The 115343-nt window shown below is 53.4% G+C and carries 102 protein-coding genes and 3 pseudogenes (1 of these 105 running past the window's edge); 53 read left to right on the forward strand and 52 right to left on the reverse strand.

Translation table 11 applies throughout. From position 1 onward, the window contains the following. The first annotated feature begins 311 nt into the window (after positions 1–311). Together DVK06_RS13830 and DVK06_RS13835 are read left to right on the forward strand one after the other, a co-directional pair. Positions 312–1154, forward strand: a complete 843-nt coding sequence (locus DVK06_RS13830; protein ID WP_121600696.1) for a ParA family protein — start codon at positions 312–314, stop codon at positions 1152–1154. Then, complete coding sequence (locus DVK06_RS13835; RefSeq protein ID WP_121600697.1) at positions 1147–1677, forward strand: HNH endonuclease; 531 nt, start codon at positions 1147–1149, stop codon at positions 1675–1677. Before DVK06_RS13830 ends, DVK06_RS13835 begins: the two co-directional genes overlap by 8 nt. 10 nt (positions 1678–1687) lie before the next feature. Here DVK06_RS13835 and DVK06_RS13840 read toward each other — a convergent pair whose 3' ends face one another. From DVK06_RS13840 to DVK06_RS18360, 7 genes are all read right to left on the reverse strand, one after another. After that, the gene (locus DVK06_RS13840) at positions 1688–1966 is read right to left on the reverse strand and encodes a hypothetical protein (RefSeq protein WP_121600698.1); all 279 of its coding nucleotides are present in this window, start codon (positions 1964–1966) and stop codon (positions 1688–1690) included. A 234-nt stretch (positions 1967–2200) separates the two neighbouring features. Further along, positions 2201–3427, reverse strand: coding sequence for a Cdc6/Cdc18 family protein (locus tag DVK06_RS13845; protein WP_121600699.1), 1227 nt, complete (start codon positions 3425–3427; stop codon positions 2201–2203). A gap of 696 nt (positions 3428–4123) precedes the next feature. Then, complete coding sequence (locus tag DVK06_RS13850; RefSeq protein WP_121600700.1) at positions 4124–6319, reverse strand: type B DNA-directed DNA polymerase; 2196 nt, start codon at positions 6317–6319, stop codon at positions 4124–4126. Positions 6320–6321: 2 nt separating this feature from the next. Continuing rightward, positions 6322–6579 carry a hypothetical protein gene (locus tag DVK06_RS13855; RefSeq protein WP_121600701.1) on the reverse strand — a complete coding sequence of 86 codons (258 nt, stop codon included), beginning with the start codon at positions 6577–6579 and terminating at the stop codon, positions 6322–6324. Then, positions 6579–7274 carry a hypothetical protein gene (locus DVK06_RS13860; protein ID WP_233561734.1) on the reverse strand — a complete coding sequence of 232 codons (696 nt, stop codon included), beginning with the start codon at positions 7272–7274 and terminating at the stop codon, positions 6579–6581. The genes DVK06_RS13855 and DVK06_RS13860 overlap by 1 nt, the downstream gene beginning before the upstream one ends. Before the next feature lie 151 nt (positions 7275–7425). Continuing rightward, positions 7426–8247: a winged helix-turn-helix domain-containing protein gene (locus DVK06_RS18350; RefSeq protein ID WP_147438088.1), complete on the reverse strand. Its 822-nt coding sequence runs from the start codon at positions 8245–8247 to the stop codon at positions 7426–7428. Between the two features lie 401 nt (positions 8248–8648). Continuing rightward, positions 8649–9500 carry a hypothetical protein gene (locus DVK06_RS18360; protein ID WP_147438090.1) on the reverse strand — a complete coding sequence of 284 codons (852 nt, stop codon included), beginning with the start codon at positions 9498–9500 and terminating at the stop codon, positions 8649–8651. A gap of 426 nt (positions 9501–9926) precedes the next feature. On the opposite strand from DVK06_RS18360, the gene DVK06_RS13865 reads away from it, so the two are divergent. After that, positions 9927–10811 (forward strand): hypothetical protein, encoded by an 885-nt coding sequence (locus DVK06_RS13865; RefSeq protein WP_121600702.1) that lies wholly within the window; start codon positions 9927–9929, stop codon positions 10809–10811. Positions 10812–11423: 612 nt separating this feature from the next. On the opposite strand, the gene DVK06_RS13870 is transcribed toward DVK06_RS13865, so the two are convergent. Then, the gene (locus DVK06_RS13870) at positions 11424–11900 is read right to left on the reverse strand and encodes a hypothetical protein (RefSeq protein WP_121600703.1); all 477 of its coding nucleotides are present in this window, start codon (positions 11898–11900) and stop codon (positions 11424–11426) included. A gap of 362 nt (positions 11901–12262) precedes the next feature. Here DVK06_RS13870 and DVK06_RS18365 point away from each other — a divergent pair, with 362 nt between their 5' ends. Then, entirely contained in the window at positions 12263–13060 is a 798-nt protein-coding gene (locus DVK06_RS18365; RefSeq protein WP_147438091.1) for a hypothetical protein, read from the forward strand. Between the two features lie 231 nt (positions 13061–13291). On the opposite strand, the gene DVK06_RS18370 is transcribed toward DVK06_RS18365, so the two are convergent. Then, positions 13292–13549, reverse strand: coding sequence for a hypothetical protein (locus tag DVK06_RS18370; RefSeq protein WP_147438092.1), 258 nt, complete (start codon positions 13547–13549; stop codon positions 13292–13294). Positions 13550–13886: 337 nt separating this feature from the next. Between DVK06_RS18370 and DVK06_RS13875 the strand changes: the two genes are divergently transcribed. Next, complete coding sequence (locus tag DVK06_RS13875) at positions 13887–15509, forward strand: transposase (RefSeq protein WP_121600704.1); 1623 nt, start codon at positions 13887–13889, stop codon at positions 15507–15509. A 344-nt stretch (positions 15510–15853) separates the two neighbouring features. Here the strand turns inward: DVK06_RS13875 and DVK06_RS18375 are convergent, their stop codons facing one another. Further along, a complete protein-coding gene (locus DVK06_RS18375) occupies positions 15854–16615 on the reverse strand; it encodes a hypothetical protein (protein WP_147438093.1) in 762 nt (253 codons plus the stop codon). A gap of 673 nt (positions 16616–17288) precedes the next feature. Here DVK06_RS18375 and DVK06_RS18380 point away from each other — a divergent pair. The 3 genes from DVK06_RS18380 to DVK06_RS13880 all read left to right on the forward strand — a co-directional run bounded on the left by DVK06_RS18380 (position 17289) and on the right by DVK06_RS13880 (position 18977). Next, positions 17289–18176, forward strand: coding sequence for a DUF4200 domain-containing protein (locus tag DVK06_RS18380; RefSeq protein WP_147438094.1), 888 nt, complete (start codon positions 17289–17291; stop codon positions 18174–18176). 49 nt (positions 18177–18225) lie between these two features. Further along, complete coding sequence (locus tag DVK06_RS18385; protein ID WP_147438095.1) at positions 18226–18534, forward strand: hypothetical protein; 309 nt, start codon at positions 18226–18228, stop codon at positions 18532–18534. A 182-nt stretch (positions 18535–18716) separates the two neighbouring features. Continuing rightward, positions 18717–18977: a hypothetical protein gene (locus DVK06_RS13880; protein WP_121600705.1), complete on the forward strand. Its 261-nt coding sequence runs from the start codon at positions 18717–18719 to the stop codon at positions 18975–18977. A 438-nt stretch (positions 18978–19415) separates the two neighbouring features. On the opposite strand, the gene DVK06_RS13885 is transcribed toward DVK06_RS13880, so the two are convergent. Beyond that, positions 19416–20210: a winged helix-turn-helix domain-containing protein gene (locus DVK06_RS13885; protein ID WP_121600706.1), complete on the reverse strand. Its 795-nt coding sequence runs from the start codon at positions 20208–20210 to the stop codon at positions 19416–19418. Positions 20211–20397: 187 nt separating this feature from the next. On the opposite strand from DVK06_RS13885, the gene DVK06_RS13890 reads away from it, so the two are divergent. Further along, positions 20398–21228 (forward strand): IS5 family transposase, encoded by an 831-nt coding sequence (locus DVK06_RS13890; RefSeq protein WP_121600707.1) that lies wholly within the window; start codon positions 20398–20400, stop codon positions 21226–21228. A gap of 949 nt (positions 21229–22177) precedes the next feature. On the opposite strand, the gene DVK06_RS13905 is transcribed toward DVK06_RS13890, so the two are convergent. Further along, positions 22178–22669 carry a hypothetical protein gene (locus tag DVK06_RS13905; protein ID WP_121600710.1) on the reverse strand — a complete coding sequence of 164 codons (492 nt, stop codon included), beginning with the start codon at positions 22667–22669 and terminating at the stop codon, positions 22178–22180. After that, the gene (locus DVK06_RS13910; protein ID WP_233561736.1) at positions 22666–23124 is read right to left on the reverse strand and encodes a hypothetical protein; all 459 of its coding nucleotides are present in this window, start codon (positions 23122–23124) and stop codon (positions 22666–22668) included. Before DVK06_RS13910 ends, DVK06_RS13905 begins: the two co-directional genes overlap by 4 nt. Positions 23125–23411: 287 nt before the next feature. Here DVK06_RS13910 and DVK06_RS18390 point away from each other — a divergent pair, with 287 nt between their 5' ends. Continuing rightward, positions 23412–23648 carry a hypothetical protein gene (locus DVK06_RS18390; RefSeq protein ID WP_147438096.1) on the forward strand — a complete coding sequence of 79 codons (237 nt, stop codon included), beginning with the start codon at positions 23412–23414 and terminating at the stop codon, positions 23646–23648. Positions 23649–24097: 449 nt separating this feature from the next. Here DVK06_RS18390 and DVK06_RS13915 read toward each other — a convergent pair whose 3' ends face one another. From DVK06_RS13915 to DVK06_RS13925, 3 genes and pseudogenes are all read right to left on the reverse strand, one after another. Beyond that, the gene (locus DVK06_RS13915; protein WP_121600711.1) at positions 24098–24466 is read right to left on the reverse strand and encodes a hypothetical protein; all 369 of its coding nucleotides are present in this window, start codon (positions 24464–24466) and stop codon (positions 24098–24100) included. Positions 24467–24498: 32 nt separating this feature from the next. Further along, a pseudogene (locus DVK06_RS19805) lies at positions 24499–24570 on the reverse strand (hypothetical protein); the annotation flags it as partial. Between the two features lie 168 nt (positions 24571–24738). Further along, on the reverse strand, positions 24739–25275 hold the full coding sequence (locus DVK06_RS13925) for a hypothetical protein (RefSeq protein ID WP_121600712.1): 537 nt from the start codon (positions 25273–25275) through the stop codon (positions 24739–24741). A gap of 297 nt (positions 25276–25572) precedes the next feature. On the opposite strand from DVK06_RS13925, the gene DVK06_RS13930 reads away from it, so the two are divergent. Further along, entirely contained in the window at positions 25573–27300 is a 1728-nt protein-coding gene (locus tag DVK06_RS13930; RefSeq protein WP_121600713.1) for a transposase, read from the forward strand. Between the two features lie 444 nt (positions 27301–27744). On the opposite strand, the gene DVK06_RS18395 is transcribed toward DVK06_RS13930, so the two are convergent. Then, complete coding sequence (locus DVK06_RS18395; protein ID WP_147438097.1) at positions 27745–28347, reverse strand: hypothetical protein; 603 nt, start codon at positions 28345–28347, stop codon at positions 27745–27747. A 232-nt stretch (positions 28348–28579) separates the two neighbouring features. Here DVK06_RS18395 and DVK06_RS13935 point away from each other — a divergent pair, with 232 nt between their 5' ends. After that, positions 28580–30343, forward strand: coding sequence for a transposase (locus DVK06_RS13935; RefSeq protein ID WP_121600714.1), 1764 nt, complete (start codon positions 28580–28582; stop codon positions 30341–30343). Between the two features lie 289 nt (positions 30344–30632). Here the strand turns inward: DVK06_RS13935 and DVK06_RS13940 are convergent, their stop codons facing one another. After that, positions 30633–31403 (reverse strand): winged helix-turn-helix domain-containing protein, encoded by a 771-nt coding sequence (locus DVK06_RS13940; protein ID WP_121600715.1) that lies wholly within the window; start codon positions 31401–31403, stop codon positions 30633–30635. Positions 31404–31635: 232 nt separating this feature from the next. Between DVK06_RS13940 and DVK06_RS18400 the strand changes: the two genes are divergently transcribed. The 3 genes from DVK06_RS18400 to DVK06_RS13950 all read left to right on the forward strand — a co-directional run bounded on the left by DVK06_RS18400 (position 31636) and on the right by DVK06_RS13950 (position 34870). Beyond that, positions 31636–32448: a hypothetical protein gene (locus tag DVK06_RS18400; RefSeq protein ID WP_147438098.1), complete on the forward strand. Its 813-nt coding sequence runs from the start codon at positions 31636–31638 to the stop codon at positions 32446–32448. 37 nt (positions 32449–32485) lie between these two features. Next, a complete protein-coding gene (locus tag DVK06_RS18405) occupies positions 32486–32980 on the forward strand; it encodes a hypothetical protein (RefSeq protein ID WP_147438099.1) in 495 nt (164 codons plus the stop codon). Positions 32981–33286: 306 nt separating this feature from the next. Further along, positions 33287–34870, forward strand: coding sequence for a transposase (locus DVK06_RS13950; RefSeq protein WP_121600717.1), 1584 nt, complete (start codon positions 33287–33289; stop codon positions 34868–34870). A gap of 300 nt (positions 34871–35170) precedes the next feature. Here the strand turns inward: DVK06_RS13950 and DVK06_RS13955 are convergent, their stop codons facing one another. After that, a complete protein-coding gene (locus tag DVK06_RS13955; RefSeq protein ID WP_121600718.1) occupies positions 35171–35806 on the reverse strand; it encodes an IS6 family transposase in 636 nt (211 codons plus the stop codon). Positions 35807–36005: 199 nt separating this feature from the next. Beyond that, a complete protein-coding gene (locus DVK06_RS13960) occupies positions 36006–36890 on the reverse strand; it encodes a hypothetical protein (RefSeq protein WP_121600719.1) in 885 nt (294 codons plus the stop codon). Between the two features lie 982 nt (positions 36891–37872). On the opposite strand from DVK06_RS13960, the gene DVK06_RS18410 reads away from it, so the two are divergent. Further along, entirely contained in the window at positions 37873–38865 is a 993-nt protein-coding gene (locus DVK06_RS18410; protein ID WP_147438100.1) for a hypothetical protein, read from the forward strand. A gap of 21 nt (positions 38866–38886) precedes the next feature. Here DVK06_RS18410 and DVK06_RS18415 read toward each other — a convergent pair whose 3' ends face one another. Continuing rightward, a complete protein-coding gene (locus tag DVK06_RS18415; protein ID WP_147438101.1) occupies positions 38887–39243 on the reverse strand; it encodes a hypothetical protein in 357 nt (118 codons plus the stop codon). Positions 39244–39474: 231 nt separating this feature from the next. On the opposite strand from DVK06_RS18415, the gene DVK06_RS13965 reads away from it, so the two are divergent. The 4 genes from DVK06_RS13965 (at position 39475) to DVK06_RS13980 (ending at position 43920) form a co-directional block, all read left to right on the forward strand. Beyond that, positions 39475–41058, forward strand: coding sequence for a transposase (locus DVK06_RS13965; RefSeq protein WP_121600720.1), 1584 nt, complete (start codon positions 39475–39477; stop codon positions 41056–41058). 488 nt (positions 41059–41546) lie between these two features. Continuing rightward, entirely contained in the window at positions 41547–42848 is a 1302-nt protein-coding gene (locus DVK06_RS13970) for a site-specific recombinase (RefSeq protein ID WP_121600721.1), read from the forward strand. Between the two features lie 155 nt (positions 42849–43003). Further along, complete coding sequence (locus tag DVK06_RS13975) at positions 43004–43312, forward strand: hypothetical protein (protein WP_121600722.1); 309 nt, start codon at positions 43004–43006, stop codon at positions 43310–43312. Positions 43313–43314: 2 nt separating this feature from the next. Then, positions 43315–43920 (forward strand): hypothetical protein, encoded by a 606-nt coding sequence (locus tag DVK06_RS13980; RefSeq protein WP_233561741.1) that lies wholly within the window; start codon positions 43315–43317, stop codon positions 43918–43920. Positions 43921–44061: 141 nt separating this feature from the next. On the opposite strand, the gene DVK06_RS13985 is transcribed toward DVK06_RS13980, so the two are convergent. The 4 genes from DVK06_RS13985 to DVK06_RS14000 all read right to left on the reverse strand — a co-directional run bounded on the left by DVK06_RS13985 (position 44062) and on the right by DVK06_RS14000 (position 46408). Further along, positions 44062–44310, reverse strand: coding sequence for a type II toxin-antitoxin system HicA family toxin (locus DVK06_RS13985; protein ID WP_007344151.1), 249 nt, complete (start codon positions 44308–44310; stop codon positions 44062–44064). Between the two features lie 5 nt (positions 44311–44315). Next, on the reverse strand, positions 44316–44618 hold the full coding sequence (locus DVK06_RS13990) for a type II toxin-antitoxin system HicB family antitoxin (RefSeq protein WP_121600724.1): 303 nt from the start codon (positions 44616–44618) through the stop codon (positions 44316–44318). Positions 44619–44660: 42 nt separating this feature from the next. Then, entirely contained in the window at positions 44661–45965 is a 1305-nt protein-coding gene (locus DVK06_RS13995) for an RNA-guided endonuclease TnpB family protein (RefSeq protein ID WP_121600725.1), read from the reverse strand. Positions 45966–46243: 278 nt separating this feature from the next. Next, entirely contained in the window at positions 46244–46408 is a 165-nt protein-coding gene (locus tag DVK06_RS14000) for a hypothetical protein (protein ID WP_233561742.1), read from the reverse strand. A gap of 132 nt (positions 46409–46540) precedes the next feature. Between DVK06_RS14000 and DVK06_RS14005 the strand changes: the two genes are divergently transcribed. The 5 genes from DVK06_RS14005 to DVK06_RS14025 all read left to right on the forward strand — a co-directional run bounded on the left by DVK06_RS14005 (position 46541) and on the right by DVK06_RS14025 (position 51213). Beyond that, positions 46541–46936, forward strand: a complete 396-nt coding sequence (locus DVK06_RS14005; RefSeq protein WP_121600726.1) for a hypothetical protein — start codon at positions 46541–46543, stop codon at positions 46934–46936. A 1303-nt stretch (positions 46937–48239) separates the two neighbouring features. Further along, positions 48240–49475, forward strand: a complete 1236-nt coding sequence (locus DVK06_RS14015; protein ID WP_121600727.1) for an RNA-guided endonuclease TnpB family protein — start codon at positions 48240–48242, stop codon at positions 49473–49475. A gap of 127 nt (positions 49476–49602) precedes the next feature. Next, complete coding sequence (locus DVK06_RS19620; protein ID WP_255410376.1) at positions 49603–49734, forward strand: hypothetical protein; 132 nt, start codon at positions 49603–49605, stop codon at positions 49732–49734. Between the two features lie 85 nt (positions 49735–49819). After that, a complete protein-coding gene (locus DVK06_RS14020; RefSeq protein ID WP_121600728.1) occupies positions 49820–50236 on the forward strand; it encodes a transcriptional regulator in 417 nt (138 codons plus the stop codon). 629 nt (positions 50237–50865) lie between these two features. Continuing rightward, complete coding sequence (locus DVK06_RS14025) at positions 50866–51213, forward strand: DUF6788 family protein (RefSeq protein WP_121600729.1); 348 nt, start codon at positions 50866–50868, stop codon at positions 51211–51213. 48 nt (positions 51214–51261) lie between these two features. On the opposite strand, the gene DVK06_RS14030 is transcribed toward DVK06_RS14025, so the two are convergent. The 3 genes from DVK06_RS14030 to DVK06_RS14035 form a co-directional block, all read right to left on the reverse strand. Continuing rightward, complete coding sequence (locus DVK06_RS14030; RefSeq protein ID WP_121600730.1) at positions 51262–51699, reverse strand: TRAM domain-containing protein; 438 nt, start codon at positions 51697–51699, stop codon at positions 51262–51264. Between the two features lie 103 nt (positions 51700–51802). Then, complete coding sequence (locus DVK06_RS18420; RefSeq protein WP_147438102.1) at positions 51803–52096, reverse strand: hypothetical protein; 294 nt, start codon at positions 52094–52096, stop codon at positions 51803–51805. Between the two features lie 485 nt (positions 52097–52581). Next, positions 52582–53907 carry a Cdc6/Cdc18 family protein gene (locus tag DVK06_RS14035; RefSeq protein WP_121600731.1) on the reverse strand — a complete coding sequence of 442 codons (1326 nt, stop codon included), beginning with the start codon at positions 53905–53907 and terminating at the stop codon, positions 52582–52584. 1406 nt (positions 53908–55313) lie between these two features. Here DVK06_RS14035 and DVK06_RS14040 point away from each other — a divergent pair. From DVK06_RS14040 to DVK06_RS18425, 9 genes and pseudogenes are all read left to right on the forward strand, one after another. Continuing rightward, the gene (locus DVK06_RS14040; RefSeq protein WP_121600732.1) at positions 55314–55667 is read left to right on the forward strand and encodes a MarR family transcriptional regulator; all 354 of its coding nucleotides are present in this window, start codon (positions 55314–55316) and stop codon (positions 55665–55667) included. A gap of 149 nt (positions 55668–55816) precedes the next feature. Continuing rightward, a pseudogene (locus DVK06_RS19355) lies at positions 55817–56281 on the forward strand (transposase); the annotation flags it as partial. Between the two features lie 120 nt (positions 56282–56401). Further along, on the forward strand, positions 56402–58444 hold the full coding sequence (locus tag DVK06_RS19720; RefSeq protein ID WP_121600770.1) for a DEAD/DEAH box helicase family protein: 2043 nt from the start codon (positions 56402–56404) through the stop codon (positions 58442–58444). A gap of 75 nt (positions 58445–58519) precedes the next feature. Further along, entirely contained in the window at positions 58520–58723 is a 204-nt protein-coding gene (locus DVK06_RS14060; RefSeq protein ID WP_121600733.1) for a hypothetical protein, read from the forward strand. Then, positions 58720–60693 carry an AAA family ATPase gene (locus DVK06_RS14065; protein WP_121600734.1) on the forward strand — a complete coding sequence of 658 codons (1974 nt, stop codon included), beginning with the start codon at positions 58720–58722 and terminating at the stop codon, positions 60691–60693. The genes DVK06_RS14060 and DVK06_RS14065 overlap by 4 nt, the downstream gene beginning before the upstream one ends. Then, positions 60690–61133 carry a hypothetical protein gene (locus DVK06_RS14070; RefSeq protein WP_121600735.1) on the forward strand — a complete coding sequence of 148 codons (444 nt, stop codon included), beginning with the start codon at positions 60690–60692 and terminating at the stop codon, positions 61131–61133. The genes DVK06_RS14065 and DVK06_RS14070 overlap by 4 nt, the downstream gene beginning before the upstream one ends. Before the next feature lie 78 nt (positions 61134–61211). Then, positions 61212–62618: a site-specific DNA-methyltransferase gene (locus DVK06_RS14075; RefSeq protein WP_199718694.1), complete on the forward strand. Its 1407-nt coding sequence runs from the start codon at positions 61212–61214 to the stop codon at positions 62616–62618. Beyond that, the gene (locus DVK06_RS14080) at positions 62618–63220 is read left to right on the forward strand and encodes a hypothetical protein (protein ID WP_121600736.1); all 603 of its coding nucleotides are present in this window, start codon (positions 62618–62620) and stop codon (positions 63218–63220) included. The genes DVK06_RS14075 and DVK06_RS14080 overlap by 1 nt, the downstream gene beginning before the upstream one ends. Next, positions 63213–63719 carry a hypothetical protein gene (locus tag DVK06_RS18425; protein ID WP_147438103.1) on the forward strand — a complete coding sequence of 169 codons (507 nt, stop codon included), beginning with the start codon at positions 63213–63215 and terminating at the stop codon, positions 63717–63719. The genes DVK06_RS14080 and DVK06_RS18425 overlap by 8 nt, the downstream gene beginning before the upstream one ends. A 21-nt stretch (positions 63720–63740) precedes the next feature. Here the strand turns inward: DVK06_RS18425 and DVK06_RS14085 are convergent, their stop codons facing one another. From DVK06_RS14085 to DVK06_RS14090, 3 genes are read right to left on the reverse strand one after another with little or no spacing between them, the layout of a single operon-like run. After that, positions 63741–64052 (reverse strand): GIY-YIG nuclease family protein, encoded by a 312-nt coding sequence (locus tag DVK06_RS14085; RefSeq protein ID WP_121600737.1) that lies wholly within the window; start codon positions 64050–64052, stop codon positions 63741–63743. Positions 64053–64106: 54 nt separating this feature from the next. Continuing rightward, on the reverse strand, positions 64107–64454 hold the full coding sequence (locus tag DVK06_RS18430) for a hypothetical protein (protein ID WP_147438104.1): 348 nt from the start codon (positions 64452–64454) through the stop codon (positions 64107–64109). Between the two features lie 31 nt (positions 64455–64485). Then, a complete protein-coding gene (locus tag DVK06_RS14090; protein ID WP_233561743.1) occupies positions 64486–64857 on the reverse strand; it encodes a DUF6176 family protein in 372 nt (123 codons plus the stop codon). 173 nt (positions 64858–65030) lie between these two features. Here DVK06_RS14090 and DVK06_RS14095 point away from each other — a divergent pair, with 173 nt between their 5' ends. Beyond that, a complete protein-coding gene (locus tag DVK06_RS14095) occupies positions 65031–65852 on the forward strand; it encodes a recombinase family protein (protein WP_199718696.1) in 822 nt (273 codons plus the stop codon). 452 nt (positions 65853–66304) lie between these two features. On the opposite strand, the gene DVK06_RS14100 is transcribed toward DVK06_RS14095, so the two are convergent. The 9 genes and pseudogenes from DVK06_RS14100 to DVK06_RS14130 all read right to left on the reverse strand — a co-directional run bounded on the left by DVK06_RS14100 (position 66305) and on the right by DVK06_RS14130 (position 80088). After that, complete coding sequence (locus tag DVK06_RS14100) at positions 66305–67873, reverse strand: CARDB domain-containing protein (RefSeq protein ID WP_121600739.1); 1569 nt, start codon at positions 67871–67873, stop codon at positions 66305–66307. Between the two features lie 424 nt (positions 67874–68297). Next, positions 68298–68780, reverse strand: a complete 483-nt coding sequence (locus tag DVK06_RS18435) for a hypothetical protein (protein ID WP_147438105.1) — start codon at positions 68778–68780, stop codon at positions 68298–68300. Positions 68781–68942: 162 nt separating this feature from the next. Beyond that, entirely contained in the window at positions 68943–69539 is a 597-nt protein-coding gene (locus tag DVK06_RS18440) for a hypothetical protein (RefSeq protein WP_147438106.1), read from the reverse strand. 83 nt (positions 69540–69622) lie between these two features. After that, entirely contained in the window at positions 69623–70204 is a 582-nt protein-coding gene (locus tag DVK06_RS14105; protein ID WP_158600091.1) for a DUF1102 domain-containing protein, read from the reverse strand. Positions 70205–70333: 129 nt separating this feature from the next. Further along, the gene (locus tag DVK06_RS14110) at positions 70334–70855 is read right to left on the reverse strand and encodes a hypothetical protein (protein WP_121600741.1); all 522 of its coding nucleotides are present in this window, start codon (positions 70853–70855) and stop codon (positions 70334–70336) included. A 567-nt stretch (positions 70856–71422) separates the two neighbouring features. Further along, entirely contained in the window at positions 71423–72031 is a 609-nt protein-coding gene (locus DVK06_RS18445) for a hypothetical protein (RefSeq protein ID WP_147438107.1), read from the reverse strand. Between the two features lie 779 nt (positions 72032–72810). Then, complete coding sequence (locus tag DVK06_RS14115; protein ID WP_121600742.1) at positions 72811–76716, reverse strand: PAS domain-containing protein; 3906 nt, start codon at positions 76714–76716, stop codon at positions 72811–72813. Between the two features lie 84 nt (positions 76717–76800). Then, positions 76801–76977 (reverse strand): annotated as a pseudogene (locus DVK06_RS19810) (transposase); the annotation flags it as partial. Between the two features lie 591 nt (positions 76978–77568). Beyond that, on the reverse strand, positions 77569–80088 hold the full coding sequence (locus DVK06_RS14130; protein ID WP_121600743.1) for a PAS domain S-box protein: 2520 nt from the start codon (positions 80086–80088) through the stop codon (positions 77569–77571). 632 nt (positions 80089–80720) lie between these two features. Here DVK06_RS14130 and DVK06_RS14135 point away from each other — a divergent pair. After that, positions 80721–81506 (forward strand): CPBP family intramembrane glutamic endopeptidase, encoded by a 786-nt coding sequence (locus tag DVK06_RS14135; RefSeq protein WP_158600092.1) that lies wholly within the window; start codon positions 80721–80723, stop codon positions 81504–81506. A gap of 203 nt (positions 81507–81709) precedes the next feature. Here the strand turns inward: DVK06_RS14135 and DVK06_RS14140 are convergent, their stop codons facing one another. From DVK06_RS14140 to DVK06_RS14150, 3 genes are all read right to left on the reverse strand, one after another. Next, positions 81710–81922, reverse strand: coding sequence for a hypothetical protein (locus tag DVK06_RS14140; protein ID WP_121600745.1), 213 nt, complete (start codon positions 81920–81922; stop codon positions 81710–81712). 150 nt (positions 81923–82072) lie between these two features. Next, a complete protein-coding gene (locus tag DVK06_RS14145; protein ID WP_121600746.1) occupies positions 82073–83002 on the reverse strand; it encodes a hypothetical protein in 930 nt (309 codons plus the stop codon). 102 nt (positions 83003–83104) lie between these two features. Then, positions 83105–83746, reverse strand: a complete 642-nt coding sequence (locus tag DVK06_RS14150) for a helix-turn-helix domain-containing protein (protein WP_121600747.1) — start codon at positions 83744–83746, stop codon at positions 83105–83107. A gap of 408 nt (positions 83747–84154) precedes the next feature. Here DVK06_RS14150 and DVK06_RS14155 point away from each other — a divergent pair, with 408 nt between their 5' ends. The 7 genes from DVK06_RS14155 (at position 84155) to DVK06_RS18450 (ending at position 89617) form a co-directional block, all read left to right on the forward strand. Then, on the forward strand, positions 84155–84595 hold the full coding sequence (locus DVK06_RS14155; protein WP_233561745.1) for a hypothetical protein: 441 nt from the start codon (positions 84155–84157) through the stop codon (positions 84593–84595). Continuing rightward, the gene (locus DVK06_RS14160; RefSeq protein WP_121600748.1) at positions 84592–85071 is read left to right on the forward strand and encodes a hypothetical protein; all 480 of its coding nucleotides are present in this window, start codon (positions 84592–84594) and stop codon (positions 85069–85071) included. Before DVK06_RS14155 ends, DVK06_RS14160 begins: the two co-directional genes overlap by 4 nt. A gap of 105 nt (positions 85072–85176) precedes the next feature. Then, positions 85177–85860, forward strand: a complete 684-nt coding sequence (locus DVK06_RS14165) for a cyclase family protein (RefSeq protein WP_121600749.1) — start codon at positions 85177–85179, stop codon at positions 85858–85860. Positions 85861–86199: 339 nt separating this feature from the next. Continuing rightward, the gene (locus DVK06_RS14170; protein ID WP_121600750.1) at positions 86200–86718 is read left to right on the forward strand and encodes a type IV pilin; all 519 of its coding nucleotides are present in this window, start codon (positions 86200–86202) and stop codon (positions 86716–86718) included. Between the two features lie 119 nt (positions 86719–86837). Further along, the gene (locus DVK06_RS14175; protein ID WP_121600751.1) at positions 86838–87857 is read left to right on the forward strand and encodes a HAMP domain-containing sensor histidine kinase; all 1020 of its coding nucleotides are present in this window, start codon (positions 86838–86840) and stop codon (positions 87855–87857) included. 469 nt (positions 87858–88326) lie between these two features. After that, positions 88327–89106: a DUF5821 family protein gene (locus DVK06_RS14180; RefSeq protein WP_121600752.1), complete on the forward strand. Its 780-nt coding sequence runs from the start codon at positions 88327–88329 to the stop codon at positions 89104–89106. A gap of 274 nt (positions 89107–89380) precedes the next feature. Further along, entirely contained in the window at positions 89381–89617 is a 237-nt protein-coding gene (locus DVK06_RS18450) for a hypothetical protein (protein WP_147438108.1), read from the forward strand. Between the two features lie 430 nt (positions 89618–90047). Here DVK06_RS18450 and DVK06_RS14185 read toward each other — a convergent pair whose 3' ends face one another. The 3 genes from DVK06_RS14185 to DVK06_RS14195 form a co-directional block, all read right to left on the reverse strand. Continuing rightward, entirely contained in the window at positions 90048–92312 is a 2265-nt protein-coding gene (locus DVK06_RS14185) for an alpha-amylase family glycosyl hydrolase (protein ID WP_199718698.1), read from the reverse strand. Positions 92313–92762: 450 nt separating this feature from the next. Further along, positions 92763–94538 carry a glycoside hydrolase family 13 protein gene (locus tag DVK06_RS14190; RefSeq protein ID WP_321166961.1) on the reverse strand — a complete coding sequence of 592 codons (1776 nt, stop codon included), beginning with the start codon at positions 94536–94538 and terminating at the stop codon, positions 92763–92765. A 227-nt stretch (positions 94539–94765) separates the two neighbouring features. Further along, positions 94766–95824, reverse strand: a complete 1059-nt coding sequence (locus DVK06_RS14195) for a TrmB family transcriptional regulator sugar-binding domain-containing protein (RefSeq protein WP_121600754.1) — start codon at positions 95822–95824, stop codon at positions 94766–94768. Between the two features lie 437 nt (positions 95825–96261). Between DVK06_RS14195 and DVK06_RS14200 the strand changes: the two genes are divergently transcribed. The 5 genes from DVK06_RS14200 to DVK06_RS14220 all read left to right on the forward strand — a co-directional run bounded on the left by DVK06_RS14200 (position 96262) and on the right by DVK06_RS14220 (position 101147). Beyond that, positions 96262–97521, forward strand: coding sequence for an extracellular solute-binding protein (locus tag DVK06_RS14200; RefSeq protein ID WP_199718701.1), 1260 nt, complete (start codon positions 96262–96264; stop codon positions 97519–97521). Positions 97522–97529: 8 nt separating this feature from the next. Further along, on the forward strand, positions 97530–98495 hold the full coding sequence (locus tag DVK06_RS14205) for a carbohydrate ABC transporter permease (RefSeq protein WP_121600755.1): 966 nt from the start codon (positions 97530–97532) through the stop codon (positions 98493–98495). Next, positions 98492–99574, forward strand: a complete 1083-nt coding sequence (locus tag DVK06_RS14210) for a sugar ABC transporter permease (protein WP_121600756.1) — start codon at positions 98492–98494, stop codon at positions 99572–99574. Before DVK06_RS14205 ends, DVK06_RS14210 begins: the two co-directional genes overlap by 4 nt. 630 nt (positions 99575–100204) lie before the next feature. Next, positions 100205–100672: a hypothetical protein gene (locus tag DVK06_RS14215; protein ID WP_121562706.1), complete on the forward strand. Its 468-nt coding sequence runs from the start codon at positions 100205–100207 to the stop codon at positions 100670–100672. Positions 100673–100865: 193 nt separating this feature from the next. After that, positions 100866–101147, forward strand: a complete 282-nt coding sequence (locus DVK06_RS14220; protein ID WP_121600757.1) for a helix-turn-helix transcriptional regulator — start codon at positions 100866–100868, stop codon at positions 101145–101147. 43 nt (positions 101148–101190) lie between these two features. Here the strand turns inward: DVK06_RS14220 and DVK06_RS14225 are convergent, their stop codons facing one another. Then, complete coding sequence (locus DVK06_RS14225; RefSeq protein ID WP_147438109.1) at positions 101191–101418, reverse strand: helix-turn-helix domain-containing protein; 228 nt, start codon at positions 101416–101418, stop codon at positions 101191–101193. Positions 101419–101595: 177 nt separating this feature from the next. On the opposite strand from DVK06_RS14225, the gene rdfA reads away from it, so the two are divergent. The 4 genes from rdfA to DVK06_RS14240 all read left to right on the forward strand — a co-directional run bounded on the left by rdfA (position 101596) and on the right by DVK06_RS14240 (position 107973). Continuing rightward, on the forward strand, positions 101596–102264 hold the full coding sequence (gene rdfA, locus DVK06_RS18455) for a rod-determining factor RdfA (protein WP_147438110.1): 669 nt from the start codon (positions 101596–101598) through the stop codon (positions 102262–102264). Between the two features lie 75 nt (positions 102265–102339). Then, the gene (locus tag DVK06_RS14230) at positions 102340–103200 is read left to right on the forward strand and encodes a hypothetical protein (protein WP_147438111.1); all 861 of its coding nucleotides are present in this window, start codon (positions 102340–102342) and stop codon (positions 103198–103200) included. Next, positions 103197–104465 (forward strand): hypothetical protein, encoded by a 1269-nt coding sequence (locus DVK06_RS14235; RefSeq protein WP_121600760.1) that lies wholly within the window; start codon positions 103197–103199, stop codon positions 104463–104465. The genes DVK06_RS14230 and DVK06_RS14235 overlap by 4 nt, the downstream gene beginning before the upstream one ends. Beyond that, complete coding sequence (locus DVK06_RS14240; RefSeq protein ID WP_121600761.1) at positions 104458–107973, forward strand: UvrD-helicase domain-containing protein; 3516 nt, start codon at positions 104458–104460, stop codon at positions 107971–107973. The genes DVK06_RS14235 and DVK06_RS14240 overlap by 8 nt, the downstream gene beginning before the upstream one ends. Positions 107974–108704: 731 nt before the next feature. Here the strand turns inward: DVK06_RS14240 and DVK06_RS14255 are convergent. From DVK06_RS14255 to DVK06_RS14270, 4 genes are all read right to left on the reverse strand, one after another. Further along, entirely contained in the window at positions 108705–110399 is a 1695-nt protein-coding gene (locus DVK06_RS14255) for a ribonucleoside-diphosphate reductase subunit alpha (protein WP_121600764.1), read from the reverse strand. Positions 110400–110401: 2 nt separating this feature from the next. After that, positions 110402–111412: a ribonucleotide-diphosphate reductase subunit beta gene (locus DVK06_RS14260; RefSeq protein WP_121600765.1), complete on the reverse strand. Its 1011-nt coding sequence runs from the start codon at positions 111410–111412 to the stop codon at positions 110402–110404. Positions 111413–111580: 168 nt separating this feature from the next. Then, a complete protein-coding gene (nrdR, locus tag DVK06_RS14265) occupies positions 111581–112069 on the reverse strand; it encodes a transcriptional regulator NrdR (RefSeq protein ID WP_121600766.1) in 489 nt (162 codons plus the stop codon). Positions 112070–112621: 552 nt separating this feature from the next. Next, entirely contained in the window at positions 112622–112825 is a 204-nt protein-coding gene (locus DVK06_RS14270; protein WP_121600767.1) for a hypothetical protein, read from the reverse strand. Positions 112826–113348: 523 nt separating this feature from the next. On the opposite strand from DVK06_RS14270, the gene DVK06_RS18725 reads away from it, so the two are divergent. After that, the gene (locus tag DVK06_RS18725) at positions 113349–113519 is read left to right on the forward strand and encodes a hypothetical protein (protein WP_158600093.1); all 171 of its coding nucleotides are present in this window, start codon (positions 113349–113351) and stop codon (positions 113517–113519) included. 1491 nt (positions 113520–115010) lie between these two features. Here DVK06_RS18725 and DVK06_RS14275 read toward each other — a convergent pair. Then, positions 115011–115343, reverse strand: partial view of a type IV secretion system DNA-binding domain-containing protein gene (locus tag DVK06_RS14275; RefSeq protein ID WP_233561748.1) — the 3' portion only. Its footprint extends 8442 nt past the window's final position; only the last 333 of its 8775 coding nucleotides appear in the window; its start codon lies beyond the right edge, outside the window — the gene reads right to left on this strand; the stop codon is at positions 115011–115013.

Consider the following 115343-nt stretch of genomic DNA (forward strand, 5'->3'; position numbering starts at 1 on the left):
ACTGATAATCTGTTCCAATGAAATTGGCTTGTAATTGGAAGGCCTTCGTATTCCCAGAGCCTCCCTAAAGAACGGTTCAGTCTCACTATTTACACCTGTGCGGAACGCTTGAGGGCAAATTCGGCATCCTATGCTCATATTTCGATTCTCGATAATTATAATTGCTTGGGAGTCCATAGAAGTTCAAGAAAAAATATATTTATGGAATAGAGTATGAATCGTCTCAAGCTCAGGCCCTGGACACTCGGCCTGCTCAATCTGCCGATGTCTGACATAGATTTATTATGCCAGCGTTTCGATCGTTTCACAGAATGCCGCAAACGACTGAAACGGGTGAAACGATCGAAACGTCGCCGGCGATCGTGGCGATGCTCAACCAGAAAGGCGGGGTGGGGAAGACAACTCTCACCATCCACGTCGCCGGCGCGCTCGCCGATCGTGAACTCGATGTCCTCGTGGTCGACCTCGCACCGGAGGGGGCGCTCACGTCGATCCTTGGCTACGACGAAGCCTACAGCGATCTTGATCGCGAGGTGTCGCTCCACGAACTCCTCCTAGACCCGAGTCGCGCCGCCGGCGTCGAGAACCTCGTGCTCGAAGGCGAGGAGTTTGATCTGCTCCCGTCAAACGAGCGCATGGTCGACCGGACTGGTGGGGAGTTGAACGGCGAGCCGCGAGCCCGAGAGCGATTGAAGATGGCCCTCGACGAGCTTGGCGCAGGCTACGATGTCGTTCTTGTGGATAACATGCCGAGTATCAACGTTCTCACGGACAACGCCTTGGTAGCGAGTGACGGCGTTCTCATCCCGGCGTACGCCGAGGCACTCTCTGTACAGGGGCTCGATCGGCTGCAGAAGCAGATCGATAGCGTTCGGGAGTACTTTGGTACAGTCAGGATCCTCGGAATCGTCGCAAACCGCGTCGAGCACAACAAGCAGGCCGACGCGATGCTTGAGCAGCTCCACGCCGAGTTCGAGGACGGACTCGGCATCCCAGTGTTTGACGTGTACAAGCGAGTCGACCTCCAGCGAGCGATCGCTGCGCAGGAGCGCTCTATCTTTGCTGCCGAGGAGCTCGACACTGACATGGCCGAGGTGATCGCCGAGATTGCGGCGCTCGTCGACGACGAACTCGTGGGGCAGGCTAATGACTGACGACGAGGACGACGCCAGCGAGGAGCTGGGGAAGACCGGGGAGAAGATGGGCGGCATTGCCGACCGTTTCGGCGCATCAACTGACACGACTGACACGAGCAAAACGTCCGAAACGTCTGAAACGGGCGACACGACCAGAACGTCTGAAACGCCTGAAACGCCTGAAACGATCAATACGGGCGACGACGACTCCGCGGCCTCCCCCGATATGACTGAAACGATGGACACGACTGAAGCGCCTGAAACGCCTGAAACGATCAAAACGTCCGAAACAGGCGACACGACTGACACGCTCGTCCCCGGCGATGAGGGGTTCGTGCTGCGGGAGGACTGGAACGGGCGGACAATCTACCTCTCGGACGACGACGTCGACGAACTTGACATCCGCTACTCCGAGGTCAACGTCGAGTGGCAGCGTGAACACGGCGAGCAGCTACCGAAGAACGAGAAGTTCTACCCAGCAGTGATCCGGGCGGGGCTCTCCGGGACATCGATTGAAGAAGAGCTCGGCCTCAAGGACTAGCTGTTATAATCTATAACCCAAGTTGGTCTGCCATCCATTTTTCTCCAGCCTTCCCGAGCATCGATTCCCAAGTAGCGAACATCGTCGTGTCTTCGACGTACGCATCGAACTCATCTTCTGGTATCTCTTCGAAGTCTTTCTCCTCCTCGACTGTCCATGGGCTTTCCTCGAAGAGCTCCTCGATGTCGCCGAAGTCAGAGAATGAAGGTTTGCCATGGCAATGAGGTCGACTTAACGGCAAGCGTGTACTCGACGGACAGCCCGTCTGAAACCCTGTAAGGTCGTACATCTCACAAATTTGCGTATCCGTGTTTTGAAAGACTACTGCTCTGACTCGGTTGGAAAACTCAGAATCTGTTGATTTTCCCTACTATCGGTCTACAGATGAGCAAGGCGAGTGCTTCGGGGCTTGACCCCGGAGGGTGAAGCCGGCAGTGGCGAAGCTTCTGGCGGGTTGTCTCTCCCAAACGGTCTTTCTGAACATGCTCGGAGGAGCAATCTGCTACCATCCACAAAATCTCCTCTACGATAGCGTGCTCTGCCGGCTGAACGTATCCACGTCTTGGACGATCCCATCAAATTCTTCGACGTGTTCGAATCCTTCCAGCAATGAATCGAGGTTCACGCGTAGTTCCGAGAGATAATAATCTCCGCCCTGTACGCCACCTTTCCGCTTGTGGGTCATCGCCAGATTGTACGTATCGAGGTTCGTGAGCTTATCGCGGATACTCCGCGACGTGAGTTGGTTCGTCCCGATCGCGTCAGCGACCCGTTTGTACTCCGAATAGACCTCTTTCGTCCGCACTGGCGTGTCTCCGCGGGATTCGAGTATCGCCAGCGCCATCAAGAGCGCCTGATCGTTGATCGTTAAATCCTTGAGCTTGTTGACGATGTTCACCTCCTCCAACTCGTCTCGGGCATCGTCGAGGTGCGCCTCAGTAACGATATCGCTCCCCTCAACGCAGGCAATATCTCCGGCTTCATGGAGGAGGCGGATCGCCTGTCTCGCAGAGCCGGTGTCCTTTGCTGTCCACGCAGCAGCCAGCTCAACAACCCCGTCATCGACTGCGTCGGGTTTGAACGCGGTGTCGACACGGTCATACAGAATAGAGCGAAGCTCGTCGGCGTTGTATGGGTCAAAGTGGACCTCGTTCTCATAGAGGCTGTCCTTCGTTTTTGCGGATAGGTCCTGCTTGAACTGGAGGTCATTCGAGATGCCAATAATCGAAAGGTGCGCGTTCGTGATTTTCCCGTTCGATCGCGCCCGTGGGAGTTGGTAAAACAGGTCGTCGTCAGATCCGAGATTATCGATTTCGTCGAGGAAGAACACGACGTAGCCGCCGATTTCATCAAGGCGGCGGAACATTCGCTCGTTAAGATCGGTGAGCGAAAGCCCCTTCGGCCGCTCCGTCGTTTCGGGCTCGATCGCGGTGAGGATCTTCCCCACGGACTGATAAGCGGTGTTCACGTCTTTCAACGACACCTCGAACGTCCGGAGGTCGATATCTTCCTCCTGACAGTAGTTGTGAAGCTCCTCCAACACGACACGGGCGGTGACGGTCTTCCCCTGCCCGGTCTTCCCGGAGATGAGGACGTTCTTCGGCTCGATCCCGGATCGGATGGTCGTCCGAAAACTCTTCGCGATTTCTTCTAATTCGGGCTCGCGCTTGGGGAGGCGATCAGGAACCCACTCTTCCATCAACGCCCGCTCGTTCTCGAAGACGTTAGTGTCGGTTTCAAACAGCGACATGGGGGCTCTACCTTGCGAGTATCATACACGGTCTTACTGATAAAACCACCCTTTCCGCATTTTCCCGAACTTCTTCATAATGCCGGATTTATATACCACTCCCACACCCCATTTCCGCATAATCCACGTCAGCAGGGGTAGAGGGACTAGAGCGTCTTCCACGACAGGTTTCGGTGTCCTTCCCGATATTTCCATCTCTGTGCTAACGCGTTATTATATATCTTTTGTTAATTGTATTGTTGTTGTTGTGTTGTGGGCTGGAAATACCGATTGACAGCAGTATCAGACAATTCGACACCTCGGTATAGAAGGCTTTTAAGTAGAATATTCGAAGAAGGACGTGATACGGCCCTCCAAATCACCGGGTGAATAATGCGGAAACGAGGGGTGTGTCTCCGATAGTGCTTCCCCGTGGCATGAGGTGCCTTCGATTATGCGGAAACGGGGGGTCTGTTGCGTATCGATTGGAAGGGTGCTAGTTGTCGCTACCGGGCTTTTTAGCGACTGACTCCGACGATTAGGTATGCGAGCACAACCCCCTTGCCCGACTACGTCCAGCGTCGCCGCCGAGCGCGCCGGACTGCTGGCTGATTGTGGGTCGTGTTAGTCGTGCTGGCCTACTACGGGCGCGTCTGTTGATAGGTACGATTGCTACCTAAAAGCCCGGAGCGCCAACTATACGGGAAGTTCTCAGGACTACCTATCCACGAAGCCGGCTAACGTCTCGTCGCTCGTCCCACTGAGGTACTGCCGGATCTCTCCCTCCCGCCACTCGACAGGAGCCAGCACGCTTTCAACCGCTCGCACGGCGGCGTCCTCGTACCACTCGACATCATACCGGTTGAGGTCCTCGTACTCAAGGCGAACGCGTGCGGCGCCGCGAGCGTCCGCGTCGACGACGACGTACCGAACGGTCTGTCCCGGCGCCAACCCGGCGCCCTCGATCCGGGCGCGTTTCAACGCGGCCACGGTGAGCGTCTCCATCGAGTAATCGTCTACGTCCTTCGAGACGCGATTGTCGACGACCAGCGCCGCGGGATCGACCTCGCGGTCTCGGAGGTCGCGAAGCCGGCGCCGAAGCACGTCACAGACAGCTTCGGGTGACCGCGACTCGTCGAACACGCGGAGTGCCTCGCTCTGGACGTCTTCGACCCACGCCGTCGTCGACCGCTGGCGGCCCTCGATGCCCCGCGTCTTGATCGCGTCGCCGAGCCCGGTCTCGGGATACGCCTCACCGCGTCGCTTCCCGAAGTAGCGGGTTAACGCTCCGGATTCGGAGTTTCGCATCGGACAGAACGCCACCCAGTCGAACGCACACTCGTACTCCAACTCGATGCCGACCTCCGCGCTCACCTCGCTGGCGACCTCCTCCAGCGGGCGCTGCTCGCGACCGTCGGCGGGCGTCACCCAGATCGAGTCGACGATCCCGTGAACGACCCGCCACCCCGCGTCCTCCAGCGCGGCCTTCGCGTCGAGGAGAATCTCACGGGCAAAGGCGTTGATCGCCTCGTGGCACTCGATCCGCCCGAACTTCGCGTTCGAGAACCCCTGATACCCGAAGCAGGACACGAGGATCCACTTGATTGCCGACGAGGCGGCCTCCAGCCGCTCGCGTTCCTCACCGCTGGCCTCGGGAATCTCCGCCTTAATCTCACTCCGGGCGTCGATCAGCGGGCCGAGTACCTCGGGCAGATACCCGTCGCGATCGCAGATCGAGTAGCCGAGGCCCGGCACGTCGTCGGTCTCACAACACCCACACCGGACGGTCTCGGGCGAGATGTTCCGCGTCCGGATGATGTTCGGATACAGCGACGCGAAGTCGAGTTCGTATACGTCCTCGTGGACGCCCACGTCGGGGGCGAACGTGGTCCCGCCGCGGTCGGCGGCATCCAACGTCGACGCCGATTTGAACAGCTCCGGGCGCCACGCTCGCCACGGGATTAGGACGCCACGTGACCGGGCCTCGCGAATCTGCATGGCGGTCAACACCCGACCGATAGACGCCCAGCCGAGTTCTTGCAGCGGCAGCCCGGAGCGTTCCACGAGGTCGAGACAGCCCGCCAGCCCGGACTCGTGATAGAAAAACGAGTTGGACTCGTCGATGATGACGCGTCCGGGGACCGCGTACCGGGCCGGTGAGTGACCTACGTTGCCGTAGGAGGTGTACGTCGACTCGCCAGCCAGTTTCGTGTAGCCCGCCTCTCGACCGAGCGCAAATTCGACGCCGTACGCGTCGGCCGCCTCGAACAGCAACGGTATCAGATCGGCGGTCGACACGACGAGAACGTCGGGATTCTGGCCGTCGATCGCAGCTTGAACGCCGTCGAGGACCGCACGCGGTGACGACCCGACCCGGTTGCCGTCGACGGTGAGCTGCGGGAGCGACTCGATCCCAGATTCATGGCTGGGAAACGAGAGGTGGAGGGTTCGGAGGTCACGCACCGACCGGTCGGGCGCGGCCGGGGTTCCTGTTTCGAGGCAGAACCGCAGTTGCCGCGTGAAATCTACGTTGTAGCAGGTGAACGTATCCGGCTGGTCGAACTGACGCACCCGCTTTGCGATCGTCCGAACGGCCTCGATCGAGGCGGCGTCAACCCGGAGGAGCGGGCGAGCATCCGTCCGGAAGGTCTGCCGGTGCGGCTCGACGTCGAGACCGGCGACCGCCTGTTGCCCGTCGAGAAACGAGTGGAGTTCGTCGAGCGGGTCCGAGAGGCCGTCCCGGCTCGATGGTGACGGGTCAGGGCCACCCGTTCGCCCGTAGAGGTTGTCCGGCGCATCGCCGACGAACAGCGTCGGGCTGTACTCTTCCCGAACCTCGCGTTGGACGCCGCCCGGGGTGAGCGTCCACCGGGCGACGCGACCATCGTCGAGGAAGTCCAGCGTGAGGGTCACGGCTACTCGTCGGTGAGGTCGTCGATCCGCGCTTCCAGTTCCGTAATCCGGCGGTCCTGTTCGAGCGCAATCGCCATCCAGATCGGCGCCAGCGGGTCGGCGTGGTTGAGGTTCCCAGCGGCGTCGGCGTGGTCGCGAGCGTACACGAACAGGTGGTCGAAGATGTCCTGATCCTGTCGCCGGAGCGCTCGGCGGTACGGTCCCCACTCGTCTTCGATAGCGCTCAACTGGTCGCGGTACGTCGGGTTTGTCCGACCCATTACTGGACTCCAATAGGGCCAGCAGCGCGTTCGAGTGTCGACGCTTCGTGCATCCGAGCGCGGTGTTCGAGAACCTCCTGCCAGTACGCCAGCGTCGTCTGCATCCAGCCGTCATCCGTGTGATAGACGAGCGTCTCCATGTCGCCCGCTGCGTCCTCGAAGCGCGGGCCGAAGGGCGTCGCCCGGCATTGGAGATGCGTCCCCGCAGCGCGCCGCAGCGGGCGCGAGAAGTTGTCTTCCCGACACCGCGTGGCGATCACCGGCACGTCGTGAACCCGAGCGACTCGTGCGAGCGATGCGATCGCCCGGATGAACAGCTGTTCGGCCAGCTCGTCGTCGACGTCGGCGGCACGGTACATCCCGTCGAGTCCGGTCGCGACGACTACCGACGGGGACTCCCGAGCGTCGAGCCGGCCAGCGAGCCGATCGAGGAGCGAGGTGTGCTGGTGGGCCGTGAAGCCGCGGGCGACCTCGACCCGGTCAAGGACGCGGTCGTCCGGGGCCAGTTCGCGAAGGCGCGTCGTGTTCGCTCGGTTCGCGCCGTCGACCCAGAACGCCGGGCCGTCGCCGCCGAGGACGTGATCGAGTAGGAGTGCCTGGACCGGGGTGACGCCGAGGTCATCGTCAACGTCGACGAGCGTGATGCCCGGCGAGAGCTCCGGGAGGTCAGCTGTCGGTCGTTGTGAGGTTCGCATGGTCATGTAGATAGAGAGTCGGGTAAAAGGGGTGAGCCATAGGTGGGTAGTGAAAGTGAACGTAAAAACAATACTAACATTCATACTACATATTGTTCGATATAACACAGGATTATACTGACATTATTGGGTGCGTAGCCTCAGGCATCTCTCAGTAAAATCTAGGAAAATCAGCCATATCCGTGCTGTGCTTAGCAGAACCACGATTGAATATCGGCTCTGCATCCTTCCGAATTCTGTTGTACTGGCTGGTCGCCCAGTTGAGTGCGTCATTCGTATTATTGATCAGAATTCCCTGAACACCTTGGTCAGCGTATACAATAATTCCCGCATGGTCGTCATCGGTGATCCAGAGAGAGAATGTAAATGGGATGTCCGCATGGTACAATGTGATATTTTCATCTTCAAGCACTCTGTTAGTTGAGTCCGGGTCTAGTGCCTGAAGACGTTCAAATGTCTCAAGCGGGAGAATAATATCTGATCGGGCGTTACTACCCTGTGTAGCAGCGTGATAGAATGAGTCGGCATGGCCTGCCATCGCGAGTGGTGTTACACCACGAACATAGGAAGCAGATCTAACGGCATCAAGGAAGACCTGCATAACCTCGTCAGGAACTGGAGTGGTTGCGACGTGAACATCTACATCAACAAGGAAGCGACGATCAACTGGTGTGTCTTGGGGGAGTTCATTGATTACTGAGGATGCGTCAGTAAGGACCTCAAGCTGCTCAACATAGCGGGTGTGTTCATTGAGTAATATTTGTCCGAGAAGTGTGAGTTGCCACTTGCCATTGTGGTATTTAGCGAGGTCAGACTGTTCGAGGTCACGGATGATATTATCGAGTGTTGAACGGGGGATATTCAGCGATTCAACAATTTCCGGTTTTGTCTGTGGGTATTCACTAAGTGCTTGAAGGCACTCATACCTTTTCAGGAGGACATCGGCAACCTCAAACGGGACTGATTCGGACATACTATACAATATACTCAGGTGACATTAATACATTTTTCAAGTGAGTAATTATAGCCGCGTAGTCACAATTAATACAGACTTCAAGTATTAAATAGAATTCAGTTAGCCCCTCACAATCCTGTTCGGATACGTCCAGACGTCACGATCGGTGTGTTCCTTGGGGCTTAATCAAAGTGGAACAATAACAGAACTCCCAGTAACATCACCCCCATACCAATACCTGCAAGTATATTTGAATTGATTACCCCATCATAACCTGTTTTTGGGAGTAAGTACGAAGCAAACACATTAATTACCAGTCCTGACACGATCACGAGCCTCGGGATGTACTGATCTTTAACCATGGGGGCACTCTAAATTTATCCTAGAAATAAATACTGCTTCGACGCGCTCAGGTTGTTCTATGGTTCTAGGTAGGCCTGCCAGTCAAAGTTACAATCAACACCGAACCCATCGATACTACACGAGGAGTTCAGGCAGACACCCACAGTAGCTCCCAGATTTATCTCTGTCTCGTCTTCGATAGTATATGCAACTGTACAGCCACCGCTGGCAGTAGTAATCGCGATTGTTGCAATTCCTGCGGCAGAGGTGGTCGGTTCAGGGTAAACCGTTAGCACCACGCCACCTAGATATGCTACAGCCTCACACACCCAATTAGGTGGGGAACCATCCGTTCCAAATTCGTATTCCCAGGTGAAATCACAGTCATTCTGAGTTGTGATCGGACCTGACTCAGAAGTTGTCTCCAACTGACTAGTCCATTCCGCACCCGTAATTATGTCGTATCCGTTGAGTTCGGATGACTGACTTTGGATTCCATCATCGGCAGTGACCTCCGGTTCGCTCTTGAAGACATCCGTACCGATTGTGGCGGAAGTGTACGTACCGTCCTCAAGCTCACGAATAACGAAATCGGCATCAAGTTCGTGTTCTTGATTGAACGGAGTTCGGAATAAGTGGAAGCTATCACTCCCTTCTGAGGACCTCACTACGAATCCTTCGAGATCACTCGGAGTGACGGTGATGTCGTGTTCTTCCTTTAGGAATGATCGCATCTCCTTTACTGGGGCGGCAGACCAGAATTCATCGATATGTCGCTTCTTTTCGTCGTCATCTAGCTTGGCCCTCTGTAGGCCAAGACCGGAATTCCCGCCACTACTTGCCGCAGAGGTGCCGCTAGCGAATGCTGTAGCGGCAAGGCCTGATCCTCCGATACTTTTCAACAACTTCCTTCGCATCACTTCATCCATGGGTTTTCACCACATAATATTAACATCCACTAATGTATTCATTCCATCGATGTGTAATCTCACACAATACTCGTAAACTATGGATGATACAATGCTCGGCCAAAATCTGGCTTCTAATAGTAATTGTTTGTCCTGAATTACTCTCCGGATATGAGCCAACTACGTGAAGGGGAAAATGGCTAACGAGTACGTAAACTGTTTGTCCCACAGGATTCTAATGAATTACTATCGTATAGCATCTCTACTTTATTATAGCCGCTTATTGCTGTGGACTCATTGGACGATTTTCTGAAGTCTACCGCATCAAACTCACCACGCGCCTGAGCATGCGCTTGACAGATCTGGGAAAGCGATTACAATAGTATGTAACTCAACCTCATGAGAATAATCAAAAGAAATATACTCGATTAATCAAACTTTATCGCAATGAAAATTGAACCCATCAAAGGACTTCATCAGCCAGAGTATACTGGCGAGAACCGGTGTGAACCATGTACCGTCTTTAACGTGATATTAGCGGGGCTGTTTAGCTCTACAATTGCTCGCAAATCGCGTGTTGGGGGGTATGTAGCTTTCTTACTCTCACTTGGATTAATCTACCTTCGGGGGTACCTCGTTCCCGGGACTCCAGATTTGACAAAGCGGTATCTTCCCCCCAAGGTACTTCGGTGGTTTGGCAAGGAACCGCAATTAGAGACCCGAAGCGGCCTTGGTAGGCAGTCTGAATCAGGCCGTAACGCAGACGAATCCTCGTCAGAGACATCGACTGCTGATCCCCTAGAGGAGACTGAGGATATCGATCTTCATGATTATCTCTTAGCTGAGGGCATTCTTGAGCCGTGTGAGGATCGAGATGACCTCTGTCTCGTTTCCGAGTTCAGAACAGAGTGGCATGATAAAATCGCGGAATTAGCCGATAAAGATCTGGAAGCGGCTGAGGCAGGTTCTGTCCTTGGGGTTGAGAGAGATGCTGAGGAGTTCGAGATCGAACAATACGGCGATGCATGGACATTAGTAGCGGACTCAAGAACTCTTGGTCAGTGGCCGTCACAAGGGGCACTTCTTGCTGACGTTGGAGCTGCACGCGTACTAGACACATGGTCAACTCAATGGGGTACCATAGCTCCGGCACAACGAGGGCAAATTCTCAACGGGCTTCGGCTGTTCCTTGAGGAGTGCCCCGGTGGAACTGGATCAGTAAGTATGGGGAAAGAAACGGTAGAGTCGTGCTGTTCGTCTCATGAGGTCATCACAATATCTTGTGACGAGACAGGAGATCGGCTTTTTGAGGTACCTCTTAGTGAGGTTTAAGCAATAAATCCGTTTTGTAACCCCTAATTGAGGTACAAATCTTCTGATATCTTGTACACAATCTCCGAGAATGGATTTGATACGTGTCTACTATTCTGGCCCTTTGACCTGAACCAAAATGGAGGCAGATCTCTCCTGTTGCTATCTCTCTACTGCGAATGCCCCTCGACTATCCCCTATTACGGTGATGTTGAAGGAACGCTAATGGTTAGCGGAACGGAAAACAGAGACAGCCGAGAGCTCAAGTTTTCGACGCTTTCTGCCGGTGAAAAGGGACTCGCTGTAGATCGCCACTCGCACCAGCGTTCCGGGTGCGTCGCTGGCGCCGTTAACGGCGAGTTTTCCCTCGACGTTGCTCCGGTCGCCTCGGTCGCGCATCACTAACGCCACGGTACCAAGCTGCGGTGTCTCGTCACGACGAAGGATTTTCGAGCCTACTGGAAGGTTCGCCTTCGGCACTCTCCACGGTCGATGTAACCGCCGCGCACACAGGACTGCTGGCTGATTGTGGGTCGTGTTAGGCGCGTGGCCTACTACGGGCGCATCTGTTGAGAGGTCCAAATGCTATCTAAAATGACACCATACAACTTTACCCCGATTTTCGCGGGTCTCTCAGTCCAACAAGTCTGTGACGCCCGAGGGCGTCGCGAAGTAGCACTCACCGTCGATTTCTTCGCCGAGCTGCTGTTCAAACTCGTCGACGTGGACGGCGTCGAAGTCGGCATCTGGAACCACCAGTACCCGGCGATACCCAGGTATCGAGAAGTCTTCAATCTGCGATTTTGCCTCGGCGCTGTTCCCGTCGATTGCGTTGCCCGTCTCGACCTCGATGATCAAGTTGTTCTTGATCCCGGACGTGACCACCACGTCCGGGATGTGGTCCTCGGGTGCGTTCTGGACCCCGTTGAACGCACCTCGTGGATTCGGATAGTCGCCGTCGAGGTGATCGGCGTACAAGCTCGCGTGTTCCGGGAGTTTTGGTTCGAGGTTGTCCGCCGTCTTCTGGACTATGTCGTCGTGGTCTTCGTCCGTGTCAAGGATGAACGCTACTCCGGCTAATGCTGTTGCCGCACCGAGTAGTCCTACCATACCGAATCGAGGGACGCGACCGACTTCAAACGTACGTGACCGGGGTGAAACTGGTCTAAGCCGAGCTTAATTGGCCGACGCCGTAGACGCTCCATGGGAACAAACGGGGTGTCTGCGGGTTTTGAGCACAACCTCGGAGGATGAATTTTGATGCGTGACTATTATACAGAAGAGTAGACACGAATAAAGGAGATTGTTGATACCGTCTCAGTATTCTCACGAGTAGTAATACCAACCGATCTGAACGTTTCTCTAAGCCAAATAGAATTCACCCGGAACAGAGGCTTTTTTCCGCATAGAAATTATTCAACTACCACTCTACACCAAAATTATAAGTTATTTCGCTAATAGTTTGAATTGCGATGCGACGTAGAAAATTCGCAAGATCGGTTGGTGGAATCGGCACGTTAGGTGTTCTTGGGGTATCCTCAGTTAATGCGGATGAAACTAGTCCTACTGTGAAAGAGTTAGGACTTACCGATAAAATTCGAGAACTTCATTTAGAGGGAGAACCAGAGAAAGCAAGTAAACTTCTTGAAAAGAATAACGTTAAACAAAGTACTCAGAGTCGGTCAGGAAGTGCTCTCACCGATGATTCGTCTGAAGGTGATGTCAGCCCTGATGGTCATTATTCTTCCCCTGATGGTGACACAGAATTTAATCTTAACATTGCAGAATTCTCAGGAGAAGACAGGTATGTTGTAACCGGATCCGGAACTTTAGCTGACAGGGTGCTTAGCGTCCGGGACGCGGCGCTTGTTCCTGACGCTCTTGGTCTTCTTTTCGATACTAATGAATGGACTGTTGATCCGGATTTTGATATCGAAAATGCGACAGCTGCCAGTAGTGATGCAGGTGGGGCATCAGCCAGTGTGGCTACTATTGAACTTAACAGAGGGACCGGCATCGAAGTAGAACTTCCGGATCTACTGAACGAGCCAACAACTGTAACGAGCCAGATCGTACTTGAAAAAACTGGGACCAGTGAATCTGCTCCCGTTGCCCTTGAATACGAACACACGTGGACCGGAATTGACACTCCCCAACCAATCAGTATTGGCTTAGGGGTTAGTGCCAGTATTTCAACCTTAGAGGTAGATCTGACGAATTCCAGTGTCAATTGGGCTCTTTCGCCACCGTTAACTACTGGACCGAATTAGCAATATTAAATACCAGCACAGATATGCGGAATATATTTTTATTCCCTGCCAGCAGGTGCCTAGTATATATTATTTTGTTAATTATCTCTAGAAATCTGCTGCCTGTCGGCTCCTATGGATCAAAACACCATGTTGAACTCGCTTGAACGAGAACTAATTCTTAAGACTGCGTAGAATGTGGATCTTACACATTTAAACACATACACAAAATAACCAACCTTGGTTATTCACTTATGCTGCTTGTGAGATTTTTCTGAGAACCTGTTCCGCAATTTTACCAGCAACAAAAATACCAATGACGAAGGCTATCCCCGCCAACAGAGCTTGCCATAAAAAGGTGGCACCTAAATTAAGATTTAAAAGTACAGCGGTCTCCGTGAAAAAGTAGTAAATGGCATACATTAGAGGTAAACCTGCTATAAGTACTGATCCGAAGTAAATTGTACCAGCTACTGCCAACTGACGGCGGTTCTGGACCGATATATTCATACGCCAATTATTCAAATCCCATGTATAAAATTTTTATGGTGGATCGAACGCAAATCCACAGAGTACAGATGGAAAGTAAAAGACATTCACTACTATTGTTCGCTGTTATTTAATACGGTTAGTATTCAGATAAACTGTCTATGGGCAACGACTCGTGTAGCTTCACAAAGCTTATTGATTCTTTGATAATTACTAGTGGATACAAAGCTATATGTACTAATTCTAGAACAGTTCTTTGTAATACTCTAATAACGAGAACAAATTAGCTCATCACGTCTACATGTACTCCGATACCTGTGTTTGAAGAATTAACCTTGCTATTGCTTTTATTTATGGTATGAACAGATCTGATGATTCAGATCATAGTGAGAATCACCGACTACGCTTGCTGTGTGAAGCGTATCAACTAGGAATTTATGTCCGAAACAATCTCAAGGAATCCGATCTTGTAACCGCATTTGAGAACCTAGATCACGCGATAGACGCGATCGAAGACGGGTATCCAGCATGGCACCCCGCACTCTCCTTTCGCGCGATGATTCTCTCATTCGTGTTCATGGAGATTACTGGGGATTCGTACGCTGACTTCACTCGACGACTCACCTGGCAACCGGAAGTGGCGACTATCCTCGGTTTCAGCCGAGTGCCCGACGAATCGGCGTTCTCCCGGGCATGGCGGAACCGGTTCGACGACGCGACCCACGAATACGTCCATGCTGCCGCCGGCTTTGTTGTCAAAGAGGTCCACGATCGCAACATCTCAGCGCCCGAGGTTCGGCCAAAAGCAGAGATCGTCGAGGATACTGAGAAAGCCGCAGACGCAACAGAGGACGACTCTTTCTCACAGAACGAGATCATTCAGACGACGCGCCTCGCGCGTGATCACGCCTTTGGACACTTCGACTCTGATCGGGCGTCGAACGCCTCGTACGAGGACACGCAATTTTTCGAGTTACAGACGTTCATGGGGATGGTCCACTGTGGAACTGCGCAGGGAGCGACTCGCTTCCAGTACCGGCGTGGTGAAGAGTACGGTCCTCACGGCGACACGCACCTCCGCGCTGTCAAGCAGTTCGATCCCGAAGAGCTCGTGAACGGCTTCAATGAGAGTACAGACCGCTTGCTCTCCGTGATCGCCTCGGAGACATCCTTTCGAAGGCCGGTTACTGCGGCAATCGATATCACGACCATTCCCTACTACGGGGATGTCGAAGAGATGCCGATGGTCAGTGGAACCAAGGATAGAGACGGTCGAGCGTTCAAATTTGCGACGCTTTCGATTATCGGGCAGAACATCCCGCTGATCTTAGCTGTTGAACCGGTTCAAGAGAGCTCTGAGTGGGATGAGAACCCGTCGAATCAGATCCATCGTACTGTGCGACGGCTCGTTCGACGAGCGAAAGAGCACGTTCCAATCGAGACAGTGCTGTGTGATCGGGAGTTCGACTCGATACAAGTGTTCCAGACACTCTCAAACCTCAATGTGAACTACCTCATACCCAAGCGAGTCTCCACCTCCGAACGGGATGTACTTGAACAAATGGAGGAAGACGACCAAGAGGTGGCTGTTGAGTCGGCTTCTGTCCATGTGGAATCTGGATCGCATCCAATGCGGCTCCTGTACGTGCCGTCGACGAGTGGAGAGGGAACGGCCGTCTTCGCGACGAATCTCCGAGTCGGTCCCGAGGAGGCAAAAGCGTTCTGTAAACGGTATAGTCGCCGGTGGCAAATCGAGAGCGAGTACAAATCGATCAAGGGCGACTTTCTCGCGAAGATCTCCTCGAAAGACTACCGTGTTCGTCTGTTCTACTTCGTGTTCGCGGTCCTCTTGTACAATATCTGGCGGCTCACCGATTTCCTGCTGAAAGCAGGTGTCGACGGAGAGATGGACTACGCACCCGTGTTGACTGCGGGTGAGTGTGTTGAGCTCGTTGCCTCGGCGTTGATCCCGCACGACTAATCGGCTGAGCTCTCGCTGGGTTCGCCGCTCAAGAGTGACAACCGTATTCAGCAGCGCCAAAATCCGCGCAATTTCGTACGCTCGTCCGGTAGTCCGAGAGCAAGGATTCAAAATCGATCTCCGACTGCTGAGAATCACCACGACTTGATGGCGATTCGATCCAAAACTGGCCTATCCTCCGAAACTGTGTTTGAGGTGGGGACCGTTAAGTTACGAACGACACGAAACGTTCACGACTTCTTTTATTCACAACTAGGATCTAACAGAAGGACTGAAAGGGCATGTCAAAACCTACAGTAGCATAATTGAATTCTACTTGAGAATATTTTAAAATAAATAAACTCTTATCCTGTGAGGAGTGTACCTTCTTCCTCAAGTTCGGAGACAGATCTTTTCGCCCATTGAATTGCCTGCTTGTTTGTGTTTCGAATAACAGTTGAAAGATGGTTCGTGTCTGAATAGATACCTATATACAGAATTTCGGCGTCAATCAAGAAGAGACTGTAGCGTGAAACCTCGATTCCCCTGTAGACAGTGTCACCAGATTCGATATGGGGGATGATACTACCGGGCTGATTGTCGAGAAGAACCTCCAAAACGTCATTGCTCACGAACAGGGTGATATCGACTTCCCCGTTTGTGCCCTGTTTTAGAACCTCGTCGATGTGAGGGATCAGTATTTCTGTGGCTGCTATAATTTTCTCTCCGTTTCTGAGATCGTTGTCTAGCAGCTGTATCTTCTCGTATGGAGCGTAGTCGGGAGGTTGAAATACAGATCCGTCGAGAAAAATTGACTTGTCGAGACCTGCCTCAAGCGGGAGAGGTGACAGTTCAGTACTTAGTTCTTGTAACATCTGAAATGAACTTCTGAACTCTTCACAGAGTTCATATGCAGTCTGGCCAGCGTAGGTTGGCTTACAGACTCCGTTCACACGTTCCACAAGATCAAGGTCTTCTAATTCTCGAACTGACCGGTCAATCGTGGGACGTGATTGGGAGAGATTCTCAACGAGTGTGCGTTTATCTGGCTTACATTGACAGATATATTTGAGGACGACTCGCCGTTTGAGGACCACCTCAATAATTTCACTAGTGGAGGACACCATAAATCAGCTTAGTGTACTAACCAAAATTAATGTTATGGATCTATCAAATAATGATTTGATATTCACGAGAAGAACTACTAATAAGTGGGCAAAATACGAAAATCGGGGCCGAGAACCTCTGAATAGCCATTCAAAAGCACAGAGACTAGACGGCTGATCAAAATAGTTCTCAACAACTCTTGCTCACCGTACCCGTCTCTTCCTACCTACTATGACTGGGAAACAGGTCGAAGGGTGTACGGCAGACTCTACGATCAAACTGAAACAGGTTACAGCGCCGAGTAAGCCAAGAGTACCCAATGCCAGAATATCAATAAGATTTTAGAAATAAAATGGTGGGCGCAAGAGGGATCATCTTATACTGGCTAGGGCGCCGCGAGCCTCTTCTTCAGATATATCCTTCCCCTGGACACCCGGTCGATGAGAGTTTCGAATACGACATAGACACCTGTATTGGGAGTGGCCAGACCTTGACTGACCGGATCAGTCTCCTCGTGAGGTCTCAGTCTGACTCAAACAGCACCCGGTTAGTGTACCACCGTAGGCAATCCGCGAACCGATCTACAGTACACCGAGCGTGACTAATATTGATCAAGGATTGTACGTTTCTTCAGCCTTTGAATATTTGTAACTACATTAATGTAAAATATTTACGCAGACCAGATTGTAATGGATGTCAAATCCAAACACAGGAGACGGCGAAAATGAATCGAAAACAAACATCAACCGCCGTGCGTTCTCTATGGGAGCTAGTGCTATCGGCTTGTCTACAGCTGGTGTTCCGGTTGTAACGGGTTCTGTCTCAGCTGGAGGTCCATCTGAGTACACCGAACAGCAGCAAGAGATCTACGAGACCAACAAAGAGCACTACGGTGCCGAAGAAGCCAAAATACTCACAGACAAATTTGTTGAGCTTGAGAATGAGGGCCGAGTCGAAGGGGTCAGCAGCGATGAAAAGGAGGAGGCATACTCTGAATTCACTAAGTACTTGATTGACAACACCGAAAAAATTGCTGAGGCAATCAAGCGAGCCGAGCGAGAGGCAGATACGAAGGGACAATCCACTCGTAGTGACATCCCAATTCCTCAGAGTACAGATCTAAGCCCTACGATTACAGACGAGAACGCTTCTGGAACCGGTCTCACGCAAACGCGCTTCTTGACTGGGAATATAATGGAAGCCAGTTGTATCTCGGCAGGATATGGGAATGCAGTGGCTTGGGTGGAACGTGCCGGCTTCTACTATCCAGATAGTTCTGGGGATTTCGAGGTCACCTGTGACTACCAGCGGAATGGGAACGTTAGTAGTAACGGAAGTGCGACAATTACGCTCTTTGTAGAGGAACTAGAAGGCAACCGCCGGACTGAGATTGTTGATAGGGGAGGAAATGAGGGTTCCGTCAGCCGATCTGCTGGATTCGCTTTGAGTGGTCAAACTGATTATCTTGTCGGGCTTCGACTCAATACCGAAATTCAAGGAATTGGGTACGATGTGTTCTCCGACTACTACGCAGCCCTCAATCAGGTACAAATAGATTCGTTGTCTATCGACGAGATCTGAATCCTAATCAGCCAAAAGTATTTATATCACGGAGAAAAAATACAGACAAATGGTAGATAAAAAATCTTTAAAAAAGTACGTCTTCAACAAAGAGGTGGCAGCAGTTTGGGCATTAGCTTGGCTGTACCCATGGTACAGTCCCATCTTCACTCAAACTAGCAACCAGAACATCAACCTCGTATTTGGCAATCTGCTTTCACCACTAGAGTTCATTTTATACAATCTGCCAATAATGCTTGGTGGGGGTATCGTGACTATTACAGTTCATATCGCTTTTGCCGTTACCGTCGTATTCCTGTTCAAACTTGTCGTTACTAAGATGACAAATAGCTCTCATTCAGAAAATAGAGCCCATTAGGCCACAGGCTTTGAAATCCTCTTTTTCGGATAGATTCTCATCTGAAGCACCCGGTCGATGAGAGATACTAATTCAGCACTGGGAATCATCATTTCACCGTGTCATTTCCGCCGAATCCAATATTAATATCAATTTCCCCGTCTATCTGCTGTTCATCGCGGCCTACACAGTCCATAGTCGCCGTGAGCGTCTGTACCTCGGTTCCATCGAGAAACAGGGAAACACACCTCCAAGCCTTGGTTCAAGTAGACGTCCTCGAATTGCTGCTCGTTGAGTCCCCGCTGCTCGGCCATCGCGTCGAAGAGGTCTATCAACGCCTCGCGGGCTTCGTCTTCGAGTTCGGCCAGTTTGTCGTCCTCGATTTATTCCCGACGATACACAGATTTGTGTGGCCATCGTTCACGAGCCTGAACGCGTGTCTCGTCGGGTACTCCGTCAGGTGAAGTTGCTGAATACCTTCTGCCATCACATTCTACCCACATGATCAAGAACTGTGGTTCTTCGCCGCATGGACAACGATAAGATGGCCGAGACAGCAATTATCGAACGTGCTGCGCCCCCGAGACCTACCCGAACCAGATGAAGTCCTCGATGGGATAGTCGTCAACCGCTGCTAGGTCGTCGCCGATCTCGTTGTGGAGTTCGAGGACGACTACGACCCGTCGCGCGGGACCACAAGTTCAGAAGGTACAGGCCTACAAACCAATGTTTAGTTGACATTTATATGCCGATTAACCGGGAAAAGACGATCTCGGCGGCCAAATTATCTAAACTAACTCATGTATGTCGCTACCCTGTGCCAGACTTCCGACGCCATCAACCCTCAAACGTAAGAGTATACTTCCAGCAATACTCGGATTAAAACTGACTCGTTGAACTTTTTAATTGGTTGTTGTAGACGCTCCGCGAAGAAAGAGAGGCTCTGCATCCTGTTTCACACGCTTGTACTGTTCCTCAGCCCAAGCGAGTGCGTCGTCGGTATCGTTGACTAGCAGACCAGCTATCCCATGTTCAGTGAAGATAGTGATTCCTGCGTGGTTGTGGTCGAAAATTGAAAGCCCGAACGAGAATTGAATAGAAGCCTGTAAGATATTCATATCCGGATCGTCCAGTATATTTTTCGCGACTGACGGATGTGTTGATTGGAACCAGCTATGGATCTCTGGAGGAATGATCATCTCAAACGTGGTATCTTGTCCTGAAATCCCGCTTTGGTAGAACTTGTCAGCATACCCAGCAACGATATTCGGTGTTACAACACGAATTTCAGTAGCTACTTCGGCAAAGTCTAGGAGTTTAGTCATCACGGCGTTCTGAACATTTGAATGATTTTCGTAGGTATCCGCACCGTCGATGAACGCCCAACTGACCTCCTCACCAGTGCCAACGGAATCAAGCATTGATGAAACATCTCTGAGGCTATTGAGTCGGTTGAGGTAGTCGCGGTGTGCGCAGCAGGCTAACCGGCCTGACTGTGTTAGATACCAGTCTCCATCTCCGTACTCAACAGGGTCAGCCTGTTCAAGTTCACGAACGACATCATCAAGGGTTGAACGAGGCATGTTAAGTGTATCAACGAGTTCGGGCTTGGCTTGGGGTTGGTTGACAAGCGCGTTGAGACACTCATAACGCTTGAGGAGGACAGATGCGAGTTCATCGGTAGCGGGACCCGACATAATTTCATTTATAGTTAGGAATTACTTAACTTAATACTTACTCATAACTAATAAGTACGTAAGATATGGTGGGGCAGATCATACCATTCTTGATAACAGCCACTTTGAGCGGCTGTGTTGAATCACCATACAGCAGCGGGGTAGGCCACTAAATCAAAGGAGTTGAAGCGGGAAGATTCGGTTGCCTATGACACAAATCTCCCGCTTCATCGGGGAGGTTGTGCCGGTTGCTCAAAGAGTTACTGGCGATGGAGGCGAATCCGCCGCCCCGGACGGTGGCGGCGGATTTGCCGACTATGCACTCGTTTCCCTTCACTGTCTGGGTATTTACCTCGATTCATCGTACCGCATGACTATCGACCTGCTCAAAGAGATGCCACAAATAATTGGGGAGATCGGCCTCAACGCGGCCGATATCTCCGCACCGTCCACGTTGTGTAAGGCGTTCGACCGGATCAGCATGAGCGTCTGTCGAGTGCTGCTGCGCCAGTCGGCGCAGCTGCACGAACTCTCTGAACACGCCGCGATTGACGCCACGTTCTACGACCGCTCACCAGCCAGCCGCCACTACTGCCAGCGAATCAGCTACCGCGTTCAGAAGCTAAAAGTCACAAAACTCGTCGATACAGCGTCTCAAGCCGTCCTTGACGTTCACTGCTCAACGAATCGGGAAGAAAGCGACGTAGACCTTGCTGAGCAGATCGCCCGCCGGAATGCGGGCGATCTGCGGTCTCTCGCCGCGGATAAAGGCTATGACAAGCAATCGCTTCGTGAAGGATTACGCGAGCTCGGGATCAGACCGCTGATCAAGCACCGCATCTTCGCGCCGTACGACCACGCGCACAACGCCAGAATCGACGATAACCGCTACAATCAGCGCTCTATGACGGAAACCGTGAACTCGGCTGTGAAGCGCTCGCTCGGCTTCGCCGTGCGAGCGCGGTCATGGTTCCGTGAGTTCCGCAAAATCGCGCTGATGTGTGTCGTCTATAACATCAAACGCTTCGTCAAACAGTGAATCTCTCCGCCTTACAGCGATTCAACACAGCCATTCCAACCCTAACGCATTGAGCGGAATCATTCGTGTCGGACACCGCTAACGCGGTGTCCTTGTCCTCTTCGACTCGACGGCGACAGCTTGCCAGCATCAACAATCTCCTACAAAAGAGCGTTTGTATTTATTTCAACGAAGGCCGATGCGCCTGTAGCGTGTGTATATGTACCAAATACCTGCGGGTACCGTCAGCAACTGGGCCGTTGGGACGCCAATCGAAACCAGATGTAAGAGCGCAACGCCACCGTAAACAATACGATTAGGAGACCAGCTACAATCACTCCGTCGAACTGCCCTGATATCAAGCCAAAGGCTCACCGAGAACAACGGAATCAACAGTACCACTGCGGTTATGAATGCGACTGTTACAACCAACGAGGCAAGAAACGGACCTGTGAGTAGCTGATTTGCCGGGACCAGCGCAGATGGTGTGCCACGGACCTCGCTCACTAGGTGTAGCGTCGCCCACGCCATCCACGTCAGGCCCAAGGCCACTACTGGGACAGCGACACTGTACCACCACCGAGATATCCGGGCTTGACGATCATCCGGCATGGGTCTGTTTCCAGTAAACAAAAAGATAAGCAGTCGCAACGACAGTCCCCATAATGCTAAACGAAACGACACTACGCCTGAATCCGCCGGTCGCATAACTGGCTGCTGCCGTTCCAAACACCGTGACTGATAGAGCCCCAAGTAAATGATACTGTGGGAACGGTAGATCAACCGCAGTCAAAGCACCGACGGCACCGAGTGCTAGTAGCGCCACCCGCATCGGCCACGACTCCGTACCAAGTAACAAAACCACTAAGATGACTGCTACGATGGTAAGCCCCCCGAGTTTCAATGGATGTGGCGTTTTGATCATATTGACACGCTATAAATTGAGGTCGAAGTGATATAGTTGATGTGATTAGGCCGGGAATGGGAAACCGTCGAAGACGATGATAAGGGCAATGATGACGAGCAAGAAGGCGTAGAGAACCTGCCCAGTCCCTCTGTTAGGATCTTGACCTAGATCTCTGACCACATCTTTAGCGACATCATCCACTGTGTTAATAACAGTGTCGACTGCGGCAGTCGGATCCACGTCTGGGAGGCCAAACCGTGCGCAACCCTCAGCCGTCTCCTCACCGACCCATACTGCGTCGAGATCTTCTTCAACGCCGATCCAGACACTATTCTCAATGAGGACCTCTCCGTCGTCAAGTACCTCGATTGTTTCTTCTTGGTACGTTACATCAACTGATACGAGCGGCGGCGTTGACCCGTTCTGACAATCACGCGGTTCACCGATGTTTCCTTCGATACTACCTGTCTGGACGCAAAGTTTTGTTCCTTCTGGTGTCGGCGCACAAAGGTCGAACGGTAAGCTGCCTGGGATGGGGAAAGGTAGCGAGCTCATGTCGAATCACCCCCGTTCTCTTCGAGCACGTTTTCAGTGACGGTTTTGTGGTCGAGTTTTTTATACGACGGAGGTATCTTCAACTTATACCGTACGAAATCTTTTACATATTCAATACGGTTGCCTTCTTTCCAGCGTGGCTCGAAAACTCCACCATTAGCGTCATCGGTAATCCTGTAAACGGATTCCGGAACGTCATTAACCGTTTCGGCTCCATCAGCGATATATAACTGGATTCCATCACCAAACGCAGCAGTTACGACTGCAATCCGATTCTGATTCGGATGGGGCTGCGCGCCGGCAGCAAAGACTTCGACTGGGTGATCCTCATACATCCCGAGATCACTCACCTCAGGATATGTGGCCTGTTTTGCAGTTCCAACTCCAGGTACTACGCCAGCCAGTACACCTGAACCAACCAACTGTAACAACCGTCTTCGGCGTGGTTTTGTCATGATTGCGTCACCTCATGTTGATGTTGACTGTTCTAGTATTCATTCTGTTTATTCGGAAAATAACGAATTACTCGGCTTTTAACGAGGAGTAACTACCCCTTACTACAGTCTCGCCTTTTATCTATACTGAACAAAACTCCCACCGCCAACTTGGCGCTTCGATTGATTACGAGAAGTTTCTCGGTGACCTAACAACTGAGGTTATTACGTCCGCTCTGGGAGCTATTCTCGGAGGACTGGCTGCTTCTATTCCGGGTGCCGCACTCGGTTCAGTCCTTGGAGGACTCGTGGGGTTCGCAATTGATGAGTTCAAAGACATGACGAATATTAGATCGGCTTACCGTGATATCGACAAATGTGCCTTTGGGATCTGTGAAGCTGCGATCCAGCCGCTGGCGAGTGGCATCTGGATGGATGAAGATACAGACATGCTCACCTACGGTTCGGACCCGCCGCTTCTCCATCTTGAAGATGCGTTCCCACCACCGGTCGGATATGAAGAGGTTGTAACGATCAGCTCGTAGAGCGGCGCCAGAAAACTTATAATATTTTGTAAAAAAACTCAATCTAATGATTGGACAATTAGTCGAAGACTACAAAAGAGAGTATCGCGAGTCAAGTGGTGATTTCGACAACCGTATCGTAGGATACGGCCTGATCGGACTCACTATTCTTGCTGTGAATGCGATAGTTGTGACACTCGGTCAAGATGCTCTTGGACTCTCTGACTCGGTAGTGTTTCTCTTAATCCTCATTGTCGGCGTGTCACTCCCGTTTATATTGTGGTATCCGCTCCGAAAGGTTGGGCTGTAACGAGAGAGTGTTAATAGACATCGATCAAGCACTCCGGATCTCACCAAAGTTCCTCTGTTGAACCCCTCTATATGACGCAGTATGAAACAGTCGGTCGCTGAATAGTGCGTATCGACCAGCCGTTCCGCTCATTATTCTAAAGAAACTGTGTTGCCTGCGGTTAAGCCGTCTGTGTGCCAGTGAGTCGTTCGATGGCGGCGTCAGAAAGGACGGCGAGGGCCAGGAGAGCTGTGCCGAGGGCGACGAAGAGCGGTCCCCAGACGACGCCGGGGGTGAGGGCGAGGTGTTCGTAGAAGGCGTAGGCGACGGCGAGGATACAGGGCGCGGTGACGGTGGCGAGGATGATGTCGACGGGGTCGCGGGTGACACCGGCGCGCACGAGGACGGCGGCGACGAGAACGAGGGGGCTGAGAAGGATGGCAGTCGCGGGTGGAGGTTCGATGCTGGAGAGAACAGCGGCGAACGGGACGAGCAGGGCGATGGCGGCGAGAACGCGTGGGAGGGCACGGACGGTGCGTTCGCGGTTCATACGCGGAGGTCTTTCGGGCGGGGAGTTAGGTGTTACTCCGCATAGCGTTCGTCCGCTTCGATGCGCCCGTCAAGGTGGTTCTCGAAGGAGACGACCGGGAATTCGTCGGCGTCGGAGTACGCGCAGAAGAGATTGTACGCATAGTTGAAGTCAAGGAGTCAGATGCTGTCGCGCTCGCCCATCGGAATCAGCGAACGGGGGTTGTCGGCGAAGTCTCGTCCTTTATCGAACAATAGGAAGGCCGTCTGTACTTAGCGTTCAGGAGTTTGTTTTCATTCACTATTCTCTTCGGATTGGTCGTCTGTAATGGGCTCGAGGGATTCTTCCATCCGTTCGAAATGAGCTTCACGGAGTGCTTCCTCTGACGGCTCTTTCTGCACGACAGACGTACCCTCAGGCAGCTCTACGTCCTCATCCACCATTGGATCTACGTCGACTACCATTTTGCGAATCTCCAGATCCCGATTGATTTTCCCAACCAGCTGTTCGAACGCCGTCTCACGTTCCTGCCGAATCCGTCGGAGCTCTCGGGCCTTCCGCTCGAACTCCGTCTGTACTGCCCAATCATACACGCGACGCCCGAGGATCGTGAGCTCATACCGCTTCTCTGTCCCATGCTCGGTCGGCCTGTGACTCACCGTGAACACGTCGCGCTCAACACCTTCCGAGAGCCGCGAGGACACTGTCGATCCACTTACCGAAACCGCGTCGACGAGTGCGTTGAACGTCGCTGTTCCCGTCCCGATCTCCGTGATAAATTCCGCCGCTCCCTTCTTGCGAAGAAACGATTCGAGTTCGTCCAAGCCCATTATGTCTCCCTGTTCTTGGCCCACTACTATAAATCCAAGCGATATTCTATTCATACTGATTCTTGACTCACATCGAATTGTAGCCACAATCAATTCTCCAAGTACAGCACGCATACCTCTTCATATGTCTCCCACTACAAGCCAAGAGCAGACACTCGGAATTAATGCACAATCAAGTTTTCACTCTATTCTATACTGATATTCGCTCCTTCACAGCAGACGCTTCTACACCCTATCACTCCAGTATCTGGCCGACCGCAGCCCAGAAACAGAGCAGGTTGTCCCGGAGGTGGCTCAATGTCGACTGACCCGTCGGCTGTCGCTGAGTCAATCATTGTTCACGCGGAGACGCTCTGTGAGCGGGAAGACCATCTCTGGGACGTCATCCGGAAACTCTCAATTCCCGTCGCCAATCTCGAGGATGCCCGCGATCAGAATCGCGTTGACTTCGGGACTGACGAGATGTTCCGTACGCTCTTGTTCAAGGGGATTCGAGGTGTCTCACAGAACGAATTAGCGCAGCGACTTGGCCGGGAGCCAAGCTTGGTCAAGAGCTTCCACCTCGATATTACCGATCTCTCGAATACGCCCACTCAACAAGAGCTTTCGTACGCGCACGCGCAGTTCAGCGAGGACACTCAAAAAAGCCTGAATCGGACGGTTGCTGGTATCCGGGAAGTTGCTCTCGACAACGATGTCCTCACGGAAGGCCTCGTTCCATCAGTCCCAGACACTGAGGAGGAGTCACAAAGTGCGAACGAGTACAAGAAGGAGAAGGCCCAGAAGACCCTGACACTCGCTCGAAAACACGTCCTTCCGGAGTTCGACACCCGTCGAGCGGCCCACAAAAAATACTCCGACGAGGTAATGCTGGACATGTTCGCGAGCATCTGTGCGAACAACGGCAGTGCTCATTCAGAAGCCGAGTACGGCTGGCTCACCGACGACGACCTTATCTGCGACGACTCGACCTTCTTACGGGCAATTAAGAAGATCGCGACACCCGAAGACTCGGACGACCAGCTCACGTTCGCGGATTTCGAGGATGATGATTCGATGCCCGGAATCGATCGAATTCGAGATTCCGTTATGACAGCATTCAATGCTGCCACAGAGAACGTCGTCAACTCGATTCGCGGAGACGATCCGTTTGACTCTCGGGAGACCGTTGCAGCGATCGACATCACGCACGAGCAGTTCCACGTCTGGCCGTGGGAGGACAAAGAAGCGGGTATCGCGAAGCCGGACTACCCGAAGATGGTGAGCGGGTACAAGAAGGACGGCGAGTACAAACGCGGCTACAAGTACGCGACAATCACCTTAGTCGGGGATCACGCACCGATTGTCCTCGGCATTGAACCGGTTAAAGAGAACTCTGCGTGGGAGCCCGACGACTCGCCATCGTATTCGAAGGCTGACCTGGTGAGTCGGTTACTTGACCGCGCAGAGCAGTTCGTCGATTTGGACACGGTAATGTTCGATCGTGGATTCTACGCCAATCGCGTGTACGCAGATGTTCACGAACGCGGGCTTACGTATCTCTCTCCAGTGCCGACGTACGAGGATGACTTGGCGGCGATTCAGAATATACAGGAGCATCCGACTGCAGACGCAGCTGTCAAGCACGGCGTTCCGTTTAGAACCGACGGCGAGGTACATCACGAGGGTGAGTACCTGTACGCGCCGAGCACGAGTGACGATGCTGACGGGAAGTACGCGGTATTCGTGACGAATGAAGACCGCGTTGAACCAGCGGAGATTAGGAGTATCGTGAACGGATACAGTCAGCGCTGGGATATCGAGAACCAGTACAAGTCGATCAAGAGTTTCATGCCGAAGACCTCGTCGACGGACTACCGACTTCGGTTGTGTAACTTTGCGCTGTCGACGCTGATTTACAATCTGTGGCGACTCACAGACTATCTGATCAAGGTCGCGCTCGACGAGCCGATCCGGTCGCCACCAGAGATCACGGCGAAGACGTTTGTTCGAGCATTGGGTGACTTCCTACGGGAAGTCGGGTAACACTTTTTCCACTCAGAGTTCATCAACTCAATAGCGGCTGCTTTATCGGTTTTTGCGGATTTTCGCACTTTCTATCATCTAAGATACTAATTTTTAGTTATTAATCAGATCTCGGTCAGTTTTCGCACCGAATTTGGAGTCACCAGCACGGGAATTTCCCAGTTTCATTTGTAGGTTTATAAGCACGCTAAGAATGTGCGGGACGGTGCGGAATCTGTTAGAATGCTTCGTTGAAGAGCAGTCGGTCGAACGCGTGAAGCACGCGACCGGTACAGTGACGTATCGGTGAGTAGAGTAGTTCTCTCGATCAACAGCTCGTCCGAGGTTGCAGTAATACCGTATTAATTCTGCTACTGCGAGTCACCAAGAATCATCGTTTGAGGTACTATTGTTTCACGTTCTCTAGGAATAGCAGCGTTCCATCGAGTCAACAAAGCCAGAAATCTATGTATCGTTGTTATACGGTAGTGTCGGATGATCTTCGTGGTCGGGTTCTGGAGGGTAGTGTATAATACGCCATAACCAGACATCCTTGTGATCGATATTTTTGAGTGGCTCAACTGACTGCTGCTGGAGGGCTTCTTTAACCGGTTCTGGATAGGATGAAAAGGGGGGTATCATATCTTCTCCTCGCGCCTCGAACTTCGTTAGTAAGCTATCCACGCGAACATCACTCTCAAGTACCCAATCTAACCACTCTGTTTCGTCACCGACCTGTTGAGCGTATTTGTCTGACAAATCGTTGTAGTTCTTAATCGCGTTAACATATTCTGAATATGCGTCATCTAGTCCTAATTCTACCATTCCCCAGTAACAGATCTCTCCAGCTGGTGTGAGTTTGTTAGTGAAGCTCGTTCCTATATCTGAAACAGCTTCTGCCTTGATCAATCCCATATTGCGAGCCTCTTCGACCCGGTTAGACACCGTATCATGGCTTACTGCTACTTGAGATACTATTTTTTTGAATCGGGCGTTCTCAGGACCAATTGCGAGAATCAACCCAATTGCGCCATCTCTCTTAAAAAATTCCGCGATTTGATTAGTCATCAGGTAGGTCGTAGAGGGACATCAACTAAGATTTTGATTCTGCTCAGAATCTGAGTGATATCTGGTTTAGAATTGGCTCACCAGCCGAGCGGTATCAGAGGTGGAGTCTACTCAGCGAATTCTACTTATTTGGCAGCCAGACCTCGCGTCATACGTGTATTTGTTTCCGGAAACGACACCCATACACTTTACTCAGATTCTGAGCTACTATTCAACAAAATAATATTTTACTATGACTCTCCCAGATACCCCCTCCTCCCCGGTCACAGGCCTTGGAAAGCAAGCAGATGAGATCATCGACGAAGAGACAGAATGGATAGATTTCGTTGATGAGTTTGACACCGACCGATTTGAACGACGAGACAGATATCCAGATTGGCACACTGCCACACCGTTTCCACAAATGTTTCTCGCATACGTGTGGGCGAAAGCCGAAGATGTCTCCTTGACGACGATCCCGGACCAACTTGAAGCAAATCCAGAGTTGGCCACTGCTATGGGTTTTGACCTCGACGATCTTCCCTCAGAAAGCACGTTCAAGCCAACGCGATTAGATGGAGGACGATTCGAAGAACTTCAGTCACCCGTGGAACGGGGAGTGAAAGAGATTCGAACACTTGCTGCTGAACGAGGCGCACCAATCGGGAATGATCTTCTCAAAACAGCGGACGACGAAGACAAACAGTCGCTATCAAATCGAACCGTCCAACGCTTGCTGCGAAAGAAGGGACAAGAGGTGCTTAATGAGCTGAAATCAGTAGCCATCCCCTCAATCTCACTCTCCCGATCAGATGATGCGATCTACGACGACGATGAATTACTCGTCTTAGAAGCAATCGCGTCGATCAAGCAGCAGGCGGCGCACGGTTCAGGGCAGAAGCTGGGTGACATGAAAAATCCAGATCCCGCTGTTGATGACCCGTTCTACGAGGACGGCCCATCTGGAGAGACGCTGTTGGAAGCCCTCAAACAGATGTCCGTCGATGAGATTGCGACCGTGCTGAATTTCGCCTTGCGAAAGACCTACACGCGCGCAAAGCCCCGGCTCAGGGAACTCGAACACGATAACGGCTCACGGTTTGGAACTCGGGCGAAAGTCGCGCTGGACATCACGTATGTTGCCTACTATGGCGATCGCGACGAGATGAAATGGGTCCAGGGCGCGCCAGAGGGAAAGGGATACACCTGGTGTCACAAGTTTGCGACGGTCGTGATCGTCGGCGAGAACACTCACTATGTCGTCGGGGTGTGTCCGCTTGGGAGTACAGACTACGCCGCGACAGACGCCTATCCCGGCAAGGGTAATTCCTACTATATCGGGGATGTTGCACGGCGACTTCTCTCGATCGCCGAAGACTATGTCGACATCAGGATGGTGTATGCCGATCGGGAATTCCACGCTGTGGACGTCATTCAGACGCTTACCGACAAGGGATTGGACTACGTGATCCCTGCTCAGAAAGATCAGCATCGAATTGGACCGATGTGTGACCGGTTTGACCAAGTGAAGCAGGGGTATCACGAACCGAACGACACCCCGCTGTATGTCGAGGAGGATTTCGTCATGCACGGTGTAGTGAAGGGTGGCGTCTCAAACCACACGGTACATACGACCGTTGCCGTGTTACCCCCAGCGGAAGATGATGATGTCCATGAAGAGGGATCGCCACAGCCGTTTATCACCAGTCTCGATGTGAGTGACGAGGTCGCACTCGATCGGCGCTGGGCGAAAAAGCAGATTGAACAGTACAGTGACCGCGGAGCGATCGAGAACTCGTACTCGTCGATCAAGAACGCAGCAGCGTGGACTACCTCGAAGGAGTTCGGAGTGCGGTGGTTCCATTTCGCCTTCGGGTGTGTAGTCTACAATATGTGGTTGTTAGTCGATTTCCTCACACAGGAGCGCATTGGAGTCATTAAAACCCGGAAGAAGCCACGGATAACGCTCAGCCGGTTTCTTGATTGGCTGGACAAAGAGCTGATCACACTCATTTAGAACTCGGTCTGGGCTAGCCCTTCGCGAGAGGCATCACTCTTTGCTGAGGTAGATTTCGACCGATAAGTTTGTTTAGTATAATAATTCTGTCTCTATGATAGCTATTAGAGCGTAATCGCGGCTATTTCTATCGGGTACTGGTACGAATAGAGTCGATCCCGTGAACGTTTTGACCGGCATTCGCAACTCCACAATCTCGGAGGATGTGTTTGATGCGTGCCTTCTATTCGAGAGAACATATCCTGAATAGATACTTGATAGCTGATCTCTCGCTTATTTAGCCGCGACCTCAGAGGAAGACTGGTTCTGCGTCCTGTTTTAAGCGCTCATACTGTTCTACCGCCCAATCAAGTGCATCTGTGGTGTCATTCAACAGAATCCCACGCAGACCCCGGTCCGTGAAGATGATAATACCTGCCTCAGTCGAATCGACGACCCAGAGTCCAAAATTGAATGGGATCGGCGCAGTGTGAAGACGTACGTTCTCGTCGTTCGGTATTTCATCTGTAGGAGTTGGAAACGTAGTACGGCTGCGCTCGAACACGTCAGGTGGGATGAGTACTTCAAGTGAGTAATCTTCATCACTGCTCACACGTCCGTAGAATTCATCGGAGAAGCCAGTAACGATGACAGGTGTCGCCATGAGTATCACATGCCCGCCTTCAACGCTGTCAAGCAGTGTTTGCATGACTGCATCTGGCATCGACGGGTCGGTCTCGTAGACATCTGCTCCGATAATAAATTCGCAACCGACTGGACTTCCAGAAGGTAGTTCGGTGAGCAATGGTGCTGCCTCGGCGAGGCTGTCTATCTGGTCGAGATACGCTTCTCGTGCCTCGAAACTACATCGTCCGAGATGCGTAGGCTTCCACACTCCATCTTCGTACGTCGCGAGGTTAGCGTCAGCGAGTTCGCGGAGCGCGCGGTCGAGCGTAGATCGAGAACCATCCAACTCGTCTTCAAGATCACACTTTGGACGGGGCTGGTCGATAAGAGCACGGAGGTACGAGCTCCGCTTGTCGAGTAGAGTGTCATGGGCGTCACCACAATGGAGGGTCATGTAAAATACGATCTATTGGATGGTCTTAATTTTTTATGCTGTCACACTATCCTAATTATATCATTACGTGAGGGAAGACTCGCAGTGTGGAAATAGAGCCACATCGTGGGGTAGGTGGGTATAGACTGAGGTAGGGTAGCAGCTAATGGGGGTGGCTCTAATTCCCTGAAAATTTTGTCAATCGATGAAATAAATACAAATGCTGACTCTATGGTAAATGTGGTGTACCCACATGCCAGACGATAACCAAGAAGACCACGACATCGACGAAGAAGGCCTTGACATCGATCAGTACGAAGACGATCTGAATGAACAGATGAATGATGGTGGTGGCTGTAATGAAGCCTGGTCATCACTCACAGAAATACGTAATAATACCGAGTCAAAAGTAAATAGACGCTCCACTATAAAAACAGTTCTTGCTACTCTCGGCATTGGGGTTGTTGGAACGCCCGGTTTGACTGAGCCCGCAGCAGCTACCTCCGAAAACTCTGATTCATTGAATGTCCAAAGAGTAGTCGAATCTAAAGAAGAAGACAAAATAATATTTGAAAAAGTTTCTAGTAACCCAGATTTCCAAAAAATACATCGTCATTTGATTGATCGTGGTTTTGATCGAACCTCTGTTAAATCATATGAAAGTATTTCAGAATCGGAGGATTTTAACACAATATGTGTAAAATATGAACAAAAGTCAAAAACAGCAAGTATTCTGTGGACTGATTGGGACGAGTTTGATACCAGAGGTCTAGTACAATCAGAGACAAATATACATACTATAACTGTTCCGGATGATTTGTCTGAGGATACAGAAAACGATGTAGAAGTGTCGCCTAGTGTTGATCTTCCAGATATACCTGGCTGCCCAGGCACAGATTATTCATGTCTTCAGACCACTATTATCGTTAATGGTATCCCTGCAACAGCATGTTCTACTTGTCTGGCAGATATAGCTACAGGAAACGATACAGGAGCATGTACCACATGCCTTAATTCACTGGGTCCCGGAATTGCTCAACCCTGTACAATTTGTACTGGTGAATAACTAAATACGATTCGTATACTAGAATAACAATACAATAATGGAAAAGAATGACGAAAACAGTCGTGAGAATTCGAGGCATCAGGTGGTTGGGCAGAAACGCGATATGCTCTTGGAAAGTGTCTACGATACCACAAAATTCGCAGATCTCGACAAGAAGATACGCGAACGAGGATACGAAGAGACAGAATCCATCGTTCAGCGTGGCATACGTCCGGAAGATCCATTTGACTTCTATCAACTTATACGCCACTATACTAACGAGGACAACCAAGCGATAGCCACGTGGATCGGCCTAGACCCAGAAAAAGTCGACAGCGGTGAGGTATCGTATGATATGATAGAGGAGTTGGATGAGATTCAGGACCTAGAAAGGGATACACAGGAACTATACCCGGTCATAGTTGCTTTTCTGAATGATGAGGGAATCGCGTTTCGAGCAACTAGTACTGGTATTGAAGAAGATGAGTTAGATAACAGCATTCTTCGAAATTCGCTCAAAGAATCATTCCAGACATCCAGAAAGGAAGAATAGGACCTGACCGGACGGTAGATGGTAGGCAAAACTGACCAATACGTATCATCTATCAAAGTGTCCACATCAATCTGATCTTCTTAGGTGACCACCTAGTGTCCGTGTAGAGTGGTAACGCGGCAGCCACATCTGGAAGTAGGTGACGATCAGTTAACTGATCTTCGAGAGAACTATTCCATGCTCTGTTGAATTATAATCTACATCTAAACAGGACTCGACATTCACACTTAAAGATTTGATTTCATCAGCTTTCTCAACTAATGTGTGACCACTTCTAACGATGACTCTCCTATTGAGAATCCTCAAATGCGCGATGTGTGTGAAGCGTACCGACTAGGTGTCGACATCCGAAACCAGCTTGATGAATCTGATCTCGTCACTGCGTTCGAGAATCTTGAGTACTCGATAGACGCGATTGAAGACGGATATCCAGCGTGGCATCCCGCGCCACTTTCCTTTCGCGCGATGGTCTTCTCGTTCGTGTTCATGGAGATAACGGGTGACTCGTACGCCGACTTCAGTCGACGACTTTCCCGACAACCAGAGGTGGCCACGATTCTCGGCTTCAGCCGAGTGCCCGACGAATCGGCGTTCTCGCGGGCATGGCGGAACCGATTCGACGACGCGATCCACGAATACGTCCACGCTGCCGCCCACTTCGTTGTCAAAGAGGTCCACGATCGTAACATCTCAGCGCCGGAGGTGCGACCTAAGACAGAGATAGTCGACGATACGCAAGAAGATACAGGCCCAATAGAAGACGAATCCTTCTCACAGGAGGAGATTGTCCAGACCACGCGCCTCGCGCGTGATCACGCCTACGGACACTTCGACTCTGGTCGGGCGTCGAACGCCTCATACGAGGACACACAATTCTTTGAACTACAGACGTTCATGGGGATGGTTCGGTGCGGAACCGCGCAGGGAGCGACTCGCTTCCAATACCGGCGCGGAAAGGACTATGGACCCCACGGCGACACACACCTCCGCGCTGTCAAACAGTTCGATCCCGAAGAGCTCGTGAACGGATTCAATGAGACAACGGATCGCTTGCTCTCCGTGATCGCCTCGGAGACATCCTTTCGGAGACCAGTTACCGCTGCGATCGATATCACGACCATTCCCTACTACGGGGATGTCGAAGAGATGCCGATGGTCAGTGGAACCAAGGATAGAGACGGTCGAGCGTTCAAATTTGCGACGCTTTCGATCATCGGACAGAACATTCCGCTGATCTTAGCTGTCGAGCCGGTCCGAGAGAGCTCTGAGTGGGATGAGAACCCGTCGAATCAGATCCATCGTACTGTGCGACGGATCGTTCGACGAGCGAAAGAGCATGTTCCAATCGAGACAGTGCTGTGTGATCGAGAGTTTGACTCGATACAAGTTTTCCAGACACTCTCAAACCTCGATGTGAACTACCTCATTCCGAAGCGGGTCTCCAGCTCCGAACGGGAGGTACTCGAACAAATGGAGGAAGACGACCAAGAGGTGGCTGTTGAGTCGGCTTCTGTCCACGTGGAATCTGGATCGCATCCAATGCGACTCCTGTACGTGCCGTCGACGAGTGGGGAGGGAACGGCCGTCTTCGCGACGAATCTCCGAGTCGGTCCCGAGGAAGCCGAGACGTTCTGTCAGCGTTACAGCCGCCGGTGGCAGATCGAAAGTGAGTACAAATCGATCAAAGGTGACTTTCTCGCGAAAACTTCCTCGAAAGACTACCGTGTTCGCCTATTCTACTTCGTGTTCGCGGTCCTCTTGTACAATATCTGGCGGCTGACCGACTTCCTGCTGAAAGCAGGTGTCGACGGCGAGATGGACTACTCACCTGTGATTACTGCGGGCGAGTGTGTTGAGCTCGTTGCCTCGGCGTTGATCCCGCACGACTAATCGGCTGAGCTCTCGCTGGGTCCGCCGCTCAAGAGTGACAACCGTATTCAGCAGCGCCAAAATCCACGCAATTTCGTACGCTCGTCCGGTAGTTCGAGAGTAAAGATTCAAAATCGATCCCCGACCGCTGAGAATCACCACGACTTGATGGCGATTCGATCCAAAACTAGCCTATCCTCCGAAACTGTGGCAACTCCCACAATCTCGGAGGATGGATCTGATGCGTGCCTTCTGTTCGATCCATCTGTTCTGAATTAAAATAGAGGCCAATATCTCTTGTCGCTATGTTCTTGGTAGTGTTCAGATAAGCTGATTCCATGCGAAAGCGAACGATCTCAGCCACTCGTCAGCAGTTTCTGCTTTGGTATTGCTGAAACAGTTTGAGAAACAGATAGTTCGACGTTTTATTTCACGAAAGACACGTTCGACACTGTTCCGATTTCCATGTCGTTCGTATCTGAAATCGAGGTCATGTTTGCGACAGGCTCGCTGAAGTGAAGCTGATCCATCTACGAGAACAGTTGCGTCATCCATGTCGTGTTTGTCACAGAGATCAGCGAAAAACCGATCTGCGAGAGCGTTATTCGTCGTCGGTTCAAGCTGTGTATGAAGCAGATCGTTCGTTTTCGGATCGACAGCAGCGTACAGCCAATATTGTTCACCATCAAGCCGAATCACAGTCTCATCAACCGCAACGTGATTCGGGCTCCGACCAGATTCCGGCTGTAGATCGGCCTTATGAACCCAGTTATGAACGGTGGATCGAACTCTTTCAACACCGAATACCTCAAGAAACGAAACAGTATTCGAAAGCGATAGTCCTGCTAAATGAAGCTGAATACTGAGCTTCATCAACAGCCGCGGTGTTGCTTCTCGCTCCACAAATTCTAAGTTGATATCGTCCAAACTGACGCCGAGGCGGTCGTTTTCGGGCATAGATCACTTTGAAAACGCACCGCCTCACCTTTCAATCCTTATCTGAACACCGCCATGTTCTTACTGCGGATACTGACTGATCATACTCGCGAACAAACGAGGTGTGAATCGCTCACACTTCGGGTAATCCTTCTGTCAGATCTGGCTACCGTCGAACATAAATTCTGTCAGGAACTCCAGAACGGCTCTTGAGTTGACCTCAGACCTCACTAAGAGGCTGCTCAAAGAGCCGCTCTCCTGTTTCATCACAGAAAATCGTGATGACCTCATGAGACGAACAACAGGATTCGACTGTCTCTTGATTCATGCTTACTGGTCCACTCCCACCAGGACACTGCTCAAGGAAAAGCCGAAGCCCGTTGAGAATTTGCCCTCGTTGTGCCGGAGCTAGGGTACCCCATTGAGTGGACCAAGTGTCGAGGACGCTTGCAGCTCCAACGTCAGCAAGAAGTGCCCCTTGTGACGGCCACTGACCAAGAGTTCCCGAGGCCGATACTAATGTCCATGCGTCGCCGTACTGTTCGATCCCGAACTCCTCAGCATCTCTCTCAACCCCAAGGACAGAACCTGCCTCGGAAGCTTCCAGGTCTTTATCGGCCAATTCTGCGATTTTATCATCCCATTCTGTCCTGAACTCGGCAACGAGACAGAGATCATCTTGATCCTCACACGGCTCAAGAATGCCCTCAGCTAAGAGATAATCATGGAGATCGATATCCTCAGTCTCCTCTAGGGGATCAGCAGTCGGTGTCTTTGACGAGGTTCCGTCTACATTACGGCTGGATTCAGACTGCCTACCTATGCCACTTCGTGTCTCAAATTGTGGTTCCTTGCCAAACCACTGAAGTACCTCAGGGGGAAGGTAATGCTTTGTTAGCTCTGGAGTTTCAGGTATGAGATATCCTCGAAAATAGATTAATCCAATTGAGACAAGGAGAATTACATATCCTCCGATACGTGATTTGCGGGCGACGATAGAAGAAAATAAGCCTGCTAATACAAGATTGAGGACGGTACAAGGCGTACACCGGTTATCGCCAGTGTATTCTGGTTGGTGAAGCGTGTTTACGAAGTCGACTTTCATCAAATAAACATTAGATTAATACCATATATTATTTTTGTTCTCGGACTAGCAAGGTTAACATAAGTATATATCTTCGTTGATGCGCAACGCGTTAATGTTAGAATTTGTAGTAGTGACGCGCATTGATTTGTATCCTGTCAGTATAAACTGGCTGGCAGCCACTCAGAATGGGATAGGCGCCAATGTCTACTTTTTATCCTGCCAGTTGAGGTTCAATTGTCAAGTAACTGATGCGGCAGTTGGTGAATGTAATAACGTACAAACTGTTCAAGCTTTTCTCGATGCGTGCGCGAAGACTAGCGGTGAAGTCATAATAATTGGAGAATCAGTCGAATTTTTGCCAGAGGCATAGTGTTGTTATGGTTATTTATAACCAGTTAGTAAGAGTTTGTTTGAGCATCGGATTCGTTAACATAATAGGCAACTGTTCCTGATTAGTTCCAAATAAAATCCCGACACACAGTAGTATAGAATTAACTTAGAAGTCTGATAACTGTCCAAGCTGACCACAATAATAGCCAAGCAGTAGACACAATAATGAGATAAAATTGAACGTTCCTACTAAGTTGTTCAACCCCCACATTCTGCTCAGATTGGTATTGGCGTACCACATATATTACTAGTAGAGTAACCAATAACAGAATCCAAAAATCGACTGGCTGGAGAGATACCGAAAGGATAGCTAATACAATATGGATTAAGCCAAGTATAATCGCCCAAACAGAAAGTCCAAGTATGAGTGTCGGCCTCTTCATACGTACATTTTTTGTTTCCTCTACTAATATTTCTTTTGGATGTCTTGGATAATACCCCATAGTAAGCAGAGATTTTAGCTATATAGATACTTTCTAAACAGGTACTTGACCATAATTGGTATCAGTTATTATATTTCCAATAAAAAATAAAATAATAGCAGTACTTGTTTTCCAAAAGTACAGTTGGTGATAAAGACTTTATACTATAGTGCCATTAATTCCAATCGATGTCTGATAAAAATCAGACTAAACTTCCGAATCGGCGAAGCGTGCTTCGAAAAACCGCAGGAGCCACAGCTGGCCTAGCTTCCTTCACTGGTCCAGTAGCAGCTTGGACATCAGAAAAGACAGCTAGTACGGCTGATATCGAACGGATTCCAGAGGTTCAGTCGATCATCTCAGAGCTTAATCTTGAGATTAAAGAAGAGGAAGTTGCTAAGGTGAAAACCTACGAACCAGGCCAATTTAAACTCTCGATGACGACTGTTTCCTTCGAATCGGGTAAGCTTCGGGTTGGAAAGTTGAACAAGAACACAAGTGCAGTTTTCACATTCTCTGATAAAGACGAAGATCTACCCAAGGAGTACCAGGATATTCCAAGCACAAGTGAGGCGAGCCTGTTTGGGCGAGAAGATAGAGTTGTGTTCCGTAGAACAGCAACAGATGATGAGGCGAGGCAGGTTCGAAATGCTGTTGAACTTGATCCGGATGTGGATACAACTATCTATACTGAAGGTGAATCAGACGCGTTCTTTGTAGATGCCGTTGAACTCCCTGAAAAGTTTGATGACTACTCGGAATTCACGCGGGCAACAGATACGAATATAGAAAATATAGAATATACTCGATATAATGTTAAACCACAAGATATGACGGCCAAAGATATGAAATCGCAGGAGGTAAATTTCACTACTGCGAAAGTGTCTACGGAGTCTCTAAATCCGATTGATGCTGCACAAGATGCTATTGGTAATGTAAGTGATGCTGCCGACGATTGTGGAGCCGAAATTTCCGGTTGTGTTGGAGCAATGGCCGTTTCACGGGTAGTTTGTAACATTTGTCTTCCGGCGTGTATCGGTGGGCCAACTGGTTTCGGCGCTGTAGTCTGTGTTGGGTGCGCACTTGGTGCTTGTTCCAACTTTGCTGCCCCGATCCTTCCAGGGTCCTGTGTGGGACCAGGAGGCGCCCTTGATTGTCTCGATTCGAATGGATATATTTGATCCATAGGTTGTGGTGATTTATTAATAGCGCTGACTTGACCTGCCGGAATCCGTTGTTGGTGTATTATTATGAAACGTACACACATTCACCATTATATAATCTATACGTATATCATCTAAACCTAATTCTATCATCATCCAGTAGTAGATATCGCCAGATGGAGTCAATTCGTTGGTGAAGCTAGTTCCAATACCGGAGATATGCTCCGTTCTGATCAATCCGATATTACGAGCCTCGTCGACTCGATTGGATACTGTATCATGGCTTACTGGCACTTGAGGTGCCACTTTTTTGAACCGTGCGCTTTCAGGGGCAATTGCGAGAATCAATCCGATTACACCATCTCCGCTAAAGGTTTCCCCGATCTGGTTGACCATCAGCTGTATGATACAGAGATATTGACTAAGATTTGAGTCTACTCAGAATCTGAGTCGAGTCTATTTCGGATTCGGCTCATCCGCTGAGAGATATCAGAGATAGAGCGTACTCAGCGAATTCTGCTTATTTGGCAGCAATCCCTCGTGCCGTACTTCAACCCGTTTCCGGAAACATCCACACGTTTTATTCAGATCCGGGGTTATTATCCATGATAATAATGGATTTCTTGTATGCGCTTACTATGTGAGGCTTACAAACTTGGTATCACCATTCGAAATAACCTCAAGGAGACCGCTCTCGTCACCACGTTCGATAACCTCGATCACTCGATAGACGCGATTGAAGACGGGTATCCAGCGTGGCATCCTGCGCCACTTTCCTTTCGCGCGATGGTCCTCTCGTTCGTGTTCATGGAGATAACGGGTGACTCGTATGCCGAGTTCTCTCGACGACTTACCCGACAACCAGAGGTGGTCACGATTCTCGGCTTCAACCGAGTGCCCGACGAATCGGCGTTCTCGCGGGCATGGCGGAACCGATTCGACGATGCGATCCACGAATACGTCCACGCTGTCGCCCACTTCGTTGTTAAAGAGGTCCACGATCGCGGCATTTCAGCGCCCGAGGTTCGGCCAAAGGCAGAGATCCTCAACGATACTGAGGAAGCCGCAGACTCAGTAGAAGACGAATCCTTCTCACAGGAGGAGATTGTTCAGACGACGCGCCTCGCGCGTGATCACGCTTTCAGACACTTTGACTCTGATCGGGCGTCGAACGCCTTGTACGAAGACACGCAATTTTTCGAGTTACAGACATTCATGGGAATGGTTCGGTGCGGAGCCACGCAGGGAGCTACTCGCTTTCAGTACCGGCGTGGCGAGGACTATGGCCCGCATGGCGATACCCACCTTCGCACCGTCAAGCAGTTCGAGCCTGACGAGCTCGTCGACGGCTTCAACGAGACAACGGATCGCTTGGTTTCCGTGATCGCCTCTGAATCCTCCTTCCGCCGTCCAGTCACTGCGGCGATCGACATCACCACCATTCCCTATTATGGAGATGTCGAGGAGATGCCGATGGTCAGCGGGACCAAGGCCAGAGATGGTCGAGCGTTCAAATTTGCGACGCTTTCGATCATCGGGCAGAACATCCCGCTGATTTTGGCTGTCGAGCCGGTTCGAGAGAGTTCTGAGTGGGATGAGAACCCTTCGAATCAGATCCATCGTACTTTGCGACGGCTCGTTCGACGAGCGAAAGAACACGTTCCAATCGAGACAGTGCTGTGTGATCGAGAGTTTGATTCGATACAAGTGTTTCAGACGCTCTCAAACCTTGATGTGAACTACCTCATTCCGAAGCGAGTCTCCAGCTCCGAACGGGATGTACTCAAACAAATGGAGGAAGACGACCAAGAGGTGGCTGTTGAGTCGGCTTCTATCCATGTGCAATCTGGATCTCATCCAATGCGGCTCCTGTACGTGCCGTCGACGAGTGGGGAGGGAACGGCCGTCTTCGCGACGAATCTCCGAGTGGGACCCGATGAGGCCGAGGCGTTCTGTAAACGGTATAGTCGCCGGTGGCAAATCGAGAGCGAGTACAAATCGATCAAGGGCGACTTTCTCGCCAAGACCTCCTCGAAAGACTACCGCGTTCGCCTGTTCTACTTCGTGTTTGCCGTACTCTTGTACAATATCTGGCGGCTCACCGATTTCCTGCTGAAAGCGGACGTTGACGGTGAGATGAACTACGCACCTGTGATTACTGCGGGTGAGTGTGTTGAGCTCGTTGCCTCGTCGTTGATTCCACACGACTAACCGGCTGGTCCCCCACTAAGTCCGCCGTTTGGGAGTGACAACACTAATCAGGAGCGGTAGAATCCACGAAATTTCGCACGTTCGTCCGGTAGATGCGACCAGTAGGGATCCAAATCAGGACTGGTCGGTGAGAAAAATCACGAATTAATCCTAATTCGGCCTGAAACTGGCTTATCCTCCGAACCTGTGAACTCCACGGGACCAATTGTGTATAGCGACATGCGATTTAAGTTTGGCCTCGTTCGGAGTAGAATCTCTCTCGCGGCCGAAATCAGCCGATAATCTCACAGAACCATCAATATCCAGCCGAATACAGTACTTTGTCTTAGTTGAGTAAGACAGAGTAAACTCTTAGTGACCCCTACCCGTGGCCCCAAACGAGGCAGATTCAGAATCATGGCCGACGCTTCCACCGACGCACGCTCCAGCCCGATCGTCGCTGCTGGAGCGGCGTTCCGACGGCACAACCCCCACACTTTGGAGGTCCAATGACGGGCCGACGCTCCGTCGAGACCGCGATCGACGACACGTTCACGAAGTATCTCACTGACAAGGGCAAAGGCGACGCCGGCGGGCAGGGCGCGTACCGAACTGACGCCGAGCGCGAGCTCCAGCGATTCCGGCGCTGGTGTCTCGGTCGAACGGCGGACTCGGCGAACGCCTCGCCGCCCGAGTCGTGGTCGGGCGTCGTCGACGGCGACACCGTCCGGTTCGCTGACCTCGACACGACGGTGTTCTCGGACTACGCACGGTACCTCTCGACCGCTGGGTACGCCGCCGGGACCGTGCTCACCTACTACGCGCACGTCGCGTCGTGGTGCGGGTGGGCGCACGCACAGGGATACATCCCGCGCCACTACGCCCGGGAGTCGGACGCAGAGGACCCGCTCCCCGATAATGACGGCCGACGTCCAGGCGACCAGCAGGCGTGGGAGCCGATCCACCGTGACCTGATTACGCAGTTCGTCGACCGGCAGGTCTCCGAGGCGTTCGACGCGCTCGGCGCGATCGAGGTCTCCCACGCCGACCGGGGCGACCCGGAGAGCGAGGCGTGGCAGGCCAAACAGCGCGCCCGGTTAGAGGCGTACCAGCGGTGTCGCGAGCAGGCGCTCGTGTACGTCGTCGCCTACACGGGCCTGCGCGGGTCGGAGTTCCTTTCGGCGCCGAAGGAGGACCGCGAGGGTCGCAACGGGATCCGGTGGCGTGACGTGTCGTTCGCGGACAGCAGCGTCACCGTGTTCCGGAAGAGTCGCGAGTGGAAGGAGGCGTCACTCCCCGGGCCCGTCATCGGACCGTTGAAGCGGTACGCCGAGGTGCTAGATGTTCCGGATTCGTGGCCGGTGTTCACGACGCTCCACCGCCCGTCGCTCGCTCACCACGTCACCGACGGGCTGGCCGACGCCGGCCTCGACGAGGCCGCGATCGAGCGCGTCCGCAGCGGGTCGCCCGACCTGATCGTCGCCGCCGAACACGAGCTCGACGCGCCGAAGCCGCTCACCACCGACGGCGCTCGGTCGATCATGGAGCGTCTCTGGACGCACGAGAAGCTCGCCGAGCGTCGCGACGAACTCGACCTCTCACTCGACGGGGACTATCTCGAACTTCACGGCGGACGCCGGGGCGTCGGGGAGGTACTCGTCCGGCAGTTCGGCTATGCCGCAGCGGCGCGGTACCTCGACAACAGCGAGGAGCAGGTTCGGGAGGCGTACCAGCACATCGAGGCGGCCGAACGCGCCGACATGGCGACCGAAGCGTTCTCACAGACGGACAACCGCGTGAATGAGCGGTAAGACCCGGATCTCTTCGATAGTAGCCAGTGGTCTTGTTCAAATTCATTTCTTCAGAGAGGTTCTCACTTGAACCAGTCGTTGATCGCTGTGAGTTTGTACTGACATGGATGACCTGTCACAACAGCTATTACCGTGGAAATAGAATACAAAGTAAGATGGCCACAAACAACGACAAAATCCAGTTCCGGGGAGAAACTGAAAAAGAGGCGACTCAGATTGTCGATCAGATGCGTCTTGGTGGGATCAACATTAGTGAGCTTGCTCGGCAGGGTCTTCAAGAGAAACTCCGAGAAGTCCTCTCAGACGAGGAGAAGATCACCCTCCACCAGCGATACAAGCAGGGAGAGCTTTCTGAGGAAGTTGCGGAGATTCTTCTTGGTGATGCTTTGGAAGAAATTGAGCGGGAGCGGGAATCCTTTGAGGAGGCTGCAGACCTTGATACGAGTGGCGTTTTCCAGCAGTGAAGATGGCGGAGGATAATGTACGCCATCCAGTTATCGTTGATACAGACGCACTAATTGCTGTCGCGAACACGGATCTCTGGTCTCGAATTACCGACAATATACAGCTGACGACGACTAACGTGTGTTATCACGAACTCAACCGCCACGTTCGGGAGATGTCTGAGTACGCACCCGAAGGGACGAGAGAGCGGTGGGTCCACGACGGGAGTAAGAGGGCACTTGAGCCGTTCGACGACAAGGATGTGCCGTTTACGACGGTTCCGTGTGTCCCTCGACCGCACGGAGAGGATGCGGGGGAGAAGTCCGTGAAGATGGAAATTGAGCAGAATACAGAGCTGTATCGGTTCGCTATTTTGATGGATGCGCACGGGCGTCAGGCTATCAATCGAGCGTTCGGTGACGCAGAAGAGACGACTGGGAAGGCAGTTGCTCCCACGTTTTTGCTGTATCTGTTGCTAGACGACGGAGGGTGTACTGTAGCGGAGTTTTGTCAGGCCTGTGGCGAGATGCTTCGAGGGGAAGGTTGGACAGGGTATCAAGCAATTCAGGCAGCGTGGGAGGCGATCCCGGTCGATTGCTCGCAGTATCTCCCGGACAGTCTATCCTGAGCGATCCGTGAGTTCTCTGTATTGAACGAACCGAGTCAAAAATATCATATTTTGAGAAGTTCAACAGGTCCTAAGTACTGGACCAGTAGACCGGTCCGGGAATACAATCCAATATCTTCGGGGGATTAGCTGAGTAGCGTATCAGCACTGCTGCTCGATCCACTGACACCACTTCTCGAAGTCCTCCGCCCCGGACTGCTCTGCGATGTTGCGCAACGTGCCAATTCGGATCCGGTCGTGTTGCGGTACGGAGACCACGCGGACATCATCGTCGTTTGTCGGGTGCTCGTACCGCAGCTTGACGTGGCTACCAGTTCGGTCAACAATGACGAAGCGGTTTTTCGTGAGTGCTTTGACGACATCGCGCCCGGAGAAATCGCGTGACGCCATCCAATTTACTGCATAAAGTCAGGGAGGCCATCGTGCTCATCACGAGCCTGCGCTACCTCATCCGGATCGATACCGAGTTCCTCGAGTACTTTCTCCTCTTCCTCCCGAGTATCGATCGACTCGCCGATCTCACCCTTGTGAAGTGCGACTGCCTCGTCGAGGTTGTCGAGGGCATCCTGCCTCGTCTCACCTTGGCTCGCAACACCTGTCTCCTCGTCACGGGCAACCCACCAGCCGTCGTCCGCCTGGGTAAGCGTGATGGTTCGCCCACCATGAGGATCGTCGTTCGTACTCGTTTCAGTGCTCATTATCAGCGTATTACCTGAGTAGTGTGATAAGCATTCGGCCGGTCAGTGACCCACGACTGAAGTCGTGGGCTTGTCAGTGGACTCCCCTTCTGCCGCCGAATCGACGGTGGCGGTAAATCCGCCGTTCAGGTTCAGCGTCCCTGACATCAGCGCACACTGACAGGGTGCGCCTCCACTCGAAGACGTCTGCCCCGAGTGGAGACGTTTGAGAAGTTTCCGAGCAATATTCTTGCTCGCGTTGTAGTCCGCGTTCAGTTCGTACTCGCACTTTTGACACACGAACTGGTGTTTCGATCGCCGGTTCGTCTCGTGCGTAAATCCGCACTTCGAACACCGCTGGCTCGTGTACGCGGGACTCACCTGCTCGACCTCGATACCGAGCATTTCGGCTTTGTATTCGACGTACTCGTACAAGCGGCGGAACGCCCACGCGTGAAATCGCTTCGCACCAGCCATTCGCTCGCGTATATCTGTCAAATTCTCGAACGCGACGTGGGTACAGCCGTGGTCGCGAGCTTCGTCGAGAATCTGGTTCGAGGCGCGATGGAGTTCGTCCTGTATCCAGCGGTGTTCTCGATCGTCCATCGACTGAATCGACAGGTGTGCCGACCGCGTGCCCGCCTGTTGCATCGACCCGCGGGTCTTCTCGAACTCTCGGCGTCGATGGTTCATCTCGTCGGCATTCCCGATGAACGCGCCTGTCGACGTCACGGCGAGCGAGCCGTCCACGTTCAGATCGACGCCAAGGACTGTTCTGTGCTTGGCGTCTTCAGAAGCAGTTGTGGACTGCTTGTGTTCGTCGTGTTCGGTGCGGCGCATTCGCGCGTGGAGGTAGAATGAGTCGGTCAAGCGGTCGTACTGGAGCGTTGACATCCGGAACTCGTAGTCCTCGTTCAGTAGGTACTCACCAATCGGTGTTCCCGTGGGATCGTCAGGAATCACGTACTCACACTCGACACGTCCGTTCACCGTTGAAAGGGACACGTGGTCGCGGTGGAACGTCGCGCTGCGCTTGTCGTAGACGACGCTCCACGCGTCGAACTGTGGTTGGCTAGTGGTCTCGCCTTTCTTGAATCGGGCGACACCGCTTTTCGTGGCCTCGATGGCGCGTCGAATCCCTTTCTGAACGAGATTCGCCGTCAACTCTGTCTCATCTCGGAGTTGTTCGTAGAGCGCGTTCTCGGCTTGTTGTTTCGAGGTGACACAGTACTCGTTCGGGTGTCTCCACGCCCATTCCGCGGTCGTGTTCGCACAGTGGAGAAACTGATCTTTCGTCTGATGGAGGTCGTCGCACCGCCCGCCGGGCACGTCGAGTTTGACTTTGACGGTCCGAATCACATCCCCCATCTGTATCTCACATTTTGATCTATTTATTTATAAATCCCACGGCTGGTGGTGAGGAGTCAGGTTGCTATCGCTCGTGGTTCGTGACGAGTATTGTCGGATTCCTCCCACGGCTGAAGCCGTGGGCTTCCTCCTTGTTCCTCTGTGAATCTCCAAAACGCAGGCCATCGATAGTGGCCGCCATGGAGTCGAGTTGAGTTGTTTTCGAGAACAAGACCGTCAGTCAGTGGATCACCTGTAGCTGCTTCTCAGTGGACCGAAACCGCGTCAAAGCAGTAGCACTACTCGTCGACGTCGACGACAGTCGCTTCCTCGGGGGGAGCGATCTCGATCTCGGCGGCACCGCGCTCAATCTCCTCGGGCGTTCTCCCCTCAGCCTCGGCGAGCAGCGCGGTGAGCTCCTCGTCCGAAATGATGTCGACGTCGGCAAGGGCTTCGAGGCTCATGTCTTACTCTACGCGTTGTGAAGGGTTAAACCAGGGTGATGGTTCACCACCGTCTGACCACGACGGCGGCCGGCCTGGTAACCCGAGCACGCTGTTCGACGCACAATCGAAGTCCCAGACACTACAACAATCGTGACCCGAACACTCCACGTCCAGATCAAGTCCGCGGATCGTAGCGGCCTCGAGGAGCGGCTCGAAGCAATCGACGCCGGCGACGATGTCGAACCCAGCGAGCCAACGCTGTCGACCGAAGACCTCGAGACGTTCGGTCGCGTCTTTCGGTCGACCAACCTCGAACTGCTCGAAGCCATCGTTGAGCACGAGCCAGAGAGCATCCGAGAACTCGCTCGCCTTGTCGGCCGGAACCCACCGGAAGTCCTCGACAACGTGAACGAGCTCGCCGACTACGGACTCCTCGAGTTCGAAGAGAACGGCAGCGCAAAGCGCCCCGTCGTGTGGTACGACGAGATCGACGCGGACCTCCCACTCACATCGGCGTCGGGACCCGAGCGCAAGGCGAACGACTGAGCGCTGAGATACCGATAGCTGGCGACGTCGATCTCGAGGATCCTCGATCCGACGAGCACTACCATGCGGAGCGAGATGCCGACTGGTTCTATGTCAATGACGAACTGGCGTCGACAATCGCCTTCAAACCTGTTACCGACGGGAAGCCAGGTGACAATTGGGTCCTCACTCTCTCGGTTGCGACGGTGGAAGGGAGCACGGAAGCTGCCGAGCGCGTCGGTGTGTGTACCGAACCGAAGAACTTCTCGCCGGATGCCCGTCAGGCGGGCTACAGTACTGAATGTGAGCTTCGTGGAGAGCAGGTTTCACTCGATCAGGCGTGGCCCGACAACGGGGAAAGTCCTGCTACCCGGACTGTTACAAGAGGTATTAGCGAACCAGCTCAACGGAGCTTCTCTGTCGAACCATCGGCCGTGACGTGCGGAACGATGTTTGACGAGGCCCTCTTTCCAGATACCCACGGCTACTGCCGCAAGTACGACGCTTGGCTGTGCTCAGCGACTACTGTCGGCGGTGATGCGATTGCGCTACACGGAGAGCAACAAGCGGCTCCCCTTTATTTAGGAGCTCTTCAACTTCCTCCCGTTTGTCTTCCGGGACTAGGTCTTCTGCGAGCAACTTAGTCACAATCTCTCGTGATTCGCGCTGATACCTCACCGTTAGTGTATCCTGAGGGCTGGGTTCGCTCATTACTCTGCTACAGGTTCCAATAAAAACATAAGAGAAATAAAGTTAATTTCACACACTCGAAATAACGCGAGATACTCCATACGCGTGCGTGACTGAGTGTTTAGCAACCTGAATCAAAAGCCCTGCTCACAGGAGCATATCCTGGTTGGGGTGCCTCTGACAACTGGGAGTGACCTCCCTAATGTGATGAGTGGTCAGACCAAGCAAATAAATTAGACAATCAGTAAATGCTGCCTTTTAAAACTCGGTGGTACAACCGCCAAGTTAATTCTCAATAACAACGGCGCCGGTCAGCAGGCTTTGTAACGCCAACGATATCCCAAAAAAGTATATTTACCTGAATTGAGGCGCTAAGGCCCCTCCCTCAACGAACGAGCGAAGCGAGTGAGTAGGGAGGGGATACAGCGCCGCACGGTTCTCAAACACGTTCGACGCTCGGCCCACAGGCCCACGCAATCGAAACAACTATGCGCACAGATACGCACAATGCGTATGTAGTGAGGCGGAAGAACATCACCATCCGCGAAGACCAAGCCGAGTGGGTCGAGGAGAACCATCTTAACCTCTCGTCGTTCGTTCGCGGACAACTTGACGAACTCATCGAAGAACGCTCGTGAACTACAACTACAGGTATCGACTCCGACCGTCCGACGCTCTCGAAGAACAGTTAGCGTGGACTGTCGATACCTGTAGACAGGTCTACAACCACTTCCTCCACCGCCTGAATCGGAACGACGACACCTCGGCATACTCCGAGCAGAAGCTCCTGCCGAGTCTCAAGAAGTGGTGGAGCGACCTGAAAGGCGTTCACTCGAAGGTACTACAGAAGGTCGTGCAACGGCTGTACGACAACCTCTCGACACTACGAGGGCGCAAAGAGAACGGCTACCGCGTCGGGACGCTCAAGTGGAAGGCACCGGGCGAGTACCGCAGTTTCACCTACAGTCAATCCGGCTTCAAGCTCAAGAACACGGGCGGTCGGACGCGACTGTGGCTCTCAAAACTCGGAGAAATCCCGCTCACCTTCCACCGCGACCTCCCCGACGACGCCGACATTAAGACCGTCACGGTCAAGCAAGAACCTACCGGGAAGTGGTACGCCATTCTCGGCATCGAGACGCCCGACGACCCGCCGGAGAAGCCAGAGAATCCCGAGAACTGCGTGGGCATCGACGTGGGGATTCTCAAGTACGCCCACGACACGGACGGAACCGCCGTCGAATCCCTTGACCTCTCCGACGAACGCGAACGTTTGGAACGCGCACAGCACGACCTCTCGCGGAAACAGCACGGGTCGGACAATTGGGAGAAACAGCGTCGGGTCGTGGCAGAACGCCACGCCGAGTTGAAGAACAAGCGCCGCGACTTCCTTCACAAGCTCTCGAACTACTACGCTCGGGAGTACGACTTCGTGGCGGTCGAGGACTTGGACGCAAAGGGGTTGGTCGAACTACCGGGCAACTCGCGGAACCGGGCAGGTGCGGCGTGGGGAACATTCCTGCGGATGCTCAAATACAAGTGCGAACGCGAAGGAACGTACTTCGTTGCTGTGAATCCGCGCGGAACGACGAAAGAGTGTGCGTCCTGCGGCGTTTCGACCGAGAAACCGTTGTGGGTGCGCGAACACTCCTGCCCAGCGTGTGGGTTCGAGGCTGACAGAGACGCGAACGCGGCGTTGAATATTCTTTCTCGTGGTGTGAAGAAGCGGTTAGGAGCGGGACGCTCCGAATTAACGCCTGTGGAGACTGCGCTCCCTGTGTCCTCGGTTGTGGATGCAAAGCGCGTCGTGAAAACAGGAAGCTCCACCCTCAAGCGCGAGGGCGTCAGCCCGAGCGGTAGGGTGGGGTAGTTCACGGTAACGACGGGCGCCGAGTAAATTAATGAGATGATTCGTAGCATCGATCGGACTATTTTTGGCGAATCTCAGGCAGTTTGCGGTCAGTGTTGGACTTCTATTCAACACTTACAGGTGAGAGATGGCCCAGGAAGCGCTGTTCCAGTACACATACGTCAAAGCCGGTATCGTCGAGAACGTTGTGCTTCGGCCGACCGACGACCTCGACGACGTCGAGTTCCCCGGAATGGAGGACCGGCTTGTCGAGTTCTGAGTGAGTGCGGCCGAGTACTGGGACGCCAGCGGCGGCGAGCCGCCCCGGCCGCACTGACTGAGTAACAACACACGATACCCCGACCATGACCACACTCCACATTACCGTCGGCGACCGAGAACAGCTCCGTGAGGACGCGCTCCAGTTTGTCCAAGACGTCGAGGCCGACGATTTCAGCGAACAGGAGGGAAAGGCAACGCTTCAGTTCGGCACCTACGACGACTTCGTCGACAGTCTCACGCCGCTGCGTCTTCAGCTCATCCGGGCGATCGCAGAAGAGGCGCCCGAGAGCATGCGCGAGGCAGCGCGTCTCGTCGAGCGTGACGTGTCCGACGTCCACTCCGACCTGAAGCAGCTGGAAGTACTGGGCATCCCCACGTTCGAAGCGGGCGGGCCCAGCGGTGCGATTCAACCCGTCGTTCCGTTCGACCGCATCGAGGTCCACATCGACTACCCGCTTATCGATAGCGGCGACGCCGATGGGACTCCCGCGAGCGCGTAGTCACCACGCACCGCTCTTGGAGTGTCCTCGTGTGATGGTTACTCACGATTCACAATCATACTGCTGTCCTCGGAGAGTACTTTCGCCCCGCTCGCCCGAAGTATAAGTCACAGCGCCTCAAATTTTGAGGAGAGGGAGCACTGCTGAGTCGGTTTTAACAACCGGATCAGCTCCAAAACAGTGTCACACGCTCCCTCTCCCCCTCAAAATAGCTCGCAAGCTCGTGAGAATGACCACTGATGACCCAAAGACAATCCGTGGCGACTGCTCGTTCTGCGGCGAGACAGTCACGGGTCGGGACGCAATCATCCACTACGAGACCGCTGGCGGTGATCCGGGCGTGTGGGCCGAATGTCCAAGCTGTGGCAAGATCGTTGACCCCACCAATGCTCAGTAAACAGTTCATCCAGCAGATTATGAGACTCAAGCCGCCATCGACAACGCACCACGAGTGCCGTCACTGTGGGTACAGCGTGAAGAAGGAAGTCGATGAGTGTCCACAGTGTGGCTCTCACGAAATTGCGGCCTACGATCTTGAGTAATCGCTGAAGTGTTCACGGTTGGTAGCGATGGTTCAATTTCTTATGTAGCACCCGAACGCTAATATGGCCCTAATTGTTACATAAGGCATGGAGCAGCCGTCACCACCCACCTCGCTCCCGAAGTATATCGCTGAGGGGCTCCCCAAACAGGACACGGAAACCCTCCATAAGATACGGAACTACGTTGAGGCGCTTATCGAGTATCGCGACCAGTCGGTTGACACCGACGAGCTTCCCGAGGCTGCCGAACCCGTTGAGGAGTCCGATAGCGAAGGAAGCGGGACCGTCGTCAAAGAGAAAGTCACCTGTGGCGACGATAGCTGTAAGTGCGCCAGCGGAGACCCCGCGGATATGCACGGTCCGTATCTCTATCGCTACTATCGTGAAAACGGGACGATGAAGTCCGAGTATATCGGGAAGCCAGAAAGTGAGTAGTGGTGTGGGAGGTTTGCCATAACCAGCTGTTCGTGCCAACCTGCGGTCCTAAACTTCCCCGCGAAGGGTGTTATCAACGACATCAGCGAACGCAACGTTCTCACGCACCTGTTGCATCTCAACGGTGACTCGGTCTCCAACACTCGTTTCGGGAACGATCACGACGTAACCGCGCTCGACTTTCGCGATCCCGTCACCTTGGTCACCGAGGTTCTCGATTTCAACGTCTCGCTGTTCACCTTCCTCGACAGGCGGGCCGTCGTATTCGTGTTGCTGACCAGCGTGGTCAGCTGACTGAGTGGGCTCAGTCGTGTCGGTGGCTTCGATATTCGACGTCGATGTCGATATGAGCGCAACACGGTATGTTTCACCCTCAGAGAGTGTCCCCGTGGCTATCTCACGGTCTGGCACAGTTATTTGATAGGTGCCATCGTCTTGCTCAACAGTCGCAGTATACAGTGTCTGGAGCGTCTCAGAAATGTCCATAAATGGCGTATTGTGTTGACTCGTGCCAGCTGACTTGTTTCTAGCGTTTCTAGTGCTCTCAACTGAATACCGTCGGTCTGATCAAGGTCCTCGAGTGACCATTTCAGGACTCATCGCCAGCATCAAACACGGCCGCAAAGTCTTCGAGAAGTTCCTGTAGCGATCGCTCATCACTACGAGACGGGAGTGGGGCTTCCCAGCATTCGATCTCGAGCGTTCGCGCATTTGACACTGACTCCGGTTCGGTTGTCACATTGAAAATCCCGGTATGATAGATCGCCAGCAGTCGCTGATCATGAACGGTGACGTAATCGATTCCAGCCCGGTCCAAGACTGTAGAAACGTTAATCGGCTCAGATAACGAGACAGAGACGCTTGGAGACGGCGAGTCGGTCATACCAAGTCATAGGTCAATTCTACAAATAAAACCCGACTTAAGCAGGGTCCAGATACACATCTGGTCAGTTGCCGTGGCCGGTCTGTCGTCTCCCAGCGAGTGCTGTGCGATAGCCCTCTCCCGGGCTTAGCTGTGATGGTCAACGTGATTAACCAACAGATACCAGTAGAAGCGCCAGTTAGTTGGTTAATTTTGAGCTACCCTCAGAGGATCTTTCCAAGATCCCCAGTATTGTCTAGGCGTGGGGTGAAAGTGGGTCTTTGGCGAGTTCCGTCTGCTGACTGAAATCAAAATACGTTCAGTACTTTCGGAGATTTCACGCGGGGCAGACAGCCCCACACCACACATGTTATCAGGAGAAATTCACGAAATGGGGGGGTGTCCTCGGAAGAGCAGGGGAGGTCGCTAGGTATCCTGAAATTGCTGAAACGCTGGTGGGGTATTTATAAATGAACGGAGGGTCGAAAATCACTCCAAGAACAAGACTACGCGTTCGGTCGATCAGCACTGATACGCTCGAAATCGATATCTGCGAACCGAGCCGTATCCTTGAGAACTTCGACAGCAATCTCAGTATCAACTTGGAGCTGGTACTCCCAAGCGGGACCACCGATTGAACCCGCGGTCACCTTTTCGCCTTCGGCGATACCTTGCATGTCGAGTTCACGGAGATGGTCTTTGAACCGTCGCTGACCGAGTTTGTCGGCATCAATTCGTGAGGCGACACTCTTGTACACGCCGTAGATTGGTTTGGCTCGGACGGGAGCATCCCCGGAAAGTTCCAAGGCAGTGAGTGCGGCAAGGGCAAGATGAGCTTGTGTTGTCATTTCACGCATAGCCTCGACAACAGCTTCTCGCTCAACGAGCGCTTGGGCTTCACGGGCGTGATCTGCACTAACTTGGTCGTCACCGTGTTTGTCCGCCAATTCGCCGGCTTTGCGGAGGTATTTGATCGCTTGACGGGCGTCGCCCGTATCTTGTGCCGAAAGTGCAGCGACGAGTGGGATCACGTCATCGGTCAGTACGCCACTCCGAAACAGGTACTCCTGCCCGGATTGGTCGATTTCGACGACAGTTCCCTCCGGAACTCCATCGGCGTCGACTTCGTCGATCGGAGTCAGTTCGGTATCGCGGAACGCCTTCGCTGCGCGCCGGCGGAGGATTTGCTGGAGCTGCGTCGCATCATACGGTGAGAATAGGACAGAGTCGTCGTAGAGCGAACTCTTCACTTTCGGACTGAGATTATCCCGCCACTGGAGGTCGTTACTGATGCCGATGATGCTAGGGAAGACGTGGTCCTCAACGTAATCCTGCGCTCGGGCTCGGGGGAGACTGTAGAGAATCCGGTCGTCGTCTCCGAGCGTATCGATTTCGTCGAGGACGATGATGATCGTGCCACCGATCTCGTTCATCGCCTCGAACATCATGTCCATCACGACGTCGGTTGCGTAACCAGTCGGCCGGCTGTTGCCGGTGAGTTCTTGGTAGATACGGGAAGCAGCCTTGTATGACGTTGAGAGATCATGCGATTCACAGGAGACATATGCTGTCGTGAGGTCCAAGTGTTCAGATTCTTCCTCGGCGTGGGCCTGTAGTTCGGAGAGTTTGGCTTTCGCAGCAGCGGTTTTCCCTTGACCGGCCTTCCCGTGGAGAAACACGTTGTTGGCACCAACTCCACGAGCCGCGGGAGATAGCGACATATGAAGATCCTCCATCTCGTCAGTTCGTTCGGGGAGATTGTCGGGATGATATTCTTCACGAAGGACCTCTTCCCGTTGGAAAATAGGCGAGGTATTCGAGAACTGGGTCATATGCGAAACCCTCTGAGCAAGAGATAATAAAACCCCGGTTACAGCAATGTCTTGAATGTCGTCAACCGGTGGTTCCAAACGAAATAGACAGACCACACCCCCACCACCGTTTCAGCAATTCTCGTGCCAAAGAGTGGGAACCATCAGTCTTGACGGAAACAAACGTCATACTACGAAGACACGGTTCTCAGCCACTTATACCTCTATTTTAGCTGGATTAAAGGCGCAGCGACTGTTTTATATTATATAAACTTTTTCTTTAATAGTAGTAAGTGTAGTAGTAGAAGAGTAGATAAAGCGGTTTAGACAAGTATAGTAACCTCTATCTGAAGGGTTTATAAATATGCGCCTCTGGCGGGACTCATCTGCGTATTCGACCCGACCTCTAATTCGGGTAAATTGCTGAAACAGTGGTGGGGGTCCCAACGGCATCCGTTACTTCGAGTTGACTGTTCATCCAAGAATGTGATGTTTACTTCCCTTGATGAGTTCTTAAGAGACGTGTCTGGTCTCTATTCTCCCGAGTTAGGGCTGCTTAGGTCTCCAAGTCGAGTGTTAACCGCTTTCCCGTTTCGAGTAACGTACTCACTCGAACTCTAGGGAATGGTGTTCGTCCAGCTGAATTAATTCATGAAACACTGGTGGGTGTCAGACGGATTTATCTGAGTTCGCGTCTCTCTTGCCCCCGAACCCAATTCGTGAATCCACTTTCTCCAGATAGGTTTATTGCCCTCATTCTCCGATGCTCTCGCTAAATTCGTGAAACAGTGGTGGGTGTGTCTCCGATAGCGGTTGCTCAGACTCTTACCAAACGCTGAGAGCAGTTTCGTTCGCGACCGCGTCGGTGGTTACACTCGAACGGATGGTGTGTAAGAGAGCGGCTGGATCTCAGCGCCGACCTACTGGTGTACTGTTTGAAGTGCTGTGTTGAATCCGATGACTGTACGAGGATCGCGATCTTTGAAGGGGTGACTATCTCGCTCCTCGCCGTCAAGGAGTTGGATCGATCTACCTAGAGATCTCGATTTTTCCCCTCTCTATCAAGAGTTCATCTCTATAGTCTCTCGGTAGCGGTTCCGAACAAAATATAGAGTGGCCCGATCCCAACGCGTTCTGCGGATTACACAGCAGAATGGACAGGCCACAGCCGAAGTCAACTACTACGCAAGGGCTCCAGAACCGTTGATTGCCGCTGGGTTATGGCCTTATGTAGCATTCGATCGCATTTTCCCACCAGTTTGATACATAAGGGATTGACCCCGCTGCGTGGATTAACTCGAAAACGCCCGTTGCGGGTTTGTCGTACTACCGAGTGGAAGAATTAACACAATAATCTCGGCCAATCTCATAACGAGTGTTAGTGACAGAAAGAACGATTATAATGGATACACGTTAGCTGTTGGAATATGAGTGTGTCACAGGGTGAGGCTGATCTCTCGGAGGACGAACGTGCGGGTCTTAAACTGGTCCGCGAGACGGGTGGGATTCACCAGAGCGACTTTTGGAAAGAGCTGGGTGTCTCTTCGCGAAAAGGAAGCCGACTAGTCGAAGCGCTTGAGAGTGCCGAGCTGATCCAGCGTGAGGAAACGGTGTACGAAGGTCAACGGACCTACTATCTCGAACCAACAGCATCTGATCGTGACTTTTCACTGCTGATGGCGGGTGACATGCTCTCGCCATTCATTGGTGAAGAAGAGGTCGATCCGCAGGCAGACGCCTTCTCGCAATGGCTGATGAACATCACGTACGAGGAAGAGTGACTCTGTTCTCGAGGGCTTCTGGCGGCCTTTAGTCGCCAAATCTCATACTTGTATTGAGGTAGGACTCAATATCCTCAATTGGGTGCCCATCTCGGATGAACTGTTTGTAGTCCTCGAAGGCGTCCTCGCGACCGGCGGGGAGGATCACCGTGGATAGCGTCCAAGCGAGCCAGCATTACGCGGAACGGACAGATTACACGTTTGACTCGGTGAAAACCACGCTGCTCATCGATTGTGAAACGAGTGCGATTCTCGATATACACTGTTCAATGAAACAACCGCACGATACACAGGTCGGTTGGCAGGTTTTGGTCCGGAATCTCGACAAGCTGACGGCTGTAGCGGCTGATAAAGGATACGACTGGGAAGCACTTTGGACGAGGTTGCGTACTGAAAGTATCACACCGCTGATTCCGCAACGTGGCCCAGGCTTCCGAGGACGGGCGGGAAACTTAGTCATCCACGACCGGGGGTATAACCAGCGTTCGAACGCTGAATCGGTTTTTTTCGGCTTACGGCAGAGATACGGTGAGACGCTGTGGGCGAGAACGTGGTTTGGTCAATTCCGCGAACTTGTCATGAAATCAGCGGTCCGAAACATCGAACGCGCGATTGAGGGGCAGACCGCTGAACGCTGGCGTCTAAACAAGGCCCACAGTCACCAGTTCAAGTGGTTTCGTACATCCGTCAACAACACTCTTAACCCGTCACTTGGAACACATTCGATAGTATCGATGGCCTCGGACAGTGTAACATTCAAAGATCTCGACCTTCCACGCGTACTCAATACCTCCCAAACAGACTTTGTCGACGAGTTCTACGAGCCTCTCCTCTCCCGCTCTATCGAATACAAACGCGGTGTCGGATACTTCACCTCCAATTGGCTACAATCAGCTGCACGAGGAGTTGCAGAACTAGCCGACAACGATGGAACCGCGAAATGGATTACCAGCCCGAAACTCACCGAAGAAGACTGGGAAGCCATCAAGAAAGGTGACGAAGCGCGCAGCGACCAAGTCCTACACGAAACCCTCGAAGAGACCATCAACGATCTCAGATACGACTTGGAATACGACACTCGGAACGCTGTCGCATGGATGATCGCCGACGGCCTGCTTGAAATCAAATTCGCCATCCCCACTGAATCTCTCTCAGGCGGAGACTTCCACGACAAATTCGGAATATTCTACGACGCAGACGGCAACCGCGTCGGATTCCACGGTAGCCAGAACGACAGTGAACAAGCCCTTCGCAACTACGAAGCCTACAGCGTTGATTGCGACTGGCTCGGTACACGCGACGCTGAAGGCGTAGACAGCCACGAACAACGCTTCGAAGACCTCTGGAAAGACCGAGACCCGAACGTCGACACGTACTCCATCCCAGATGGAATCGCAGAGGATATCGCTGAACTCCGTGACTACGACAATCGTCCATACACTCCGTTCGAAGACCCGGATGACCAGCCTACGATGGAAGAGAACGATGAAATCACACTCCGGGACTACCAGCGCGAAGCAGTCGATAACTGGTTCGAAAACAACTGTCACGGACTACTGCGTATGGCTACCGGCACAGGGAAGACGTTCACCGCACTCGCCGCTCTCGATGAATACCTCGAACAACAGCACTCGCCGACAATTTGCGTGATTGCGGTGCCGGTCACACATCTGGCTACCCAATGGGCCGAAGAGATGGATATATTCGGATTCCCGTCCCCTCGGTTCCTGTTCGGTACAGCGAATAGCGACTGGAAATCTGACCTCTCTCGTGTCGTTAGCAACATTAAACTGGACTTCCGGGATCGGGAATTCATCATCACTACTCACAAGACACTCAGTGAGGAGTATTTCCGGGAGAAAATCAGCAGTATTGACGGGAACAACGTTCTGATCGCGGATGAGGTTCATGGGCTCGGTTCCGAGGAGCAACGCAAGGGACTGCTGGACGAATATAATGCTCGACTCGGGCTGTCTGCCACACCCGAGCGACACTATGACGAGGAGGGTACTGAGTTCTTATTGGATTACTTCGGAGGGATCGTGTACGAGTATTCGCTGGCCGATGCAGTACCTGAGTATCTGACGCCGTACGACTATGAACCGATCATCGTCGAAATGACTGCAGAAGAGCTGGAAGAGTACCAACAGGAGTCGAAGAAACTGGCGAGTGCAGCGGCAAGCGACAAGATTGAGCAAGAGGTCGTTGAGCACCTTGCGATGAAACGGGCATCGATCGTCAAGAGCGCTGAGAACAAATACCGGCACTTACGACGCATCCTTCAGCAAATCGACAACCCCGATCATTTGCTGGTGTATACGAACCCAGACCAAATCGATGACGTACAGCGAATCCTGAATGAAGAGGGCATCGTCCATCACAAATTCACCTATCACGAAGACGAAGACCAACGCGATGAATTATTGGAAGGGTTCGATGCGGGCGGTTGGGATGCGCTAGTAGCGATGAAGTGTCTCGACGAGGGTGTTGACGTGCCGGCCACGCGTCAGGCGATTTTGATGTCTAATAGTGGTAACCCGATGCAATTCATTCAGCGTCGCGGGCGTGTACTCCGGCAAGCGAAGGGAAAAGACAAGGCAACGATCTACGATATGGTTGTCGTACCGTCGAAAAATCCTGGTGACGATGTAAGCGGCTCAGAGCGTAAGCTCCTGGAAAAGGAGCTTGATCGGTTTGCTGAGTTCGCCGAGAACGCGAACAACAAGCACACAGCACTGAACGTGATTGACGATATTCGTGTGAAGTACCGCATCTAGTTGTTTCAAACCAGACACCTTTTCTGCGAAGGAATGAATTATCTAACCCTAGTTATATGTGTGTAATAGTTACCCATGAAGGATTCTGAGGTGCACTCGCTGATCCTCGACAAGACCGACGAGATCGAGGAAGACGAATACCGGTCGTTCATTCGAGAGATTTTGAAGCACGAGCGAACCAAACTCGACCAAGAACGCCCGCAATACGCTGAGAAGTACCACCAACTCGTCGAGGACTACGCCAACAACGAATCGCTCGAAGACTACACAAACGAATGAACAACATCCAAATTTTCAAAATCGAGCTCAACAACTACAGGCAGTTTCAGGGTGTCGAAGAGATCTCGCTGGAGACATCGCCCGATAAGCATATCAACGTCATTGAAGGCCAGAATGGTTCCGGTAAATCAAACATCCTGAATGCGATCACGCTCTGTTTCTACAACGAAGAGCCCCATATTGACGACTCAAACGACAGAGGTCTTGGTGCAGACCCTGTCGCAAATCTAAAAGAACTCGAAGCAATTGACGTGGGCGAATCTGTCCGAGGTCATATCGAGATTACGCTGGGTAAGGATGAGCCGCAGTACATTTTCACGCGGAAATTCCGCACTGCAAAAGTCGATAACGACGAGTACAACAGCGTCATCGAGGATCTCCAGCTGCGACAGAAATTTGGTGCCGATTGGCAAAACGTAGAGAACCCGAATACGCGTCTTCGAGAAATACTCCCGACGCGTGTTCATCAGTACTTCCTGTTCGACGGAGAGCAGCTCGACAAATTCTTTGAGGAAGGATATACGCAGCGTGTGAAAGACGCTGTTCTCGACGTGTCACACATCCAGTTGCTCGAACGAGGTATCGATCATCTCGAAACAATGCAGAAGGACTTGGAACGAGAGGCTTCCGACGTTGAAGGCAAGCCCCAAGAACTGCACGAAGAGTACGAGGACGCGCAAGATGAGCTGGACGAGCTGAATGAAAAGGAAGAAGATCTGGAAGAGAATATCGAAGAGGCGAACGAGAGCATCGATGGGATCGATGAGGAACTAGCCGACAGTACAGACCCTGACGTTCGTGAAAAACAACAACGTCGTCGGTACTTGAACGAGCGTCTCGATGATCGAAAGGAGGAGCTACAGAACACGCGTGAGGACGCAGCTATCTCGCTTTCGCGTGCGGGCCCAGTTGCCTACGGCCAAGACGCACTCCAGTACACTGTCGAGTTGTTCCGTGAAAGAGAGGAGAGCGGCGAGGAACCACCTGACATCCCGGAGTGGTGGTTAGACCAACTGCTTGATGAAGGCGAGTGTATTTGCGGTACGAACATTGAAAATGAGGAGGAGAAGCGCGAACACATTGAGCACTTTAAGAAGAAAATCACTGAAGCAGCGTCAAAAAGCGTCAATGGCCGACGCAAAGTGCAGCGTGCACTAGATCGAGGCGATGACCTTGTTGATCAAGCCAAAGAGCGGAAACGACGCGTCGAGGACATCAAAGACGATATCGACGATATCAACGATGAGCTGCTGGAAATCTCTGCTGAGTTAGAAAGCAAAACGATTCCTGACGACGTTGACGTTGCTGAACTCGAGAAGCAGCGTAAGCGCATCGACGGTCGCATCAAGGACATGCGTGAAGACCTCGGTCAACTCCGAGGCAAGATCGAGCAGAAGAAGGAGGAAGTCGAGGAGCGCAAGAAGGCTTGGCAGAGAGAGGTAGAGCGTGAAAAGAAACACGAGACAATCCTTCGAAAAATCTCGTTTGTCGAGAACGCCAGCGAGAAAATCGAAGGGATCGAGAAAGAAATCCTGGAGCAAGTTCGGACGGAAACGGAGGACTCGCTGGAACAGTTCTTCAACGACCTGATTTGGAAAGACGAGCCGTACGATATCGAATTGACGGACGAATACGAGGTACACGTGTACGGGCCGAGTGGTGAGAAAAACCTCGGTTCGCTCTCGGCGGGCGAACGACAGGTGTTGGCGTTGTCGTTCATGAGTGCACTCGCACAAATCAGCGGGTTTAGTGCACCAATCCTTATCGACACGCCGCTCGGTCGCATATCCTCCAAACCCAAAAAACGCATCGCGCAAAACGTACCGAACTACCTCGAGGACACGCAGGTTACGTTCCTGATGACTGACGAAGAGTACACCGATGAGGTGCGTGTATTCCTGAAGGATAAGGTTGCGAACGAGTACCATTTGGACTACTCCGACGAAGTGACGGAGGTACCCTCCCCATGAGCGACCAACAACAGCAGAGCGAAAAGTACGAAGAAACAGAAGCACGTCGTGACGTTCACATTGAGAAGGAAAAACGGAGCCTATACACCGATCTTCGCACCAAGGAAACGTCTCCGTTCTATGAAGTGGATTTACACGATCTGTTCACGTTCGCTATGGCTTACGGGCGACGCAAAGCCGGGAGCGTCGAACTCGATGGAAAAGAACACGCACTGTTCGGTCGTTCATCGTTGCGAGAGGAACAAGAAGGTGTAATCGAAGCGATTGCTGTTCGAGAAGAACGCTCTCTGGATGTGCTTCGTGACGAACGGTTCGTCTACGAAATTGCCGAAGAGTACGCCAACGGCGGCATCGAAAAGCTACACGGGCGTGTGTTCGGACCTGAGGACGATGCGTTGAGTGAGCTCACAATGGAGGTTGTCGAAGAGTATGAAGGCTAGTGAACACGTGCGCGCGGGTTCGCAGGAAGCGAATCAATTACGAAGTACACTTATGAATAGAAAAGGGCGGTTTGTACAATGAGTAAGGATGGAGCAGAACCATCAGAAGAGGTGGAGATGGATCGCCTAGATCCCGGTGTTCGGGAAATCATCTCTATCGTCAGTGAATACCTCGATGATGTCGAGAACATCGCCAGTCTCGATAACTTCTCTGACGGCACGTACACCGAAAATGACGCCAGCGCACCCGAGGTATACAACTATCTCTGTGACAACACAGAACTGGCCAGAGACCTACACGGTGAACTGAAAGACCAGCTCAAGCACCACGGTGACGTTACAATCGAAGATGTCCGTGACGCCCAGGGCAACATCCCGGAGCGAGATGAACTGAAGGCAACTGTCGAACGGGCCAATGCCAGTAACGTCGTTCCGCAAGACGCTGACGAAGAGAGCGTTTCAGACAATACCGAGCAAATCAGTCTCGAATCGAATTCGGTTGATCTGATTGTTACCTCCCCACCTTACTGGCGGAAGCGAGACTACGAAATCGAGGATCAACTCGGCCAGGAGAAAGACCCAGACGATTACATCGATAACCTCGTTGACGCACTTGACCGGTGGCGCGAGTTCCTTCGCCCGCACGGCTCCGTCTTCATCAACATCGGCGACACCTACCACAACAAGAGTCTCGTCGGCATCCCAGGGCGGTTCGTTCGAGCAGCCCAGGAAGCCGATTGGATCGTCAGAAACGACATTCTCTGGGCGAAAGACAACGGAATGCCGTCACCCGCAAAAGACCGGCTAGTCCCGCGACACGAGCACATCATCCATCTTGTGCGGAACGACGACTACTACTACGACCTCCACGGCTACTCCAACGCCTTCGGGAACGGTTCAAACCCAGGTGACGTCTGGCACATGAACCACGACCGCAACACCGGCGGTCATCTCGCTCCATTCCCGGAAGAACTTGCACAGCGAGCAATCACACTCGCGTGCCCACCGTCAGTCTGTCAAAAATGCGGAAACCCACGCGAACGAATTCGAGAAAGAGGTCTCGATGACCTCGATACTAGCCGACCGCAGGCTGAACGCGCGATTGAATTGTACGAACAATCTGACCTGACTGAAGATCACCTTCGCGCGATTCAGGCCGTCGGTATCAGCGACGCGGGCAAAGCGAAGGAGATTCAGGACGGTGCAGGCTCGAACGCCGAGAAGGTACAAGAACTGGCTGACGAGGCGAAAGAAGTTCTTGGTGGGTATTTCCGCGAGTTCACCTTCCCCCAGTGGACGACAGCCGGGTGGACGGCATGCGAGTGCGAATCGCCCGAATACGAACCAGGACTCGTATACGATCCGTTCGCCGGGTCGGGAACCACCATCAAAGTCGCTAACGAACTGCGCTACCATTCCTGGGGAACCGATCTTGACACGTCGAACTTCGACCAGAACCAATCACTCGCTCGGTATCAAGAATAATGACTCAGTACGTCCTGAAACCCAGCGTTGTCAAAAATTGCTTCTGGAGACTCGTAGAGACACCAATACACAGACTATTCCCCGGGTATCTGTGTCTGCAACAACAAGCTGGGCTGGAAGGACGAACGACCAACCTCTCATTCCCCTACAACGAGTTCTTTGACTCGTACTTCCAAGTGATCGAGGGAGACAAGCCCTATCTCGTGCCGTTCACACAAGCCCAAAACCCCTCTGAGACCTCACTCTGGTTCAACGAGAACGTGGCCGGTACGTACGCGCCTTCGTCGCTCCGATCGACTTCTCCCTTGATGCAGGTGGCGACACTTGAGGAAGGCGGGCATAACGCAAAATGGGCACTGAACACCGATCACTGGAAGCTCGCTCGGTTAAATATCAGTGACGGCGAGCAAATCCCCATCGAATCGCTTTCTGCATTCCTATTCCGCGACTACGCGTTCGACACTGACGACCCATCAGCGTACACGTTAGTATCTGCGTTCGCAGAGGAATTCGGGTACGACATTGGTGGGACAGCGTTCGCGCACCTGTACGAAACAGGTGATTCCAACATTACTGAGGAGGCGTTCGAGAAGCATGAGTGAACAAAAACAGACGCGGCTCGGAATGCAAAATTCAATCCTGTCCCCGGCTAGTGTCCGACGCCTAACCCCGGACAATCTCGGGATTACAACACCGGAACAAGCAACCGACGACGGTGACGAAGAGGATGATACTGATCAGCAGGATGACATACATGAGGCTGCTGTCGAGGCGGTAACACAGATTGAAGGAGAGGTTTCTGTTGGTGCAGCAGTATCCACGGGTGATGGAGATCTCTACACGGGCATTCCTGTCGAAGGTGATGGCTGGGGTGCACACGCTATCGAACTAGCCGTGTCCAAGGCGGTGTCCGACGGCGCTGTCGGGATCACGAGTGTTGCTGTGTACTCTGAGGATGGAGAGTCTGGTTTGTGTGGCCGGTGTCTTCAGGCGATAGTAGATTACCGTGACGAAGACGTGACGGTGCAGCTGATCGACAGTGAAGGAGACGCGCGTGGGTTTGAGCTCGACGAACTGTACCCTGTACCTTGGCAGAAGTAGACGAGAAGCGAACGCTGCCGGTTATTTTGGATAGACTGGTTCGAGTTTGTCGGTGAGTTTCCTCTCGACAGTCCTTCGATGAATAGCCTCACTCCCCGGCATCTGTATAATCCGTACCTCTGTAACGTATTGAAGTTCCTTCGCCTCAACGGGAGAATTCTCATCTCGTTGTACATAGCCACGTAAATCGGACTTCTTGCTATTGTTGAAGTGGCCGTTAATGCGGCTTCTGAGGTTTCCCGATTCTCCGACGTACAAGCAGTTGTCCGTTCCCTTGACGAAAATCGCGTATACACCCTGTATATTCCCTGGTTCAACAGCGTCCCATCGCATACCCCGACGTATCTTTCCACCCACAATATTTTGTTCGATTGACGGCTATGCCGATCATGGCTTCACATCTGGGTACGTGCATCCGTGCTCCAGCATCTGAGATTCGTACTCTTCGCGTCGGTTGAGGATATTGGTGACAGTGCCGGTACTGCCTGCGACATCGATTTCTGAAACAATTTCGCGGTGGGTGTACCCCTCGTCTTTCAGCGCCAAAATGCGCAGTACGGATTCGAAGTCGTCATCTGGAACCCATCCATGCCGATCATCGTCCCAGTCCAGACCAGTCGGTGGTGTCCCTTCGCGTCCACTGTTTTCACGGCGGCGCTTCCGTGCGGCTTTCGATTTACTGATTTCTGGCTCTGTTGAAATCCTCTTCTTCAGATAGGTTCTTGTCTGAAACAACTGGTCACTGAAAGGTGCGTGTACTCCGTGGCTACGCGCGGTCTGGATTGACCATATGATAGAGCAGTTCGTAGTTTCCGACTCCAAGATCCTTGGGATTTTCCAGAACATCGTCCATGACCTCTTTTTGTTCCTGATCGATATCATGCGTTGATTCGCTGAACGACTCGTAAACTTCGCGTAGGTCTTCGGCTTCCATGAAATAGACGAGGTACACACCGTCGTCCTCATGTTCAAGAAATGCCGCCTCGGTCTGCATTCCTTCCGACTGGAACGTTTCGACAACTTCGCTCTCCCGTTCCCGGACTTCGTCCATCCACTCCTTGAGCCGGTCGACCTTGTCAGGCTCAATCTTTTGTTTCGTTAGGACAGTTTCGGTCACGTAACATGGGTTGGATGCCATTCACATTAGTGTACGGCCTGTACTGATCAACCTACCAAATCCTAAATATATACTGCTGTTTCACTATCCCTCTGTACTGGACAGCTGATCTCAAGATTCGTCGAGAAGGTAGTGCTATACACAAAAGCGCAGTAACCCCCACCTGTTTAATACAATACCACGTCCTCGAAAACGTGAGCGAAAACGGACCCTCAGACGCAGCAATCTACGCCCGCGTCTCGACATCGGACCAAGACGTCTCTCGGCAGCTCGACGAAGCCCATGAACATCTGGAGCGTCTCGGTGTCAAAGACATCGAGGATTATCCCGAAATCGTCTCGGGCGCTGCCGACACCGACACCCGCGAGGTGTACAACCAACTCTTCGACGACATCGAGACGGGACAGTTCGATCTCGTGGTCGTTCACGAAATCAGTCGGCTCTCTCGCCTCGGCCCGACTGAGATTCACGAATTCATCCAGCACTGCTTGGAACACGACACCGGTGTCGAAGCCCTCGACTTCGGCCTGAAGACCCACGTTGACGACGGGGAGCCCCAGCAGACAATATACAGCATGGTCGCTTGGTTGATGGGCGACCTCGCCCAGATAGAATACCAACAAAAGCTCCAGCGGATACGGTCTGGCGTCCGGGCCGCACAGTCCGCCGGAAAGTGGACTGGGAGGCCGCCAGCAGGGTTCGTCGTTGAGGACGGCTACCTCCGCGTTGATCCGGCCGAGTTCCTACACGTTCGGGAGGCCCTCACCCGTGTCGACCGCGGTGAGTCGTTTGCGACTGTCGCCGGCGACACCGGCATCGCCGAGTCGACGCTCCGGAGTCTCCACCAAGATCGTCGCGACCTCTACCTCGGCGGCGAAGCTGAAGACGACCGCGTCGACGAGGCGCTCACCGACGTCCGCCCGCTGGAGGATGTGCGGGCCGAGGATCCCGCCCTCGAAGAGCTGCGCGAACGTGTTAAGCGGCTGGAGGAGGCCACAGACATCGACAACCGCTAGCGCTTCCACTCCTCCCTCTCGTCTCAGTTCCGACACACAAGCGAGCGTGAACCGCCTCGGAGTCAAACTCCGGGGCACTCGGACTGCTCCGCCTGTAGACCTGCTTGACGGTAGGCTCAACGGTTTGTGCTTCTATCGTATCGAGGTGCCTATCTCTCCACCTTCCCACTCCTCGGTCGCGTCGGAAAGTCATTCAGAATACAGTTCGCCCCGTTTCATTTGACAGGGTGTCTCTCTCGGATGTGCCTGTCAGTTATACGCCACTATGGAAACTCAAAACAGACGTTTGGCTGGTGGATTGCTGCCAATCATGTCGGCTTCATCACTCGCCTAAAGGCGAGTGTATTCGCCTTGCCGTCTCTATCATATCTCTCGGCGTACGTCTCGAAGCAGATAACGGAGGCCGACCGCAAGGCCGGGGCCGCGAACTGGACGCCAGCGGCTCCCGCGCTTCACGAGCGCGATACCCGGCGGAATAGGGCGAGCCCGATCACGGCGAGGAGGAGGGCGGCGAGCAGTCCGCCGAAGTCGACGAGGTCCACGCCGCCAGGCTCCTCCGTGGGAGCGTCTCTCCCGGCGTCGTCGCCGGGTTCAGTCGCCGGCGCGGAGCCGCCCGCTTGCGGGGAGCCGCTTCCCGCCGCGGATTCCCGCGCGTCGCCGTCCCCCGCGTCGCCGATGGTCAGGGTCCCGACCGGCGTCCCGTCGAGCGCGAGCTCGTACGTCCCGGCGGTCTCGACGGTCCCGCGGAGCGCAACGGTCGCCGTCTCGTTCGGCGCGAGCGCCACGGTCTTGTTCCCGATCGGGTCGCCGTCGGCGGTGAGCGTCACTGCTCGCTCGCCGGCCGCGCCGCCCCCGTTCCGAACGGTCGCCCGTACGGTCACCGCCTCGCCTGGCTCGGTCGCCCCCGGCGTGACTGTCGCGTCGGTCAAGTCGAACCGGGGCGCGTGCGCCGCGACCGCGAACGTCGAGAACTCCGTGGTCGTCGCGCGGAAGTGGACGCGGTCCGCCGAGACCCCCCGCGTCCGGGTCGGGTCGTCAACGACAGCGGTCGGTTTTTCCGCCCACTCGCCCGCGTCGGTCTGCCGGTAGAGGGTCACGGCCTCGGGTTCGGCGCCGATCGCGTCGAGGTAATTCCGGTCGGCGCTGAACCGGATCGTCATCTCGTCGACCTCGTCGGGCGCAAAGTCGTGGTCCACGGCGAGGTACGAGATCGGGCGCGGGCTCGTCGGCGCGGCAAGCGCGCTCCCGTTCGCGACTGGGTTGGGACTGCCGACCGCGTTCACCTCGACGCTCTCGGTCCGGACGCCACTCAAGCCGAGCCAGTCGAGAGTGACGTTCCCGCCCGCGAGGTACATCCCGTCGGCCTCGAACCGAACCGAGCCCCCGCGAGCGACATCGGTCGCGCGGAACCCGCGGCTGGTCTCGCTCGGAGACGTGACCGTCATGCTCGGGTCGCCGCCGTCGGTCCCCCCGGCAAACCCGTCCGTGGCGGGCGACGGGTCGGCCACATTCTCGGGCTCCGCGAGCTCCGCCTCGATCGAGAACTCGTCGGCGCCCAGTCGCGCCCCGACGGTCGCGCCGCGCGTGTCGAGTGCGAGGCCGACTGTGACCGTCTCGTTCGGCGCCAGCGTGACGCTGCTCTCGTTGCCCTCAATTGACTCCCCGTCGGCGACGAAGGTGACGGACTCGTTCGGGTACGCGATCCAGACGCGTGCGAACTGCTCGCCCGTGTACGTGATAGTGAACACCTCATCGATCGTCCCGATCGTCCCAATGTTGACACCCTCGAAGGAAGGATCCTGGATATTCGGGTTCGACGCCGACACGTCGATCGCAATCTCGTCGTCGTCGTTCAGGTAGGCGTATTGTCCATTCGGGCCGTCGGCGGGCTGGACCGCGAGGTCGCCGTCGGCGACGGTGTCGGCCGGGCCGTCAACCACCGCCGCGCCCGTAGTGAAAATCAGCGAACCCGCCGCTACGAGCAGCAGGGTGAGAGTCAGGGTGCGGCGGGCGGTGGGCATCGCTGTGTTACGGGCCGTTATAGCTCAGATGTCTTGATAACGTGGTGCCTGAAACAATTGAAGGCGTTGCTTGAAAACTGGATGCAGTCGAACAAACGATATTATTCACATTTACAGAGCGAACTGAGACAAATAAAACACATCGAAGCCGAGTATTAATTAACACGATCGGCGCGTCTTAGCTAATTTGCGGACCGTCGCGACCGCGAGCGGTTCCGTAATAGTTTCTTTTCCGACATATTGGCGGCCGATCCCCCCGTCAGACACGTTTCTCGGACGTTACGTATTGAATCAAACACGCGGGACCGTATCGGGGCCGACATCCACCGGTGAGGGTGTACTGGGGCCATTATTCGTGACCAGAGGGCACATTCGAATTAATAGGAACATACAACCAGATGATTATTTATTAGATCATCAAGTACTATTCTTCCCCATCGTCTCCATCTTCTTTTTCTGACGCACACACGATCATGAACCTCCGAGTTGTTGTGTCGCCAGCAAGTTGTGTGGTAACATCGCTTCCGCTCACTGTTACCGACAACTCGATCGCTTGGCTTTCACTCGGTGTACATACTACTGTGCCCTGAATCGTCCCGCTTTTACCAGGTGAGATGTCGGTCGGTGTTTTTAACTCACTAATCGTGAAATCACCATCTTTGATGGTAATGTCTGTTACATCGATACTGTCCGGGAGTCGATTCGTTATATATACCAAATCAATCGTTGTGCCATTTTTGACGGTCAAGTCGCTAGACTCGTAGCCAATATACGCGCTCTCGTCATTTTCGACACCGATAGACACACCACGGTCCGCGGATAGAGCCGTGAATCCGCCCGACCCAACCATGATCCCTGTAATTGAGACAAGTAGTAGGAGCAGGCTAAGTGTTTTCAGTTTGCTCATGATTCAATAATAACGGGACTCATAGGACTCAACACTTCGCGTTCAAGACGTACGCTGGTGAACGCGCCAATCCCCAATACGAATGTACACCCCCAAGAACACCCGCCAGTCCAAAGAGATTGGTTCGATGTCTCATTTGGGAGGTGTAAGTTCTAATCCCAGTCAATTCTCGAATGGGCTACCTGCTGGAGGATCAGCCTTCGCCTGAATGGTGATGTCTCCATCGAGAAGTGTGTCGGGCGTGCTATCGCCGGTCGTGTCAATGTACATGTGTATCATCACTTCAAGACCGGGATCAATCAAGATCGCATTCTCGCTCCCTTCAACGTCCACTACTTCATTAGGCGTTAGAGTTGAGACAGGCGAGTCATTGATCCACCTTTCCGAAGTTGCTCTACTTAGTTTGAACGTCACCTGACCTGATGTGTCTTCGATGTACACGTAGACTCGTTGCGTCCCCTGATTCCGCATCCGGAAGACATCCTTGATTATGGTCTCTGCGTTGTTGTTCACCCCGTTACCTTCTGGCGTATTGTCACTCCCATCCAGTTGGATGGCAAGCATTCCATCCTCCGTGGTAGCATAGTTACCGTTCGCACCAGGGGAAGGTTCCAGCGCGAGGAAGGCGTTTGCATCACTAGCAGTCTCAACACTAACACTTCGGTCGGCACTCACGCTTGTGAACGCGCTGGTGCCGACCGCTGCCGAGGTGCCTGCTGTCGCCGCGCCGAGTGTAGCGATGAATTTTCTTCGGTTCATATTTGATCGTCGCTCCGAAGACCCACCGGCGGAATCGAACCGCCGAAATGCCGGACATGGGCGATGACTCGAGCGTTGGTCGACTACGGCGTCGGGTCGGTCACGTCAACGAATGCGCCGGTCGGAGAAGTGTCAACGGTCGCCTCAGTGTTGGAGACAGCAACGGCTTTGAGCGTGATGTTGCCATCCACGTCCTGGAGATTACTGCCAAAGAAGAACGTCCCAACCTCCCGCAGCGCCTCGCCGGCCTCCAGGTAGATCCGCGCAGGGATGCTCGCTCCGATGTTGCCGCCACCGTCGATCGAAATGGCGTCCTGCCCGGTCTCGCCCTCACCGAGTCCGGTCGTCGGCTCGCTTGGACCGCTCGACGGCTGTGCCGGCGCACCGGGTTCAGCGTGCGCCGGGAAGTCGGCGAATAGTCCGAAGTTATCCGGGCTGTCTTCAACGTACGCGAACACCGGCTGCGTACCCTGGTTCCGGATGTCGAACATATCCCGGATAATGGTGGTGGCGTTCTGGTTGATACCTTCACCACCACCCGCGATGTTGTCGTTGCTCCCGGAGATGTCGATGCTCAGCGTGCCGCCGGTCGTCTCCGTGTACTGGCTGTTTGGGCCGGAATTAGCAGTTTCGAACGCTAACAGCGCGTCACTATCGTCGGCCACGCTAACTGACACGCCCCGGTCAGCGCTCACGCTCGTGAATGCACCGGTGCCTACTGCTGCCGAGGTGCCTGTCGCCGCCGCGCCGAGTGCGGCAATGAATTTCCGTCGGTTCATTGTCAAGTATTGTTGTTACAGGTCGTCGAAGCTAGCAGCAGCCTTGAACGTGATCGGGTCAGCACTGATCGCACTGGCGTCTGGGCTACCAAAGAAGAACAACCCGATGTGCTCCAGCTTATCACCTGGACCAAGGAAGACGAGGTCCGGATTTCCGTCCCCATCAGCGTCAGGAGCAGTGTTGATGTTCAACTGGCCGTCATTGTTGTAGTTTCCGGCGCTAGCATCGTAATTGCTCCCGCCACCAGGCCCGCGGAAGTCTTGATCCTCGTGATAGAGCGCGAAGTTCCCTGTCGGGCTCGCTGGGTGAGTGTAGCCGACGTAAACACCCTGCGTTCCTTGGTTCTCGATGGTGAGTATGTCGTCAATGATTGTCGTTGCCTCATCGTTGATCCCCGTTGCACCGGAGTCGGTACCGGTGAAGTCGAGGCTAACCGTTCCACCGGTGGTGTCGACGTATTCTTCTGCGTTCGCAGTTGGTGAGCCACTGCGCTCATCGGGAATAATACTAAGCAACGCGTCCGCGTCGTCTGCCACTTCAACATCAACCGAGCGGTCAGCAGTTACACTCGTGAACGCACCAGTACCAACCGCAGCTGCCGATCCACTTGCGAGCGCTCCGAGTCCAGCGAGGAACTTACGACGTTTTGTCATTATTGTAGGTCTCTGTGCGCCTGTTGTGACGCACTTGATTCACTACATGGTCGCACCCCATATCGTATTGAGTTGCGTGAATGTCTTCAGATGTGAAATGAAAACTGTTCAGGCAGATGTTGACCGGTTCAAGCGGAGTCTGTAGTTGTTCTGGAGCACCTAGATTAGTTCAATCAAAGCCTGAAGATGGGTCTAATAGCTCAGACAGAGTTCAGGCTATTCCTGAACGGGTTCAATGGCGCAGATGAACGTGCTTATGCGAATGTCTGGGACCACCAGTATGCCAAATGGTTCTTATTCGGTACTAACAAGCACATCTCGGTCTACTCCTGTTCGGCTCCTCGGGTTCCAAACCCTTTTCGAACCCCATTTTACACCCCCTTCTACACCCCATTTATACTGTATATGTTACAGATATGGACATCCATAGAGGACCAATAAAAGTGAGATTCAGACCCCTTTATTGGAGTTCTCTACAGAGAGTCCGTTGTTGTCAGGGACGTTTGACTCGTTAGAATCTGCGATGATTCTTGACATCCTAGCCCGATCATTTGGAGTACCGACCGTATTGATTGTCAGACCAACATTGAATCCTTCACCCACCTCAACGTACTGAATAACTTCCCGATCGCCGTATCCAGCATTTTTTGGGTGGCCTTGGTCAATACTGATAACCTGGTCATCATCAGAATTGTAGTAGTTCACACCTTGTATGTTTGACTGCATCCAAATCCAAACAGGGTTTGTTCCTTGGTTGCTGATAGAAAACAGATCGTCTATGAATGTAACAGCTTGCTCATTCACTCCTTGGCCTCCAACATCGGTTTCACCGATTGAAATTGAAATAGTGTCTGACCTCCCACCTGTATCGTTAACAAAACTCTCTGACTGCGCCGTTTCTAATTCTTCCAGTTGTAGGTAGGCATTGCTATCAGGCGCTACTGATATTGACACCTCACGGTCTGCTCTTACGCTCGTGAATGCCCCAGTTCCAACTGCGGCAGCCGATCCAGATGCGAGCGCTCCGAGCCCGGCGAGGAATTTACGTCGTTTCACCATTGTTGTAGTTCTCTGTGCGCCTGCTGTAGCGCACTTGCTTCATTACACGGCCGTACCCATATCGTATTGATCCATCTAATATCTTCAGATGTAAAATGAAAACACTTCAGGCGGATGTTGAATAGTTCGAGCAGTGTGTGTAGTCGTTCTGGAAGCACCTGAGTTAGTTCAACAAAGGGTGAAAACGGGTCTAATAGCTCAGACAGAGTTCAGGCTATTCCTGAATAGGTCAATGACCCCGATAATACGTGTTATTCGAATACGTGGGACCGGAAATGTACCGACCGGTTACCGGTCGGTGTTCTCGGAGTCAAAAGAGGAGTCCATATCCGTCTACCCATCCGTTTGTCTTCGAGGTCCGCCTCAACCCACAAGCAAAGTAAATTTTGACGACGTTCCGAACAGAGCGAGCCGTCATCTGGTTGGACTGCGCTGAGGGTGTCATAGAATAGTTCACATACCTGCTGTATAGCGATCTCTATCAAGAGTAGTTCTCGTTTTCGACACTATTGTTCGAACTCAACTAGGTGATCGTTCTCTCACGGTGCCCGTAACAACCATTCTATGCTACCCTCTAACGTACAAAAAACAGGGTTTATCTGAACAGAAATTTTTTCGCGGCTCCGATTCTTATGTAGTAGCTAGCGAGTGAACCGGTACACATGTACACTCAGTCTGACAGCTGACTCACCGCAGAACGGTTGAACCAATCACTGTATCTGAGACTGGCTCCCTCAATACATAGGCCGCAGGCACAATCTGTTCACTTATAATAAGTATTACTCGGACCGCTTGAACTCAAAGCGTGCCCCGCCATCGGTTCCGTCTGTCACCGAAACCGTCCAGCCGTGTGCCTTCGCAATATCGGCCACGATGGAGAGCCCGAACCCAGTTCCTCCGTCACTGGACGTGACGCCATGCTCGAACACTTCGTCCTGCTTCTCGTGGGGAATCCCGGTGCCGGTATCCTCAACGTAGAATCCATCGTCTCCGCTTAGCCCACCCACAGTTACCGTGACATCAGCCCCGCCGTGCTCGACTGCGTTCCGGAAGAGATTCTCGAAGAGTTGGGTCAACCGCCCTGCATCCCCGGTGACTGTCGGAATTCCATCTACAGGTGTAAGCGTTGCCTCCCCGGTGTCGACGTATCCCCACGCTTCTGTCGTGATACTCTCGAGGTCGATCTCTTCTGTATCCTCGATCGTCGTTTCCCCACGTGCCAGCGTCAGGAGGTCCTCGATGAGCCGTTCAATTCGGTCGTGTGTGGATTCTACTTTTTCAAAGTGCTCTGCCTTCCCGGTCTCCGCTGCGATATCGAGGAATCCCTTTGCGACGGAGAGGGGGTTCCGAAGGTCGTGGGCAACGACGCTCGCGAACTGGTCAAGTCGCTCATTCTGTCGATGTAATTCTTCCTCTCTGCTCGCTCGTGCGAGTGCTGCCTCGACAGTCGCACCAAGAATCCGGAACAGGTCGATGTCCGTCTCAGAAAAGACCTGCGTGGAAACTGACCCCGTCAATATGACCCCATACTCGCCCAGTGGAACGAGAACCTCGCTCCGAATCTCTGTGTTTGGATTGTAGGGTTGCCCCTCAGCCTGGACATCATCATATACTTGAGTTACTCCGGACTCAAACGCGTTCCACGCAAGGCTGTCTCCAGGAGTTAATCGGGGAGACTCGCTAAACAGGTCTCGTGCTGCGGCCGTTTCCGTGATCGGAACGAGCGCGTTCTCTCGCTCGTTGTATTCCCAGATTCCGGTGACATCGAGGTCGAGTATCTCGGCCGCGGCATCGACAGCAATTGCCCCGATCTCGTCGCTCGATTCAGCGCCGCTAAGCGATTGTGCAGTGTCCTGAAGCGAGCGGAGGCGAGCTTCCAGCCGCTTCTGTTCGGTGATGTCCTCCAAGACAGCGAGGATGCTCGTAGTCTTTCCGTCAGGGCTTGTAACCGGCGCGACCGACAAGAGAAGGTCCAGTTCGTCTCCGCCTTTCGTCTCTCGCCGTATCTCTTTCGCCCGAATTCGCTCGCCATTCAAGACGCGCTGCTTGTGTGAGGCAAACTCTTCTTGCTGCTCGTCCGGCACGATCGGGTTGAATTCACCAACTACTTCATCTCGCGACCAGCCGAACATATTCTCGGCCTCGTCGTTCCAGCGGATGACGCTGCCATCGGTGCTGATCTCCATGACTGTGAGTGGCGTGGCCTCAATGAGTGACTCCAGCCGCTGATTCGTCGCCTTGAGTTCACGCTCTCGCTTGACCTGCTCGGTGACGTTTCGAGCGATGCCCACGACTCGAACGGTCTTGCCATCGACGACGACCGGTGCGAGGCTGGTCTCCCAGAATCGAGCATCGTCGCCGGTGTCGAGTTCCTCGCGATACGAGATTGTGGTGCCTTGTTCGACGCAGCGAGTGTAATTGCTCTCGAGTTCAGCACCCTCCTCCTCGCCGAACACCTCTCGGGGTGTCTTGCCGCGGACTTCTTCAGTCGACAGTCCGGTCTGTGTCTCGTATCCGGGGCTAACTCGGGCAAACTCGAACGACGGGTTCTCACCAGAAGTATCCGCGTCGAGTAAAAATATTGCGTCCCCGGACGTTTTGAGCAACGCCTCGTATTCCTCCGCAAGTTCTCGGTGCTGTCGACGTTCCGCTTCTCGCTCCGTGATATCCTGAACAACGCCCCGAAGTGCTGCATCACCATGCTTTGTGTTCTCAACGTATTCCCCCCACGCCCGGACGTCACGCACATCGCCGTTAGGTCGAACGATGCGGAGGTCGAGATCGTACGGTTCTCCGTCTTCGATTGCCTGGTCGACCGCTGCTGTAACCGTTTCTCTGTCGTCGGGGTGGTAGAACTCGATCGCGTCGTCGAGAGTTGGCTCGTAGTCCTCGTCGACACCGTGGATCTGGCGGACCCCGTCAGACCAAGTCAGTTCGCCGCTCGAGGGGATGAATTCCCAGATACCGATATCTGCGATGTCCTGAACGCGATTGAAGAGGAACTCCTGACGTTCGAGTTCGGTACGGTCACGACGACGCGAGAGTTCGGTACTCACGAGTTGTGCTACTAGTTCGACAAACGTTTGTTCAAGTGCTCCGAACGGCGCGACTCGCGTCGTCGGACTCGAGAAATTGACCGTTCCGTAACGCGTGCCATCAACGACGAGCGGCACGCCAATGTACGATTCTAACTCGAAGTCACGGTAGGCAGGATGCGTCTCTTTCCCGTCGCTAACGGCGTCAGCGAACGAACAGACCGAATCCGTGCCGACGACTTCCGCACAGTACGTCGATTCGAGATTAAACTGATCGCCAGCTTCGATATCAGCTTCCGGTGCGTGAGTTGCTTCGACCGTGTAGTCGCTGTCCTGGATCCGCGAGACGATACCGATTTCGAGTCCGAGCGTCTTACAACCGACTTCAAGAAGATTCTGGAGGCGTGACTTGGCCGAGACATCGCTTTCTGCCATGACCGCTTGGAGCTCCTGGAGTGCGTCTCGCTCTCGCTCCAGTTGCCGATTTACCTCGCTTTGTTCGGTCACGTCTCGAGCGACAACGAGCACCTGTTTGCCATTTTGACTCTGGAACGGAGTTATCCGGACGTCGAATGTCCGCTCGCTGGTCCCGACCGCGACATCGAGTTGGAGGTCTGAATTGTACAACCCGGTGGACCCACCATCACTTTCGATCTCGTCGAGCGTCGATTCGACTACTTGGGCAAATCGCGTTACACCGGAATCACTAACGCGGTCACCAACAACCGTTTCGAACTGTTTTCCCGTGAGCTGAGCCGATTGATCTCCTGCTAGTAACCGCTTTGTAGCCGTATTCGCGAACTCGACGCGTTCCGTTTCGTCGAGCATAAACACGATATCATGGATGTTCTCCAGAATCGCATCACTGCGCTCTAGCTCCAGTTTCCGCTCTCGCTCGGCAGTAACCTCACGTGAAAAGACGGTCAAGCCGCCGTCATCTGGGAACGCTCGCACTTCGACCCAGTAGCCGAACGGCTCTCCCAGGTGCTGTTCGAACGATACTGGTCTACCAGTCTCCATCGCCGTTCGATATTTATTTTCAAGTTCCGTCCCAACAATTGACGGAAACTCCTCCCAGATGATTTTTCCGACGACCGCGTCCTGGTTACAGCCGACTCGATCAGCCATTTTCTCGTTCATATACTCGATGCGCCAGTCGCTATCGACGGCGTAAATCGCGTCAGTTGCGCGTTCAAGTGTCCGCCGAAAGCGGTCAAACATCTGTTCGGCGACTTCCTCTTTACGAGCCGCCTCGGTAAGGGTCTGTATGCGGCGGCCAAGCAACTTGAAATTGTTCTGCTCGGCATGGATCGGAATATAATCAGAGACGCCAACTTTCGTCGCTTCGCTTGCGATTTGCTCATTGCCTATACCAGTAAACAAGATGCTCGGCAGTTCGTCTCGTTCGGCTCGTAACCGCTCCAAGAGATCAATTCCAGTTCCATCTGGTAGTGAATAGGAGGTGACCACACAATCGATAGAAGAAATGGCTAGTTCTTTGAGAGCAGCCTCCGCAGTGTCGACAGCCGTAAACTCAAAAACTGGTGAAATATTCAGGAGTTTGGTTTGAACCAGCTCGGCAAAGTCAGCATCGTCATTTACATACAGCACGTGAATAGGTTCGGATACCTGACTATCCATATGACGCATTATCTAATATAAACAGAGTATTCTAATCAATTGTTTGGACCAATTCTCGTTCGCGATATCTGAGCAAAGACAGCCGTCTTGGAACTATCTTTTTTCAATCGAAGCCAACACATTAGCTATCACCCACAGATTGTACAACGAGAGTGCGAACAGAAAGTAGAACAGTCGCACTGAGAACGTCGGCGACGACGTTTTCGGGAGGAAATCACCGAGATGTCGATATAACGGTTCGATCCACCAGCGGTGGTGGAGCGCCGCCGCGCATTCGTCTTTAGCTAAGACTGATAGTAATATTCAAACCTCAGAATATAACAAGAGGCGTTGGGAAGAACAATTCCAGTCGGTGAGACGCTGTTCATCGTGAAATCAGGCGATCAGAAACGCTAAGATTGGTTTTTCGGCGTTTTGTCGAGGTGTACGAGCGAAATTTGACCGCAGATCACGGCTAGATAGTATTATTGCGAGTATTAGCTAAAGACGGATGCGCCGTGGCGTATGCTTTCGCCGTCGATGAGTCTACGTCGAAACTCGTTACGAACCAGACGTGCTCACGCGCTGTAGCGGTGATATCGACGTACTCGTCACAATCGAATTGGAGCGTTTTCTCACCTGTGTTTATGAATTCCTAATCAAAAACGATCTGAGAGAGGATCTCTTGGAAATCCTCTCCGGTATACTTTTTATACGGTTTCACGCCGAATTCGAGTTCTGGAAACAACCCCGTCGACGAAGCAAAGGAAACCTGTTTCGCCTCAGCTCTCTGGACCATCTGTCGACCAACATAGCACAGGATGAAGAGCCTCAGTCGGGTTCGGCAACTACCGTCTAGATTGGGCAGAATATCAATAGTGTCTATGTGTCCACGAAATTAACGTTCGTGATCTCAAACCGTGCCCCACCGTCCGTCCCGTCCGTAACGCGAATCTGCCAGTCGTGAGCATCGACAATCTGTTTGACAATATTCAGTCCGAACCCAGTTCCATTTGCCGACTGCGAGTAGCCCATCTCAAAGACAGCGTTGCGCTCGTTGGTCGAAATGCCTGCCCCATCGTCTTCAACATAGAACCCGTCGGCTAGTTCTCCGACCGTCACTGTCACCTCTGGCCCACCGTGTTCAACCGCGTTTCGAAACAGGTTCTCAAATACTTGCTTGAGACGACTGTTATCTGCCCACACGGTTTGATCGACGGTAGTAATTATACGTCCCTGCTCCGTCTGAACGTTCTCCCAACACCCGTCTGCTATCATCGCGAGATCAACCGGCTGAGTGTCACTCACCTCTTTATTATCCTGGGCCAAAATGAGAAGATCTTCAATCAGCGCCTCCATCCGCTCCAGTGCTCGGCGGACACTGTCAAGATGGTCGCTGTCACACTCGTTGGCCACCAAGTCAAGATGCCCGGTAGCAACGTTTAGCGGGTTCCGAAGATCGTGTGACACAACGCTGGCGAACTCCTCTAGTCTTTGTTGGCGTTTTATCCGCTGAGTAATATCCTGAAACGTGCCGCGCACACCAACGATTTTGCCATCCTCACGCCAAGGCTCGCCGCGGGTACGAACCCATCGCACCTCATCGTCAGCTGTGATGATGCGTAACTCCAAGTCGTATGGTTCCCCGTCAGAGTCGTATTGTTCCCCGTCAGTTAACACCCGCTCGACAGCATCCTGAATCGTCGTCTGATCTTCGGGATGATAGAACTCGACGGCGTTCTCAACTGTTGGTTCGAAGTCCATGTTGACGCCGAGAATCCGGTAGACTTCATCGGTCCACCGGAGTGACTCTGTTCGGCGGTCAAGCTCCCAGCCACCGACGTTTGCGACGGTTTGGGTCTGTGAAAGGAACTCGTTGGCCTGCTCAAGTTCCTGGCGTTGCTGCTTGCGTGCCGTGATATCACGATATAACCATATATTCGCTTCACCTTCGGGCAGGGTGTACGGTACGTAATCACGTTCTACCACGCGGCCATCTGTGAGCTGGAGTTCTTCGTTTTGAACCAGCTCCCGTTGTTCGAGTCGCTCAGAAATCGCCTCGATGAACGCCTCTGGGTCGGTGAATCGGGATTTGAATTCTTCAGCTGCTGTGGCGCAGTCGCGTCCAATTACTTCCTCACTGTCGATCGGGACGCCAAGTGTTTCGCCCAACTGGTCGTTTGCCATGAGTACGTCACGTTCAGCGTCTTCAACGAGTACGCCCATCGGCAGATTCTCGACGATTGTGCGGAGGACAGTATTTGTCTGCTTAAGCTCTTGTTTACGCTCTTTACGCTCGCTGATATCACGCAAAATCCCAACTGACCCCTCGAAAGACTCCCCTTCGTAGGGTAAGACGCCCATATGATCCTCACAGGGGATTGGCTCCCCTTCGGCGGGCTCGATCTCAATCTCGAACTGTACGCTATCGGGGCCGTTCGACGAAAGAAGCCTCCCGAGGTGACTTTTCGAGCGGTCGACCACCTCCGATGATTTGATTAGTGTTGGTGATGCTCCAATAATTCTCTCACGCTCGTACCCAACCATTTCGATGAACGCGTCGTTCACGTATTCGAACTGTCCTGTTTCATCAAGTACGTAGACCGGGTCGTTGAGAGTCTCGACGAGTGTTCGAAATTGAGTGAGTGCGATCTCCTGTTCCTGCTCCACAGAGCGATCCCGTACCGAACAGACTAGCTCACTAGTATCCGTCTGGGCAACGGTATGATCCTCGACAAAGGTCGTCCCATCGGCCCGGAGCCCAGTCGTCTCCCCGCTCCAGTAGCCGTCCTCGGCGACCGCTGGCAAAATGACGTCCTGTACAATCGCTGTGTCGCTGTCGGGATAAACCAGTTCCCAGTGTTCCCCCTCCATCTCGTCGGGATCATATCCATAGATGTCTGCGTAGGCCTGATTGACATAGATATACTCACCGTCCTCATTCAGGATGCTAATGCCTTCTTGCGCCGTTTCAATGGCTTTGCGCTGCCGTTTGCGCTCTTTTTCTGCACGATATCGGTCGACGGCGTTTCGCAGTCGGTTCGCCAATACAGTATACTGGTCAGATACACGCTTTTTCTGGAGATAGTCAGTCACGCCAGCGGAGATAGCTTCACCTGCAATCTCCTCAGAACCCTTGCCAGTAAACAGCACAAATGGGAGGTCAGGATAGTTCTCTCGGACAGATTTGAGAAACTCGATACCGTTCTGTGTAGGCATATCGTAGTCGGAGACGATACAGTCGAACTCGCCAGAAGAGAGATGTTCTAGCCCCTTACTGGCACTCGCCGCCGTCGTGACGGTGAAGCTATCATCCTCGCGTTTCAGAAACTCCGCAGTTAACTCAGCGAAGTCTGGTTCATCGTCGACATGAAGCACGTGGATGCTTGCTTCACTGTTCATGGACGAATACAATAATGGCTGGATAATAACACTATCCAAGCATTTCTAGAGACAGAAATTCAGAGGGTTGCTGACACGCGGCATTCCACCGGGATAACGGCGGAAACTCGACGGCACAGCCGACACTCGCTGACTCCGTTAGCTTTTGCGTAGCACATTGTTGATAGACTGCGGTCTTTCGGTTTGCGGTACATGAATCAAATTGGGAGTTCACGGTAGCGATGCTTAGAAGGTCGATTAGTTCCCCGCTCAACTAGCCACGACTGTACCAACGATCTCCTACAGAAGAGCGATCGTACAGGAAACGGGGGTTTTCTGAACAGTAAAATCAAATCTACAAGGCTCTTCCCGAACTCAGTGAAACACTACTATTCACAAATTGATAGAACATTCCGTGATGAATACAGGGCGCGAATCGGTCACCCGGCGCTTGTTACTTGTGAAGAGCTTGGAGCAGTGGAGCGGTGTCGTCTGTGTAATAATACCACCAATCGATGCAACAGACGGTTCTGTTGTACGCTATAGATCCGTGTCACCATCCAAGTTCGCGAGGTGAAGCTGGCTTCTGAAAATCCGTTCACAGAATGGTAATTCACATAACACTTTTGGACGGACGCGATACAGTTCTTGTGATGGCAAACACATCAGCAGTACCAGGTACGATCAAGAATAGTAAGACAGGTACAATCGCGAAGCGTATCGGGATTTCGGTAGGCCTCGTCACGAGTAGTATTGTTGTTGGATTCCTCTTCGCCATCGCCCTCGGGTTCGGCGTCGCGGCAGTCACTGGCGGCCTGCCAACCGACTTCGTCAGCGTGCTCGAAATAGTAACGACGCAGTCGGGATTCGCAGCTGTCACGATAGCATTCCTCGGCGGTGTCACCGGGTGGCGGTTCATCAATATCCGGAGACCGACGCGCAGTGAACTTCGACTCGTCGCTCCGGCGCTCGTTACAGTGCTAGCCATCGAAGCGCTCCGACAGTTTGCGGTCCATCTGGGATACGTCGGCGCCGCTGGCACGCTTTCGACGCCCGAGGAAATAAGTGCGATAGCAGCCGCCACTCTATTAGGGCTAACCGTCATTCTCGCTCCACTCGCGGAGGAACTTTTCTTCCGTGGCGTCGTGCAACAGTACGTCGCGGACGCTGCGAGTCCAGCGGTCGGCATCGCCGTCGCGACGATCCTCTTTGTCCCGGTCCACGGTCTCGGTATCCTTCTGACGGCTAGCAGTCTGCTGGCAGCGATCGCCGTCGTTTTCGTACTTGTGGTGCTCTCTACCGCCCTCGGTGTGGCGTACGCTCGAACGCAGAACCTCGCGGTCCCAATAGTAATTCACGCAGGATACAATCTCCTCACCATCTTCGTCGCTATCGCTGTACAACACATCCCACTCGCCGCGGGATTCTCCGTGTTCTGATTCCACCCTCGGAAGCTGATGCCCAAGCTATGGCTCAGGCTTCATGAAGCTAGATTCCTGGGCGAACATCACGTCGCGGTGGTCGAACAGCCGATTCACCTTCTGCTGGTCGTCGCAGACGTGAAAAAGTGACTGTGAATTTCTTCCAGACGGGTTATATGGGTATCGTCGAGATATCGTGTACGCTCTCCCCGCGACGAAGCTTACTCGTTCGCTTTCCAGAATCCGATCGTAATCCCACTCGCCATTCCAAGCATCATACCTGTGCTGGCTCCGAGGGCTGGCATGTCGATGGCCAGTCCGACCGTCAATCCGAGCGCCGCACCGAGCAACATCCCGACACCCATGGATACGGAGTCTAACTGGTTCTTCTTCTCAGTTTCAGCGGAGTCATCACCTAGAACATTACTGGACATATACATAGATACCGTGGGAGACCAGAAAAGTATTATCTGAATGATGGTTCTGTAAACGGATTTGCAGAAGCCAGCTTCATAAACACGAGATCGCAGTCCGGTACGAGTCGTTTCGGGATGGAGACGCCGCACGCACGAGGAAAAGAGGAATCACTCGACAGATCGAGTCGAACTGACGACTTGATGCTCACTATCGAACATAACGTCGATCGTCTCGTCTTCCACAGCAAACGTAATCTCGACTCGGAGGGGGTCTTCTTCGACTACCGTCACCGATTCGTCGGCTGCGACCGTCACGTCGTGCCATTCTCGAACGAGTGGGGGTTCGAGCCCACTATCGAGCAAAAACCGCCGTACCTCGTCCGTTGTCAGGGCAACAGAAGACAGATCCGAGTAGTAATAGTTATTGCAAAAACTACATTTCAGGCTACTGATTACGCCACCGACAGACAACGAATCGAGACCTTCGCTCAGGTCGTCGACGAGTTTGGTCTCCACATCCCCGTCACAGGCCGGGCAGATGCCCTGTCTCGCGAGTCGTAACTCGCTATAGAACGATCGAAAGGCGGCCTGGAGAGCCTCATCGTCGGTTCGATTGGTGAATCCACGTGGGGAGAACGGAATCACTGCGTATCCTGTGGTACAGTCTTTACAACTGAACATCAGGGCGTTGTCGTTTCGGTACGTTGCCCGTACCGTCCCGCCACACGAGGGGCAGTCATCGACGTCGATGTCCTCCCGTATCCCTCGCTCCGTGACCGTTCCCGAGACGATCAGTCGGTATAGCTTCATCCCGGGATTTGGAAGCCAGTAGCCGTCGTCAGACTTGGCAACGAACGAGCCGACCAGTTTGTCGAGGTGGTAATTGAACTGCCCGCTATCAGCCAAACCGACCGCCTCCATCAGCTCCGAGAAGCGTAGTTTCTGTTGTTGATGCTGGTCCTCGTCCCAAGCCTTTCCCAGTTCGACTATTATCTCCATCCGAGTCTGTTCGCCGAGAATCAAGATGGCCTCCTCCATAGAGACTGATTCGAATTCACCGATCTCCTTGAGCATTTCAGGGCTTTGTTCCTCGGCCATTGCTCGTCTCAAGGCGTGTCCGAAAAATAAACACCCTGTATCAGTAGGTTCAGACTGTCCCCTAGAGTATCTATTCGAGATAAGTGAACTTTTGATTATATTTTACCCGACAATTTCAGAGAACACACGGTGTTCAATTTTTCGGAGGTGCTCGCTCACGGTTGTGGTTGTGACACCGATCTGAGCCGCAATCTTCTCGTGAGTCGTTCCTCTCGGTGTTTCATAGTATCCCCCCTCAACTGCTACCGTGAGAACCTCTATCTGCCGCTCGGTCAGTAGCGATATAATCTCACACTCCCTTGGTTTACGCTCTCCCTTTCTGAGAAGAGTTAGCTCGATATCTGACGGAATTTCTGAGATGACACGATGAAGCGTTTGTTCGTCTCCGCTCATGGTGATTTTGAGTCCGTTATCGGTATGTGTTATAGGTGTCTCGAACACGATTCCGTGCGTCCGGGCAAGAGAGAAAAATTCACGAATCGGGTTGATTGGGCGACCATGGATGTACACAAGTCCCTCCTCGCTCTCTGGCACATCACAAGATATGACCTCGTCGTGGTTCGTGAGGTACGTTCTTACTTGATTGAGGTCGCCTCGAAGATGGTATAGAAGAACAATCGTCCCATTTTCGAGAATGGTAACGTAGTGAAGTGACTCACGGATTATCGAGGGGTCGGCTGCGAGCAACCGATTCGCTGGGTGGAACCCACCATCGACTGTGATTTCCAGCGTGATCGACTTCATGATGATACTCCTATTCTCTGGACCATATAAACAAGCCTGTCCATGTGAGGCAATGTCGGCTTGCAAACTCCATTCTAACTATAATCTGCTTCATGATAAATCAAAGGCTGAGTTGGCATCCGTTGCGCATTGAATGGTTGCTGAAAGCAGTGCTCTCTCGCTCTGTGAATGACCATACGACTGGAGGAATTTGAGATGGGTGTTCGAATCAACGAGTCTGAAAGCTGGTCCACGGGGTTGCGTACTCGAGACGCTATTCTTCCGGGGATAATGACGCTGATTTTGGTTGCAATCTTCGCGTATCTTTCTCCGGGCCTGTCACTAATTGTCACGTTTGTCCCCACGATTATTCTCGCATATGTCTGTTATCTACTAACGAGCTTTCAGCAAATGCCCGACCCAAGTCGTGTGCTCCCAGTCTACCTGGTGGCCTTTGGTGTCCAGTTTCTACACTTTGCTGAGGAGTTTACGACTGAGTTCTACACCCGCTGGCCGGTCGAGGTTTTCAACGCAACCCCGTTCGAGCTCACGACGTTCGTTCAGATCAATATGGTCTCGTATGCTGCGTTCGCTCTCGGTGCAGTCGCCATCTACCGTGGTATCAAGGGACCGATGCTCATCGTCTGGTTTTTCACACTCATGGGGGTCATCGGAAACGGCGTTCTCCATCCCGTGTATCCAATCCTCGCGACCGGAGAGTTTGGCTACTTCCCTGGGCTCTATACCTCCGTTATCTATCTTATTCTCGGTCCAATCCTGTTTTACCGTCTATGGGAGGTCCGAAGCGATAGTGGCAGTGGTGTGAACCATGACGTTGAGACGAACAGCAAAGGGGAGAGCAGTCGATGAGGTACAACAGGTGGGTGACGGCTGGCATTGCAGGAAGTATTGGTATCTTCGTTGCAAATCTCGTCAGTCAGGTCCTGTTCTTCCAGTTAGGAGAGGAGATCTTATTCCACTCGGATCAGCAGAGCGACAAACTGATTGCCGTCATGACTCAGATGGAACCGCTGCCAGTGATGGAAACAGATCCGGGGGTATACATGACGATCTCGTTATTCATCGGTGCACTCCATGGCGGAGTTTTTGCGTACATTCGCGATTCGCTACCGGAAAACACCATTAAGAGTGGATTGGCATATGGTGGAATCCTCTGGGTGTTGATGGCCCTCTATTTTGAGTTTCATGCACCGTTCAATATGTTCGGTGAACCCCTCCCACTTCTGGGACTGGAACTGTTCTTCTGGGTCATTGTCGTTAACGTTGAGGGTGTGCTTATCAGCACACTCTATGATCGATTTGGCAATTCGAGGGGTGAATATTGACTCACCTGGTGTCTTTCAGCGACCGAGATCTGGTCGCGACAATGAAACGTGATACGATGACACATCAAGCAGGATTAATATCAAATGTCGAATAATGGTGATTGTATGAAGTTCGTCGATCTAAGTCACACGTTCGAGGACGGGATGCCCGGATTTCGTCACGAGAACGATGACGGGACACACACGGAGTATACTGCGGAAGTGTCTCCGTTCTTTTCCCACGAGGAGTCACGGGAGAAGTACGACGGCAAAGCCGCGTTCGAAGTCACCGAAATGCGGTTCCAGACCTCTATGGGGACGTACCTCGATTCACCGTACCATCGTCATCCGGAAGGGCGGGACATCAGTGAACTTGACATCGGCGAACTGATACTCCCTGGGACAGTCGTCGATGCCCGAGGACTTGGTGGTGACGAGGAATTGACCCCCGACGCACTTCCTCGAGAGGCTAACCTCGAAGGTTCCGCCGTCCTATTCAATTTTGGATGGGACAACAACTGGGGTTCAGAGCAGTACCACTCCTACCCATATATCTCTGAGGCCGTCATTGAAAGACTAATCGACGCAGACGTTTCTCTGGTCGGGGTAGACACGTTAAACGCCGACAACCACGAGAAACCTGCCCGCCCGGCTCACACTCGACTCCTCGACGAGGAAATTTTCATCGTCGAGAATCTCTGCAACCTCGATTCGCTCGTTGGTAAGTCATTCCGATTCTATGCTGTGCCGATCAAAGCCAAAGACACTGCTGCAATGCCCATTCGTGCATTTGCGGAGGTTGACCAGTGAGGCAAGAAAACGGTATTTACACTGCGTGACAAGATATACTGACCGGATTAAGCGACTCAAACAGCAGGTTCCTCCACTAGTTGTTTGTTCCCCACACCCTTTTCTCGGCTTGTGACTATTGCGCTGCATAGATTCTCTGTATCTCGCACGCCGTTTTTATCAGATTCAGATGATTTTAGCAAGTCAATCGCAGTGTAACCAACATCTGCCGCAGCTACAATAGACTATGATGAACTTGATATCTGGTGATCGAGGATTGGTTTCTCGAATGAATTCTGTAGAGAATGTATAGCTTGTCAACCCTATAGATTTTTTATCAAGCAGAGATTAGTTGAGCTAATGAGTGAGGATGACCGCGCTGTTACTCCTGTCATCGCAACAATTCTCATGGTCGCGGTTGTGGTCGTTTTAGCAACAACCATTTCTGTATACTTCTACGATCTTAGCAACACTATAGAACCAGCCCCAAACGCCGCATTTGAGCAACAACTGCTTGACAAAAGTGGTCCTAATGAGCGTCTTGAGGTTACCCTCACACATGGAGGTGGAATCCGTGCAAACCGGGTGCTGATCGTCGCAACAGAGCCAGTCGATATTGGTGGCCCAGATACGGACCCAAATGGTGGTTACGCAACGGTCGGTGAGAAATTGACAGAGGGGAATGATCAATCCGGTGTTGGCGAATACTGGACAGCAGGAGAGACGATAAAAATCGGTGGCGTTGGGGACCTGTCTGGGATCACAATTCGCATAGTCTGGAACCCAACAGAGGTGAAAAAAGATGGCGCAGGTGGAAGAGAACCAAGCGAAGTAATCGGCGAAAACGCTGCAGTAATTTGGGAACACACTGTTGAATAGGTGACTTATTGGCACCTGCGGATCCTGACGACGACCAATCGCACAATACAGGTGAAGGGCTCATCGGCCGGTGCGGACCTACCAAAGAGTAAGTAACCAGCCGACAGAGAATACGACATATGAGCGACGGCGACTCGAAACCGGATGATCTCTCCTCCGAGTTTTTCCAGCAGATGGTCGAGGCAGTCGGCGTCGGCGTCGGGATATACGGACAAGACGGTCGGTATATCTACGTGAACGACTCTTACGCTGAGCTGTTCTCAGTCACGCCGGCCGATCTGGTCGGAGTAGCGATTTGGGAGGTCGCACCCGAAGTCGACCCTGATACGTTCGACGCGTACTGGGACTCATTCGCTGACGGTGACACACGGCAGGCGGAGACTGTCCATGAGTACAGTGAGAACCGCGTGTCCGTGGCGACGGTCACGACGCAGCGAACGATTGGCGGGGTGCCGTACCACTTTGGGACGATCAAAGACATTACTGAACGCAAGGCGCAGGAGCGTGAAATTCAACAGCAGAACGAACGTCTGGAGAATTTCGCCGGGCTCGTCTCACACGACCTTCGGAATCCGCTCAACGTCGCGCAGGGCTATGTCGATATGCTACAGGCAGACATCGACCGCGATGAGCTAACTCTTGTTGACAACGCTCTTGGGCGGATGGATTCGCTGGTGTCTGAGCTGTTACAACTCGCACGGACGAACACACCAGTCGGGGAGACAGACTCAGTGTCGTTGTTCGACACCGTCACGAAAGCTTGGGACTCAGTCGCAACGATCGACGCCGACCTGCGGTTGGCAGGCTCCGATACGCAGATACTTGCGGATGAGTCCCGATTACGGGAATTGTTCGAGAACTTATTCCGAAATGCTATCGAACACGCCGGGGCAGATGTAGAGGTAACCGTCAAAGCACAGTCAGACGGCTTCTCAGTCGCCGATGATGGGCCTGGAATTCCACCCGAAGAGCGTGATCGAGTTTTTGAGACCGGGTTCACGACGAATCCGGACGGGACGGGATTTGGGTTGAATATCGTCCAGCAGATTGTTACCGGCCACGATTGGGAGATACAGGTTACGGAGAGTATCTCGGGGGGCGCACGATTTGTGATTACCGGCCTCAAGACGGTGGATTAGTACGTAGTGCTACATGCGCGACTCGTCTCTTTCACGGTGTTCGGAACGGAATCCGAATCGCCAGAGTTCAGTCCGATCAATTCGCAAGCGCATCCTCTCAGCTAATTCAGGAATTAGATAGAGGAAATAACGCAGTCTCCGTGCTGACTACATCCTCTGTATCTTGCACGCCGTTTCTATCAGATTTGGAGAATTTCATCAAATCTAGCACGGTGTAGCTAATGTTCGCCGCGGCTACAACAGATTATGAAGAACTCCGTATTTGGTAACTGAGAATCGGCTTCTCAAACGAATATTGTAGTCGAATACCGGATTCTACTACCCCAGATCGAGGGTCACTACTGCGACCAACAATCTGCTTCCTGTGAGCGTACTCGAAACGGATAGTCAGTTCTATCCCGCAACCGACACAGTAGTCCAATCCTCAGATATCGCATCTGTTAAGTACATATCGATAAAATTACACAATATGACCAAACAACACATTTCCACTCAGATGATTCCCGAACGAGACGAGCCAGCATTGTATATCAATCCTCGCTCTGAACAAATCGCAGCCTTCGCAGAGGAAGCAGTAACGGTTGAGGACCAGCCCAAGATCCGGCTGCTCGCAGACTCAGATGAAATCAAAGACGCCCTCTACAACTTCCTCACGGCCTCAAAGATCGCCGAACTCATCTACCGGGAGCAACTCGGCCTCCGAACACTCACGGAGCCAGTCCAGAATACCATCTTCACAACCGAGTCTGAGGCTGTAGTTCCTGTGATGGACAAGCACAGTATTTCGAGCTCGGACCCCGAGCTGGTCTCATCAGTCTATGGTGAGTTCGACTCCAGATTCGAGGCTGCCGAGCAGTATCACCTCCGGACACCTGCCCTCTCAGTAGTGAAACAGACGCTCCGAGAAGAGATCGGCGACGATATCGCAGCCGAGCTCGACGAAGTCCTCGCACACGCTGAAGAAATTTCCAACAGCAGCGAATACCTCAGTATCGTCGAGATTATGCTTATTCTCGCAGCCCGCAACGAGGTCCTCCTCTACGACATCTCGAAGTGGGGAGAGGATACGGGTATCGCTTCGAAAGCAACCTTTTCACGGGCCAAATCAGCACTCGAAGATGCTGGCCTCATCGAGACTGAAAAAGTCCCACTAGACATCGGTCGCCCCCGACTTCGCCTTATCGCAACCGACGAGCTCGCGACAGCAGATCTGAAGACACTCTCCACCGAGATCCAGTCTTCGCTGTAGCATCCGCCCCACGATAGCCCGACTATCGAGACGGGTATACGGTACTTCTCCAACTCAAGCGTGAGATGAAGCAGTCAAGATCACTGCGTAGAGGGTGTAAAACGCATTCTATAATACGCAGTCACCAGATCAATAGTATTTGGCTCTGTTGAAATCCTATTATTCAAATATTTTCGTGAAAGAAAATATTTGTCGCTAACGGCTGTGTCCCGAGCAGGGGTATGACTCCACCGTTGTACCCAACATTCTTTTCAATTTGTCTCAAGTGTAGAGTATGCGGACAAAAGAATTCGCCAGAGATACCCACGTCGTGTTTGACGCTTGTAGGGAAGTGGTCGGATACGTTGGATGGAAGACAGCCGACGTTGACAGTGATGAATTGACTCTGAAGGCTCTCACACCGCTTTCTTGGAAGTCTTTTGGCGATGAAATTGAAATCCAAGTGTCTACCAAGGGTGGTAACACCGTCGTGACCGTGTCATCGAAACCAAGATTCTCGCTCATGAATTGAGGGAAAGATCTCGCAAATGAGGGCGTTTTCTTAGAGAAATTGGCACAAGAAATACACAGGTACGGCCCTGTTTAGACGCTCCTGAACGGGTGGTCAGTGACTCTGTTGAGTGAACAGAATCTATCTATGAGTGTCACTCAATCCGATTTCACTGTCCGGACAAAGACCGGAGACGCCGATCTCCGCCGCGTCTAAACAAGGCCCACAGGTACAATTCCCGCCAACGAGCAGTGACAACTCATGCTGTACTGAGTGATCGAGGGGGGAAGAAATATCAATTTCTGAGGGTTTCAACAGAGCCTAGTATTTCAAAACTATGTATTCCGAGAGCCTCAGCAGTTGCTACTGTCGCATTTCAGTTTAGTACGATTCCGCAGGAACTATTGACAAGGGAGGAGGCAGAAGAATCGCTGAGATCCCTTGTGCGTCTTTAGCTACGCCAGTCGTAGGTTGGCGTTGAGCCGACTCCAGACCGTTGCGGGGGAGAAGTGAATGTTCGGTTACTACCACTCTCCCACGTGACCGTTCCATCGTCGGCGATCTTGACGAATTTGAACTCCAGCTGGGTGTCTGTCGGAACAGCAACTGGCAGGAACCATTCGGGATAGTTGGGATTATGCATGGCCTCTGGCGCCTCTGACGGATCCCAGCCCCCCAGTTCAGGTACGTTGCCAACCACATGGACGTTCTCGCCGGGGGCCGTTTCAGCGTTGACGTGGAATACGACCTGCGTCTGTGCGCCAGAGAGAAGTGTGAATACTAAATCATTACTCGACTGGCCATTTCGCGACGCCGTTACACTGACTTCACCTGGAGCCGCATTGGGAACGACGACCTCGACATGGTTTTCTGACCCCGCGTTGACGGTCGCTTCAACACCACCGAACTCAACTGTAACGTCGGTGCCGAGCCCCTCACCGTAGAGGTATACTGTTTGGCCGGCAGACCCCATCGTGCTTACAAGAGTTCCCAGCCGCGGCGTCGTGGGAGAAGTCGAGGGTGTTGAAGCCCAAACGTTGACTTCACCACCTCCGAGCGTGAACGAGTCGAGCGTCCCGCCGGAGGCATCGATTGAGCCGCCACCGAGCAGATTGTCTAACTCATCAGTATAGGTTCCATCGGGGAGTTCGGTACTGACCGAAGGGACTGACTCTGATTGATCCGGCTGGCGGTTGATGGCTACAACAACGTCATGATCGTAAAACGACCGCTCGAACACGATGACATCATCAGAGTCATGTCGAATGAACGTTTGACCGTATGCGAGCCCGAGGTTTTCTTTCCGAAGCGATGCGAGTTTGGAGATGACATTGTATGCAGTGGTGGATTTGTCGAACTGGTAGTCTGCCTCCATATAGACTCGTCCTTCGTTCGGACTGTCGCCGTCCGGGTCAACGTACTGTTCGGTTCCGTAGTATATTTTGGGCGTCCCACGCACCGTCATCACTGCAGCGAGCGCAGCGTTATACACTGCATCGTTCTGCTGGGTGAGTCGGAAACGCCCGACGTCGTGGTTATCAACGAAGTTGATCGCCTGGTGTTCGTGGGTGTAATCGTCTGTCGTGTAAATCAGCATCTGCCCGAAATCTGTCATCGTCTCGGAGAAATCCCCAAAGACACTGGTCTGGGCACGCATGTACTCGAAGTCTAGATTGTTGATCCCTGTTCGATCTGGGAACGATTCGTACTCTCCGTATTTTGGATCTGGACGAGAAATGAAGAACTCCCCAAAGTGCGTTATAGGTCCGCCGGCATCATCGTCAATCGCGTCTTTAAGAACACGAGAGAAGGCAGGATTCGTGTGTAGCGTGGCGTCATGACGGAACCCGTCGACACCTTTGCCTTTCCAGAATTGCGCAGCATCGATTAAATGTGAGACTGGTTCGGAGTATTCATGATTGAAGTCAGCAAGCGATGCGAGGTCGTTATACCGATAAGCAAACCTCGAGGTATCGCCGCTTTCCGGGTCACCGAGATTGTGGAACCAATCAGCATTCTGACCATGAGGATCCGCAAGCAGGTTTGAGCCAACTGCATTCCCGTCCGAGTCGAAAACGTAGTTACCATTAGTGTCTTTGTCCGGTTCGTACAACCGACCGTGCTCTGCTTTGTAGTCTCGGGTAGGGTTCTGCCAACGGCTGGTATGATTCGAAACAAAGTCGACAACTAATTTGATATCATTGTTGTGGAGAGCATCTCGCATGGCCTCGAAGTCACCCATATCGCCGAAGAACCGGTGGGGCGAGAAGTAGTTCTTTGCGTGATAGCCGTGGTAACTGGTCCACACATCGACCGACCCATCGTCTTGCTCGTCTTCGATCCGTTCCTCTCGGTTTTGATTCGGGGCAGAAATCCACACCGCGGAGATTCCCATATCGACCAGATACGGGATTCGGTCGATGATGCCCTGCCAGTCACCACCTTGGTAGAGCTTTAGATCTTCACCTGTTCCGTCAACCAAACTGCTATCAAAATCACTGAAATCGTTGTTGTTCGGATCTCCATCACTGAATCGGTCAACGAGAATCTGGTAAATTGTGTCGTGAGGCGTAACTGGGCCCAATCGCTCGCTATCTGAGACAACCGTATTGACGCTGGCTGTCGCCGATCCTGCCATACCAGCCCCAAGAGTGGCAGCACCGATTCCTTTGAGAACTGTTCGTCTAGTTCCAGTGTATGGACTGTCTTCTGACATTGCCTCTCTAGAATAAACACGCACATATGTAAATATAATCATATTTGTAGGAAATGTAGAAATATTACATTACAAATGCCAGAAGGAAGAGACATGAATGAAGTAAAATTTTCTCACACTTATTATATTTTGAATTATTGTATGCGAAAAATACTAATAATCAGTATATGTCCTACACTCTGCCTCGGGCTACCACAGCTTCCAAACAGAGTAATGATTTCAGCTACGGATCGTTCACCTAAAGTCTCATATTATACATGAGTTTGCTGACTATATGATCGGTGGTCTAGGCAGAAATTAAAACTATATTCTTGGTAGGTGTACCACATTTGTTACATAATGGTTGAGAAAGAGCTATGATACGAGCAACCTATCACATGGTGAGTCTCTGTACAAAATATTGCCTGAATGCTTCGCTTATAACAAAATTGTCACATGCGTTCAAAAAGCCTACTCCCAAACTGCTCCAGCCAATCCAGCGATATCGATTGATTCCGTACTATCGGTCGAAGCCACATCGGAGGAAGTGGTGAAACAGAGCGCTCCTGTCTCGTCCTCCTTCACAGAAATGCTGACAGGAGTTTTGCCCCGGTTGACCGCTACCGTAACTGCATCCTCACCTCCTTCATCTACACGACGATACACCACAATATCGTCGCCAGACCGCTCACGACAGAACGTCAACGAACCGCGCCGAAGCGATCGATGGTCTGCCCGGAGCTTGATCAGCTCGGACACGTTTCGGTGAAGTACTCTGTTTTGACTCTCATCATCCCAGATCATCGGCCGGCGACAATCGGGGTCATCACCCCCAGTCATGCCAATCTCGTCACCATAATAGAGGCAGGGTGTCCCTCGAGACGTTAGCAATAGGAGCATTGCGATCTGGACGGTTCGGTTACTGCCGTCGTACCGATGTCGCATCCGAGCGATATCGTGGCTACCGAGTAAGTTGAACAGAACCTCATTGGTCTGGTCAGCATAACGGATCAGGAAGCGGTTGATCTTGTTTGCGAAGGTCTCGCCATCAATCGACTCTTCGCCGAGAAACCCGTCAACAGCGTACAAGAACGGGTAGTTCATCACGGAGTCAAACTGATCTCCCTGTAACCAGGGCCGAGCATCGTGCCAGACTTCACCGACGATGTATGCCTCCGGTTTGACACTCTTAATCGCTTGCCGGAACTCCCGCCAAAATTGGTGGTCGACTTCATCTGCCACATCTAGTCGCCACCCGTCAATGCCAGTCTGTTCTATCCAGCCAATTGCGGTCTCGATGAGATAGGATTTGACCTCTGGATTCTCCGTATTGAGTTTGGGCATATAACTCTCAAAACCGAAGGTGTCGTAGGACGGACGAGGTTCGAATTCAATTGGAAATTTATTGATATGGAACCAGTCGACGTACTCTGAATCACGACCATGCTCAATGACATCCTGAAACGGCTCGAAATGTCGACCGCAGTGGTTGAAAACTGCGTCCAAGATCACACGCATCCCTCGGCTGTGAGCAGCGTCCACTAAACGAGAGAGAGTCTCTTGATCGCCGAACTGTTGATCGACTTGCTCGTAGTCCGTTATGTTGTACTTGTGGTTCGACTCAGAAGCGAAGATAGGCGTCAAATAGAGGGCGGTGATTCCCAGCTCCGAAAGGTAATCTAAATTGTCGATAATTCCTTGGAGATCACCGCCATAAAAGGAATCTTGGGCAGGTTTCCCGCCCCACTCTTCGACCCCTTCCGGATCAAGGTCTGGGTTCCCGTTAGCAAACCGTTCCGGAAATATCTGATAGAATACAGCGTCACCGACCCACTCTGGGGGGCTGATCACATCGGCTGCGTTGAGATAAGGATACTCGAAATAGTGGAGTGATCGGTCCTTTCCGGCGGTCGGGAGGTCGTTCTTTGTGGCTGACTCGAACCCCCACTCAGTTAGCCAAAGGACTTCGTCGCCGGCAGTGAGTTGAAATGCGTAAACCAGACGTTTGTACTCTGGCTTCACCGTCGTCTGCCAGTAGTCGAATTGAGCATCGCTGCGAACCAGCTCCATGGAGACAGTCTCACGACTTGGCCAGTCGAACTTGTCCGCAACAACGACCGTACAATCATCGAGATCTCCCTTCTTACAGCGCAGTCTCAGTTGAATCCGCTCCTCGTCGAGCGCGTACGCGTAGTTGCTCTTGGGTTCGTGATGTACGGCCTCACGCTGAACGGTCACCGGGACCACCTGTTGATTCGAAAATCGGACCGATATTCATAGCTAACCATTGTGTGACATAACCTAATGGAACCGCTAAAAGAGTTTTGAATAAATTCATCAAAATTAGATTGAGTCTGATTCAGTCTCCGATTACGTTTTGCGCTATATGTAGTGCCAGTTTCAAACGCATCATAGGTATTTGTTCTAAAGTCTAATCTATCGGTTATACCGTCATCAGATGGTTCTACCCTGGATTAAGCCTTAGTGAGAGTAACGGTGTCTTTCGCTTCATAGTCCTCAATTAGTGCTCCAGGGCCACCAACCGAAAACCGCCTGCTGCCTGACTTCACAATAAGGGAGTTCTCGATTGGAAAATCGTTCGTTGCCGGTTCGACTAGGCATTGACGTGTCCCCCTGACTGTCCCTTCGACCGAACCGCGGTCATCTGAGTCCCGACGGGGAGTAACCGTCGCTTCAGCAGTGACCGGTTGATCGTTTCGCAAGTGGAGTGTCGCATCCAAGACCGCATGGCGGAAACAGCCGAACTCTGCTGGAAGTGGGCGTGGGTCGGCGACGTGTGCTTGCGTTGCCATCGGCCAATAATTGCCAAAGAAAGAACCAGTTATTACCGGCACCATCTCTCGTTCCGCAAAAGAGATTGCTCGACGATTGGTGTTCGGACGGGCAACCATTTCACTGGGTGCGACAACGCCATACTTCTGGTCAACTGTCAGTGTCAGTGGTGTCGCTTGATCCCAAACTCGGGCAGTCGTTGCAACGCCTTCGAACTCTCCGTCATCAACTTCATCGGCTGGGACATCGTTCACGAGAAGCATCACCAGGACACCACGGTCGACAGCACCCCGCAACTCGTCAATGACTTCATGGAGAAGATCGTACGCAATCGAGAGTGTGAGTTCGTTCTCGGCCTCCGAAATGAACGACCCCATGTGTTTCAACATCGTCATCCGGGATTTCATGACGTCGAACTGCTCTACTTCGTGTTCGGTCTGGGTGTGCCGTTCGGAGAGCGCTGGCTCGATTTCCGTCAAATTGCCAGTAAGAATGTCAATCACTTCACTGGGGTCACGAGCTCGAATCTCCGTCGGGACAACATGGTCGTCAACGTGAACGAATCCGCGGTCCTCGAGCGCTTCGCTGATACTGTATACGTATCGTTTTGAGACTTCAGTAGCATCTGAGACTTCACTGGCCGTCGCTTCCCCCCTCTCAAGTACAGTGAGGTAGGTGTCAATTTCCTTTTCAGAAAGGCCCAATTTCTTCAGTCGTTCAGATAATTTTGTATCGTCCATGTGAATCTACAGAAGTTGGGTACTCATATATTCCCTTGCCTCGACCTCAGGTCGGCTAGAAACTGGCAAAAAGGCGGTAGCAGCGCCGAAGTTGCGTATTTTAGGTAATTCTACAACAGATCTTCAGACGGTGATGAGCTGAAGTGGTTCTTTGCTGGGAGGTTGTTTGGTGACGCCAGTGCGGTTGGCAATGTGTCCGATGAACCTTGAGATCCTATTGATATCAAGCTTGTTGACTCAATGAAGTAGGAATTCATTACAATTGGAGATTGATTGGTGTATGGTGACAAATGTAGTGGCCATTGATATTGTTTTCAGTCTGTAAATTAAGTAATAAGGTCCATTAGTGTGATATTCACCAATAGATACCTCTTGATCGATCATTATGGAGTGGAAAGAGTTAAGTGATGAAAGAATATTACATCGTACGTTCATCCATGACAATCGATCGACGAAGTATGCTGAAACAGGTCGGCGGTGCCGGTACAATCGCAGCACTGGTCGGCTGTATTGGCGTACAAGAGCAGGGTACAGAGCAGCCAAGTAACAGCGGTGACGGAGACACAGAATCCTCGGAACCGGCAGGTACAGCAACAGCTTGGTACGGACTTTCGAACACGGAATTAGACCTTCGTGAACGGGCCATCGAAGCGTTCAACGAGCAATCGAGCCACACGGTCGAGGGTGGTAACATCTCCGAGATGCAGGACAAGACGACGAGCGCAATTCCTGCTGGACAGGGGCCCCAAATGTTCCAGTGGGCCCATGACTGGGTTGGAGATTACTACCAACGTGGTTTTGTCATCGACCAGAGCGATAGTTTGAACATCAGTCTCGATCAATTCACGGGTGCTGCCGCTAACGCTGTCCAGACTGATGACGCCGTTGTCGGTCTCCCATTCTCGGCCGAAACGGTGACACTCATCTACAACACCGATATTGTGGACAGTCCGCCGGAGTCATTTGCTGAGATGGAGAGCACGATGGAGTCGCACCACGATCCTGACAACGGGCAGTACGGACTAGCGTGGCCGGTCGACCCGTACTTTGTCAGTGGGGTTGGACAAGCCTTCGGCGGTCAGTATTTCGACGCCAGCCAAGATGATCCGGTCGGGCTTGACTCCGAAGAGACGATTAGAGGATTTGAATTCCTCGTCGATAACCTCTTTCAGTACATGCCCAACGACCCGGGATATGAACCGCAACAGGTGGCGTTCCTCGAAGGGAATGCGGCCTTCGCAGTTAATGGTCCGTGGTATCTAGCGGCACTCAGGGACAGCGATACGAACTTCGAGGTCACAACGTTCCCATCACTTGACGGCGGCAAGTTCACACCACTCTCCGGTATCAAGATGTGGTACTTCTCGAAGGCGATGGAAGCAGACGATGCCAATGCCGCAGCAGCCCGCGAATTTGTTGAATGGTTCGTCACGAACGAGGATCATCTCCTCACGCGAGCCGAAGAACAGGGCCATATTCCGGTCTTGTCGACGCTCGCTGGGAGTGACGACCTGCCCGGGCCAGTGAGAGCCTACTCTCAGGCCGTCGATCAAGGGATTCCAATGCCGACTGACCCCCGCATGAATGACGTGTTTGCGGCGATGGGTGACCCAGTGACCCAGCTGTTCAACGGGAGTCTGAGCCCCGAAGAGGCACTCACCAGTGCTGCCGAGGAAGCCCGGAGTCAGTGGGAGTAAGCGAATAAATGAGCACGGTATCTCATCTGTCGACCCAGCTCGAACGCCTCCCATTCATCGAACAGCGTGACCGGTCGCTCTTGCTCGTGTTGCCGGGCCTGTTCATTTTTTCAGCATTTATGTTGTTTCCAGTGGTGTATCTTGTCGGGCTTTCTTTTACCAACGCAGCACCGGCCAACCTGTTTGCTGGTGAAGGCGCCTTCTCGGTGCTGACCTTCGGCGAAGCGACGTTTGTCGGAGTCAGCAATTACGCTGACGTATTGGCGGACCCCGAGTTCTGGAACTCGTTCGGCGTCACGTGGCTCTTCGTCTTTACGAGCGTACTATTGAAGATCAGCCTGAGTATCGGTGTGGCACTTGTCGTCACTAACGAGCGAGTTCGCGGTCGTCGACTCATGCGGTCGTTCATCATTCTCCCGATGGGATTGCCCGCAATTTTCACCATTACGGTGTGGCGTGGGATCTTCAGCTCCGCCGAATTTGGCTTAGTTAACCAGGTGCTCGGTCTGCTGGGCACTAGTTCTGTTTCGTGGCTCTCCACACGGTGGCCAGCGTTTTTTGCTTACAATGTCACCGAAATGTGGCTGGCATACCCATTTATGGTAATTATCACCGTTAGCGCTCTCCAAGACGTACCTGAAGAGCTCCACGAAGCGGCGATGATCGATGGAGCAGGGTTTGTCACACGGTTCTTCCACGTTACGTTGCCAGCGATCAAGCGACCCGTACTGTTCGCTTCGATCCTCACAGCCGCTGCGTCGTTCCAGCAGTTCCTGATCCCATTCGTGTTCAACCAAGGCGGCCCCGCCCGCGCAAACGAGCTTATCGTGGTTTATGGCTACCGAGAGGCGCTGTCATTCTCGCAGTACGGGCGTGGGGCAGCGATCAGCCTTCTTGCAGTCGTTTTCATCGGTGCCTTCATGTGGATTAATGTCAAACGAGGCAAACTCGCTGACGGGGTGAGTGACCAATGAATCTCCTCTCCTCAATAAGTCGAAAGCTCGTCAGTGACAGCAAGCGAATCCTTCTCACACCGGTAGAGACCGCAAAAGAAGCAAAATACACAGTGAGGGGGGTCAGAGAGGGTGAAATTCCACCCCACGAACCACTGAAAACCGTCGGAGCAACTCTGGGCGCGCTGCTTCTGGTGTTAGCCCTCCTGTTCCCGGTGTACTGGATCCTTCAGGCCGCACTCTCTGGAAGTGGGGCTTCGCTGTACTCTTCAAACGGGATTTCACTGTTTCCAGACGATCCGACGCTTCAGCCGTTTGTGTGGGTGGTCGGTGATCTCATCATCCCAACGTACAGAATCTCGATGGCGGTTCCACTCACCGATTTGGCTGTCGTGTTCAACACGCCACAGATCACGTTCTTAGACGCATCAGCTCACGGGGTTGAGAATCCTTCTGGGTTTAAACACTTCCTCTGGAACAGTTTAACGGTCGCAATTCCGACTGTACTGATCTCGATGAGTCTCGTCGTTCCTGCGTCGTACGCACTCTCTCGCAGGAAGTTCATCTTTCGAAGGAAAATCCTGTTCCTCTACGTCCTTCTGACCCAAGTGGGTGGTGGACTCGGAATTGCATTGCTGATCGGATTATACGCTATCTACGTCCAGTTCGGGTTTAATGATAGTAAACTCGCGCTGTCAGTGTACTATGCGGCAACTGCGGTGCCATTCAACACATGGCTCTTGAAGACGTATATGGACGGCATTCCAGTCGCTTACGAGGAAGCTGCCGTGGTTGACGGGGCGCCGCCGTGGCGCGTCGTCTGGGAGGTCATCCTTCCTCTGTCAACAGCCGGTTTGGCAACGGTGTTCATTTTCACCTTCCTTACCGGCTGGACCGAGTTCGTGGTCGCACAGACGCTGCTCGGTACGGAAAACTATACACTTCCGGTCGGGCTGTACGCGCTAATCGGCGAATATTCTGTCCCATGGGCGCGCTTTTCGGCGTTCGCGCTCACGTTTGCGACACCGATCATGCTCGTATACCTGTTCGCCCAACGGTACATCGAGGGTGGTCTCTCGTTCGGCGGCATCTCTGGTTGAGGGTGCTGTCCATTCGTTTTTGTTATGAGAAATAGTAATACGGTCTTTGTGCTGTGTGGCTCTGTTGACTCGATGGAAACGCTGCTATCCCTAGAGAACGTGAACCAAGATATGGGGCGCAAGAGACCGATAAGGATTCCGTGCCATCGAGCACGTTCTGTTGACTGGTCCATGTGCGAAAGAAGTCGAGTCATGGGCGCTACAGCCCGGATGCCGCGCGCCGCGGCATCCGGGAAAGCCCCAATACGTGAATCTCTGCTTCACGTGCTGGCGTCCCGAGTCACACGATCGCCTCTCCGAACGATGATGACCACTAGCCGGGCAGACAGACGAGGGAGCTGAGGGCCGCCAAACCGGCGGCCCTCAGCGGTCGGTCGGGGCTTTCTTTAGCACCTGCTACCGCTAGACAGCGACCGCGCCGCACACACGTTTCGACCGCCTACCGGCTGTGGAAGAAGCAGATCCCCAGACGGCGTAATCATTTTGTTGTTAGCCGTGGCTTGTCTACCTAGCAGCGTTTCCATACGTGAAATCCTTAGGAACTGATAGGACCGGGGTGCGAGATACAGAGGATATATCTGACGAGACGGGTATGGGAAGATACTTTTTGAGAAGGACAGAAACCGACGTATGAATCGTCGTGCCCTCCTTGCCTCGCTCGCTACCTATGGGGCCGCCTCGACGTCCGGGTGTCTAGATAGTCTCGCGGGGATTCCGAACGAGTCGTTCCAACTTGGCTACGTCGCAGTTCACAACTCCACCGAGAACGCTCACCAGATTGCAATTCGGGTGAGACGCGACGGCACAAACGTTCACCGTTCGACACACGATGTGGCCGGACAGGACGGGGCCGTCGTCGAGAGCGCGATTCCGGAGTGCGACTGGGGGAGTGCCCGTGGACGATACGAAGTCGATGTTCGAGTCGACGATAGCGACTGGGTTACCGAGTCGTTCCAAGGGTACGAGACAGACGGTGGCGACTGTTCGATTGCAATCGCCGAGGGCACGCTTTGGGAAGGAGAACGCCTCGACTTCGGCTACCGCCGAGCGTGTGATTACGATAATCCTCCTGATGGCCTCTGTTCGTTTGACTCGTGATACACTCGCGCTCTCTATTCAGCACATCTGCAAAAACATATCACCTGCTGAGGATCTCAACAGAGCCGTACTTCTCCAACTCAAGCGTGAGATGAAGTGGTCAAAATCACTGTGTAGAGGGTGTGAAACGTATTCTATAACACGCAGTCACCAGATCAATAGTATTTCAAAACTCGAATACGAAAATTGCGACATGTACGATCTGACTGGCTTTCAGCGCGATCTGCTGTACGTAGTTGCCGGACTTGACGACCCGCACGGACTCGCGATCAAAGGCGAGCTCGAGGACTACTACGAGAAGGAAATCCATCATGGCCGGCTCTATCCCAACCTCGACACGCTCGTTGAGAAGGGACTCATCGAAAAAGGTCAGCGCGACCGCCGGACCAACGAGTACACCACTACCCGCCGGGGCACCAGAGAGATTGAAGCGCGGGCCGAATGGGAAGCCGGGTATATTGACCACAAGGCGTGACTGAACGACAATTGAGGGGAATTCACAGCTGGTAGTCCGCTGTTCACTTCAGCATCCAGACTTTTGTTCCGCCAACTAGCTTACTTTCAATTAGCCCCTCCTCCTCAAGCTGAGTGAGACGTTGATAGGCGCCAGGCTGTGAGCAATTGAATACATCTGCGAGTTCGACGGTCCCAGCTGGTTCGCGTTCTCCGAGCGCCTGTAAGAGCTCATCATCAGTGAAATCTGGCGTGTATTGTCCCGTCTCTGGGTCGCGACGGTCCTCGTCCACAGCAGAATGTACATGGGCTTCATAAATGACTCCACCGGATAGAGTGCGAACTCAAAATGAGCTCAGACGCAAACATTTAAGCCACTTATTGACCAATAAGTGGATGTCCGAAGGTGACGCCTGAAGCAAAGAAACAGGCCGGTGCTTGGAACACCGACCTTCGGGGCACCACACCCCATGTCAACGAATCCGAGCCAACGTCAAGAGACTACCGACCCTGAAGAGATTAGACAGCTGAATCTTGAGGGAGAGGTAGTAGAGACGGATTGTGCGGAGAATTCCTCTTCAACTGGAGAAAAGCTCAAGCGGATTATTGATAAGTACGGGTTTACCGAACTTGGTGACCGACTCGAACGGGAGTACACACCTCCAAAACCGGCGACACTCCGTGAACTACAGCAGAAAGTCAACATAAAAATTCTAGATCAAAACATGCGTGGAGCGTTGACCACAGAAGCAGAGTATGAAGACTGTTGCCATCGGCTTACAGCAGATGACCGGGAGCTGACTAAAGACCGACTGAACAGACTCGGAATAGACGGCGAAACGGTACTCAATGATATGATATCTCACGGAACAGTCCAGAATTACCTGCGAACCTATCGAGATGTAGAAAAGCAAGGTCGTCGGCGGAACACTTGCGAGGAATCTGCTACATCGATGATCGCGATCCAAAACAGGGTTGAGACGATGCTGAAAGACGCAGTCGCATCTCACAGCGAACGAGATCAGATACCCACTGAGCCCGAAGTAGATGTCAGAATGAACGTGGTCTGTCCTAACTGCGATGAGAGTATCAGCGTTGTCGATTACCTCCAGTTACGGCAGTGTCCAAGGTGTATCTAGCGTGGTGAGGAACACCTGTAGTACGGGTACGTACGGTTTGGGCACCCATCGAAGCAGTAACTCGCTTCTCTCCTGATGCAACACGAACTTACCACCTCAGCGCTGCCGTTTCGTGTCTCTGTAGGCGAGCCGGACAGTCTCTGGACCGACGCGTCACGGACAGCCCAGCCGACGACGCTCATCATCACACCGGTCCAGCTACATCAACGCAATATTGAGACGCGACTCCGCGAGCGGGCACAACCAATGAGCAGTCTAATATCTCGGCGATTACGCGGAGTTGCTGAGGAGTTGCTCAAAGAAACTGACGAGCCGGCCATCGCCGCTGACCGGGTTGACCGGCTTGCCTACCTCCCCGACGTCTTGGTCGAGTCGCAACGGCCCGTCTATGATCGCCTTGCTGCCGTCATCGGCCAGCCACTCTCACAGCACGTCGAAACCGTCGAGCGGGCACGAGGCGAACTCGAGTTGGTTACTGGGTTTCACCCCCAACGGATGGAACAAGTCGCAGACGCCGTGCGGTCGGATGCCCAGCAGGTAAGCGAGCCGGCGACGGTCGATACGCTGGATCTGCTCGCTGGCGTGTCACAGCTCCATCATGACCTTACTGACTACCTCACTACGGACACTACGGCTGAGCAGACGACTTTACATCTCGCCTCGGAGACAGCAGTTCTAACCCGCGCTATCCGCGAACTCACGGCCAATCCGGACATCTGGGCGGCAGCATACCCCACGATTGAGCAACTCGTGGTCGCCGGCGCGAGCATGCTCACGGCTCCGTTGGAAGACTTGCTTCGGGTCGTCGCCACACGAACAGACACCGATGTCCAGCTTTGCCTTCGGACGGCGAGCGGGCCGGCAATTGCCGATCACCTCACTCAGACGACCGCTGTCGACGCGCCGGGCACACAGGGGGTGTTTAGCTGGCGATGAACGCTCGGAACGACACCCACAGCGACACGGAAGACGTCGCCAGCAGCGAATCGGCGGTGGCCTCGGACACGACCCCAACGCCAACGGTCGAACTCGTTGGGCGCACGCGACAGGAAGAAGCCAGGCTCGCCGTCGCAACGGCCACAAGCCTTGTGGAACAGGGCGTCTCGCCAAGCGACATCGTGATCACGACTGCGGACGTTGACCGGTATGAAGACGCACTTACCCGGGCAACCGCACGCTATGGACACACACTAGCGGTCTGGACGCCTCTAAAGGTCAAGCGGACTGTCCCATACGAACTCATCGACGCAACGCTTAGACTGCTCGTTGAGCGCGCACAGGGTGCCGTCAATATCCAGACGCTTACAGAACCACTCTTCCTTGGATGGGTGCCGGTAACTGGCCGGTTGGAGCCACTTGTGCCGGCGGCCATCAACGAGATTGGTCGCGGCCACGCCGGGACGGACCAGCCGATCGACGAGTGGCAAGCCACTATCGCAGCCGGAGACATCGAGCACGAGACGAAACAGGACTGGATGGCGTACCTGAACTGGATCGCCGCACAGCCCGACGCGCCCACCTCCAAAGACATCGCCGAAACGCTCAATCCCGTACTTGAACGGTACGATGATGCCTGTCTCCCAGAAAATCCGGGTCAGAGGGCTGTAAGCGAGCTCGCAGCTACTCTCAGGGGATTTGAGCGGACAACGGAGTTGCTGAGGATGACCCGCCGGCGGTACACGCGCTGGCTTGCTACAAGCCGCACGGACAAGCAGTGGGGCGTCGTTAGAAACCTGCTTGAGTCGTTTGCGACGACAGTCCCGGGCAAACGTGAGCTACCGACAGCGGCCGCTATCGATGTCAAAGAGGCAAACGACTTGTGGGCACTCTCTGTGCCATACGTCATCGCGATCGGACTGGTTGCTGAGGAGTGGCCAACCACGCCGGCGTCACCGGTTCCGTCGGCCGCCCGGACGGTGATCGAGACTACAGACATCGACGGGGTCCGTCCGCACTCAGCGTGGACGACCGCCCGCGCCTGTGACCAGTTCGAGGTTGCCTCCAACACGGCGACCAAAGTGTTCGTCGTGACCCGTCACACAACAGATGCCAACGGTGTTGAGAAACGCCCTTCTCCATTTCTTGAGCACGTGGAGACGACGCGGGTATCCAAAGCGGCACAGCAAAGACTCATAACAGAGCCGTCGGTCATACCTGAGCCGCTCAGTGACTATTTTCCTATGGAGACGGACGATGAGTGACGACGTCCCACGGCTCGACCGCGATCAACAGCGGATGGTTAAGGCGTACCTCGGCATGGACCAGGGGCTCGCAGTACTTGGGAGTGTCCCAGGAGCAGGGAAATCTTCGGTTATCGGGAAGGCCGCAGCGAAAGACCTGCTTGCGCGGGCGGCAGCCGGCGACCCTCGTCCACATGAACGGGTGCTAATTGCGTCCTTTTCTAAACGGGACGCTGCCGATCTCGTCCCAGATATTGTCGCATGGATCGAGGCGCTATACGAGCGCGGCGACACGCCGGCGGTACTGGATCGGTCTGACATCGACCGGCTGTGTAGGCAGGTACGGGAGGCACCCCGAATTGGCACCTTGGATAGCGTCCTCAGGACGGTCTGTGGAGAAATCGTGACCGAGATGGGGTTTGACTCGATGCCGACTGTTGGCAACGACGCGCTCATCGAGCAGCTCCACCAAGATGTATACGAGAGGGTCATTGGAAATGACGCCGGCGCCCGTCTCGCTGACCGTGTGCGTGAGGCGTATGACACCAGCAGCGACACGGCGTCAGTCCGGAAACTCCTGCGGAAGGCGCTTAAGATCGCTCGCCGGCGACAACTGACGTCGGCCGAACTTGCGGACCGCCTCCGAGCAGCAGTGACGGCTAACTACCGTGGCGGGTCCACAACCTCCTTCGAGAGTATCATCGATGCGGTTGTAGCCTACCGTGACGAAACGACTGCGGCCAACGTCAAGAACGGGCTCACAAGCGAGGAAAAACGCGCACTTCTCAAGGCAGATCAAGAACTCCACGAAGAGTGGAGTACGCTCATCGAGACGTTCGCCAAGTTGTTTGAGCAGTACGCTAGTGTATATGACAATCTCACAAGGGAGCGCGGTGTCATCACTCACACCGACTGTGTTCATCTCGTTGAGACGTATTTCAGTGATGACCGGTTTGAATCTGCCCGCCGAGAGCGGCTCACACGGCGCTATCATGAGGGGGTCGATAGCGTAATTATCGATGAAGCACAGGATGTCAGCCAGATCCAACACGATGCGTTATCGCATCTGGTTGCCGATGATACACGCATCCTACTAGCGGGTGACCTCGATCAGTGTCTCTACCAGTGGCGGGATGCTACCCCAGACCTGTTTGCGGGCGCACTCGAAGATGGAGAGTACTTCAACCGTGACTGGCATCCTCACAAGACTGAACGGGCTAAAAAGAACTATCGTTCGCGCCCGGATATCGTCCGGTTTGTAAACGCAGTCGCCAAGCGTGGACTGGGTCACAACGAACGGGGTGGTCTTGGAACGGTTACGACGGAGCCGCCGGCGATGTCGGCGACCCGCGACGCGGCTGATGAATCGTCGATTCATATCGCGAGTTTCGATGCGAAGGGAGCGCCTGGCATGGACGACTGGGTCGCTCCGAAGCAGGGGACTGGAGAAGCAGACACTGTTGCGAGATATGTTGCCAGCGGGATCAATACTGGCCGCTTCCCAGTAGCCGATGATGATACAGGCATCACGGCCCTGTTTCCCCGTCGACGCCACATGGACGCGTATGCTGAGGCCTTCGAGTCTTATGGCCTAACTGTCGCTGACGCCAGCGCCTACCTGTTTGAGTCACCTATCGTCAAGTCAGTTATCGACGTGGTCGAATGGCTCATCGACCCGACCGACAAGACCCGAACCCGCCGACTACTCGAGGAATCTGCGCTCGCTGCGTCCACTGAAGATCACGCCAAGGCAGGGTCCGGATTGAGTGCTGTCACCGAGACTGTGAGGGACACAACTGGAGTACTACAGGAAGATGCGGTCGGTGAGATTGGTGAGCCACATGATCGTGTCGTGTCGGGACTGGTAAGTCTGCGCGAAGACAGACGGATACGTCACGTTGAGCCGGCATCAGTGCTGGTCCGTGAGATCATCGACCGGCTTGGCTTGGAAGTCGACCCGCTTGGCATTGATCCGGCAACCGACGGCCCACAGCGTGTCGCGACGCTCGATGCGCTCGTCGAGTTAGTGGAAGAATGGGAAGATGACGATCGATATAGCCCGAAACGACTCCACGAGTTACTCAGTCCCTTTGTCGAGACGCCCGGGCGCGGCCCCACCCAACCGGTCGTGGACGCGGACGCCGTCGACATCGTGTTTCGCACTATCCACGATATGAAAGGCGATCAGGACGACATCGTCGTGCTGGCTGATACTTCCAGTTCGGGCTCGCCTAGGACCTCGAAAGCAGGACCGGAGACGCTCGTCGCAAGCGGTGACGGCATTGCCCTGGCACCGCCGGCGAACGCTGTTGATGCGGATACGCCACCGCTTCCGGGTGTTGACGGTGGCCTTTACGAGCTTGACCCCGCTAAGTCCAGAGACGGCACACAGGGCAAGCACGGCCTGCGCTGGGACTCAGAATATTGGGGCACAGAAGGAAGTGAACAAGCAGACCTACGCGGGCCGCCAGTTCGGCGGGCGGCGTCCGCCGCAAACCGAGCTGAGTGGTGGCGGACGCTACACGTTGCGCTGACTCGGGCACAACAGCACCTCGTTATCCCACTGCCTCGCACACAGTCCTTCCTCTCAGAGCGTGATCACTGGACGCAGGTGTGTTGTGACGTGTTCGGAGAGGAGGTGATCACAGAAACGGGGACACACACGGTAGCGCTGCCGGATGGTGACGGTGCCACACAGCCGACAAGGGTTGCTGTCGATGGAGGCGAATTCGAACCAAGAGTCACGACTGAAGAGTCAGCGGCGGCTGTCCCCGCACAGCGTCCGCGTCGTCTGACGCCGGCGACCGATATCGCCGGTGAAGCGTGGTACCCACGATTTCTCCGACCGAGTTTGCTAGCGCCACTCGTAGACGATCCGGGTAGTACACTCGTGCCGACCCTTCGAGAACAAACGGTCCACACGGAGACTGACGCCATTGATCCCGACCTCCCGCTGTCGTTCGACACCGTTGAGACCGAGACGGTTGGTGAACTCGTCCACACACTTGTCGGGCGGCTCGTCCATGTGGGGCTTTCCGCGGAAGGGTTGTGTGGGCCAGCAGCTCGTGAACTCGCTGCCTCCGTCCTCGAAGACGAGGTCGACGTCGCAGTTAGTGATCCCGAGTGGGACGAGCTCTACACCTTCCTCACGGAGTACGTTCTCTCCGATCTGGCGGCCAGTGAGCTGTGGGAGCGTGTCGAGCGGGCAACAACCGTCTATACCGAGGAGCCGCTCCACGCAGTTATCCGTATTGACGGTGCGGACGTTGAGGTTCAGGGAGTGGCTGACCTTGTCGTCGTGATGCCTGACGGAGACTACCACGTTGAGGAGCTCAAAGTACAACTCGCACCAGCAACGGACACGCTGCGCCGGCGGTATAGACATCAGACGAAGGTGTATCAGTGGGTGCTAGAACAGCAGGTTGAGTCCGTTGTCAGCGTTGAGGCTCAGGTGACGACTGTTGGTGCGGTCGCTGAGACGTACACGGCTCAGTCACCGAAAATGGGACTCCGTGAGTTGTTACGGTAGAAGACTAATCGCAGCACTCACTCCGCGTTGACGAAGATTTCATCGACGGGTTCCCGTCCAACAGTGCGCCATGAGCAGCCTGTCCACTCTTCGTTTATCAGCCACCAGCCGTCAGCGTCTGTCCGTTCTTCGAACCGTATCTGCCGCCACGGCTGGCGTGCCGGGCGGTACGCGATTGCTAGACCGTCCGCCGGCGTCTGGCGTGAGTCTGGCGCATCAAATTCCGGTTCATCTGTTCCATCTGGTCGAGAATTCCTGGTCATAAGACACGGTCATAGAATGACCGCACTCATTACGAGATATAAATGCGGTCGCTGCGGGCCAGCCAACCAGGACTGTACTGCGTTGCCTCTGGAGTTTCTTGAGTGAGACGCTTCTGAGCAGGTGTGCGCTGGTGGCGCAAATCGCTGAATAGACGACGCAACGGTGGGACACAGGATTAGAACTGCGTTGTGTTCCCGATCGGGCTTAATAATCTTGCTCGCATCCGTCAGCCCGTCAGTGGGGGTGCGGAAGCGACCTCGCCGTTGTTGGCTGGTCCGTGGGCGCAACGCGTGTGGAGCGAAGCGACTCGCGTGATGCGTCCGCGTCGACCTTGCTGTGCGGAACGCGGTCGGATGCTGCCAGTCGAGGCTACCCCCGCTCTGGTATTCGGTCACCTGCTTCTCGAAGGGATTTCCTTCCTTGTTCAGGTTGACATGGACTACTCTATCATATCGACCGATGGGAGATCAGCTCTCACAGGCCTTGCATTCGAGGATGTCTCGGCTGAACTTCTGTGCGGCGTTCACGCTGTGTTGGTAGTAGAGACTCTTCACCCCTTTTTTCCAGGCCTCGATGTAGAGCTGGTTGATCTCCTTGACGCTCACTTCGCTCGGATCGATCGAGACGTTCAGGCTCTGTGCCTGATCGATGTGTTTCTGCCGCTGCGCTGCCTGGTTGATGATCGCCATCTGTGGAATCTCGGCGAAGGTCTTGAACACTTCCTTCTCCTCGTCGGTCAGGCAGTCGAGATGTTGCACGCTCCCATCGTTCTGTGCGATGCTGTCCCAGACCTCGCGCTCATCTCTGCCTCGCTGTTTCAGTATCGCCTCGAGGAACCGGTTCTTCTGCGTCGATTTCAGCTTCGCACCGTCGCGGACGAAGTAGTTCGATTTTAGCGGTTCGATACTCGGACTGACCTGTCCCAGGATGACACTGCTGGATTTCGTCGGGGCCACGCTCATCGTCGTCGTGTTCCGGCGACCGTAGCCTTCGAGCACCTCCGGCTCACCGAACTCGTCGGCGAGCTGCCGACTCTCCTCGTAACTTCGCTCCTTGATAGTGCGGAAGATTGCCTCGTTTTTCTCCATCGCCTCCATGCTGTCGAATGGAATCATCTCGCTCTGGAGGTAGCTGTGCCAGCCGAGGACGCCGATGCCAATCGCCCTGTGCCGTTTCGCAAACCGCACTGGGCGTTCCATGAACTGCGTCCCCTCCGCCTCCTGGATGAACTCCTCCATGACGGCGTCGAGGAACCGCGTCAGCGTCTCTACTGCGTCGGTGTCCTTCCACTCGTCGTAGTGGAGCGCGTTCATCGACGAGAGACAACAGACGAAACTCTCGTCTGGCGTGGCCGGCAGCGCGATCTCGGTACACAGGTTGGAGGCGTTGATTTCGTAGCCCCTGTCCTTGTAGACCTGTGGCTTCCCATCGTTCATATTGTCCCGGAAGATGATGTACGGGACACCGATGTTGATCCGCGTCTCGATGATCTCTGCCCACGTTTCTCGCTTCTCCTCGTCGCCGTCGACCATCGCCCGGAACCAGTCGTCACCAATGATGACGCCGTAGTAGATGTCCTGTACGGGGTCGCCCTCGGTCTTGATGTTGAGCCACTCGTCCAGGTCGTCGTGTTCAATGTCGATGTACCCCGCGAACTGGCCGCGCCGCGTCTCCCCCTGGCTGACGACGTTGATGATCGTGTCGAAGAGCTCGGTGAAGCTGTAGCTCCCGTTGCTCTTGCCGTTGTTCGTGATCGGGCTGCCTCGGGGGCGGATCTCGCCGAAGTACCCGCTGGTCCCGCCGCCCAGCTTGGTCATCTCGCCCACTTCGGCCTGCGTGTAGAGGATGCTCTCCATATTGTCTTCCATGTAGCTACCGAAGCAGCTGATGGGCAGGCCTCGGTCCAGACCGAAGTTCGACCACACTGGACTCGCGAGGCTGTAGAAGCCCCGACTCATGTAGTCGTAGAACTTGTCCGCGAAGCCGTCGTCGTCCAAGATTTCTTCAGCCCGCTCTGCAATCTCCCTGACTCGTTCCTCGGCTGTGACGCCCTCAACCAGGTACCCCTCGCTGAGGAATTCCCTGCTATCCTCGTTCAGCCAGTAGAACGGTTCCTTGTGCTGCTGTTGTACCTCGTCGAGTGCTGGTTCTGTGTGTGACATCGTTAGAACATATCCTCGGCGGTAACGCTCTGCGCGTGCTTGTTGTACGTGGTCGACCGCTTGCTGAAGAAGTCGTTGTCCTTCGTCATCATGATGTCCTCATCGAACCACCGTGTCTCCTCAAGCAGATCATCGTCCGGGTCGAATATCGGCTCGACACCGACGTTCTCGAGGCTCTGATTGAACCGGTCCCGCAGGAACGCGTCGACGTGTGCCCGGGGAAGGAACTCCAATTCGCCCTCATCGAAGATCCAGTCCAGTATCTTCATCTCTGCCTCGAACGCCTGCTGACAGGCCGCTTGGACCTCTTCTTCGAAGTCCTCGTCGAAGAGGTCCGGATTCTCCTCGCGAATCGTCTCCACGAGTTCGACACCGAATAGTCCGTGAATCTGCTCCTCCTTGCTGGTCGCTTCGACAGCGTTCGCGATCCCCTTGAACTTCTTTTCGTGTTTGTCGAAGCTCGTCATGATGAGGAACTGCGAGAACAGTGAGACGTGCTCGACGAACGTGGCGAACAGCAGGAGACTCATCACGTACTCCTGTGTGTCGTCGCTCTCGCTCTTCTCGAGGTACTCGTCGAGGTAGTCGATCCGTTCCTCGATTGCGGGGACGTCAGTCACCTCCTCGAAGTCGTCCGTGATCCCCAGGATGTCGAGAAGGTGGCTGTACGCGTCCATGTGTCTGACCTCACTCTCTGCGAAGGTCATGCCGACGTTCCCGACCTCTGCTTTGGGCATTTCGTCGTAGATGTCTGCCCAGAAAGTCTTTACCTGGACCTCGATCTGCGCGATGGCCAGCATCGTTCGCTTGATCACGGTCTTCTCGGCAGGAGTTGTGTTGACCTTGAAATCTTGAACATCTCCCGAGAAGTTGAATTCCGTGTGAACCCAGTAGCTGTTCCGTATCGCATCCTTGTAGTCGAGGAAATCGTTGTACTCATACGGTTTGAGCTGTGTCCGTTCCGAGAAAATGTCAGTCGCTGTATCACCACCTGTGGTTTTATTTTCAGTCATTGACGCGTGCCCCGGAGGAAACGTCCTCTGTTGGTTGGCTTCTGTTTCCGTTATTCTTGGTTCGGTGCGCTCGAATGCACCCGTGTCGCTTTCTGTATGTCTGTTCGTGGTCTATGCTCACCCAGTCGAGGCGTGATAGGACATCCGTTTGATCTGTGTGTGTTTGTGTCATTGTGAGTCGTTCGGGGCTTCGAAGTCGTCGACTTCCGCATCGAGGACCGCATCGAGCTCGCGAAGGAACTCTTCGGGTTCGGAGAAGGCCTTGTAGACCGAGACGAATCTGATGTACGCGACTTTATCGACATCACGCAACCGATTAGAGACAAGTTCGCCGATGAGACTCGACGAGACGAGGCGTGTCTCTCGATCTTGAAGCGCGCTCTCAATGTCGTCAACGAGACGCGTCACTGTTGCTTCGGTCACATCACGCTTCTCGACGGCTCGGTCGATTCCTGCACGAAGCTTCGTACGGTCGAAGGGCTCGATGATTCCGTCGCGTTTCTTCACCTGGAGGGAATCCCACTCGGGACGTTCGTAGGTCGTAAAGCGGAACGAACACGCTTGACATTCGCGGCGCCGTCGGACGGTGGTTCCGTCGGCACTAGTCTCGGTATCGATGACGCGTGGTCGCTTGTCCCCACAATCGGGGCAGTTCATAGTTGTCACTACTTAACCCTCCAAGGTCTTAACCCCATATGTGGGGTCTATTGGATTTCAGCCGCAATATCTGGTGTGCGCGGCACCCATATAAGCCTTACCCAATCAGATTGATGTAGAACAAATTGATTTGTATTGTGGGGCGCCGGTGTTGAGACCATATGCATTGCGACGGCCAGTCTCAACTATTGCACTCATAGTCGGGTGGTCGGGTCACCCCCTCGGGGGAAACCCTCACCGCTGGTGGGAAGCAAAAATGTTGTCAGCTGAAGCGAGGTCAAGACTCGGCCGTAGCCGGTGTCTTCGCCACCGTGCTGAACGGTGAGTTAGTAGTTACTACTAACGTCACAACCAGCCGTCCCATTGGGGCCGTTACGAGTGGGGAGTCAAACAACGATTCCCCGCTGGTCACCCCCCCGAGATCGACCCCGAACAAACCGGATTGATCGACCGTCTCCACTACAGGCTGGTTGCGGTTCCGTTAACTGCCGCAACAAACCCACCGGTCACCGGGCCATAGAGAGGGAGTCTCGACCCCCGTTGAGAAGCCGGTCAAAGCACCCGGCGTTTGCAGTCACTACAGGCGACGTCACCACCCCCGAGACGAGTCGCGGCGTCACTCGAACAGAAGTCACAACCCTCCGATCCACTCCGGGCGTTCATCGACAACAACGCGGCGAAGACGATGCCGATGAGCAGGGCGATTGCGGTGCCGAACGACGCGGTGAAAACGACGAGTGCGAGAAGCGTGTTCATCTTGGGAAACCTCACCGCTGGCTCGACCGAAATAATGCTATCATCGGGTTGGGGCCTACCGACACTCCGTCCGGATTGAGACGGTGTCGTCTCACCGTGTTGAGACGGAACGAGTCCCCACCGAAGGTGGGTGGCTCGTGGACGCCATTCTGTATACCAGATTACTGAGAGATTCCCGGTGGGGATGTTGGCGATGACTCCCGCCAAGAGGGAGTCGTCGAGGTGGGGCAACCCACCCAGCAGAACGGTGACCAGCTGTCCCTGAGGCGTGTCGATCGCGACCACTGTTGGTGGGGTGGACCCGACACCGTTCGGTCCCCGTCGGCTGTCAGACTCGAAGCGGTCACCTGCCGTGTCTGTGGTGGTGGCGATCCGTCGCTGGTGACGGCCGACAGCGTCATCATAAGAATACTGAGGGGTCTGTCTCGCTGTGGATCTTGATCGTCGGATCCGAGCCGATGGCCACCGATGGTGAAGCGGCGACTGGTCGCCGCGTCTGTGGTGCTGATCAGAGGCGGTGTCGATGCCGATTGGTGACCACGTCGTGACCCTCGGTCGGGAGACGCCGCGAGTCGAGATCGACGAGTCGAGTCGCATCGACAAGCCCACCGGGACGAGGGGATCAGTGGAGTCGGTCACCGACGTCGGAGGTGAGAATCACGCCGGGGTCGAAGCCGTTCCACACGGCGTGTGATCGTGGCGATGGTGACAGCCGGTCGGCGTCTGCGGTAGGGCCGACTGTCGGCAGACTCATCAGGTTCCTGAAACAGTGACCAGAGCCGCGACTTGGCGGTGAGAGACTGGTCGACAGCCGGTGTGTTGAGGGAGTCTCTCGTCTGTGGATCGATCGGCGTGTCGACGGCAGTCGACTGGTCCTCAAGGGGACCGTCCCGGTGGTGGTCATCGACCGTCAGGAGATGTGGAGTCAGCTGTGTCGATCGCGGTCGTCGAGACGACGAGTCGTGTTGCGTCCGGGGTCCACCTGACCCGCGGGGAAGTGTGCTGAGGCTATTTCGAGATTCTGAGAGGATTCGTGAGTCACACAGTGTCGACGAGGCGGTGGCAGTGTCGACCGCCGTGTAGTGGTGTCCCCGTCTTGCTGGCCGACTGCCCTCTGCGGTCAGTCTCGATCTGGGTGGTCGACCAGCTGGTGATGCTTCTGTCTGAGACCCTGTCTCTCCATGTCCCCTTCAGGGGACTGCTGGGGTGATCCCGGTTGCCTGCTGTATCAGGCATCTTACTCTTGGCCCTTGGGCCTGAACACCCCCCACCCAGAGGGGGTATTACCCGGTATATCACAGACGTACCGGGTCAAATTGGGGGTGTTCTGAGAGGGTGAAAATAAGTCGGCCTCGGAAACCGGCTGAAACGGCTTTCTAGAACACGCTCAGGTATGCGAGCGAGTCATATTTGATTGAGCAGTGATTTTGGTGTAGTGACCCCCGGATACGCCTTGCCGTCATGCGGTTTTGATTTGATATCCGAGGGGGGTGCTGAGAGTGGACTGAAAACGGGCAGATTCACTCCCCGTATGATTATTTTCACTAAAATTGCCGGGTGTGTCGAAAATGTGGTACTTGTATGCGAAATAAACTCTGGTAGGTTCTCGGTTGAACCCCCGGATACCCCACTACGTCTTGCGATTTTGATTTCATATCCGGGGGGTGTTTGAGTGACCTTGCTACCCCCCGGATACTCCGCTGCGTATGGTTATTTTCAAAAAATCGTATTTGGCTAAATTCCGAGGAATAAAAGAGAAAATAACAGGTGATCGGGGATCTGCTGTGAATTAGAGAATACAGGGCCTTTTCGAGACAAAACAGGCTTGAGGTCTGCTGCTGTGGCACCCCCCGGATACCCGGTCACGTCTTGCGGTTTTGATTCTATATCCGGGGGGTGATATTCGGTGGTCAAACCTGAGTTGGACACCAGCTAAGTCAATGTCAGTGACCTCGCCAGCGGGTTGAATAGTTTAGTGTGGAATATGGCGCAAAGATAGTGAGCTAGTCACCTACTCAGCTCGGGCTTTACTCGACGATCGGTATCGAAAGGTCCAGCAAGAAGGCGTAGTTGACTCTGATGAGAAACACACTAGCGTACAGCAAATCCATAATCAGGAACCTGTCAAGTAGGCCTCGTCGGAGCAACCGAATCACGCAGTGAGAACGGGGCGCGAAGGAAGTCTCTAGTCGTCTATCGAGAACTTCCCTTCGAGTTCAGCGAGGGTTTCGCCCTCGTCTGTGAGCTCAATACCGAACCATGTCCGAACCTGTTTTCCACCATCGACACTGGGCCGACCTTCCTTCAGTTCGACGTCGACTTGCGCTTTCAGCGGCCCGGTGAACGCACCCGGCGCGTACTCTTGGATCGCCACATCATCAACCGACATATCAGTACTGTTACGGATGTGCCGGAGGCAGATTTGCGCCCACGAATTGAACGCATCGCGGAGTTCGGCCTTCAGAACGAACACCGTCTCGTCGGTGTCGGTCGTGATCGTCTCGTCTTCCGTGTTAGT

The sequence above is a fragment of the Halorubrum sp. Atlit-28R genome (genome assembly GCF_003665955.1).
In the GTDB taxonomy this organism is placed as follows: Archaea; Halobacteriota; Halobacteria; order Halobacteriales; family Haloferacaceae; genus Halorubrum; species Halorubrum tropicale.

What these genes read in the sequence shown, in the direction of transcription:
- DVK06_RS18380 (WP_147438094.1), top strand. Translation starts at nt 17,289, where the DNA reads ATGTCAAATCCAAACACAGGAGACGGCGAAAATGAATCGAAAACAAAC.
- DVK06_RS13845 (WP_121600699.1), bottom strand. Translation starts at nt 3,427, where the DNA reads ATGTCGCTGTTTGAAACCGACACTAACGTCTTCGAGAACGAGCGGGCG.
- DVK06_RS13925 (WP_121600712.1), bottom strand. Translation starts at nt 25,275, where the DNA reads ATGGGCTTGGACGAACTCGAATCGTTTCTTCGCAAGAAGGGAGCGGCG.
- DVK06_RS14070 (WP_121600735.1), top strand. Translation starts at nt 60,690, where the DNA reads ATGAGCGACCAACAACAGCAGAGCGAAAAGTACGAAGAAACAGAAGCA.
- DVK06_RS18410 (WP_147438100.1), top strand. Translation starts at nt 37,873, where the DNA reads ATGTCTGATAAAAATCAGACTAAACTTCCGAATCGGCGAAGCGTGCTT.
- DVK06_RS13985 (WP_007344151.1), bottom strand. Translation starts at nt 44,310, where the DNA reads ATGGCGTCACGCGATTTCTCCGGGCGCGATGTCGTCAAAGCACTCACG.
- DVK06_RS14215 (WP_121562706.1), top strand. Translation starts at nt 100,205, where the DNA reads ATGAATCGTCGTGCCCTCCTTGCCTCGCTCGCTACCTATGGGGCCGCC.
- DVK06_RS13975 (WP_121600722.1), top strand. Translation starts at nt 43,004, where the DNA reads ATGGCCACAAACAACGACAAAATCCAGTTCCGGGGAGAAACTGAAAAA.
- DVK06_RS13915 (WP_121600711.1), bottom strand. Translation starts at nt 24,466, where the DNA reads ATGAACCGCGAACGCACCGTCCGTGCCCTCCCACGCGTTCTCGCCGCC.
- DVK06_RS14030 (WP_121600730.1), bottom strand. Translation starts at nt 51,699, where the DNA reads ATGGACATTTCTGAGACGCTCCAGACACTGTATACTGCGACTGTTGAG.
- DVK06_RS18360 (WP_147438090.1), bottom strand. Translation starts at nt 9,500, where the DNA reads ATGGATGAAGTGATGCGAAGGAAGTTGTTGAAAAGTATCGGAGGATCA.
- DVK06_RS13865 (WP_121600702.1), top strand. Translation starts at nt 9,927, where the DNA reads ATGAAAATTGAACCCATCAAAGGACTTCATCAGCCAGAGTATACTGGC.
- DVK06_RS14000 (WP_233561742.1), bottom strand. Translation starts at nt 46,408, where the DNA reads ATGAGCCTCGAAGCCCTTGCCGACGTCGACATCATTTCGGACGAGGAG.
- DVK06_RS18445 (WP_147438107.1), bottom strand. Translation starts at nt 72,031, where the DNA reads ATGGTGAAACGACGTAAATTCCTCGCCGGGCTCGGAGCGCTCGCATCT.
- DVK06_RS14185 (WP_199718698.1), bottom strand. Translation starts at nt 92,312, where the DNA reads ATGTCAGAAGACAGTCCATACACTGGAACTAGACGAACAGTTCTCAAA.
- DVK06_RS18400 (WP_147438098.1), top strand. Translation starts at nt 31,636, where the DNA reads ATGCCAGACGATAACCAAGAAGACCACGACATCGACGAAGAAGGCCTT.
- DVK06_RS19620 (WP_255410376.1), top strand. Translation starts at nt 49,603, where the DNA reads ATGGCCCAGGAAGCGCTGTTCCAGTACACATACGTCAAAGCCGGTATC.
- DVK06_RS13870 (WP_121600703.1), bottom strand. Translation starts at nt 11,900, where the DNA reads ATGGTAGGACTACTCGGTGCGGCAACAGCATTAGCCGGAGTAGCGTTC.
- DVK06_RS14090 (WP_233561743.1), bottom strand. Translation starts at nt 64,857, where the DNA reads ATGGCATCCAACCCATGTTACGTGACCGAAACTGTCCTAACGAAACAA.
- DVK06_RS14205 (WP_121600755.1), top strand. Translation starts at nt 97,530, where the DNA reads ATGAGCACGGTATCTCATCTGTCGACCCAGCTCGAACGCCTCCCATTC.
- DVK06_RS13970 (WP_121600721.1), top strand. Translation starts at nt 41,547, where the DNA reads ATGACGGGCCGACGCTCCGTCGAGACCGCGATCGACGACACGTTCACG.
- DVK06_RS13875 (WP_121600704.1), top strand. Translation starts at nt 13,887, where the DNA reads ATGAACAGATCTGATGATTCAGATCATAGTGAGAATCACCGACTACGC.
- DVK06_RS13830 (WP_121600696.1), top strand. Translation starts at nt 312, where the DNA reads ATGCCGCAAACGACTGAAACGGGTGAAACGATCGAAACGTCGCCGGCG.
- DVK06_RS14195 (WP_121600754.1), bottom strand. Translation starts at nt 95,824, where the DNA reads ATGGACGATACAAAATTATCTGAACGACTGAAGAAATTGGGCCTTTCT.
- DVK06_RS13950 (WP_121600717.1), top strand. Translation starts at nt 33,287, where the DNA reads ATGCGCGATGTGTGTGAAGCGTACCGACTAGGTGTCGACATCCGAAAC.
- DVK06_RS13955 (WP_121600718.1), bottom strand. Translation starts at nt 35,806, where the DNA reads ATGCCCGAAAACGACCGCCTCGGCGTCAGTTTGGACGATATCAACTTA.
- DVK06_RS14200 (WP_199718701.1), top strand. Translation starts at nt 96,262, where the DNA reads ATGACAATCGATCGACGAAGTATGCTGAAACAGGTCGGCGGTGCCGGT.
- DVK06_RS14235 (WP_121600760.1), top strand. Translation starts at nt 103,197, where the DNA reads ATGAACGCTCGGAACGACACCCACAGCGACACGGAAGACGTCGCCAGC.
- DVK06_RS13960 (WP_121600719.1), bottom strand. Translation starts at nt 36,890, where the DNA reads ATGAAAGTCGACTTCGTAAACACGCTTCACCAACCAGAATACACTGGC.
- DVK06_RS14230 (WP_147438111.1), top strand. Translation starts at nt 102,340, where the DNA reads ATGCAACACGAACTTACCACCTCAGCGCTGCCGTTTCGTGTCTCTGTA.
- DVK06_RS14035 (WP_121600731.1), bottom strand. Translation starts at nt 53,907, where the DNA reads ATGACCCAGTTCTCGAATACCTCGCCTATTTTCCAACGGGAAGAGGTC.
- DVK06_RS18385 (WP_147438095.1), top strand. Translation starts at nt 18,226, where the DNA reads ATGGTAGATAAAAAATCTTTAAAAAAGTACGTCTTCAACAAAGAGGTG.
- DVK06_RS18405 (WP_147438099.1), top strand. Translation starts at nt 32,486, where the DNA reads ATGGAAAAGAATGACGAAAACAGTCGTGAGAATTCGAGGCATCAGGTG.
- DVK06_RS18375 (WP_147438093.1), bottom strand. Translation starts at nt 16,615, where the DNA reads ATGGTGTCCTCCACTAGTGAAATTATTGAGGTGGTCCTCAAACGGCGA.
- DVK06_RS14135 (WP_158600092.1), top strand. Translation starts at nt 80,721, where the DNA reads ATGGCAAACACATCAGCAGTACCAGGTACGATCAAGAATAGTAAGACA.
- DVK06_RS14130 (WP_121600743.1), bottom strand. Translation starts at nt 80,088, where the DNA reads ATGAACAGTGAAGCAAGCATCCACGTGCTTCATGTCGACGATGAACCA.
- DVK06_RS18440 (WP_147438106.1), bottom strand. Translation starts at nt 69,539, where the DNA reads ATGAACCGAAGAAAATTCATCGCTACACTCGGCGCGGCGACAGCAGGC.
- DVK06_RS13935 (WP_121600714.1), top strand. Translation starts at nt 28,580, where the DNA reads ATGACTCTCCCAGATACCCCCTCCTCCCCGGTCACAGGCCTTGGAAAG.
- DVK06_RS13980 (WP_233561741.1), top strand. Translation starts at nt 43,315, where the DNA reads ATGGCGGAGGATAATGTACGCCATCCAGTTATCGTTGATACAGACGCA.
- rdfA (WP_147438110.1), top strand. Translation starts at nt 101,596, where the DNA reads ATGTCAACGAATCCGAGCCAACGTCAAGAGACTACCGACCCTGAAGAG.
- DVK06_RS13840 (WP_121600698.1), bottom strand. Translation starts at nt 1,966, where the DNA reads ATGTACGACCTTACAGGGTTTCAGACGGGCTGTCCGTCGAGTACACGC.
- nrdR (WP_121600766.1), bottom strand. Translation starts at nt 112,069, where the DNA reads ATGAACTGCCCCGATTGTGGGGACAAGCGACCACGCGTCATCGATACC.
- DVK06_RS18395 (WP_147438097.1), bottom strand. Translation starts at nt 28,347, where the DNA reads ATGACTAATCAAATCGCGGAATTTTTTAAGAGAGATGGCGCAATTGGG.
- DVK06_RS14085 (WP_121600737.1), bottom strand. Translation starts at nt 64,052, where the DNA reads ATGCGATGGGACGCTGTTGAACCAGGGAATATACAGGGTGTATACGCG.
- DVK06_RS13940 (WP_121600715.1), bottom strand. Translation starts at nt 31,403, where the DNA reads ATGACCCTCCATTGTGGTGACGCCCATGACACTCTACTCGACAAGCGG.
- DVK06_RS13965 (WP_121600720.1), top strand. Translation starts at nt 39,475, where the DNA reads ATGCGCTTACTATGTGAGGCTTACAAACTTGGTATCACCATTCGAAAT.
- DVK06_RS13835 (WP_121600697.1), top strand. Translation starts at nt 1,147, where the DNA reads ATGACTGACGACGAGGACGACGCCAGCGAGGAGCTGGGGAAGACCGGG.
- DVK06_RS18370 (WP_147438092.1), bottom strand. Translation starts at nt 13,549, where the DNA reads ATGAATATATCGGTCCAGAACCGCCGTCAGTTGGCAGTAGCTGGTACA.
- DVK06_RS14075 (WP_199718694.1), top strand. Translation starts at nt 61,212, where the DNA reads ATGAGTAAGGATGGAGCAGAACCATCAGAAGAGGTGGAGATGGATCGC.
- DVK06_RS19720 (WP_121600770.1), top strand. Translation starts at nt 56,402, where the DNA reads ATGGCCTCGGACAGTGTAACATTCAAAGATCTCGACCTTCCACGCGTA.
- DVK06_RS14100 (WP_121600739.1), bottom strand. Translation starts at nt 67,873, where the DNA reads ATGCCCACCGCCCGCCGCACCCTGACTCTCACCCTGCTGCTCGTAGCG.
- DVK06_RS14180 (WP_121600752.1), top strand. Translation starts at nt 88,327, where the DNA reads ATGACCAAACAACACATTTCCACTCAGATGATTCCCGAACGAGACGAG.
- DVK06_RS14260 (WP_121600765.1), bottom strand. Translation starts at nt 111,412, where the DNA reads ATGACTGAAAATAAAACCACAGGTGGTGATACAGCGACTGACATTTTC.
- DVK06_RS14145 (WP_121600746.1), bottom strand. Translation starts at nt 83,002, where the DNA reads ATGGCCGAGGAACAAAGCCCTGAAATGCTCAAGGAGATCGGTGAATTC.
- DVK06_RS14060 (WP_121600733.1), top strand. Translation starts at nt 58,520, where the DNA reads ATGAAGGATTCTGAGGTGCACTCGCTGATCCTCGACAAGACCGACGAG.
- DVK06_RS14220 (WP_121600757.1), top strand. Translation starts at nt 100,866, where the DNA reads ATGTACGATCTGACTGGCTTTCAGCGCGATCTGCTGTACGTAGTTGCC.
- DVK06_RS14040 (WP_121600732.1), top strand. Translation starts at nt 55,314, where the DNA reads ATGAGTGTGTCACAGGGTGAGGCTGATCTCTCGGAGGACGAACGTGCG.
- DVK06_RS18450 (WP_147438108.1), top strand. Translation starts at nt 89,381, where the DNA reads ATGCGGACAAAAGAATTCGCCAGAGATACCCACGTCGTGTTTGACGCT.
- DVK06_RS13885 (WP_121600706.1), bottom strand. Translation starts at nt 20,210, where the DNA reads ATGTCGGGTCCCGCTACCGATGAACTCGCATCTGTCCTCCTCAAGCGT.
- DVK06_RS18415 (WP_147438101.1), bottom strand. Translation starts at nt 39,243, where the DNA reads ATGGTCAACCAGATCGGGGAAACCTTTAGCGGAGATGGTGTAATCGGA.
- DVK06_RS14240 (WP_121600761.1), top strand. Translation starts at nt 104,458, where the DNA reads ATGAGTGACGACGTCCCACGGCTCGACCGCGATCAACAGCGGATGGTT.
- DVK06_RS14210 (WP_121600756.1), top strand. Translation starts at nt 98,492, where the DNA reads ATGAATCTCCTCTCCTCAATAAGTCGAAAGCTCGTCAGTGACAGCAAG.
- DVK06_RS14025 (WP_121600729.1), top strand. Translation starts at nt 50,866, where the DNA reads ATGGAGCAGCCGTCACCACCCACCTCGCTCCCGAAGTATATCGCTGAG.
- DVK06_RS13910 (WP_233561736.1), bottom strand. Translation starts at nt 23,124, where the DNA reads ATGACAAAACCACGCCGAAGACGGTTGTTACAGTTGGTTGGTTCAGGT.
- DVK06_RS14020 (WP_121600728.1), top strand. Translation starts at nt 49,820, where the DNA reads ATGACCACACTCCACATTACCGTCGGCGACCGAGAACAGCTCCGTGAG.
- DVK06_RS14150 (WP_121600747.1), bottom strand. Translation starts at nt 83,746, where the DNA reads ATGAAGTCGATCACGCTGGAAATCACAGTCGATGGTGGGTTCCACCCA.
- DVK06_RS13855 (WP_121600701.1), bottom strand. Translation starts at nt 6,579, where the DNA reads ATGGGTCGGACAAACCCGACGTACCGCGACCAGTTGAGCGCTATCGAA.
- DVK06_RS13860 (WP_233561734.1), bottom strand. Translation starts at nt 7,274, where the DNA reads ATGCGAACCTCACAACGACCGACAGCTGACCTCCCGGAGCTCTCGCCG.
- DVK06_RS18725 (WP_158600093.1), top strand. Translation starts at nt 113,349, where the DNA reads ATGCCGATTGGTGACCACGTCGTGACCCTCGGTCGGGAGACGCCGCGA.
- DVK06_RS18350 (WP_147438088.1), bottom strand. Translation starts at nt 8,247, where the DNA reads ATGTCCGAATCAGTCCCGTTTGAGGTTGCCGATGTCCTCCTGAAAAGG.
- DVK06_RS14165 (WP_121600749.1), top strand. Translation starts at nt 85,177, where the DNA reads ATGAAGTTCGTCGATCTAAGTCACACGTTCGAGGACGGGATGCCCGGA.
- DVK06_RS14160 (WP_121600748.1), top strand. Translation starts at nt 84,592, where the DNA reads ATGAGGTACAACAGGTGGGTGACGGCTGGCATTGCAGGAAGTATTGGT.
- DVK06_RS14255 (WP_121600764.1), bottom strand. Translation starts at nt 110,399, where the DNA reads ATGTCACACACAGAACCAGCACTCGACGAGGTACAACAGCAGCACAAG.
- DVK06_RS14170 (WP_121600750.1), top strand. Translation starts at nt 86,200, where the DNA reads ATGAGTGAGGATGACCGCGCTGTTACTCCTGTCATCGCAACAATTCTC.
- DVK06_RS13930 (WP_121600713.1), top strand. Translation starts at nt 25,573, where the DNA reads ATGTCGACTGACCCGTCGGCTGTCGCTGAGTCAATCATTGTTCACGCG.
- DVK06_RS13990 (WP_121600724.1), bottom strand. Translation starts at nt 44,618, where the DNA reads ATGAGCACTGAAACGAGTACGAACGACGATCCTCATGGTGGGCGAACC.
- DVK06_RS18420 (WP_147438102.1), bottom strand. Translation starts at nt 52,096, where the DNA reads ATGACCGACTCGCCGTCTCCAAGCGTCTCTGTCTCGTTATCTGAGCCG.
- DVK06_RS14140 (WP_121600745.1), bottom strand. Translation starts at nt 81,922, where the DNA reads ATGTCCAGTAATGTTCTAGGTGATGACTCCGCTGAAACTGAGAAGAAG.
- DVK06_RS14175 (WP_121600751.1), top strand. Translation starts at nt 86,838, where the DNA reads ATGAGCGACGGCGACTCGAAACCGGATGATCTCTCCTCCGAGTTTTTC.
- DVK06_RS14065 (WP_121600734.1), top strand. Translation starts at nt 58,720, where the DNA reads ATGAACAACATCCAAATTTTCAAAATCGAGCTCAACAACTACAGGCAG.
- DVK06_RS13890 (WP_121600707.1), top strand. Translation starts at nt 20,398, where the DNA reads ATGACACAAATCTCCCGCTTCATCGGGGAGGTTGTGCCGGTTGCTCAA.
- DVK06_RS18435 (WP_147438105.1), bottom strand. Translation starts at nt 68,780, where the DNA reads ATGAGCAAACTGAAAACACTTAGCCTGCTCCTACTACTTGTCTCAATT.
- DVK06_RS14080 (WP_121600736.1), top strand. Translation starts at nt 62,618, where the DNA reads ATGACTCAGTACGTCCTGAAACCCAGCGTTGTCAAAAATTGCTTCTGG.
- DVK06_RS18425 (WP_147438103.1), top strand. Translation starts at nt 63,213, where the DNA reads ATGAGTGAACAAAAACAGACGCGGCTCGGAATGCAAAATTCAATCCTG.
- DVK06_RS13905 (WP_121600710.1), bottom strand. Translation starts at nt 22,669, where the DNA reads ATGAGCTCGCTACCTTTCCCCATCCCAGGCAGCTTACCGTTCGACCTT.
- DVK06_RS18365 (WP_147438091.1), top strand. Translation starts at nt 12,263, where the DNA reads ATGCGACGTAGAAAATTCGCAAGATCGGTTGGTGGAATCGGCACGTTA.
- DVK06_RS13995 (WP_121600725.1), bottom strand. Translation starts at nt 45,965, where the DNA reads ATGGGGGATGTGATTCGGACCGTCAAAGTCAAACTCGACGTGCCCGGC.
- DVK06_RS14270 (WP_121600767.1), bottom strand. Translation starts at nt 112,825, where the DNA reads ATGAACACGCTTCTCGCACTCGTCGTTTTCACCGCGTCGTTCGGCACC.
- DVK06_RS14115 (WP_121600742.1), bottom strand. Translation starts at nt 76,716, where the DNA reads ATGCGTCATATGGATAGTCAGGTATCCGAACCTATTCACGTGCTGTAT.